Consider the following 113,668-nt stretch of genomic DNA (forward strand, 5'->3'; position numbering starts at 1 on the left):
TTTGCGCCTCCAGCCTGGCAGCGGGTTCGAAGGTGTTGATACGACAGTAGCCGATGATCACCGCCCTGCCCAACCGTAAGAAGCGTTCAGGGAATGGGATGCAAGGGGCCCGACAAGCCGCTGACGATCTGCAAGCCGCGGTTCGTCAATCCCTTTGTCTTTCTCCCCCTTCACGGAGATTCCGATGTTGGACCGCAATCCAGAGGGGTTCGCGAGCTCCAGATATTGCTTTCCAACACTGTGAGCATCGAACTGTCTAACCCTCTCGCGGGCACCCGACGACAACCGCGACCAAAGGTCATCAACGTCCAGCACCGCCTTCAGCGCTGCGGCCATCGCGTCGGCCTGTGGTTCGACCACTGCCCCATTCACGTCATCCGCGAGCAGATCCCGGCTGACCCTTGAAGACCCGACGATGGGTGTGCCGGTGGCGATCGCCTCCATCACCGTTGCTGAGGTGACGGGAACCGTATAGCGCGTGGGGAAAGCGGCGACGCGAACGCGGCTGTGTAGCTCGCGAACGCGTGCTCCCTCTGCCATGCCGAGAAGGACAACGTGCCGCCTTATCGGTTCAGGAAGAGCATCGACCGCCTCCCGCACCGGTCTTGTGATGTCACCCGTCACGTAGAGCCGTACGGAAGTGTCGTTGAGGGCGCCGAATGCCCGGATCGTCACCTCCGGCACCTTGTAGGGCGAAGTGCCGGCATGGACGATTGCCCGCTCGCGATCTGCCAGCCCACGAGACGCATATGACTGGCGATCGATGCATTCGGGAATTTTCAGGATTCGGACTCTTGGCAGCCCAAGATCTCGCACGACTTCTTCCTGAAGCTCGGTCGTAGTGGCGACGACGTGGTGGCAGCGCCGCGTGCTTATCCGTCGAATGGCTCGCCAGGCTGCAGCAAGCCCTCCTTTCCGCCTCTGAAGATCGTGGACGGTCTGCACGATCGTGCCATGCAGCGGAAGCGGCACCGCCTCACTCTGAATGACAAGGTCCGGCCGGAAGCGATTGATGATGCCGATCGCTCGCAGCCACGCCGCGACCGAGGCCGGCCCGGTCAAAGGTGTCCGGCTCAATCCGATTGTTGGCAAGACGAGACGAGGAGAAAGAAGCCGCTCAAATTTTGCGTGGCTTTCGAAGGCGCCTACTACGATCTGGACCTGGTGCCCGAGCTCTATCAGCGCCTGGGCAAGTGCCACAATGAAGATGCTCACTCCGTCAGGCAAATCCAAAGGTTCGCCCCGGGTCAGTACAATACGCATTTTCCCAAGCCGTTTAATTGGCTGCCCACAATTCCCGATGCACCCGTAGCTGTTGGAGAAACGAAAGCAAGAGACGTGGTCATGATCGGGGCAGGCCTTTGAACCTCTGCGAAGCACATGGCACGCTAAGATCGAATTGATCAATAACGAACAGCGAGTACCCACGCCATCCGACGTGGCGGCGCCGCGCTCAACAACGCGTGAAACTTCGGTCGGTCCTGGTAGGCTCCCGCCGGCGCCGACGTCACCTCACGACACCGCCGCAAAGGCCCGGACTGGACGCCTGATCACCGATTCGTAGATCGCCATCAGCCGACTGAGGTTTGCCTCGGGTGTGTACCGCTCCTCATAGGCGGCATAGGCCCTGTCTGCCATTTCCTCAAGGGCGGATCGGTTTGAAAGCGCCCAACGCACCTGGTCGGCCAACGCGCCGGCATTGCCGGCAGGAACGACAAGGGCGGTGACGCCTGGCTCCACGACCCCCTTGATCCACGGCATATCCGAACAGATGACCGGAAGCCGGCTCGCGAAGGCTTCGAGGACGGTCATAGTAGGAAACATCTCAGCCCCTTTCGACGGAAAGAGCAGGAATTCTGCGGCCTGCATCTCCTTCAACACCGTCTCGCGCGGCTGAGGCCCTAGATATTCCACGCGCCCGCCCGCGGACTGCTCGACGAGCGGAGCCAGAGTCCCGGCGCCGATGACCCGCAGCGGGTAATCGATCTGCTTCCACGCCTCGAGCAGTGTGGCCACCCCCTTGTGATGCTCATCCAGTCGTCCGACGAACAGCCCTCCATTGCGACGAAGGTCACCGAAGATCGGCGGCCTGGCAACCGTGTTCGGCTTGACGACGATACGCTCGGCAGGCAGGCCTCCTTCCACAAGCTTGTCCCTGACCCAATCGTTAAGGGCAATGAAGCGGTCGACCTTGCGAGACCAGGTGCCGGCTTTCTTGTGAAACTCTACCATTGCGGCAAGGGCGAGCGTGCCCAGCAGGGAATTCCTGTAGACCTTCTTCGGAATGGTCCACCAGCAGGCGTGGTGGAGACTTCGCTCCCGAAGCCTCTCATCGGGATAAAGCAGGGCGCTGGGACAGATGATCCTGAAATTGTGCAAGGTCATTACCGATGGCACGCCGGCATCCCGGCACGCATCCAGGATGGAGGGGCTCAGGAGGGGAAAGAAATTGTGAACGTGGACGACGTCCGGTGAAAATTCCCTCAATTTACGTGACAGGGCCCGCCGTGAGTGGGGGTTGTAGACAACCCCCAGGGCGGTCGAAATCTTTCGAGAGACCCCCACGACATCGTCATTGGTGGCGGAGAACAACTCGACCTCGACCCCATTCTGCTTGAGGCACGCGAGTTCCTCCCCAACAACGCTCTCCTCTCCAGCCCTTATCCTGTAGAAATTGTGAACTAGCAAAACGCGCATCGGGGATCGCTCCGTTGAATGTCAGTTCGGCACCGTTGACCCGTGGCGACGACGCAACGGCTCCGGCAAAGTCGGCCTTTGGCAAAACGATCTCCACAACGTCGCTGGGCGCAAGCCCGAGAACTTCGCTGCCGGGGAGCGTCTCGGCCCCCTCCTCTCGCTTTCTATGGACTGTTATGTCGGGCCGGTCCGCGGCTACCAGCAAGGTGGATTGCGCTTGTCCTGTAAGCGCCAGCTTCTGCGCAGTACCCTCAAGACGCGCCGATATCTGGACCAGATTCATATAGGCCTCCTGTAGCTCTCCCAAGGCCGCGATTTGTCGTTCACTGTCGAGCTTGTTCATCTGTCTGACATATTCGCCGCGCCAGCGAGCGAAGCGAGGCGGGTCGAAGCCATGGTCATCGACAGCGCCGACAACAAGGATCTCAACAGCTTCATGGGTCACCCAACGGGTTGCCCCGTATCTCTACGGGCGACATAGCACGCGTTTCTCCGGCGCGGGCGAACTGCGCAGTGGATGGCCCTATGCTACCAGAAGAGGCATAGCCGACGCCGAGGCAAAATGGCTGGCTCGCTGGCTCTTTCGAGGCACTCCTCATGGAAGCGGCACGGCGCCGACGCATGAGGCACATCAGCGGACGGCTCTCCTGCTCCTGCCGCGCCAAAATCGGTACAACGCGATCCCCTTCTACCGAGACCGATAGCCCGCCGATGTCGGGTGGGCCGCATCCATGTTCGGTCAGATATATGAACAAGCGCAATGCTGTGTTCGACCCGCTTCAACTGGAGGGGGTTCCACAGCCAAGGCCGGAACGCTGGCGCGAAGTGCAATCAAATAGCCGTATGAGAAAGCAATTCCCACAATCTGTACAGGGCTCTCCAGGACTGGATTGACGAACATGGCGAGGAAAATCGTGATGAAGACTGTGGACGCATGATTGCTAACACCGCGTGGCAGTCGATTTGGCGGGAAGGCCACCAAAATGGCAGACACGATCAAAATGAAACCAATGACCCCCGTCCGCAATATGGCTTGAAAGAACGAATTGTGAATTCCTGTCGAGAGTATCTCAAGCATTTTGGTATGCGTAATATTCCTGGTGTCAGGAAGAAAGGTAGTATCCTCGAACCCGGGAAACTCATATCGCCATCGGACCGATTCCTTCCCAAATCCGATGCCAAATCCGTATGTATCCGCAAGCGATGCGAGTGCGTCCGAAATGAACGCGAGTCGGATCCCGGAATTTGGGTCCAGAGCAAAGGTTTGAGGTATGAAGTTCAGCCCGACGACATAGGCCGAAGTCAGTGCGGTCGCCAGGGCTGCGGCCATCAACCGGCCGGGCACGCCAATTAGAATGACGATCATCGTGACCGCGAGCACCTTGAACTGAGCCAAGGGGCTGGCGAGGGCTATTCCCAATAAGAGCAAAATGCCGCCGTATCGGCGCCAGTCGTTCGTCAGAAAAATACCGCCTGCAATGAAAAACACGGCAATGGCCATGTTGTTGATCAGCGAACCATAAAGAATCGGTATCGTGGCTTGTGGAGATGCTCCCTGATATTGCACGTCCTGCTGAAACATCACCGCCGGCGCGACAACGAGAGACAGGAACAGGAAAACGGGTGCACCAAAAAAGGCATTGCCGCTCATCAGCCTGCGGCGGAAATAAGCCTTGGATGCCCATGCGACGGCGAAGAATCCCACAATCGGGACGATTTGCCTTATGACTGCTTCTTGAAGGAAGTGAACCTGCCAGGAATCCGGCATCAGCCCGTATCTGGACAGCAGGGCAATGAAGAGGCAGAAGGCGGTGTAGACCGCCAGCAGACGAGGCGGTACCGTCTGCCGCAGCACGGCATAGACCAGACAGATACCGACCGGAATCACTATGAAGAAAGGGCCAAGCAAGCGCAGGGATATTGCGAGGGCGCAGGCCAGCCAAATGCCGGAGAGAAAGAGGGTGTAGTCGAGCACGTCAGGGGAATGGCTGCAAACGAGGTCGACCGGCTTTGAACCCTTCCCGCGTGACAATGTCCCTGGCGAGGTCATGGCCTATATTCCCGGTCAGGACTGAAAGCCGCACGGTTGATCCTGGTCAAAATTAGTGCCGAGAGTTTCTCTGCAGGGATGATGCGCAGGATTCTCTCGAGGTGGTCCGCGAAAGTGCGGCGTGCCTGCAGCACCAAAAGGACCTCGTTGATGACGCCCATGGCCGCTTCCAGATCAGCGGTGCGGTCGGTGCTGTGAAAATCAACCACTATACAACTGTATTCTTGCTGCAGATGCTGGAGTGCAGCGGAGATGGAGAGCGAGGCATTCAACTCGGAGATTGACCCCGTGGGCCTGAGAACCAGAACTTCCAGCTCTTCCTGATCCGCGGGAATGGTGGCAAACGCCCTGGCGAGCTTGCGACCTGGCTCCGCGTTCAGCATTGGCTGGTCCATTGATGGCTTTTGCCAATTGGCATCAACGAGCAGTGTCTTTTGCCCGGTCGCCGCAATGACCCTTGCGAGATGAACCGCCACCGTGGAGCTTCCGGACTTGCCGAGGGGTGAAGCAACGCCGACTACAAATCCGCTTTGGCGGCCCTGAACTCCGCGCATTCGGGTGGCAATCTTGCTCACTTGGCGGCCCTGAACTCCGCGCATCCGGGTGGCAATCTTGCTCAGCGAGCTGTCAAGCTCGGGAGCGTCCTTTGAGTAGACGGGCTGCAAAAACTGCTCACATGGGCCCACAACATTCCACCTGCGGCGGGGAATTCTGGGGATCCCTACAATCCGATCAAGGCCGGTCGACCTGTGCACATCTTCGACCGTTATCAGGCGGTAGTTCATTGCTTGCTTGATCAATGCATGACCAACGCCGGCAATCCCACCGGCCATAACGGAGAGCGCTGCCATTAGGACCGTTGGCGGCCAACTGCGTTGGCGAGGCGGTTCGGCCGCCGTGATGACCCTTGCGCCCGGGATCAGCGAGGCGCTAAAATCGGAGTGGGTCCGCTGCAGAAGGGCATTGTAAAGCGAGCGATAAACCTCGGCCGCGCTCTGCTGCTCGCGGATAAGGACTCTCGCCCTCTCCGCAGATTCAGGGGCCGATGGCAGTTCCGTCAGTGATTCGGTCACAAAAGCCTTTTCCCGAAGTTCCGCCAGCCGCTTGTGCAGATCAGATGTTTCTTCCGTGCGAGCCGCCTGCCGGCGTTCGCGCTGATTTCCGATGTAACCGTCGGCGATCGCATTCGCGAGCATGGCCGAGAACTGAGGATCGGAAGACGTGACCTCGATCTCGACGGCGCTGGAGGAACCCATCTGACGAACGGAAAACGCGCGCCTCACACGGACCATCGCCTCATGCCGAATATTTGGCTCCGCCCTCATCAGTTCGGTGCCGAAGAGAGACGCCAATTGGCCCCGCACATAGCTGGAGATCCGGCTGCGCAAGCTGTCATCCATCACAAACTCTTCGTCTTCCGCTAAGCCAGTGTGGTCAACAACGCGTCCGACGACCTCGTCCGACTGAATGACCTGTATCTGGCTCTCTACATAGACCCGCTCATCTGCCTCAGCTTCGCCCGGTTGCGAAGCGGGCGGAGATGAAAGGAGCATCGTCGCATAGGCGGTGTAATATCCAGGCGAAAGGACCACATATGCGCCGCCGACACCAAGGCTCACAACCATCCAGAGGAGGCAAAGGCGCCAACAGCTTCGAATAAATCTTAAGGCGTCTTTCACGGTCACTTCGTCGCGATCCTTGGGGGGGATCGGCTGGTGAGGCGACCCGGACGGCTGAACGAGAAAGTGATCAGTGGCGAACATACAGACTCTCCTACGACCGGAAACGATCGGCCTCATGCTCCAACGGCGCGGATTGGGACGCCGGCGGATATCCTCGCACCCGGCCTGCGTCGCAAGCCGCCGCCGTGCGAAGGACGGCCGCTCCGCCAATGAGGAAGAAGCCGGCTGAAACCACCAGCACGACGACTTCCTTCGCCACCATCGCGTAAACAATGGCTTGCTCCGCCATGACGAAAGACAAAAAATATGCGGCCACCAGGAATACTAGGAGACCGGATGCGTTAAGGGCGGCCCATTCATTTTCATACCCGTAACTGAACATGAATATATTTGATGTGAATGTATTTATGTTCATCAGCAATGGTATAATTGCCATTGCACGCACGATAGGTGTCGCTCCGGAAAATTCATCTCCAAATAGAATCACTATTATATATGGAGCAACAAAGAACATTCCAATACTCATCGCCATCCCGCCGGCTACGGTGAATAGCGACCTCCTTATCAGTCGTATTCCGGCAGCAGGGTCGACATGAGCGTAGTATGAAGCCCTCGGTATAAAAGTATCCATAAGCAACCTGAAAAATACCCGCGCGGCTAGTAGGAACTTTTCGGCGACAGAATACTGTCCGGCTGCGACATAACCTTCGAAATGCTCGACAAGGGCGACAGGGAGGGTAACGAGGGCAGTCTCCACCGCTATGAAGAGGCATCCCTTCCAGCCATTGCGCAGCTGCATTCCAATCGTCGAAAGTGTCACGGACCTGAAGCCGCCGAGCCCAATCGGAAGGATGAAAGGTAAGCAGATGACGCCACTGACGACGGGAACTGCACTCTGGATGGCAACGGCGAGTGCGACCTGGTCAGGTGATGCGACCATGGCGACGAAACAGACGAGCGCCAGAACGCGAGCAACAACCACCGCGACGGCCGCCTGCCAGGCGCGTTCCAGGCCGACGAAGAGCCATGCCGGAAAAATAATGCCGCCGGCGGCCGAGAGCATCGCGCACAAGAATGTCGGCCTACTGAGCGCCAGCACGTCCCCGGCCAGCACAAGGCCAACCAGGCATACGGCAACGAATAGCACTGACTTGGTTGCCATGACCTGAGCAACGAGGGACGCGATCGCCGTCGGCTCGTATCGAAGGGAAGCAACCCTGCGCTGCGCGGTCCAATGAAATCCATAGGCCACGACGACGGCAGCGAGTTGTCCGATGGCGAGCGCATAGGCATACCGCCCGAAACTCAAGGGTCCGAGGACACGCCCAGCATAGGGCAAGATGATTAGCGGCTGCAGGACATCGGCGACATGCAGGACAGCCAGACTGGCGGCCTGTTTGCTCAAAGTCATGGTAGCCTCCAGTCAGGTGCCTGTCGAGGCAATGCAAGCCACACCGTTCAGATATGGGCAGCGCCGCCTCCCAGCAGCAGCGCCAAAGAACAGCCGGCCGTGAAGGAGTTGGCGAAGATCGGCAATACGGCGGTCCGAGTGTGTTCACTGGTTCCGCCTCCCTCTAACCGTTACGAAGTCTGCGCCTGGGAAGCAGCGATGCCTGCAGCAAAGCCAGGATGAACAGGCTGTTCGTCACGAGATACCTGCTCGCCAGTCGGCGGGGATCCTGGAAGAGCCGGTGCAGCCATTCCAGCCCGCTCTTCTGCATCCATTGCGGCGCCCGCTTGACATCTCCGGCGTGGAAATCGAAAGCTGCTCCTACCCCCAACATGACCGCATTGATCCGGCCGCGATGCGCCTGCATCCAGCTTTCCTGCTTGGGACATCCGAGCCCCACCCACATGATCCTCGCACCGGACTGATTGATCATTCTGACCACTGCCTCATCCTCCTCGGCCGACAGAGGGCGGAGCGGAGGTGAGTAAGAGCCCACGATGTTTATGCCGGCAAACTCGGTTCGAATGCACTGTTCGAGACGCTGGAGGGTGCCCGGGCTGCCGCCGTACAGGAACATTGCCGAGCCGAGTTCCGATGCCCTCCGGCAACAAATCCACATCAGGTCCGGTCCGGCGATGCGCGGCTGAGCCGCGTGTCCCTGCCGTCTCAGCATCCAGGCCACCGGCGCTCCATCCGGCGCGACAAGGTCGGCGCTATCCATCGCTTCGGCATGGGCGCGATTGCGGCGGGCGGTGACGACACTGTGGACATTACACAGAAAAACCGTTCGGCTCTCCCGCCGCAGGGCCCAGTCGAAGACGCAGTTGACTGCCTGCGCCAAGCCCAGAGCGTGCACGGGTACCCCAAGCACTTGCTCGCGCACCACTCTCTGATCGATCGCGAGCTCTGTCATGCCACCCTCGATTGCTGCAATGGTGAGCCATCATCACAGCGTGCGAGCACTTCGAGTTCAATTGCTATTCCGAACGGGAAGCTGGCGGGCGGCGCTCATCGGAGGTACTTAAAAAGAATATCCCTTGTTCTCTCTGTGGTGCCGAAAGAGCGCATGGAATGCGCGGCCCCTCGCGCCGTCGAGCAGGAGGTAAAGCCCCATCACCGCGGGTTTGCCTACGGCATTGTTGTCGGGCGACACCATGACGATCTTGACGCCCGATATGGCCATCTGCCGACGTCCAGGGCCGCAACGGAGAGAACAAGGGATACCCCTTTTAAGTACTTCCGATGAGAGCGCCGCCCGCCAGCTTCCCGTTCGGAATAGCAATTGAACTCGAAGTGCTCGCACGCTGTGATGATGGCTCACCATTGCAAGCAATCGAGGGTGGCATGACTGAGCTCGCGATCGATCTAGGGAGTAACGGGGTGTCGCAAATGTTCGCGGAAGATGCCCTCTGGTTGCAGCCTAAAGAATACACGCAGAATTATCTGGCATCGCTGTGCATCGCATTGGCGCAGATCGATACGGATGCCGTGCAGGAGGCGATTCAGATGCTGCGCGCCGTACGCGATGCGGGCGGCACAGTCTTCGTCGCCGGCAACGGCGGCAGCGCAGCGACCGCCTCCCACTGGGTCAACGACCTCGGTAAGGCCACGAAACGCTCGGGAAGGCAGCCAATCCGGGTCATAGGCCTGACAGACAACGTCTCCTGGATGACGGCGCTCGGCAATGACGAAGGCTACGAGCGTATCTTTGCCGGCCAGATGGAGAACTTCGCCAAGCCGGGTGACGTGCTCATAGTGATTTCAGCCAGCGGGAACTCGCTTAATCTCGTGCGGGCAGTCGAACTCGCTCGCGAAAGGAAGGTAGCCACCATCGGCATTGTCGGTTTTGACGGCGGCACGCTTAAAGAGCTCGTCGATCAGCCAATATGGGTGCGGTCTGAAAAAGGCACCTACGAACTCGTCGAGGACGTCCACGCCGCGATCTGTCATGCCATCACGCGATACCTCATCGCCGACCGACCGGAGCGCGGTCAATGAATATTGCCCTGCCGAGCTCTCCCTGCCTGCAAAAGGCAGATGTCGAAGGGCGCGCCTATAGCCGGCCGCGGCAGGCGGTCATCCTGGCCGGCGGGCGTGGCACGCGCATGCGGCCGATCACGCTCGATCGCCCGAAACCAATGGTGCCGGTGCTCGGCCGCCCTTTTTTGGAATACCAGATCGAACAGCTGCGGCAGGAGGGGTTCGAAAGGGTTCTTCTTCTACTCGGGTATTTGCCCCATGTGGTGATGGACCATTTCGGCGACGGCAGCAGGTTCGGGCTCAGTATCGAATATGCCGTCACCCGTCCCGACGACCTCACCAGCAGCCGGGTATCCAATGCCCGTCACCTCATAGATCCGTGCTTCCTGCTGCTGTATTGCGACAATTACTGGCCGATGCGCATGGAGCGGCTGTGGCAACGCTTCTGTGCGGCCGGCAAGCCTGGAATGATCACGGTCTACAGCAACAAGGACGGCTATTCACGCGGCAGCGTGATCCTTGATGCGAACGACAATGTGACCGTCTTCGACCGGCTCCGCACCACGCCCGGGCTGCAGGGAGTCGAGATCAGCTATGCCATACTGACCGATCTCGCCCTCGAACTCCTGCCCGACGAGGACACCCTCTTCGAGGAGGCCATCTACACCCCGCTCGCGACGCAGCATCGCCTCGCCGGCTTCGTGAGCGAGCACCGCTATTACAGCGTGGGCTCGATCGAGCGCCTACCCGCGACGGAGCGCTTTATGAGCCGCGAAAAAACCATGCTCGTAGATAGGGACGGCGTACTCAACTGCAGACCGCCACGGGCTCAATATGTGTGTTCATGGGACCAGTGGGAGTGGGTTCCGGGTGCAAAGCAGGCGTTGGCCCTTCTGAACGAGGCCGGCTACCGCATAGTCATCATCTCCAACCAGGCAGGGATAGCGCGCGGAGCGATGACAGCCGCTGACCTCGAGGCGCTTCACCAGCGCATGTGCGCGGAGTCCGAAGCCGTCGGCGGCAAGATCGCGGAGATCTACCATTGCCCACACGGCTGGGACGACGGCTGCGACTGCCGCAAGCCGAAACCCGGCATGCTGTATCAGGCGCAGCGCGACTTTGATCTCGACCTCACACGCACATTCTTTGTCGGCGATGACGATCGTGACCGTCAAGCGGCCGAAGCCGCGGACTGCCTATATGCGCAAGTAAGCGAGCAATGCTCGCTTCTGGATCTCACCCGTCAACTCCTTTCGAAAGCGGAGCAGGGCAGACATGAATGAACCAACACGCGTTCTCGTCACCGGACACAATGGATATCTCGGTTCTGTCATGGTGCCCGTGTTGCAGGCGGCGGGCTATGAGGTGGTCGGGCTGGACATGGGATATTTTCGTGCGTGCACCCTGGGAACGGACAATACCAGTGTGCCCGAGATCACAAAGGATCTGCGCGCCATCGAACCCCCGGATCTGCAGGGCTTTGACGCGGTGATCCATCTGGCGGCACTCTCGAACGACCCGATCGGAAATCTCAACGCGGATTGGACGAGGCAGATCAATGCGGACGGGACAGTTCGTCTGGCCACGATGGCCAAGGCGGCCGGCGTCCGGCGGTTCCTATTTTCCTCCTCTTGCATCATGTATGGCATGTCGGAAGCCGCCGTCGTCGACGAAACCGCCCCGCTGGCGCCGCAAACAGAATACGCAAGATCGAAGGCTGTTGCCGAAGAAGCGCTGCGCGCGCTGGCGGACGACCGGTTCTCGCCCGTCTATTGCCGCAACGGCACCGTCTATGGTCTCTCGCCGAGAATGCGCTTCGACACCGTGCTGAACAATTTCATGGGCAGCGCCTTCACCACTGGACGTGTCGAAGTCCATAGCGATGGCACGCCATGGCGGCCCGTGGTTCATGTCCAGGATGTCGCGCGCTATTTCAAATTGATGCTCGAGGCGCCGCTACAGGACATCCACAATGAGGCGTTCAACATGGGTGTTGAAAGCCTCAATCTCCAGGTGCGCGAGATAGCGGAGATCGCCGTTGAGGCCGTCCCCGGCGCGCAGCTCACAATGACCCCGAAGCCGGGCGCGGATCAAAGGACCTACAAGGCGGACTTCAGCAAGTTCTCACGGACTTTCCCGGATTTCGAGTTTCAGTGGACGGCGCGAATGCGAGCGCAGGAGCTTTACGAGGCGTTCCGCTCGATCGCGCTTACATTTGAAGACTTTACCGACAAGCGCTTCACGCGGCTGCGCTGGCTCGATCATTTGCTCAAGGCGGGGATGCTCGATGATCAGCTGCGCTGGCGAACGGCACAGCCGCGTGTTGCCTAATTTTCATTCCGTCGATTTTCGAGGGCAAAATATGGAACAGCTAGACGGGACCAAAATCGTGGAGCGCCGCTCAGGACTGGACCTTCCGACCATCATCGATCGCGCTGCACAGCGTTTACCGTCTCTCGTCCTGACGCGCACCCCTTTGCGCGTCAGTTTTGCTGGCGGCGGTACCGATCTGCCCGATTTCTACAATCTCGATTGCGGCGCGGTCTTCAGCGCGGCAGTGGACAAGTACATCTATGTCACCGTCAAGCGTCACAGCGTGATCTTTAATGAACCCATCCGCTTGAACTATTCACAGACGGAGCAGGTAAACACCATAGGGGAGATCAAGAACAACATCGCTCGCGAATGCCTGCGTTTCCTGGAGATCGAACCGCCAATTTACATCTCGACGGTCGGAGACATGCCGGCCTCGACGGGCATGGGGGGGTCGAGCTCGTTCACGGTGGGACTGCTCAACGCCCTGCATGCATTCCGGGGAGAACGTGTCACCCCTGGCCAACTGGCCGAAGAGGCATGTCACATCGAGATGGACATCCTCAAGGAACCGATTGGCAAGCAGGACCAGTATGCCGCCGCGTTCGGGGGCATGAACCTGTTCCGCTTCCAGCCGGGCGGCGCGGTAACGGTCGAGCCACAGCGGGTGCGCAATGGCGCCGTCGAACATCTCTTCAGCAACCTGATGATGTTCTGGACATCGCATCAGCGACCGGCCAGTTCCGTGCTGGCAGAGCAGAAGGCGAAAACGTCAAGCAATCTCGATACGCTCAGGCGGATGCGGGACGATGCCTTCATGCTTCAGGAGATCTTTTCGGAGCCTGTCATCGACATAGAACGCTTCGGTGCCGTGCTTCACGCAGGGTGGGAGATGAAGCGGAGCTTGGCGTCCCGCGTGAGCAACGCGGAGATCAATGGTCACTACGACCTCGCCAGGGACGCAGGTGCGGAAGGCGGCAAGCTGTGTGGAGCCGGCGGCGGCGGATTCCTTATGTTCGCGGTCAAGCCGGAACGCCGGGAAAGTGTACGACGCGCACTCTCACACCTAGCCTACGTGCCTATCGGCTATGAAGTCCACGGCTCGCGCCTCTTGCATCCGGCGCAAGTCTGATGCCGTCCCGCAAACGCACAGGCGAACCCTCGGCGCGAGCAACCCTCAGGAGAGATCGTCGGAGATGCGACCCCGACGTGACATTCATTTGCCTAATGGATCTACGATGCTTTTCATAAAGACCGATATTCCCGGCGCCACCCTGGTGGAACTGCAGAAATTCGAAGACGAGCGGGGCTTTTTCGCACGCGGCTGGTGTTCGCGGGAGTTTGCTGAGCAGGGGCTTCCGGATCGTGTCGTGCAGATGAATATTTCATACAACAGGCACAAGCACACACTGCGCGGCTTCCATTACCAGCTGGCTCCCCATGGCGAGGACAAGATGCTTCGCTGCATCCGGGGCAGCCTGTACGACGCGCTGATCGACCTGCGGCCCCAATCGCCCACTTATAAGGAGCACCTCACGGTGGAACTTTCAGCGGCGAACCAACGGATGCTGGTCATACCGAAGGGCTGCGCGAACGCCTTTCTCACCATGGAGGACCACTCCGAGGCGACATATCTCGTCTCCGAATTCTACACACCGGCAGCCGAGCGCGGTGTTCGCTGGAACGATCCTGCCTTCGCCGTGAAGTGGCCGGTGGATGCGCCGGCGCAGATTTCTGAAAAGGACCGAAGCTGGCCGGACTATGACCGCTAAGCTTTCGCCGCCCCGACCTTTTGGGATAGCAAAGGGGAGACGTAAATGTTCATTGTCGACAGGGAGTTGGAGAGGCTCCAGGCTCAGGGGCGGCCAATTCGCGTGGGTATGGTGGGGGCCGGCTTCATGGCCCAAGGCATCGCGCTTCAGATGCTGCGATATGTCCCAGGCATGGAGCTCGCGGCGATTTCCAACAGGCACGTGGAAAAGGCGCGAGATGCCTATGCCGCTGCAGGCGAAGACGATGTGACGGAGGCGACCAGCACCAAAGCGCTTGAGGATCTTGTGGCGCGCGGTCGCCGTGCGATCACGGCGGACCCGATGCACATTTGCGAGGCCGACGGCATCGACGTCATCGTCGAGGCGACAGGCGCGATCGAGTTCGCTGCCCACGTCACAATGCGCGCGATCCGGCACGGCAAGCATGTCGCCCTGATGAATGCCGAGCTCGACGGCACGATCGGACCGATCCTGAAAGTGTATGCCGACCGGGCAGGAGTGGTCCTCACCAATGTGGAGGGGGATCAGCCCGGTGTAATCATGAACCTCTACCGTTGGGTCAGGGGCCTGGGCATACGTCCGGTGCTTTGCGGGAACATCAAGGGCCTGCACGATCCCTACCGAAATCCGACGACCCAGGACGGTTTTGCCAAGAAGTGGGGAATGAAGGCCCCGATGGTCACCTCGTTCGCGGACGGCACGAAGATCTCGTTCGAGAACGCCATCGTAGCCAACGCCACAGGCATGCGGGTGGCGAAGCGCGGCATGTACGGGCCTGTGGTCGAGCCTGGTAGCCCGATCCAGGGGGCGGTCGGCTGGTATCCGCTCAATCAGCTCCTCGAGGGGCCGGGGATAGTTGATTATTGTGTCGGCGCCATGCCCAACCCCGGTATCTTCGTTCTTGGCACCACAGAGGATGCCGTAGAGAAGCACTATCTCTCACTCTACAAGATGGGCCCCGGACCGCTCTACTGTTTCTATTGGCCTTATCATCTGTGTCATTTCGAGGTGCCCTCCACGGTCGCGAGAGCCGCAATATTCCGCGATGCTGCGATTGCGCCCCTGGGCGCGCCGACCGTTGATGTGGTGGCCGCCGCCAAGCGGGATCTTAGTGCCGGAGAGATCCTCGATGGCCTTGGACATTACATGACCTACGGGCTCTGCGAGAACGCGCGGACGGTGCACGCCGAGCGGCTTGTGCCGATCGGGCTCGCCGAGGGCTGCCGGCTGCTGCGCGACGTGAAGCGGGACGAGGTGCTCGGCTATGACGACATCGAGCTTCCGGTCGGGCGGCTTTGCGACGCGCTGCGCCGGGAGCAGGATCTTGCCTTCTTCGGCCGCTCTGTAGCCTCCCTGCGTCGCGAGGTTTCTGCGACCGCTTAGTTAGCAGGACTCCAGTTGTTCCGCCGACCGAACCCGAGAGTTGAGATGGCCGAACCGATGGCGCGAACGTTATCCGATTTACATTGCCTGACGCATGCTGCCGCGCTTTGCCTCCTCTTTGTGGGTACGACTTTCCTGGCCCTTAACCCGGATTGGATCGACAGGCCCCTCGCAAAGGCCGTCAACACCGTAGCGAGCAATCAGCCCTTCGCCAGCCGGCTCGCTTTCGGTGCCGTCTATCCAACAACCGAGGGCGCTATAGCTGTGTCCTTGCTTTGGTATTGCTGGTTCGCCCATGACGGGCCGGAATCGAGGGCAAGGCTGGTGAGCGGCGTCTGCGCAGCTGTCCTCGCGGCGCTCGTAGCGCATTTCCTGCAGGGCACTCTGCCGCCGACGCCAAAGCCGATTTTTGACTCCGCACTTGGGCTTCATATCCCGGATGTTCTGGGCGACGCTGCCGTTCTGCGCTCAGCGCCGTTCGCCGGCACCCCCGGGTTCCCCAGCGAGCGAGCGGTTCTGTTCGCGGGTCTAGGGATCGCCATTCTTCTCGTTCACTTCGAACTCGGACTCCTCGCCCTGGCCTGCACCTTGGTAGTAGAGCTTGCGCGAGTCTACTTGGGGCTGCATTACCCGACCAACGCTCTGGGTAGCCTCGCCTTGGCCGCGACCTTGGCATGGCTAGCACAAACGCGACCGAGCCTTGAACTCGGCGCCCTGGTTCTCCGGTGGGAGCGCGGCGCCCCACCAAGCTTCTATCTGTGCAGCTTTCTGGCCTCATACGTTGTTGTTGCGTTCCAGGACTTGCGCGAACTTGCCAAAGGGCTTCTCCATTAGGAACTGGTGTGAAGCCGGCCAGCGACACGACGACCTCGAATTTATCGTGCGTGCATCTCCGGGCTGGAAGCGTCATCTTGGCCAAACAACAACAATCATGCTGAAGGGTGTTCGCAACAGCGGCGAATTACCTCAATGCAAGGGATCAAACATAAGCATCCGGCCGCCATTTTGAGGTGCGCGCGCCGCGCTGTTCAACAAGCCCGATCTCTCCGCTCGGCGAACCCAGGCTCAATTTCGTTGCAACCGCCAAGGCCGATTCGAACTGCCCGCCCTTCCTGCGTTCAGCTCCGCAAGCCCACGGACGAGGGCATCGGCGTAGGGACTCGTGAGCCGGCGCTCGCAGCGGGGCGGCTACTTCCTATGCAGTAGGGCGAAGACGTCGGCCCAGCCCAAGGCGACGCTCCCGCGGCATCTGTTACGAACGCCGAGCGAGGGATTACCTCCTTTTGCTGGAGCGCCTGCCACAATGGCACTCTGGTCGCGGGAGGGAATTGATGTAAAATTCACAGGGCGATAGCCGCTCCGCGTTAGGCCAGCCTGAGCCCATCTGGCGCTCTGGTCCATTTTGGACACGGTGAGGACGGCGCAGTCAAGCGGAACAGCTACTATAAATAAGCCAAAGGTACTATTGATGTACAATCCAGATTGGCTCCGGTATTGTAAGCGCGTTGTAAGAGCGGCCTTAGGATTCGATCATCTTCTCCGGCCCGAATGCTCCGTTCCTACACAAAAACTCGGCTCCGTATATGGAGGTTGGGTGGTTGCGGTCGAGCCTCTTCTAGGTGCTCCCGCCCCTATTGTTCTTTCATTTGGCTTAGGGGACGACATTTCATTTGATCAGGAAATCAGCAAAGTATTCGGTGCAAAGGTCTTTGGGTTTGATCCGACTCCGGCCAGTCTTGACTGGATTGCCGCTCAGGAATTACCCCCCACTGTGCGGATCTACCCCTTGGGAATATCTAATTTCGACGGGGAGCAGACGTTTTCTGTGTCCGAAGATGATACACGCAGCAATTTTTCCACGAAGATGGTTACAGGCAAGAGCATTGTCTGCAACGTGAGGCGTTACTCTACTATCCTGGATATGCTCGGACTGGCAACTGTAGATGTGCTGAAACTCGACGTCGAGGGGGCAGAGCACGACGTCCTTCCAGAGGTGCTTGAATCTGATGTCTTACCGAGACAGATTCTCGTCGAGTTTCACCACTGGTGGCACCGCACTCCGGTGGAGCAAACCTACCGAACAGCGGAAGCGATAAAGGGCCAGGGTTACACCCTGTTCCATGTTTCTCCTGCGGGCCACGAATTGTCATTTTTGCTGACGCGATAACAAGCCTTTCGAGAACTTTCGACAAGCCGCCGTCGGTGGGGGGGATCGTCGGCAACAACCTGACGCCACGCTTGCCAGGTGACCCGAGATGCAGGCCGGACACGAACCGTTTCTCAGCAGGCATCGCCCGCGCCGGACTGGTCAGCCGACCCACATTGCCGACGGCAGCATGGCCGGCAAGCAGCTCGCGGAGAAGCAGTGGCGCAAGCGCTTGTGAACTGACGGTTCGCGGCAGGGCGGCTACGTCCATGCCATAGGAGCATAGGCTGAAGAGGCCAGCCAAGCAGAAAGGGGACGCACGGGAAGTAGCTGTGACGGGCATTGAGCGGTGGGGATTACCTCCTTTTGCTGGCGTGCCTCCCACAATGACACTCTGGTCGAACAAGGCGCTTTCGCCCTTCATTAGAGGAGTGTGGGGGCAGATCGTCGGTCGACGGCGCCACCACAGCCCTCAAACGATTGGATGGGACCCGATGACAGATCGCATTGCGCTCATAACTGGTGTGACCGGTCAGGACGGTGCCTACCTTGCCAGACTGCTGCTGGAGAACGGCTATACTGTCCACGGACTGAAACGCAGATCCTCCTCCTTCAATACCGAACGCATCGACGACATCTACGTCGATCCGCACGAACCAGACGCACGCTTTTTTCTCCACTACGCCGACCTGACCGATGCGACCAATCTCATCCGCATCATTCAGGAGACTCGCCCCACCGAAATCTACAATCTGGCGGCCCAAAGCCATGTCCAGGTAAGCTTCGAGACGCCTGAATATACCGGCAACGCCGATGCCCTTGGCACACTCAGGCTGCTTGAAGCCATCCGCATCCTGAAGATGGGAGAGCGGGTGCGCTTTTATCAAGCGTCAACCTCCGAGTTGTTCGGCAAAGTCCAGGAGGTGCCCCAGACGGAGAAGACGCCGTTCTACCCGCGCTCTCCCTATGCGGCGGCCAAACTCTATGCCTATTGGATCACGATCAACTACCGTGAAGCGTACGGAATGTTCGCTTCCAATGGCATACTGTTTAATCATGAAGGCCCCACGCGCGGCGAGACATTTGTGACCCGCAAGATCACACGTGCGGTTGCCGGTATCGAGCGAGGCTTCCAGTCCGCCCTCTATCTTGGAAATCTCGATGCGAAACGCGACTGGGGGCATGCTCGCGACTATGTGGAGGGCATGTGGCGGATTCTTCAGCACGCCGAGCCAGACGACTTCGTCCTCGCCACAGGTGAAACCCACTCGGTTCGAGAGTTCGTAGAGCGTGCCTTTCGGGCAATCGGCCGCCTCATCGTCTGGGAAGGTAAGGGAGTGAACGAGATCGGCCGAGATGGCAAGACAGGAGAGATCCTCGTCCGAGTCGACCCACGCCATTTCCGTCCGACGGAGGTCGATCTCCTGATGGGAAATCCGGCGAAGGCCCGCTCAAAGCTCGGCTGGTCGCCAAAGACGACGTTCAGCGATCTCGTGGCGGAAATGGTGGCCGCCGATCTGAAACGTCTGGAGCGAGAGAGCTGGCACAGGGACAGTAGCGTCTAGAACGGGCCGCCGGTCATGGACTACCTTATCGGCTCGACGCGGCATGTCGGCTCGGGTGTGGCGCGGCGACTGAGGGGCAATTTTGCTTTGTGATGCCCTTTGGGTTGAGGCGCGATCCACTCGTTATGGCGAGGCGAACCGAGGGGTCGGCAGTGTCCTGGCCCAGTGACTTGACCAAGCCTTGACCAAGGCCACACGGCTCGCCACGATGGCCCCGACGCGGACAAGGACAGGAAAATGGCCATCACGGTGAAAGTTGGCGAGGCCAAGACGTATCTCTCGGAACTGCTTTCAAGGGTCGAAGCCGGCGAAGAGGTGATTATTTCACGCGGCAACGATCCCATCGCTAAACTGTCGCGGATTCAACGGCGCAACGATGTCGAGGCCGTCATCGAAGAGATCAGCGCCGCCCGCGGCCGTGCCAAGCCCGTGACGTAGGACGAAATTCGGGCCTGGCGCGATGAAGGACGCCGCGCTTGATGGCGATCATCGTCTGATTCCTTTCGTTGTCGACCTTTCCCTGGCGGCTGCCTGGATTCTTCCTGATGAAGACGGCGAGGCGGCGGCAGCCCTGATGCGACGATTGCCGGGGACAACGGCGCCTGTACCTTCCCTGTTCTGGCACGAGGCGCGTGACGTCGTACTGATAGCCGAGTGGCATGGCCGCATCGCGCCGGGCGAAGCTGCCACCACCATGGCACGGCTGCGCCGATTGCCGCTGGAGGACGCCGGCAGCGGATCGGACGGCGCGGTGCTGACGCTAGCGGCTTCGCGCGGGCTCAGCGCCTATGACGCCGCCTATCTTGCGGTGGCAATCGAAACCGAGTTGCCGCTGGCCACCCTCGATCGCAAGCTCGCACTTGCCGCGCCACACCAGGGAGTCCGAATTCTCGGGCCGCTCGCGAATGGCAACTGACCTCTTCGCTCGACCACCTGCCTATGTTGTTCGACGTGCCGAAGCCTTCGCGGCTCTCGATTCCGTGCTGCCCTTGGACCGCCGAGATTTTCTCGCCGAACTTTGACCGACAACGACCTGGGAGCCTGCGCCATTTGGCTAGGAAGGCATTTTGTGCCCAGAGGCGCCTGACCGCCGGTCGGCCCGAAAGACGGTTAGGATCCTATTTGCGGAAAGAAACGGGCACAAGCGGCCTTGGCAGTTCCACAACCCGCCGATATGCGGGACAAGGGTGGCTGCAATGCTGGGGCCCAAAATGCTCCTGGCATGCCGCCCAGGTCGCCGGAGGACCGATAGCCTTGACGCAGAAGGGATCACTCTAAAAGAGGTGGCCGCCGCGGCAAACGTATCGCGGGCGACGGCTGCGCGGGCGCTCAACAGTTATGGTTACGTCAGCGACGAGACCGCGCTTCGCGCGGTCGAGGCAGCCGAAACGCGTCGCGCAGGCGCTGCGCAGCGGACAATTGCCTCTCGTCGGCTTAACTGCCCCATATCGGCGAAAGACTTTGGGAAGAGTGAACGCCGCCGGCGTCTACGACTGCGACAGCTTGCCGATGCTAGATCGCGTTGGCAAAAAATTTGCGACCAGGATCCGGCAAGGTATGGACGGTATATTACGCGACCCTAATTAAACACCATGAGCCGTTTGCTGCTTAGCTTCGTCTCGTTCTTGTTTTCCACCACGCTTCTTTATGCGCAAGAGTGGCAGCCCTTCGGCGTCAAGCAGTTTGGCTTTGTATTCGATGTGCCCCCTGGCTTTGTTCTGACACAGCGTTCCGACCAGGGGGCAGCTTTTCAGGGCAAAAACGGGGCCTTTCTTGCTGTTTGGGGCGCAAGGCTCGGAAAGGCCGGTTTCCGCGCCGAGATAGAGCATCGAATGGTCGAGGACGAAAAGGCGGGCTGGAAAGTGACCTATCGGCGCGTTAAGCCGACTTGGGCCAGTTATTCCGGCCTCAGGGACGGGCAAATCCGCTATGCACGCGTCATTGCGATCTGCAATGACCGTGCGGCGCTCTTTACAATGAACTACAGCAGATCCGAAAAAATCCCGTACGATCCCGTCGTGGTGCGAATGGTGCGATCCCTAAGGGCGGAAGGCTGCTAAAGCCAGATCAAGCTGTAGAAATATGGCATCTGCAGGGTGAAAGCGAGAGAGGGCCCCGAACCCGATCAACTGGCTCTCGCCCCTGGAAGGCCTCGACGGCGATATTGCCCGCGGCGGGAGAGGCGAGCCGGCGTCGAGAGGTCGCCGTCCGAGCGACCGTCGTTGCCGATAATTAGAAGCCGTCTGGCAAGGTACTTGGGTTCGTGGGATCGCGTGTCATCATCCCTCATGACCAAGGATGAAGCGGAACAGCTTTTCCTGGCTTGAGCAGAAGTCTCCTGGCCACCTGAAATCCGGAGTAGCACTCCATTGCGCGATGACGTGGAGCGATGGTTTGTCGATGAATTCAAGCAGGGCTGGCGCTATTAATTTTAGCGGTCTTCCTTACGGCGAAATAGCCGCCTCGAACGCTTGGATTTTTAGATAGCAATTCCTTGGGAGCTTGTGAATCTCCAGCCTAACCGGCCCCGCGACTCCAGCCTTCCCGCGCAAGCACAACGACATGTAGGCGCGACTGCGGAGTGCATCTTTAATCGATTGACTCGCGTGATGCACCGGCAGTTAATTGCCCGGTTGGTCCTGGCAAAAGAGGGGCAGGAAATTGGGAGCAAACGATGACGGTGCAGAAGGAAGACTATCGAACGAATAGGGCCGACTATGCCATTGCTGCGATGCATAGCCGAGCTACCGCTGAAGGCGATCGCGACGATTTACTGGCAAGAAAAAAGTCTCTGTGGGTAAAAGATCGGCGATCTGCGAAATTGGCTGCAAACCCGTCGGAAAGCTCGCCAGAACCGAAGGCCAAACCGCGCGGTTAGCGGCAGCACCTCCTCTTGGTGACTCATCAAGTACGCTCCTTGCAGCGGCGAAGTTTTGCGCGCGATGCTCTGCCGTTACAGGAAACGGCTTGAACGCTGCCGGGCGCGACTCCTATTGGGCCGCACCTAAATTCCAGATGTCCCGATGCAGGCGCCACGTCCCGTCGTCGCCTTTTTCCAGACGACGATGTACTTGCCCGCCATGGTGGAGAGGGCGCCGCCTTTGCTCGGCACGCCGAGCGTAAATGCGCCAACTTCGTAGGCGAGATTCCCGCTCCCTTCCACTTCCAGCGCCTTCAGGGTGAGATTTTTCATCCCGGCCTTGATTGCGCCCTGCCAGAATTCTTCCACGCCCTTGCGGCCATCGACACGTTTGCCGTCGGGTGGCAGCAGGGCGGCATCGTCGGTATACATTTGACCCACCGCCTTCGTGTTTCCGCTGTTATAAGCGTCCGTGAATTTCGTCAGCGCCGCTTCGATATCCTGGCGAGCCGACTGGGCCGCCACAGACAAGGCAGACGAAAAAAGCAGCACAGCGGCAAATGCAAATGACTGAACCAGTCTCATCTCGTCCTCCCTTTGCTATTCGAAATAACAGTCGATTAAATAGCGCCCAACCTGAGGGGCCCGGGCGCCTGACCTGCCACGGGTAATTTCCTCCATCTGAGATTAGAGTCCGGCCTCGATTGAAGGACGGACTGATGAAGAGAAAGCGGTTTACGGAAGAGCAGATCATCGCGGTTCTGCGTGAGCACGAAGCGGGGGCGAATGCGGGCGACCTGGCGCGCAAGCATGGGATCTCCGAGGCGACGCTGTATAACTGGAAGGCGAAGTATGGCGGGATGGACGTCTCCGATGCCAAACGGCTGAAGGCCTTGGAAGACGAGAACGCGAAGCTGAAGAAGCTGCTCGTCGACCAGATGCTGGAAGCCTCGGCACTGCGCGAGCTTCTGTCAAAAAAATGGTAGGGCCCGCCGCCAAGCGCGAAGCCGTCGCGCATCTGCAGGCCACGATGGGCCTGTCGGAGCGGCGGGCCTGTTCCTTCGTCGACGCCGATCGTAAGATGATCCGCTACCAGTCTCGCCGAGCGCCTGAGGCGGCACTGCGCGGCCGGCTACGCGATCTGGCCAACGAGCGCCGGCGCTTCGGCTATCGGCGGCTGTTCATTCTGCTCAGGCGCGAAGGCGAGGCATCGGGTATCAACCTCATCTACCGGCTATACCGCGAAGAAGGACTGGCCGTGCGCAAGCGACGCTCCAGGCGCCGAGCGGTAGGAACGCGGGCACCGATCCTGGTTCAGGCGAAGCCGAACGCGCGCTGGTCGCTGGATTTCGTCCATGATCAGTTCGCCTGCGGCCGGCGCTTCCGCGTCCTCAACATCGTCGACGACGTGACGCGCGAATGCCTGGCTGCGATCCCGGACACCTCGATCTCCGGCCGCCGGGTGGCGCGTGAACTGACGGAACTGATCGCCCGGCGCGGCAAGCCGGGCATGATCGTCTCCGACCGCGGCACCGAGTTCACCTCGAACGCGATCCTCGCCTGGTCGAAGGATCATCAGGTGGAATGGCACTTCATCGCGCCGGGCAAGCCGATGCAGAACGGCTTCTGCGAAAGCTTCAACGGGCGGATGCGGGACGAGTTGCTGAACGAAAACCCTGTTCCTCGGCCTCGACCATGCCCGAACAACCATCGCCGAATGGGCAGACGACTACAACCGATCGCGCCCACATTCGGCGCTCGGATACATCACGCCTGCGGCTTATGCCGCCAATCTCACCGCAACGGACGATCGGCTGCGCAACCCCGACCAGCTCCGCCGATCACCCGTTGCTCAACCCGCGCCATACGGCGTAAAACCCGCCGAGGCTCTAACTGCAGCCGAATGAAAATTCAGTGGCAGGTCACGCCCGCTCAATGGTCAGATCAATGATTTATGTTAGGCTTATCTGATATGACGGCGCAGGCGTAGCTGCGCTGTCGGGGTCGGATTGCCTCCAGGCTTGGAGCCGGCTCGCTTGGCTGTTCTGTCTGGCGATAGCGGCTGTTTCACACGAATTTTGCCACCAAAAAATGAACTGGTGCATTTGAAAGGATCTCGTGCTGTAGGCGCCGGAGCTATATCCCTCGTTGGTTGATTAGCCGCTGGCGCTCTCCCGACTGGAACCCCGAACACTTTTGCGAATTGTTGGCGGATCCGACAGGACTCTGAGGCATAGCTAAGATTGCCTTAGCTCGTGCCCGAGCATGTTCCGTCTTCCATCGTCTGCGGGGTCATCCCAACATCTTCTATGGCATGGGCTTCAACGGAACCGGCATTGCACAGACGCCGATCGTCGGCCGCGTCCTGGCCGGTCTGGTGCTCGAGCGCAAGGACCGGTGGAGCGCCAGCGGTCTCGTCGGGATCGACCGGCGGCTGGAATTGCCTCCAGAGCCGTTCCGCTATCTCGGCGCCAGACTTGTGCGCGGCGCTATCCGGCGCAAGAACGACATCGAGATCCGCATCCGGAACCCGGATGTTCTCACCCGTTTTCTTGCGCAGCTCACGCCGGGGCATCGTAAGCAGTAGTAGTCGTGCCCAGCAGTCCGCCTGGGCTGTCATTCAGTCGAGCCGATCCGCACCGGCCGGTGTTATTGTAGGTAAGCGAAGAGAGACAAGGCAGCTACAATCCCTGCATGGCATCGACCCCGGCGTAGAGGCGCTGCAATTCAGCTCCAGCCGGACCGTCGCGGCCGGAGATTAGACGGCCTCGCGGTTGCGATGGACCGCAATTGAGTTACGCTCCACCAAGCGGGCCGCCAGCACACGGTGCTCGAAAGGCAAAGTGGCCTCCCCTAACCTCCTCAAGAGAAGCTCCGCCGCCGCCGCTCCGATCAAATGCGCCGGCTGCGCGATGGCTGTGATACCCTGGGCCACGAATTGCATCCAGTCGAGATCGTCGAAGCAAAGCAGCGAAAGGTCTCCTGGGATCGCAAGCTTCAGTGCCGATGTCGCCTCCAGAACGCCTGTCGACATTACGCCATCGGCGGTAAACAGGGCGGACGGCGCATTGCGCATTGTCAGCAGATCGAGTGCCTCCTTGCGGGCCGCCTCGCTAGAATAGATCGCCACGCGGCGGATCAACTGCGGATCCGGCGTAATGCCCGCAGCGCGATGGGCTTCGAGGTAACCCAATAGCCTTTGCCAGCTTGGATGATGATAGCGAATATCAGCGCTGGAGAGATCGGCGTTTGCCACAAACGAGCCAACATCATCGCGTTGGCCCGGCCCGAGCTCCGCCAGAATTCCAATGCGGCTGTGTCCGGCACCGATCATCGCCGCGATGCTGCTACGCGTTACGGAAACATTGTCGACCACGACTGAATCGGTTTCCAGGCCCGCAACCATGCGGTCGAACTGCACGACGGGACAGCGGGCTGCGACTGCCTCACGAAGATGATCCGGTTCGTCGACGAAAGTCGATGAGACAATTAAACCGTCGACCTGCTTTTCCAGCAGCAGCTGCACCGCCTCTCGCTCGAGTTCGGCATTTTCGTCACTATTCGTAACGATAACCCCGAAGCCGCCACGGCGCGCCATATCCCCTATTCCGCGCAGCACGCTCGCGTAGAACGGGCTTTCGATGTCGCCAACCACAACTCCGATAGTCTGCGTCTTACCGGTGATCAGACCTTTGGCCAGGCGATTGGGGCGATAGCCCAGCTCAGCTGCAGCGGCGCGCACCTTCTCCTGGACCTCGGGGCTGCTGTAGCCGTAGTCACCAAGCACACGCCCCGCCGTGGCGGAACTCACCCCGGCCCGGCGAGCGACCTCTATGATGGTTGCGTTTTTCGACGATCTTTCAGTCACTCGGCAAACCCCGCCGCCAATGCGCGCGTTGTGACGGCGACCTAGCGGCAGTTAAGCCCGTCCCGCAAGGCCGAACACTGCAACCCCCGCGGTTGCGCACATCATTGCAATCACAGTACCTCGGACAGAAAGCGCCGAAGACGTGGACTCTGCGGATTGTCGAAAAGGTCCTCTGGCCGTCCTGCCTCGACGATCCGCCCCTCGTCCATGAACACGACCTGGTTCGCGACTTTGCGAGCAAAGTTCATCTCGTGGGTGACGACCACCATCGTCATCCCGCCGCGACCGAGATCGGCCATCAAATTGAGCACACCCTTGACCAATTCTGGATCGAGCGCGCTGGTGACTTCGTCGAACAGCATGATTTCGGGCTCGAGGGCGAGCGCACGCGCGATGGCCACCCGCTGCTGTTGCCCGCCCGAGAGATTGGCTGGCCGGTGATCCTTGCGCTCCAGCAGTCCGACTTCATGCAGTCTCGCCAAGGCCGCGCCCTCAGCCTCCTCGCGCGACATGCGTTTCACCTTGCGCAGAGCCAGGGTGATGTTGGCGAGCGCGCTGCGGTCGGGGAACAGATTGAACTGCTGGAAAACCATCCCGACGCGCCGCCGGAGTTGGTCAGGGGTCTGTTTGTAGATGCTTTCGCCGTCGAGCAGAATGTCACCGGCTCGACACTCTACTAGGCGGTTGAGGCAACGCAGCAAGGTGGACTTGCCCGAGCCGGACGGACCGATGAGGCAGGTGACCGTCCCGGGTTGCACTTTCAGACTGACGTCATGGAGGACCTGGACGGCGCCATAGGCCATGTCGATATTCTTCACCTCGATGCCGCCGCCCTTGAAGCGTGTGGGCGCTGCTGCAGGCAACGTCGCAGCGCCCGGCACGACGGCTTCGGCAAGCTCGGCGACCTCCTTGAGGCCACTCTGCACGGCGGTGATTCGTTTGCCGACCCGCATGCGCGCGTCGATGTAGTTGACGAGATGGGTCAGCGGCACCGTGATCACGAGATAGAACACGCCGGCCAGCAATAGCGGCGACAAGTTGCCGGTCAGCACGGCCTGGTCCTGGCCGACGCGGAACAGTTCGCGTTCGGAGGCGAGCAGGCCAAGGAAATAGACCAGGCTGGAGTCTTTGACGTTGCCAATGAACTGGTTGACCAGTGCAGGCAGGACGCGGCGGATGCCTTGCGGGATCACCACCAGGCGCATGCCTTGGCCGTATGTCATTCCGAGAGTGCGCGTGGCGTCGATCTGACCACGCTCGACGCTCTGAATGCCGGCGCGAAAAATCTCTCCGATGTAGGCCCCGGCGATCAGGCTGAGTGCCATAATGCCCAGCGGATAGGGCGATGGACCGAACAGATCTCGGCCCAACCGCGCGAAGCCCTGGCCAATGATCAGAATTGTGACAATGGCCGGGAGCCCGCGAAAGATGTCGGTGTAGACACGCGCAAGGAGTTTCAGCGGCCGGTTCTCGGAAATCCCCATGACTGCGAGGACGATACCGATCAGCGTCCCGAAAAACGTCGAGGCAAGGGCCAGGATCAAAGTGTTCTTGAGGCCGACCATCACCATGTTCGGCAGAACTTCTGCCATCGCCTGGAAATCAAGAAAGCTGCGGGCGAAGGTGTCGAACCAGCTCATATCAAGTCCATCTATGACTCGGCCGGGCACCGTTGCTCACGGGCCCGGCCGGAAACGATAACGAATACGCGCGAATTTACTTCTTGGGCAGATATTGATCCGGCATCGGGGTACCCGGGAACCATTTCTCGTGCAGTCGTTTCCAGGTGCCATCGTCCATAGCATCGCGCAGGGCCTTGTTGAGCGCCTCGCGGAAGGCATCGTTGCCTTTCTTGACCACGAACCCGGCCGGCGCATCGAAGGACGGCACATTCATGGTTATCTTTAGGTTCTTATAGCGCTCCACGTACTGCTTGGCCGACTCATAGTCAGTGAAATGGCCATCGATCGTCCCGTTGTTCAGCGCCGCCACCGCAGTGTTGTTGTCGGGAAATTTGACGATGTCGCCCTTCAGGTTCTTCTCGGCATAGATTTCCTGCAGCGTTCCCTGGATCACGCCGATGCGCTTTCCCGCCGTGCTCTCATTGCTTGTCAGAGCCGGATCAGCCGAAATGATCGACAGGTAGCCGGCGAGATAGCCATCGCCAAAATCCACGGTCTTCTTGCGCTCCGCGGTGGTGCCGATAGCAGCGACAGCGACGTCGAAGCGGCCGTTGGCGACGGACGGCAGCAGCGCCGAGAATTCCTGGCCAGTAAAAACAACCTGCTCCTCCTTGAACCCGAGCCGGCGCGCCACATCGCGGAAGAGCTCAGCGTCGAAGCCGGTGAAGTTGCCATTGGCGTCGGTGAACACATAGGGTTTCGCATCGCCCATGGTTCCGACGCTGATCATTGTCGGGTCGATGAGGTTATAAGGATTGTCGGCCGCTTTTGCCTGCGTTGATCCTGCTAGCGTGCCAAGTCCTGTCACCAGGGCGATCGTCAGCGCCAGACCGGATTTCACCAGTTGGCGCCTGCTCGAATTCGTTTGCATGTCTTCTCCTCTTACGATTGGCCGAACTCGGCCTGCGGTCCCACTCGACGTCTCATCCATCAAAACGCTCTCACGTGGCGCTTAGTTAGATGACTGAGAACGTTATCACTTTATCTAGCATCGTCGATTTCTCGCGTCAATTGTTTCGCAGAATTTCGCAGCTAGACGGTTTTCCAGTCTTGAACGTGCCGAGCTGCGCGGAGGACCTCCGGCGTCATCTTTCCTATATCGATTGCTGTCGCATGGCCGATCGCCCCGTAGTACTGGCAGGTAGCCGCCGCGGCCTCCGCGGCATGGCCGAGAATGTCTTGAGGTGCCTCTTCGCTGAGCAGGCCGAACAGCGTTCTGGCGATGAAGGTGTCGCCCGCGCCCAGGGTGTCGATGGCTTCGACCAGCCGCGCCGGGGATCGGTAAGAGACGGTGTCGCTGTGAAGCACCGCGCCAGCTCGACCACGAGTCACAAGAACCCACTTTGAACCACATCCAAGCAGTTCGGCTGCGATTGCGGCCAATTCCTTGTCGTCGAGACCCTCGCCCGAGACCGAAGCCAGATAGCAATGGGGCCCAATCTCGCGTCGATGTTCCGGTTCCCGCCGCGTGGAAAAATCGTAAGACAACAGGGACTTACTCGATACCGCGGCAACCCACGGGTCTAACCCGCTGGACTGGCCGATGTGGACGGCCTGGAAGGCCGAGAGAAAATCCAGATCTTCTTGCGTCGGCGTGAACATCGAGACGCCGAGGTCGAAATCCAGGAAAATCCGATCGGCGTTGCGGTGACCTATAAGGCAATAAGCGGTCGGCCCTTCGAGGCGCCGCAATCGGGTGACGTCCACGCGCTCCGACGCCAGTGCGGCGTCGATCAGGTCCCCTGCCCGGTCTTTGCCGATCGCTCCAACATAGGCCGATCGCCCGCCGAAGCGGCTGACATAGACCGAGACATTGAGGCAGTTTCCGCCGGGATACATCTCGCCGCGAGCGAGATAACAATCGACCACGTTATCGCCTATCGCGGCAATCTTGACCATTGCAGGACTTTCAGTTTAAGGATGTGATAACGTTCGCATAATGGCTGCCACCTGTCAATTGTGCGCCGGCCCCTAGCTCTGCCAACGAGACGAGGAAGCTCATGATTTCCGCCCTGCCCGCCGACGTACAACGCGCCCTGACCGCTACGGCCGGCAGGCGGTTTTCGCATCTATTCCTCGTAGCGTGCGGCGGCTCGCTCTCCATCATGATGGCAGGCAAGTACTTCGTCGACCGTCACAGTGGCACATTCGCCTGCGACATCTACAACGCGGATGAGTTCGTCTGCCGCGATCCGCGACTGTTGGGACCTGACACGCTCGTTGTCCTTTGCTCGCAGACAGGAACGACGAACGAAACCGTGCGAGCGGCCAATTATGCAAAAGATCGAGGCGCTGCGACGATCGGCATGACGCTCGACTTAATATCGCCTCTCGCAAAGGCAGTCGACCATGCAGTCGCCTACCAGGCCTCCTACACGACGGGCAAAGAAATCGATTCTGCCTGCAGCAACTACGGCGTGCTCTACATGTTGCTCGCCGGCCTGATCGATGAACGGGAGGGTGCCGGGATAACCGCCGATCTGCTGATGAGCCTGAACTATCTTCAGCCGTCGATCGAACGCGCGCACCGGACCTATGCCGACCGCTTTCAAGCCTTCGCACCCCGTTTTGGGCCGTGCAATACGATCTACACACTGGCCAGCGGTGCCAGCTATGGTGCGGCCTATTCCTACGCCATCTGCGTCCTGATGGAGATGCAGTGGTACGACTCGCAAGCCATACACGCGAACGAATTCTTTCACGGCCCATTTGAGGTGGTGGACCGGGATACTTGCTTTGTGGTCTTGCTTGGTTTGGACGAAACACGGAGCCTTTCCGAACGCGCCCGCGATTTCCTTTTCAAGTACGGCAGTCGGGAAAACATCCTGGTGCTCGATGGAGCGGAACTCGACCTCAGCGGTATGTCCGAACACATCAAGCCCTACCTCGTGCCGTTGGTCTTCTTCGACACTCTATGGCGTTTTGCCTACCAGCTGGCCGGTTTGCGCGGCCGGCCGATGCTCGAGGGCCGGCGCTACATGAAGAAGCTCACGGACTACTAGATCCGCCGCGCTCTGCAGCGATCCAACAACTCCCAGCCCGTCTTCCGCGAAGAAGGATTTCTCTATGACTGCATCCCCAAAGCCGCGCCATGTCGTTGTTATCGGCGCGGGCATTTTCGGCATCTCTTCCGCGTTGCACCTTGCTCGTCTTGGCGTTGATGTAACCATTGTCAACGACGGCGCGCCGGCCAACGGTGCATCCGGCCGTTCACTTTCCTGGCTGAACTCAGCGCGACGTGCGGACACTGCCTACCACCGCTTGAGGCTTGCAGGCATCGACCGTTATCGGACCCTGGCCGCCACAAGGCCGGAAACGGCGTCGTGGCTTCGCTTTGACGGCGGCCTCACCTGGGATGCGGATGATGAGACGAACCAGATCGCGTCCATCTGCCAGCTGGAGCAGGATATTGGTTATGACGCGCTTCTGCTCGGCCCTGCCGAAGTCGGCGCAGTGACGCCCGGCGTCAACGCCAGCGCCATCACCCCGCAGGGTGCCATCTTCAATCCTGGCGAAGGATGGGTTGACCTGCCCTGCCTGATCGATCTGCTGCTCAATGAGTTCCGCTCCCGCGGCGGCAAGCTCGTTCAGGACGCTGGACGCGTGCGAATAGATGCCACAGGTGGTCGCGCGCGTGGCGTCGTCACTGCCGACGGTATGCCGTTAAAGGCGGATGCAGCGGTCCTTGCCGTTGGGCCAGCGACGCCTGCCATGCTTGCGGAGATCGGAGTTCGTGTCCCCGACGCCACGCCGATTTCACTTCTCTTGAAGACCAAACCGGTCAAGACCGAGCTCCGTGCCGTGCTGAATACGCCGCGCGTGGCGGTGCGCCCGACGCCGGATGGCGCACTTGTTTTGGATTCGGCGTGGTCGGAGGAAGAGGTCGTGGTCAACTCTGACGGAACCTACACCGTGCACGACAAGACGGTCAAAGGACTGCTCGACGAGGCTAGTGCCGTGCTCGACGGCAATCCGCGGCTTCAACTCGCTACCTATGCCGTTGGCCCGAAGCCCATCCCCGGCGACGGCGAGCCAGTGCTTGGCTCCGTCGAGACCGTCGCCGGGCTTCATGTCGCCTTTAGCCACAGCGGCGCCACGCTCGGATTGATCGTCGGCGAATTGCTTGGCAAAGAAATCGTCTCCGGCAATCCGCATCCCATGCTTGCAGGCTTCCGCGCGAAGCGTTTCAGCTGAAAGGGCAATCGCGGCCGAGGTCGAACTGTCCAGATGGGCCGCGCGCCTGAGGAATCTTGGCAAGAATCGGTAAACAGCGAATATCCGTCTTCTGCGGTTTTAACGTTGGTCGGAGGGCGGTCTAGGCTAAGAAGCTGAGGTGCCCTTGCCGAGCGATAGTGACATGATCGTTTTACCGGGTTGTCGTCTTACGGCAACAGAGACGGCGACGAGTGTCAGCGCCGCGCGTCCAAGCGCGAACGCGCAGGGGAGAGATGAATGCCCCACAAACTATGGTCAGATAGCCGCTCGCGATCCACTGGAGTGCGCTGAGCGCGACAAGTTGCGGAATCCTCAATTCAAAGCCAAGAAGATCGAAAGGCAGACTGCACCGAAGGGTCCGGCGGTCTACCTTGCGGGAATCAGGTGCAGTGCAGACTTCCCGCCCTTCACGGCTGCCGCTGACAGCTTGCGGTCAAAGCTGGCAAGTTGGCCGCCCCGCGCCTTGGCGAGCGCGAGAAGGTACGTATCCATGACCTGTGCCGAGGTCAGGATTTTCGCTGCATCGATGTCGCCGGAGCCAACCAGGCTCACGTCGTCGGGCCAGAAGCTGTGCCCGTGCAGAGCCCGCAACTTGGTAACGATTTGCGCAACGATGGCAGGCGAGCCGGGGGAATTGGGATATCTTTGGTTGCCGACGATGCGCAGGACGCCGTTTTCGGTGATCGGACAAGTAGCCCATGCCGCGTTGCCCGTCTCTTCGAACCAGCCATGCGCGTCGCCATAGGCGACGTGACCAGGATCGATCAGTGCGATCAGCACATTGACACCGAGCAGGAAGGTCAAGGCAGTTCGTTGCGCAAGGCGTTGACCGTCTCAAGCGTGACAGGAGGTGCATGCGGCCGAGGCGACAGAAGAGGAATCCCGTTGCGCGCGCCGCCAGCTTGAGGCCGGCGCAGCGAGCGCCGGGCGAGATCGCTAATGACCTTGCCGAGGCTACGACCCTGCTGCCGGGCCATGGCCCTGGCCGCGACCAGGACGTCGTCATCAATCGCCAGTGTGGTTCTCATATCACTCTCCTGACGCGCATCAAACATCACGCATGATGTGGACTAGCTACGTCGGACACTCAAGCGGTGCGAATACCCGGCGGATTTGCGTGGAACACGTTTTGCCGGAAAGATCGTCGCTCCGCGGCTTCAACCTTTATGCGACGAAAACTGCGCCCGCGGTAATCAGCGAAACGCCAAGCCAGTTCGGCAGGGACAATTGTTATCTGAGGAAAACCGCACCGAATACCGTGTCAAGCGCGACGCTTAGCCTGGCGTCACCGAGCAACTCCCCCTCCCACAATGCAGCACCAGGGCTGCGATGACATGTCTTGATCGTGTTGCTGAAGTCAGCCAGATCCTGCGTCGATAACGGCCTTGATCAGACCGGACTTCTGCTGCGCCCAGATTGCGATGTCGCGTGGGCTGTCGCGCAGGGTGGTGCGGTGGGTGACAAGCTGGTCGATTGGTATTTTTCCAGCGCGAATCGAGGCAATGACGTGCTGGAAATCGCTACGCGTCGCGTTCCGACTGCCGATCAGCATCATTTCCCGTTTGTGGAACTCTGGATCGGAGAAAGTTATGTCGTCCGGCACGACGCTGACCATCACCATGACGCCGCCATGGGCAACATAGGCAAAGGCAGACTGCATCGAACGGCTGTTTCCCGTTGCGTCGAAGACGGCGTCGAAACCTGCTCCCGCAGTTCGCGCCGCTATCGTTTCGATGATCGATCCCTTCGACCCGTCGATCACCAGGAAACCCAGTTGCCTCGCGGCAAAGGTCAGCCGCTCGGTATCGACGTCCATGACGGTCACGTTCTGTTGCGCGATGCGCGCAAGAAGCGCGGTACCGAGGCCGATCGGCCCGGCGCCGATAACCAAGGTGCGAATGCCCGGCCCCGCCATGCATCTGCGGACTGCGTGGGCACCGATGGCCAGAAACTCGACCGTGGCCGCCTCCACCAGTGACAGGCCGGCCGCTGGAATCAAGTTCTGCGCCGGCACGAGAATCTGCTCACTCATGGCACCGTCACGGTGCACGCCAAGCACCTCGATCGACATGCAGCAGTTAGGCTTGCCCTGGCGGCAGGCGGCACAATGTCCGCAGGCAAGATAGGGATTGACGAGGATTTGCTCTCCGACCGACAGGTCCACGGGCGCGTTGATTGCCGCGATTGTTCCCGAAACCTCATGGCCCATGACGCGCGGATAGGCGAGATACGGATGCCTGCCCTCGAAGATGTGGTAGTCGGTTCCGCATATCCCGACAAAGGCGACATTGACCAGTGCCCAGCCTTCGGGCGGAGCGCCTGGTGCCTGCTGCTCCTCAAACACCAGTCTGCCGGGCTCGGAGCATCGCACGACTTTGATGGTGGGGTCCATGACGGCATTCACCCCTTGCTAAGCTGGAGTCCGGCAACAGGAAGTGGTCCGGCGGTGCAATCCGCCGGACCGCTGGTGGATCACTCGAAGTCCTTGACGTTCTTCAGCGTCACCAGTCCGGCGCCGGTATCCACATTGGCCTCGACGGGTTCCCCACGGATGGCCTTGACGACGGTGTCGATGCCAAGCTCGCCCATTTTTGCAGGAAATTGAGCTACGCTGGCGTCCTCCGCCCCCGACTTGATCGCTTCGATCTCACCGCAGCAGGCGTCAAAGCCGACCACTATGAGGTTGTCGTTGGCAATGCCTGCATTGCTGATCGACTTGACGGCTCCAGGGATCGGCGGGCCGCAGGCCGCGTAGATTGCCTTGAGATCAGGATTGGCCGTCAGGATGTCTTCGGTCACTGACGTGCCAAGTTCCAGCGTGCAGTTGGTTGCACCTTTGCCGACGACCTCGACCTTGACGTCACCCAGTCCCTCCATCATGCCCGTGACCCGGTCATCCAGAGCCGGCACCCCGGGAACGCCTTGCAGAATACCGATCTTGTCACCGCTCTTGAGCACCGTCTTCAGGTATTCTCCGGCGATCTTGCCGCCATTGAGGTTGTTGGTCGATACCAACGCCGTCTGGCCTTTCCAGTTGGGGATGCTGTTGTCGACGAGAACCACCTTGATGCCGGCGGCCACCGCCTTGTCGAGCGCCGGCGCGACCGTCGGGTCGACCGGAGTGATTGCAAGCCCTTTGACGCCTTGCGTGATCATGGATTCGATCAGAGCGATCTGGCCTTCAATGTCGGTGGCCGCCTGGCCCTGGCCGGTGACCAGTTCGATCTCCGGATGAGCGGCCGCGTATTTCTTGGCGGCGTCCTCCATGGTCGAGTAGAACGGCACCGGGAATTTCGTAATCAGGCCGACCTTGATCTTGTCTGCGGCCGAAGCAGGCATAGAAAACGCAACGGCGATCGCCAGCCCTGAGAACAATTTTCGGTTCATTGACATTGCATTCCTCCCTTGGATTGAGACGCCTCCCGGCGGGAGACGCTTCAGGCATTTGCGGACCGGAACGGTCCCCAAATCTCGAACGGGTCAGGCTCCAACGATCATGGAAACCAGTTCCTGTTTGTTGCCCTTGGTCGGCACCAGTTCGCCGACCCTGCGGCCCTGGCGAAGCACCACCGCGCGATCGGCGAGCTCGACGACGTGTTCCATGTTGTGAGTGATCAGGATGACGGCATTGCCCTCGTCGCGGAGCGCAGCGACCAGATTGAGCACCTGGCGTGATTCACGCAGGCCGAGTGCGGCGGTCGGCTCATCCAGAATGACAACCTTGCGGGCGAACACGGTCGAGCGGGCCACGGCAATGGCTTGTCTTTGTCCACCTGACATCATGGCGACGACCGCATCCAGGCGCGGCAACGTAACCTTGAGGTTTGCCAGCAGAGCGCGGGTCTCGGCGTCCATCCGGCGCTGCTGCAGAAATCGCAGGCCGCGCGGAAGCCATTGCGGGCCAGCCAACTCGCGGCCCGCAAAGAAGTTCTGTCCCGGCGTCAGGTTGTCGAAGAGCGCCAGGTCTTGGTAGACGGTCTCGATGCCGGCGAAGCGCGCATCCGCAGGGGAGCGTATCTGCGTTGGCGCACCATCCAAAAAGATCGCGCCGGCATCGAGTTGGTGCACCCCGCTGATGCATTTGGTTAGCGTCGATTTACCCGCGCCATTGTCGCCGAGCAGGCCGACGATCTCACCGCGCCGCACCTCGATGCTGACATCGTCCAGGGCCAGAACCGAACCGAAACGCTTGGTAGCACCGCGTACCGCCAAGACGGGATGCTCGGAGGCGGCGGTATGATCGGCGTCGGCCGCGACGGCGCTCACGACTGTCTCCCGGCTTGCAGGACGCGCACGCGGCCTTCGAGGTAGTTGCGCAGCACGTCGGACTCGACCGCGATCACGATAACCACGCCGATGACGATGAGCTGGAAAAAGACGTTGACGTTGAGCAGGTTGAGCGCGTTGCGGATAACGCCGATCATGATGGCGCCGACCAAGGCATGGCCAAGGTGGCCGCGACCGCCAAGAAAACTGGCGCCGCCAATGATCACCGCCGCGATCGTATCCAGTTCCAGCAGATTGCCGAACAAGGGCGAACCGGCGTCGGTGCGGCCGGCAAGGATGACGGAACCGATGCCGGCGCACAGCCCTGAGATGACATAGACGGAAACCAGGACCCAGGACACGGGAATACCCATGCGCAATGCGGCGTCGGGCCGGCCGCCGACGGCATAAATCCAGCGCCCCCAGACCATGGTTTTGGCCATGACTGAAAGGACTGCGGCAACGCCGGCAACAACGAAAACCGATCCAGGCAGACCCCAGACCGCGTCGCGGCCAAGCGCATCGATCGAATCCGGCATGCCAGGGATGGCGCGGCCGTCGGCCAGTTGCAGCGCCAGCCCCTTGGCGATGCTCAATGTTGCCAGCGTGATGATGAAAGGATGCGGCAGCCGGCCGAAGACATAGAAGAGCCCGTTGATGGCGCCGACCGCGGCACCGCAGCCAACCATCACGGCGATCACGATGATGGCGGGAGCGCCAGCATGAAAGCTCAGCGCGCCGACGACAACGTTCGAGCCGACGGAGAGATCGATGCCGCGTGTCAGGATGACCAGATGCTGGCCCATCGCCACAACCGAGATGACGGCCGTCTGGGCGAGGATGTTGCTAAGATTGCGTCCGGTCAGGAAGTAGGGTGACAGAAAGCTGAGGACAGCGATCAGCAGCACCAGGATGACGACCGGACCAGCGCTCAGCAGCATTAGGCCAAGCGAAAGGCCGGGGACGGCTTCTGACTTCCTGGATGCTGGCAACGCGGCCTCGCCGACAGTCGTGCCGGTGTTTCCCGTTTCAGGCAAATTCCCCTCCCCGCCGCGGCTCGTGCGAGCCGCGTCGTCAAAAACTCAATTCGTGTTCAGGTCCTCTTCTTATCGATAAAAAACAACGAGCCGGGGCGGGTCAAGTTGTTTTTTATGGATAAAGTTCATGCTAAAAGGACAAGGTATTGTTCCAAAGGAAAATCCGATGAGAACCGACACCGTCTACAAGAAGGCCTTCAACCGAGCTGCAAAGATGCTGCGCGACGGGCAACTGGCCGGTGAACTTCCTTCCGAAAATGAGCTTAGAAGGCGAATGAGCGTCAGCCGCACAACCGTCAGAAAGGTTTTGCGGGAACTGGTTCATCGCGAACTTGTCACCGAATGCAACGGCCTCAGGTCGACGGGCCGCCCGGTCGGCGACAACGACTACTATCCGGACGCCGAAACCACGCCTCGCGCCAAGCATGTCGAACAGCAGTTCATGGAGTGGATGCTGCGGGGTGACACCAGGCCCGGCACCAGCATTAATGAGCTCGAGCTTGCGCGCCAATTCGGTGTTGCTACCAATGGAATTCGCGAATTCCTGATCCGCTTCAGCCGGTTTGGATTGATCGAGAAAAGGCCGAATACAGGCTGGCTCTTCAAGGGTTTCACCGAAGACTTTGCACTTGAGCTCTTCGAGATCCGGGTGATGTTCGAACTGCGTTCGGCACAACGGTTTTCACTGCAGCCGGACAGTTCTCCGCTATGGTCGAAACTCGCCGCGCTCAAGATGGCGCATGCCGACCTGCTGGAGCGAATTGAAGGCCGCTTTCACGACTTCTCCGGCCTGGACAACCGGTTTCACCGGCTCATAAACGAGGCCTCTCCGAACCGCTTTATCGATGATTTCTACGACATCATCACGTTTATTTTTCACTACCACTATCAGTGGAACAAGCAGGACGAAAAGCAGCGCAATCTTGCCGCGATCCACGAACACGTTGCCTATATCGACGCGCTTGAGAGCCGCAATTCCACTCGGATTGAGGTGGCCTGCCGAGCGCATCTGGCTTCAGCAAGGGAAACACTGATGCGCTCGCTCACAGCATTTGATGAGTCGAGCATCAATGCATGACGAAATGCTTCTGATCCTGGGACGCAAACTCAGTGTGATGCAGGTGCTTTATGATCCGAAGCCAAATTGGCGGTGACAAGTTTCCTCCGCAGCAAGGGAACCGACGCACCCTTTTGGATGCGCCGGAGCAAAGGTCTACGCGTGCCGGATTTCCGTCCCCAGCACCTTCAGGCATTCCCGGATGAACGCTGCAAGCGCCGTCCAACCTTTTGCCGAAACCATCGTCCCGTCCACATATGCCTCCGTTGGAGACAGGTCGATATAGGTGCCGCCCGCAAGCGTCACCTCCGGCTCGCATGCCGCCAGTGCGCCGACCTTCTTGCCACGCACGACACCATCGACCGCGATCAGGATCTGCACGCCGTGGCAAATCGTGAAAATCGGCTTCTTGGTTTCGTGGAAGTGGCGCACCATCGCCTGCACGCGCTTGTCGGTGCGGATGTATTCGGGCCCGCGACCGCCAGCGCAGTAAACGGCGTGGTATTGCTCTAGCTGCTTCTCAGCGTCGGAGAAGGTCTTGTTGATCAGCGCATAGTGGCCGAGCTTTTCGGTGTAGGTCTGATCGCCCTCGAAATCGTGCAGCGACGTTTTGATCAGGTCTCCGGCGCTCTTGTCTGGGCACACGACATGAACAGTGTGGCCCACCGCTTCCATCGCCTGCTGGTAGACGAAGATTTCGTATTCCTCGGTGAATTCACCGGTCAGCATCAGGATCTTTTTGCCTGGCATGGTACTTCCTTTCCTGTGACAACGACCGGGCGAGACCTGTACTCGCCAGGTGGGCTTGAGTTCCTAGAAGGGTGAATCGGGGACGTAGTTCTGGTTGGCACAGGCCTCGGGATAATCATCGACGACGGGTACGGGCACATCGGGACAGTCTCAGTCGAACGCCAGCAACAAACGGTCGCGGGAATGCTCGATATGGCGACGCATCGCCTGCTCGGCAGCGGCAGGATCGGCCGCATCGAAAGCGGCCAGAATGGCCTCATGCTCGTCAAGCGCCTCCTCGGTGACGCGCGAATGGAACATCAGGCGAAATATGTGGAAGTGGGTATGCTGGTGCGCCAGTGTCTGACGCACGAGTTCGTTGTTGGCGAATTCCATGACCTTGTCATGGAAAATGGCATCCTGGCGGGCGAAGTTGGAATACCGCAGGCGCTCGTCCTTGCCTTCACGGCGCGCCATGACGCCGGCCGACTTCTGAAGCTGCGCGAGCTTTACCTCGTCCATGAGCGCGGCTGCCTTGGCCGCTGCATGAGGTTCGAGCAGCAGGCGAAGCTCATAAAGTTCGTCAAACCGCCGTTTCGTGATCTGCGGCGCAGCGCGGTAACCGATCAGATGCGTCTTCAGCACCAGGCCTTCGCCTTCGAGCCGGCCGAGCGCCTCGCGGATCGGCGTGTGGGATACGTTGAACTCCTTGACCAGACTGTCGACCGTGATCCGGGAACCCGGCGCAATCTTCAACGACATGAGTTGCGCAAAAATCGCTTCGTAGACGTCCTCAACCAGGCTGCTGGAGCGCTGGATACGCCCGCCGCCGAGGTTCGTATCGTCTGCATTGAGTAAGTTCATGGCCTGCATGTTTTGCCTCTTGACACATCGAGTTGCTAACACGATGCTCCGATTAATGCAATCCTATATCCTATACGATTTTATAGAGGATATAATTTGAGGCCGTTTCGAGACAAAGCAATGGCACTTGCGGTGGCCCTGCTGGAACAGCGTGCCGCCCCCGCGGCCTTTCCAGACATCATCACAGGATGCAGATCATGAGCCTTTTCGCTGCCATAAGGCTGCCGCGCGAAATCCTGTTCGGGAAGGGCCAACGCCACGTCATTCCGGTTGTCGCGGCCAGGCTCGGACGTCGCGCGCTCGTCTGCACCGATGAACGGTTTGCCGCAACGGACCCGTTCGGAGAGATCGTCGCGGCGCTGCGAGCCGCCTCGATAGACGTACTGGTGCATGACCGTGTGCTACCCGACATCCCCCGGGACACCGTTGCCGTCTGCGTCGAGGAAGCACGGAAGTTCGCGCCCGACATGGTGATCGGCATTGGCGGCGGCAGTTGTCTCGACATGGCCAAATGCGCCGCGTTGCTCATCAGTCACGGCGGTCAGCTCCAGGATTACTACGGCGAGTTCAAGGTGCCCGGTCCGACGCTGCCGCTGATCGCGGTGCCGACGACAGCCGGTACCGGCTCTGAAGTGACCCCGGTCGCCGTGATCTCCGATCCGGATCGTATGCTGAAGGTCGGCATCTCCAGCCCGTATCTGATCGCGGCCGCGGCCATCTGCGATCCTGAACTGACGATGACATGCCCGCCGGCATTGACGGCGATCGCAGGCGCCGATGCGCTGACGCATGCAATCGAGGCCTTCACCGCCGTCAGGCGTGGGACCGATCCCGGCCTTCCCCAGAAACATGTCTTTATCGGCAAAACCGCCTTGACCGATCACTTCGCCCTGCTGGCGATCAAGCTGCTTGGCCGAAGCCTTGAAACGGCATACCGCCGGCCTTCTGACGAGGACGCCCGGGCCGACGTCATGATGGGTGCACTTGCAGCCGGCTGCGCGTTCGGAACGGCCGGCACGGCGGCAGCGCACGCCGTGCAATACCCGGTTGGCGCGATAACCCACACCCCTCACGGATTGGGTGTCGCCACCATGCTGCCATACGTCATGAAGTACAACAGAACAGCCGCGGCGACCGAGATGGCCGAGATCGCCAACGCGCTCTGCCTCGATGGAAAAGGCCGGACGCCCGAAGAGTTGGCCGACGCGACCATTGGCGAGGTCAGTCGGCTGTTTGGGGCAATCGGGATCACCCCCTCGTTGGCCGAGCTAGGGCTGCCTGCCGACAAGCTCGATTGGACGGCGGAACAAGCGATCGGTATCGAGCGCCTCATCAAGAACAATCCGCGGCCATTCGATTTGGGATCCATGCGACGCCTGGTCCAGGCCGCCTTTGATGGCGACCTCGCCAGCTGCGTCATGTAAACAATCGGGAATATCGAGATGAACACGTTTTCACAGGTTCTGTCGGATGATCAGGGCGTCAGCGACTTCCACACAATTTCGCACGGGCTGTACATTGACGGCCAATGGCGGCAGTCCGCGGATGGCAGGGTAATTCCGGTCATCGATCCTTCGACGGAAGCCATCATCGCTGCCGTACCCGATGCGACCTTGGAGGACGCGGCCGACGCCGTTGACGCAGCTGCCAAGGCGGCCCATGGCTGGCGGACAACGTCGCCGCGAAAGCGTTCCGAGATCCTCAGACGCTGCTTTGAACTGATGGCGGAACGATCGGACGCACTGGCTACTCTCATCGCATTGGAAAACGGCAAGGCCCTGCGGGATGCTCGCGGCGAGATCGCTTATGCGGCGGAATTTTTCCGTTGGAATGCAGAGGAGGCCGTTCGCATTACCGGTGAATTCGGTACTGCGCCTTCCGGCACCAACCGCATTGTGGTCGACTACGAACCGATCGGCATCTGCGTCCTGATCACGCCCTGGAATTTTCCTGCCGCGATGGCGACGCGCAAGATCGCGCCGGCACTTGCCGCTGGATGCACGGTGATCCTGAAGCCGGCCAGTGAGACCCCGCTTACCGCCTACGCGCTGGCCGCGCTCTACCAGGACGCAGGCGTTCCACCGGGGGTGGTCAACGTCCTGACAACCTCCAGTCCCGGCCCTTTGACAGCCGCCATGCTGGCCGACCCGCGAGTGCGCAAGCTCTCCTTCACCGGTTCGACGGGTGTCGGTCGCGCTCTGCTGGCAGAGGCTGCCAGGCATGTGGTCTCGTGTTCCATGGAACTCGGCGGCAACGCACCGTTCATTGTGTTCGACGACGCCGATCTCGAAGCGGCGCTCGATGGCGCAATGGTGGCTAAGATGCGCAACGCCGGCGAGGCCTGCACGGCCGCAAACCGCCTCTACGTGCAATCTGGCATCTGCGAAGCCTTCTCCGAGGGCCTCGAGAAGCGGATGTCGTCGCTCAAGGTCGGCGCCGGCACCGACCCGGACACGGAATGCGGGCCCATGATCACGAAAAAGGCGGTCGAGAAGATAGACCGCCTTGTCATCGACGCGGTCACACGCGGCGCGCGGGTCATGTGCGGCGGCTCAGTCCTGTCCGGACGCGGTTTCTTCTACCCTCCGACAGTGCTTCGCGACGTGCCGGGCGATGCAAAGATGGCGCATGAGGAGATATTCGGGCCGGTGGCGCCAATCTCGAGCTTCGAAACCGAGGCCGAGGTCATCGCGCGCGCCAATGACACCGAATATGGGCTTGCTGCCTACATCTACACACGCGATCTGGCGCGCGGCATGCGGGTGGCCTCCCGGATCGAGGCCGGAATGATCGCTCTCAACCGCGGGCTGATGTCTGATCCGGCAGCTCCCTTCGGCGGCGTCAAGCAGAGTGGGCTCGGCCGCGAGGGAGGACAGCATCACGGCATTGCCGAGTTCATGGAGGCGAAATACCTCGCCGTCAGCATGTGAGCAGAAGAAGAATGCAAGGCGATCCCTTTCGCATCCGCGACCACGTTGCTGACTTTGACCAAATCGTGCAGGACATTGTTGACCGCAGCGAGGCCGCCCGCGCCGCCATTGCGATGGCCGCAGACGTGGCCTACGGACCGGATCCGACCGAGACCATGGACCTGTTCTTTCCCGCGGGCAAAAGAACGGCGCTTCCGGTGCACATCTTTGTCCATGGCGGCTACTGGAGAATGTTCTCCAAGCGCGACTATTCATACATGGCGACGACGATTACCCAGGCCGGGGCTATTGCCGTCATCCTTGATTATGCTCTGATGCCCAAGGTCCGAATGGCGACGATCGTTGACCAGGTGCGCCGCGCCAAGCAGTGGGTCCTGGCCAACATCGCCGATCATGGTGGAAACCCGACGGCCCTGACTGTCAGTGGTCATTCGGCAGGAGCCCATCTTGCAACGTTTCTGTTCGAGGGCGAGCATACCCCCTCGAATGTGAGGGCAGCCCTTCTGCTGAGCGGGCTCTACGATTTGAAGCCGCTACAGGATTCCTTTCTCGCCAACGAGATTGGAATAACAGACGAGGAAGTCGCCATGTTCACACCTCTCGCCTGCCGGCATGATCCTCAAACCAAGACGGCGGTTCTGGTCGGAGCCAACGAGACGCCACCCTTCCATCAGCAAGCCGATCGATTCAAAGCAAGCTTGCTGCGGCAGGGATCGTTGGTAACGTCGCATGTGCTCCCGAACCGCAACCACATGGACAGCGTCAGAGATCTTGGCGTGCCGGGGACTGAGGCTGGCGATTGCCTGGCAAAACTGATCGCCAAGGCCTGCTGACTATGTCGGGTTCTCCAGGCGGTTTGCTTTGCGCCATTCCTCGTACTCCCCGCGGGCATCGTCATGCAGCGGATAGTAGCGTTGCAACGGGCCGCCCTCCATGAGCTTCGCTCGCGAGAACTCCTCCCAATCGTGATGCTTCTGTGATTCTTCGATCACCTTCGGGGCCATTGCGACGGGAAGCACCACCACCCCGTCGTCGTCGGCGACGACGATGTCGCCGGGGATCACCGTGACACCGCCGCAGGCAATCGGAACGTTGACGGCATTGGGATAGATGCCGGTCTGCACATGATAGTTTGGCGTCCAGCCGCGCAGCCATAGGGGCAGGTCGAGCTTTTCGACATTGGGCCGGTCGCGCATGCACCCATCGATGACGATACCGGCCCCGCCCCTGCCCTTGAAATACGTCGACATCATATCGCCGAAGACGCCCGAGCTCATGTCGCCGCGCGCGTCGACCACGACCACATCGCCCTCCTGCGCGTGATAGAGCACGTGCCGGTGCAGTTGCGTCTCCGGATCGGCATATTCTCCTTCGGTGAAGAGGTCCGGCCGCTGCGGCAGGAACTGCAGCGTCAGCGCCGGCCCCACGATCGACTTCCCGTGGTTTTGCGCCACCGGACCAACCATGTGCGGATTGCGGAAGCCCATGTGGCCAAGCGTGCCGGCAACCGTCGCGGCGCCGATCTCCCTTAGCGCGTCGATCAGGTCTTTAGGCGGCCGCGTAATGTCGGACGTATGCGTCATTGTGGACTCCGATTGAATGGAACTACCAGTTCGTAACAGAACCGTCGCGGCGCTTAAGGTGAGGCGCTTCCCAGAAACGCAAACTCTGCGCCTGGACCGCCACTTCGTTGACCTCGACGCCGAGCCCCGGCAGATCGCCGACCGGGTAATCGGCCCCGTCGAGCCGTGGTTGCACGGGGAAGAAGTCGGAATTGTCGAAGCCCAGCTTTATTTCGGGCGCCCTGGTCTCGAGCCACGCGAAGTTGGGTACCGCAGCGGCGAGATGCACGGTCGCGGCCGTGCATACGGGACCAAGGGGATTGTGCGGCATCAGGTCCACATAATGCGCCTCGCTCCAGCCAGCGACCTTCATCGCCTCGGTGAGCCCGCCGACATTGCAAACATCGATCCGGTTGAACTGATGGATGCCGCGCTCGATGTAGGGCAGGAACTGCCACTTGCTGGCAAATTCCTCGCCGATGGCAAAGGGGATGTCGGTCATCGTGCGCAGCGATTCATAGGCCTCCGGCGTCTCGGCCCGTATCGGCTCCTCGAGGAAATCAAGCACGCCGCGGCCGAGCTTGTTGCAGAAGCTCGCGGCCTCTGCCACCGACAGCCGATGATGATAGTCGAGGCCGAGGACCACGTCGTCGCCCAGCGCCTCGCGCGCCTTGTTCAGCATACTCGCGGTAGCGCCGATGGATTCGCGCGGCTCGAATATATCCTTGCTGTTTTGCCCGAAGGGGAAGAAGCGGATCGCCTGCCACCCCTGTGCGCGAAGTTCGCGCGCCCGTTCGATGGCAACATCGCCTTCGGCCTCGTCGCCGGTCGAGGCAAAGGTGCGGATGCGGTCGCGCTGCTTGCCGCCCAGCAGCTCATAGACCGGCACTCCCAGCGCTTTGCCCTTGATGTCGTGAAGAGCGATGTCGACGGCGGAAATCGCCGCCTGAAGGACTCGCCCGCCTTCGAAGTACTGGCTGCGGTAAACCTCCTGCCAGATCCGCCCGATCTGCATCGGGTCGCGGCCGATGAGAAACTCGCGATAGTGCTCGACCGCGCCGGCCACGGCCCTCTCGCGACCGCTCAAGCCGCTCTCGCCCCAGCCGAAGATGCCCTGGTCGGTCTCGACCTTGACGAGCATCTGATTGCGCGTTCCGACCCACACCGGATAGGGCTTGATCGCGGTGATCCTAAGCTTCTCAGTCATCCACGCCCACGTTTCATGCGCATTCGCCCTATCTCAGTTGGCCTTGAGGGCCATTTCAGTTTCGCCGTCGAACAGATGCATCCGCTCCTGGTCGAACTCGAGCCAGATCTGCTCGTCGGGCGCGACGGCAATGTTTGGCGGCACGCTGACGTTGACGACGGCGCCGGACAGGAACGCCTGCACGAAGGTGACGTCTCCGGTCGGCTCCACCGTGTAGGCCTTGGCCGGGACGCTGCCTGGCAGCGCATTCTTGTGGAGCTTGATCGTCGAGTGACGTGCGCCGAGCACGACTTTCTTGGTCGTTGCACTAGCCACCTTCTGGGCATTGCGCGGCGAGAGCTCAAGGCGCCAGCCCTCGGCGCCGGTCAACACCGTGTTGCCGTTTGCGGTCGAGGCCTGCAGCGGAATAAGACTCATCGCCGGACTGCCGATAAAGCTGGCGACGAACATGTTCACCGGATGGGCAAAGACCTGCGCCGGTGAATCGTATTGCTGCAGGTAGCCGCCATTCATCACCGCCATCTTGTCAGCCATGGTCACGGCTTCGAGCTGGTCGTGCGTCACATAGATGATCGTCGCCTTGAGGTCCTGGTGGAAACGCTTGATCTCCGACCGCATCTGCACGCGCAGTTTGGCATCGAGGTTAGACAGTGGCTCGTCCATGAGGAACACCGCAGGGTCGCGAACGAGGGCACGGCCAAGGGCCACACGCTGCTGCTGCCCGCCCGAAAGTTCGCGCGGCTTGCGCTCGAGCAGATGCGTCATATCGAGCACCCGCGCCGCTTCCTTGACCTTCTTGTCGATCTCGTCCTTGGGGAGTTTGCGCATCTGAAGCGGGAACGCGAGGTTCTTGTAGACCGATTTCTGCGGGTAGAGCGCGTAGTTCTGGAACACCATTGCGATGTCCCGGTCCTTGGGGTCGAGGTCGTTGACCACCCGCTCCCCGATGATGATGTCGCCCGATGTGATCGGGGTCAGCCCGGCGACGAGATTGAGCGTGGTTGTCTTGCCGCAGCCTGAAGGGCCGACGAGCGCAACGAACTCGCCGTCATTGACCGTCAGCGAGACGTGGTTGACAGCTTTGAAGCCGCCATAGCTCTTGACGAGATCTTGGAGGACCACGTGGGCCATCGGCAACTCCCTAGTGCTTGACCGCGCCTTCTGTAAGGGCGCGTACAAAGTATCGTTGCAGGACCAGGAACAGCACCACGACGGGCACGCTCATCATAAAGCTGGCCGCCATCAGGCCCGGAAAGTCCGTCGTATTTTCCGAGAAGAAGCGTTGGATGCCGACCGGCAGGGTCAACTGCTCGTTCTTGGAGAGGAAGGTGTAGGCGTAGATGTATTCGTTCCAGGCGCCGATGAAGGAGTAGATTGCGGTGGCGATGATCCCCGGCGTCGAGAGCGGCATCACGATCATGATGAAGGCCTGGAACCGTGTTGCGCCATCGATGCGCGCCGCCTGCTCAAGCTGCACCGGGATGTTGTCGTAAAAGCCTTTGAGCAGCCAGATCGCCAGCGGCAGGCCGAAGGTGAGATAGGTGAGGATCAGCGAGCCATGCGTGTTTATCAGACCGATCGCGCGCATCAGGATGAAGAGTGGCACGAGAAAGATCACCGCCGGGAACATATTGCGCAGCAGCACGGCAAAGAACAGGAAATTCCGGCCGGGGAAACTGAAGCGCGAAAACGCGTAGGCCGCAGGGACAGCCACGATCACCGAAAGGATTGTCGTGACGGTCGACACGAAAAGGCTGTTCCAGAAGAAGCGGAGGAAGTCCTGGCCGACGCTGTTCTGCGGATCGAGCAGCTTTTGGTAGCTGGCGAGGGTAGGCTCGTCCGGCCACCATTGCGGCGGGAATTGCGTCGCCGCGAAGCCGGACTTGATCGAGGTGATCAGCATCCAGATCATCGGCAACGCAGTATAAAGCAGCATGAACACGAGGAATATGCGCCCGGCCCACCGCCATCCGTCGACGCGCATGCGGCGACGAGTCTGGGCTCGAGGGGCTGTCTCGGCAATCGTGCTCATGCGCTCCCCTCTTTCCGCTCGTTGCCGCTTAACGCACGGACGTAGAAGTAGCCCAGCGTCATCAGTGTGAGGAACAGGAGCACCGAATAGGCCGATGCCACGCCCCAGCGCTGCCGTCCGAAGGCGAGCTCATAAATGTGGGTTATCCAGATATGCGACGCATTCGACGGCCCGCCGCCGGTCATGATCCAGGGGATGATGAAGGAATTGAAGTTGGCCACCGCGAGCAGCAGCATCGTCACCACCGAGACGTTGCGCAAGTGCGGGAAGGTGACGTGCCAGAAGCGCTGCCATGCATTGGCACCGTCGACTTTTGCGGCGCGAAGCAATTGGTCGGGGACTGTCTGCAGGCCGGCCATCATCATGATCATGGCAAACGGAAACTCGCGCCAGATATTGACGACGATCAGGGAGGGCAGCACCGTGCTGACATTGTCGATGAAATTCGGCGGCTGGTCGGCCAATCCAAGGCCGACCAGCACCGCGCCGATGATCCCGAAGTCCGAATGGTAGATCCACTTCCAGATATAGGAGGCGGCGACGGCGCTGATGACCCAAGGGATGATAAGGATAGCGCGCAAGACACCACGGCCGATGAAGTCGCGGTGGAGCGCCAGCGCCGTGGCAAACCCCAGGACAAAGGAGATGAAAGTTGACCCCAGTGTCCAGATCAGTGTGTTCCAGGTGACTTTCCAGAACACCTGACTGGTAAGGATGGTCGTGTAATTGTCGAAGCCAATGAACGTCTTGTCACGAAGCTGCAGACCTGGCGGTGTCTTAAAGAACGACAGCTCGACCGTGTAGTAGATCGGATAGGCGATGACGATGAGCATCACGGCGATCGCTGGGAGCACGTACGCGTAGTCCGCGCGATGCGCCCAGATCTTCCGCAGCGCGCCGGACCTGCCAGGTTGCAATTTTCGGCGAGCCTCGGCCTTCCCGGTCACGATCGTCACTTGTGGCGTGCCCTTATTCTTCGGAACGAGGCGGCTGCGCCAGCGGCGCAGCCGGTCAGGTCGTAGGTCAGGCCTGGACTAGAGTCCGCCCATCAGGTCTTTTACCTTCTTGGCCGCGTCGTCCGCTGCCTCGTCGACGGTCATCGCTCCAGTCAGGGCATTCTGTAGCATGTCCGGGATGATGATGTTCATGATCTCGGGGGCCTGCGGCAGCGCTGGGAACGGGATGCCGTATGGCAGCATCGAGGTGGTGACGTCGAGGAACTTGATGTTGTCCAGACGTTCCTTCATCCACTTGGTCTTGAAGCCGTTGAGGTTGCCCGGGTTTGATCCGGCGTAGGCCATCTTCAGCGACCATTCAGGGCTCGTCCACATGCAGATGATAGCTTTCGCAGCCGGCTCGTCTACCTTGCCGCCCTCGACATATTCGGGCTTCAGGATGTGAATGTTCGAGCCGCCGAACACGACGGCGCGCTTGCCGTCGGGACCAGTCGGGATCAGGCCGTAGCGCATGTTGTCGATGACCGTCTGCGCCTTGTCCTTGTCGGTGCCCGTCGCCTTTTTCTGCAGGTCGAGCATCACGTTGTAATCGGACGGGTGCGAGATCATCATGCCGAGTTGGCCGGCGACGAACAGGGGCTGGTTATCGGCCTGCTGGTTGGTGAGTGCCGAAACCGGGACCGACTTGTCGCGAACATACATGTCGTAGGAGGCTTGCAGCGCCGCCTTGCTCTGCGGACTATCGAGCTGGACCTGCTCGTAGGTCGGGTTTGCCGTGGCTTCGTCGAAGACGCCGCCGCCATAGGCCCATAGCTGTGGCATGAAGCGGTACGGCGTGTTGCCGGCATTCTTGCGAGCCACGAGGCCGTAGCCGGCAATGCCGAGCTTGTCGTGGATCTGCTTGGAATATTTGACGACGTCTTCCCAGGTTGCCGGAGCCTTGTCCGGATCGAGGCCCGCACGCTTGAAGATGTCGGCGTTCCAGATGAACGCCATCGTCTCGTTGTTGGTCGGAATGCCGTAGGTCACGCCCTCCCAGGTCACGGCCTTCATGGCGCCGGGCCAGAAATCCTCGGTCGAATACCCCACATCCTCTGGCTTGAGCGGCTGTAGATAGCCCTTTGAGGCGAACTCGGTACCACCCAGGATTTGCAGGCGGACCGCCATCGGCGCGGCGTTGCCTAGGAGCGCGGTGCGGAACTTGTCGAGAAGGTCGTTATAGGTGAGGGCTTGTTCCTCGAGCTGGATGTTCGGATATGTCTTGCGGAAGGTCTCGAAGAATTCCTTGTAGTACTGGCGCAGGAGGTCCGGGTCGCCCTCGAACACGCCCTGATACCAGAAAGTCAGTCGCCCCTTGTAGTCGAGCGGGGTGACCTTGGCGCAATCGGCCGCCGTGTTAAAATCCTGTGTGCCCGCAATCGAGCGCACATATTCCGGCGACCACTTGCTCAGATCAACCGGCGGTGCACCCAGCGCCGATGTAGACGTCAGGGATGCCATCAAAGCAGTGGCGACAGTGCCGCGCAGGACGGCACTGCCGAGCGCAATTCTCGTCATAGGTATCCTCCCTGGTTCTCCCATGCCGCCCTGCGCCAAAGCAAAGCGGTCCTTGCTCGTTTCGATCGCGAGGATGCTTCTTTCAGCTCAGTGTATCCTCTCGATCGCTTGGTACGTTTTCAGATCATGGATTGCCTGTCAACGCGCCAGATCGTACATTGTTTGCGAAAGCCGTGTGTGATATCGGGCAAGGTATGTATTAAATTGGGGAGCCGGCCTTGGCCGAAATAAGCGATTTCAAAGCGATGCCACCAGTGGGGACCGATCCCATCGGGGCCTCCAGCGAGGGCGCCTCGCTTTATGAATTGATCAGGGAAGACATCATCGAGGGACGGCTCGCCGCCAACGAACGGCTTGTGGTCACCGATCTCGCCCGGCGTCACGGCACTTCGACCAATCCTGTGCGCGAGGCCCTGCAGCTGTTGCGCGGCGAAGGCTTTGTCACCTTTGTCGCCAATCGCGGTGCGCGCGTCCGACCCATTGATCAGGATTTTGTCCGGGATATCTACGAGATCGGTGTTCTGATCGAGCCAGCCCTGACACGATGGTTTGTGAATATGGCTACCGGCGAGGACATCGCCGAACTCGAACGTCTCCAGGGCCTGATCGAAGAGAACAACTTCGCCGACACATTCAGGCACAGTGAGCTGGATACCGCTTTCCACACCGTGATGTACCAGCGCCACTACAACCGCCACGCCGCCGAGCTTTGGTGGAAGCATCGCGAAGTGCTGCGAGCCGTGAGCCGTCGTTTCAATTTCACGCTGGCGCGACGTGCCGCGATCATGCGCGAGCACCGCGAACTCATCGCGCTTGTGAAGGCGGGAGAGGCCGACAAGGCGGCCGAACTCGTTTCCCGCCATGTCGAGGGTTCGGGCAGGCATATTCTCGAACAGATGCGAGCGCGCAACGCCGCTCGGGCCGGATAGAATATCCAGTCCAGAACATCGTTAGCTGACCATTTTCAGGCAAAGGTAGTTGAGATGAAAATCACGAGCATTCGGCCGTGGCTGATCAAGTCCGATGCTTCTTACTGGGGAGAGTTCCTGTTCGTCGAAGTGACGACCGACGAGGGAGTGAGTGGCTGGGGAGAGATCACCACCACGACTAGGCTCGCCAACCGTGCTCTCTGCACGATCCTGCGGCAGATCGGCGTCGCCCTGACAGGTGAGGATCCGGCGCGCATCGAGCATCTCTGGCACAAGATCTTTCGCAGCTTCACCTACATGGGAAGCCGCGGCGCGGCGGTCGAATGCGTGAGCGCCATCGATATTGCCCTCTGGGACATCCGGGGCAAAGTCCTCGGCAAGCCGATTTACGAGCTGCTGGGCGGGCCGGTACGCGATGAAATCGCGCTCTACACCCATCCCAACCAGGCCAAATTCACCAGCAAAGAGGCTGTGGTCCGCGAAATTCTAGACATTGTCGAGTCCGGACACACTGCGCTCAAGTTCGATCCTTACCCCCACCAGGGCCGCAGCGCCGATGGCCTGCCCCGCGAACAGCGGGACGGCTACCTCGATGGCAGCATGACCCGCAAGGACGAGCGCGAAGCCGCCGAACTCACGGCTCTGATCCGCGAAACGGCAGGACCCGATGTCGACATTCTCATCGATGCGCATGGCCGCTTCGACGTCCCCACCGCCATTCGCCTCTGTCGGAGCCTCGAGGACGCCGGCCAGATCGACTGGTTTGAGGAGCCCTGCCCGCCCGAGAGCCTTAACGCCCTCAAGCAGGTGCGTGAGAAGGTCAATACCGCCATCTCGTGGGGCGAGCGCGGCCACACGAAGTGGGATTTCGTGCCGGTACTCGAGAACAGGCTCGCCGACTACATCATGCCCGACGTTACCTGGACCGGCGGCATTACCGAACTAAAGAAGATTTCTGCGCTGTGCGAAGCCTACTACGTCCCGGTCTCGCCACATGACGCCGCGGGACCGATCAACGTGGTTGCGGGAGCGCAGGTGATGATGACCGTTCCCAACTTCTACAAACTCGAAACATCGGAGTGGAACCTGGGCAAATACGATCACCTGATCGACAGACCACTCGACATTTCGAACGGCAGCCTCAAGCTGACGTCGAAGCCTGGTCTCGGTATTGAGATGGACCGCGACTATCTGCAGGCCCACGAGATTGAGCTGGGCTAGCAACACTCTATGCCGGCCCAGGGTGCGGGACGACAAGCCGAAAACGAGGATAGGTCATGGCAAAGACAGGTGGCGCCGACGAAGCGCTCAATCGGGTGAACGCGAACTCCAAGCCATCCCAGCTTCGCATCACCGACATGCGGGTAGCGGAAATCGTCGGCGCGCCGTTCACCTCGACCCTGCTCAAGATTTACACCAACCAGGGCATCGTCGGGCTTGGCGAGGTGCGCGACGGCGCCAGTGCCACCTACGCGCTGATGCTGAAGAGCCGGCTGCTTGGCGAGAACCCTTGCGACATCGACCGCCTGTTTCGCCGGATCAAACAGTTTGGTGGGCACGGCCGGCAAGGCGGCGGCGTCTCGGCGGTCGAAATTGCGTTGTGGGATCTCGCCGGCAAGGCCTATGGGGTCCCTGTTTACCAAATGCTCGGCGGCCGGTTTCGGGAGAAGGTGCGCGTCTATTGCGACACCGACGCGACCGTGCCGAGCGGCACCGAGACCGGCAAGCGTCTCAAGCAGCGCATGGCGCTCGGCTTCACCTTCCTCAAGATGGATCTGGGGCTGATGCAGATCGCGGATGTCCCTGGTGCGGTCGTGTCTCCTGCCGGCTCACTTGAAGGGTACCGCGTCCATCCCGGCCGCGGCCCGGTCAAGACCATGGAGCAGCGACGCGCCCGCAATGCCGCTTACGATTTGCATAACGTCCCCCATCCGTTTACCGGCCTCCACTTTTCCGACAAGGGCCTCGACCTGCTTGAACAGTACATTGCCGAGGTTCGCGATGTTATCGGCATGGATATTCCGCTCGCCATTGACCATGTCGGCCACATCTCGCTGCAGAACGGTATTCGGCTCGCCAGGCGGATTGAAAAATACGTGCCGGCCTGGCTCGAGGATGTGATCCCATGGCAGTACACCGAGCAGTACCGGCAACTGCAGGCCGCTACCACGGTGCCGATCTGCAGCGGCGAGGATATCTACCTTAAGGAGGGCTTCGAGCCCCTGCTCAAGAGCGGCGGCCTCTCCATTATCCACCCGGACCTGCTCACCAGCGGGGGCATCCTCGAGACCAAGAAGATCGGCGACATGGCCCAGGACCACGGCGTCGCAATGGCCATCCATATGGCCGAAAGTCCAATCGCTGCAATGGCCGCGGCACATGTCGCGACCGCGACCGAAAACTTTATGGCACTCGAATACCACTCTGCCGATGTCGACTGGTGGGACGATATCGTCACCGGCGTTCCCAAGCCGCTCGTGAAGGACGGCTTTATCACTGTTCCGGACAAACCTGGCCTGGGGATCGACGACGTCGTCGACGAGGTGATCTCGCAGCATCTGCAGCCGGGTGTCACCGGCATCTGGCAGCCCACGGATCACTGGGACGACGAGTATTCCTGGGACCGCACCTGGAGCTGAGGCGAAAAGAACCGAAGATGAAGATCACCGACCTCCGCTGTGCTGTTATCGGCAAACATCCCATTGTCCGCATCGTTACTGACGAGGGCCTCTATGGCCTTGGCGAAGTCGAGTTCACCAAGACCTATCTCAAGCCTTGGGTGCTGCATTTCCGCGAGGCGCTGATCGGCGAGGACCCGACCGACGTCGAGCGGGTGATGCTGAAGATCCGCCAACGCGGCTCTTTCAAGCCCTATGGCGCGGCGGTAAGCGCTATCGAGCATGCGCTGTGGGACATAGCCGGCAAGGCTGCAGGCGTGCCGGCCTACAAGCTGCTCGGCGGCAAGGTGCGCGACAAGGTGCGCGTCTATAACGGTTCGATCCGCCAGAAGCGCACGGGCGACCGGCCGGAGGACTACGCCGCTGACGTGAGATGGATGATGGAGCAGCCGCAGAACTTCTTCATGATCAAGCAAGGAATCTCGTTCCACTCCAACATGAAGGACACCATCGAGGGCTTCCATTACGGCGTGACGCAGACAAAGGCTGGCTATCACGGTGCCATGGATCAGGGGGTGATCAGCGAGCGCGGTTTCAACCACATGCTCGACTGCGTGATCGCGATGAAGGAAGTGCTGGGCGACAAGGTCAGCCTGGCGCTCGACTGCGGCCCAGGCTGGATGCTGCCCGATGCGATCAAGTTCGCTCGCGCGGTCGAGAAGTACAATTTGATGTGGCTCGAGGATATGCTGACCGGCGACTATGTGCCGTGGGTCAATCCGCAGGCCTATCGGGAGCTGACCACCTCCACCTTGACGCCAATTCATACCGGCGAGCAGATCTACCTGCGGCACAATTTCAAGGAGCTGATCGAAACGCAGGCGGTGCGCGTCATCGGCCCCGATCCGGCCGATATTGGCGGCATTGCCGAGCTCAAATGGGTCGCCGAGCACGCCTATATGCACTCGATCCTGATGGCACCGCACGGCACCGCGAACGGCCTTCTAGGCCTCGGCGCGCTGATCAATGTCTGCGCCACCCTGCCCGCCAACTACATCGCGTTCGAATACCCGAGCGCCTCCGACCCCTGGTGGGAGGATCTCGTAATCGGCCTGCCGTCGCAGATCGTGAAGGACAGCATGGTGGACTTGCTGGAAGCGCCGGGGCTGGGCCTCGACATCGACGCCGAAGCAGCCAGGAAGTATCTTGGGGAAGAGGATGCAGGCTTTTTCAACTGAACCATGCTTCCTGGGCAACCCCGCACCGCGGACTGATTCTCGCAAGTTGCCATCGAGAATGACCGTTTCGGGGCCGGAGAACGAACCCGCTGCGCGGGATTGGCGCGCGGGGTGAGGTAGAGATCACGAACCGGACGTCGCGCTCGCATTGAGGGCGGTTCGGCAGCGGCAGAGCATCACGGGCTTCTTCAACAAGGAGCCTGACCATGCCCTATCCTGTTCTCGATGCACCTATCAGTCCACTTCGTCAGCGGCTGATCGACGACATGAACATGCGGCGTTTCTCGCGGGAGACGCAACGCAACTATCTCCGCGACATCGGACGCCTGGCGACGTTCCTCGGGCGCTCACCAGACACAGCGACCACCGACGACCTGCGCCGGTTCAAGATTGAGCAGCAGGATGACGGTGTTCCCGTGCCGACGATGAACAGCATCGTGTCGGCGCTGCGCTTCTTCTTCACGCATACGGTCGATCGTCCCGATCTGGCGCGCAAGCTCGTTCGTCTGGCGCACCCGCGCAAGCTGCCGGTGGTGTTGAGCCGCGACGAGGTCGCCCGGCTGCTCAACGCCACCACCTGCCTCAAGCACCAGGCCGCGCTGTCGGTCGCTTATGGCGCGGGCCTGCGCGTGGCGGAGGTGTCGACGCTGAAGGTCGCCGACGTCGATAGCGAGCGCATGCTGCTGCGTGTCGAGCACGGCAAGGGCGCGCGATACCGGAACGCCATGCTGTCGCAAGACCTGCTCTTGTTGCTGCGCCAGTGGTGGAAGGTCGGGCGGCAGCAGGGCGTGATGCATCGCGACGGCTGGTTGTTTCCAGGGCAGCATGCGATGAAGCCGATCAGCACGCGGCAGCTCTATCGCGTGGTCGTCGAGGCGGCCCAGGCCGCCGACATCGCCAAGCGGGTCGGGCCGCACACGCTGCGTCACAGCTTCGCCACCCACCTGCTGGAGGACGGCACCGACATCCGGATCATCCAGGTCCTGCTCGGGCACGCCAAGCTGGACAACACCGCCTTCTACACCAAGGTCGCGACCCGCACGGTGCGAACGGTGACGAGCCCGCTCGACAAGCTCGGCCTGTTCAAGTCGGAAGAGATCTCACCCGACGGCTGAGCGTGCGCGCCTCGGTCGAGGTCGCCGACATCTTCCGTGCTGCCGGGCCCGCCTACCGGGCCGCCCATACCGGGCAGCTGAGCCTCGCGCAGCTCAAGGTCATGTCGGCGATCGAGCACTGCCGCACCGCGGCCCTCGGCGGTCACGTGGAGGCCTGCGAGGACTGCGGCCAACGGCGCATCGCCTACAACTCCTGCCGCAACCGGCACTGTCCCAAGTGCCAGGGCGCGGCCGCGCGGACATGGCTTGCCGAGCGCGAGGCCGACCTGCTGCCGGTCAGCTACTTCCACGTCGTATTCACGCTCCCCGCCGAGGTCGCCGACATCGCCTTCCACAACAAGGCGGCGGTCTACGACCTGCTGTTCAAGGCGGCATCGGAGACGATGCTGACGATCGCGGCGGATCCGAAGCATCTCGGCGCGCGCATCGGCATCACCGCCGTGCTCCATACCTGGGGCTCGGCGATGACACACCATCCGCACGTGCACATGATCGTGCCGGGCGGTGGCATCTCGCCGGACAGCAGCCGGTGGATATCGTCGCGTCCGCCCTTCCTGCTGCCGGTGCGCGTGCTCGGCAAGCTATTCCGCCGCCTGTTCCTCTCCCGGTTGGTCGCGCTGCACGACGCCGGCCGGCTCGCCTTCTTCGGCGCAATTGCTCATCTCGCGGAACGGCGGGCATTCCTGCGCCACCTGTCGCCGGTCCGGAAGAAGCGCTGGGTGGTCTACGCCAAGGCGCCCTTCGCCGGACCGGAGGCGGTGCTCGCCTACCTGTCGCGCTACACGCACCGGGTCGCCATCTCGAACAGCCGCCTCATCCGCCTCGACGAGAGCGGCGTCACCTTCCGCTACAAGAACCATCGTCGCAAAGGCGCCGACCGGCAGCAGGTCATGACGCTCGCGACCGACGAGTTCATCCGCCGCTTCCTGCTCCACCTGTTGCCAAAGGGATTCCACCGCATCCGGCATTGCGGCCTGCTTGCCGGCTCTGCTCGCAAGGCCAGCCTCGCGCTTGCTCGTGAACTCCTGAACGTCGCCGCACCATCCGACGATGACACCACGGACGAACCGGACAACTTCCGCCCGCCATGCCCCTGCTGTGGCGGCCGCATGATCGTCATCGAGGTGTTCGAACGATGGAGGCAGCCGCGCGGACCGCCACACGGTTCCCCGTCGACCGGGAGCAGCACGCCATGACCCGGCATGGAATGGTTCAGCCTTCAGCTGCAGGCGTTCAGCCTCCGGCAACGGATCGACGCACGTCTATGGTGATTATCGACTCCGACAGACCCGCGCCCAGCCGCCCATCGTCCCGACAACACCGCGCGGACGCGCAACGATGCGGTCTGTCCGCATTCACCCCAGAGCTTCCCGACGGCGGTCGCGCCATCGCCGACATCTGCCGAAATCCGAAATCCCCATAGCCATCGCCTGTGGCCCGCGGGTTCCTTCCTCGGGGACTTTCGTACGCCTGCCGGCGCCCGAAACTCATCACGGAAGCGGACTGGCGGGTTCTGATTTCCCGATCTGGCAGAGCAGACATTCATTTCCGCACAACCATTGTCGTGACCTGACCCAATCCTGACCTTCAGGGACCCATTTTCCTTCCAGAAACCGGACATTGGGCCCAACCAGAACTGATGACCCACAGCGGACGCTCGCTTCTTCTGAAGCAGAATCAGACTACGCATCCATCTGTGCCCGCCGTATGTCGCGGGCCGGTGGTTTGCCGAACAGACGGCCGTATTCGCGGGTGAACTGAGGCACGCTCTCATAGCCCACCGCATATGCCGCCGAACTCACGCTCGTGCCATCGGCCAGCATCTGGCGCCGAGCCTCGATCAGGCGCAACTGCTTCTGGAATTGCAAGGGAGACAGCGTGGTGGTCTGGCGGAAATGCTGGTGGAAGGACGAGGTGCTCATCCCCGCGGCCTCGGCCAGTTCCTCGATGCGGATCGGCCGTGCATAGCTTTCGCGGATCATGGCGACCGCACGGGCGATGCGTTGTGCATGGCCATCGGCCCCGCCGAGGCTGCGGAGGGCCGATCCGTGCCGTCCCGCCAGAAGCCAGAAATGAATCTCGCGCAGCAACGGCCCTTGCAGGACCGGGAGGGCAAAGGGACGGTCCAGAAGCCGCATCAGACGCAGCGCCACATCGGCGACATCTGCGTCGGTCGGCTCCACTCGGACAGGCTTGCGCGGATCGCCCGGGACCGCCGCTATCTCGACCGCGAGTTCCCGCATAAGGACGGGGTCGAGTTCCAGCACCAGCGAATAGTAGGGCGCGCCGAGGGTTGCCTGCGTGATCTGGCTGACCGTGGGCACATCGGTCGAGATCAGCAGCGACTCGCCCGGACCGAATTCCAATGTCTCGGCCCCTATCGTGACCCGCTTGGCACCTTGTAACAGCATGGCCACCAGCGGCCGATTGACAGCCACCTGCAATTCGCCGGGCTGCATGGCGCGGATCGCGGTCAGACCGGGAATAGGCGTCGATGCCGCCCCGAAACGGTCGGCATGAGTGTCGGCAAAGCTGCGCACAAGGTCGAGAAGCGTTCGGCTCATTTGAGCAAGATGAAGGGTGGTGGCGCTTCAGGCAAGACCTGAAGAAGGATCAGGCAAGAAATCCGGACATTCTGGCAAATCCTGTGTGGCAAGGCCGATCCAGATTTTGCAGGAACAGGCAAGACTACGCGAGAAATCGGCAACAACTGGAGACGCTCTTGCCGCATGTTGTCCCCACCACTTCGGATGAAAGGACTTCCCGCATGACCAAGATCGCACTCGTCACCGGCGCCAACCGCGGCCTCGGCCGCAACACCGCTGTCAGCATCGCGCGGCATGGCCGCGACGTGATCGTCACCTATCGCGGCAACGCATCTCAGGCCCGCGAGGTTGTGGCCGAGATCGAAGCCCTGGGCCGTAAGGCGGTTGCTCTGCAGCTCGATCTCGGCGTGGTCGCTAGCTTCGCGGCCTTTGCCGAGACCCTGCGCGCGGCGCTGAAAGAGACCTGGGGCCGCGACAGCTTCGATTACCTGATCAACAATGCCGGCCACGGCGAATTCGCCATGATCGGCGATACGACCGAGGCGCAGTTCGACGGTCTGTTCGACGTCCATGTGAAGGGCGTCTTCTTCCTCGTGCAGGCGCTTCTGCCGCTCATCGCAGATGGCGGGCGGACCGTGAACTTTTCTTCGGGCCTGACCCGCGTGTCCTATCCGGGCTTCTCGGCCTATGCGGCCGCCAAGGGGGCGGTCGAAATCTTGACCGTCTATATGGCGAAAGAGTTGGGTGCACGCGGGATCACAGTGAACACGGTCGCGCCCGGAGCGATCGAGACTGATTTCGGTGGCGGGCTGGTGCGCGACAATGCCGAAGTCAACGCACAGTTCGCAGGGATGACCGCGCTTGGCCGCGTAGGGCTGCCCGACGACATCGGGCCAATGGTGGCAAGCCTTCTAGGCGAGGATAACCGTTGGGTTACGGCACAGCGGATCGAGGTTTCGGGTGGTCAGGCGATCTGATCAGTCGGACCCCCGACAACTGAAGCGCGCGGCCGTATGGCCGCGCGCATTGTCATTCCGCCGTCGGGAAAAGCCTCCTTTGGCCGTCGACTGAAGCTGAACGGCCGGATGTCCGCGTCCCGCCGGTTCAAACACCTGAGCCGCAGAACGCTCGAAATGAGCGCCGAACGACTGGCTGGGGTGGAAACTTGCCGAACGAACGGAGCTTCGGAACGACTTGGTCGTGCCATCAGCTGACAAGCTCACGCTGATGTGGTGGACACCATGGACCCTGTCGACTCGAACCGCTTAGTCAAGCTTAAGCCGAGCGCTGTGACGATCAGCAAGCAGCGAGTAGTTTCGTCTTCGACGGCGATCCCTACTGGACGAGTTCGCCTTCCATCACGAAACGGCGCTCGGTGGGACCGGTTGGCAGCAAACGAAAGCTTCCGGCGCCCTTGAGCTTCTCCAGCTTGCCGGTGCCGCCAACGACCTGCCACACTCCATTGTCCAGGAGCTTCGGCTTACCATCAGGCCCGGGGACGAACACCGCCTGGATGACCCATTTTATGTAGGCCTTGTTGCCATCCGTCGTAGCGAATTCCAGATAGCCGCGCGGTTCGCCGCCAACGCCTGGCACGACGTCGTGAGCGCCATATTCCTGAACGGTCGCGCCGGCGAGTGGACCCTGACCTTCGGACTTGCCTTCCCGTCGGACCAGCAAGAAGAAGTGCTTGCTCGCATCGGCGAAATCGAGCCGGATGGCTTCCTTCTGCGCGACAAGCGCCTCAAACTTCACCGGCTCGGCCTGAAGGGGAGACGCGATAATTAACAAAGGCGTCGCAACCGCAGTGATCGTGCTAAACCTCCTCATTGTGTTCTCCTTTGATTCGTCTCGAAAGCTCGGTGAACATGTCGAGAGCACGCAAGGACGTGCGTACCACGCGCGTTGTTTGGATGCGTCGAATGTAGATGTCACTGCCGCTCTCCCGCGAAGGCCTCTCGGGGCCTCGAGCTTCAAGAACAGAGCTGCAAAGACTACACGATCTCATGTCCTTGAGAAAGCGGTGTCAAGGCCTGCGCACGCCGATGCTTTGCAGAGACACGCAACGTCTTAGCCGGGTCAAAACTTGCCGCACACCTGCTCCAGAGGAACGGCAGAGAAGGGTCGGCACCTGCCGGAGCGCGAACGTCCGGTCCGGAGAACTGTCGGGAACGGCGGCTTATGGCGCGAGTACGACGTTGGTGATGGATCCTGCAATGTCCGCTTTCGAGAAGCCGGAAAAACAGTTTCTATGACCGACATTGCGAAGGGTTTCGGGTGCCGTCAGGCGTACGAAAGCCTCTCATGCAGGAACCCGCGGGCAGCAGGCGGCGAGCTATGGGGATTTGTGTTTCGAGGTGTGCCGGCGCCTGTCGCGAACGTCCGCGCGCGGTGCTGTCAGGGCGTCGAGGAAGTAGCCTTCCGGCCTGGTCGGGTAGCCTGTCGCGATGAGGACGGTGTGGTTTGGGTCCCGGGAGACTGGCGCCACAGCGAAGCGCACAGGCGTTTCCGTTGACCCGCGCCGGCGTAGCGCGGGTGTGTGGCCAGACCGGCCATGCCGGGTCATGGGGCGGTCTCCCGGTTCGTCATCCGTGCGCCCGGCGGTCCGCGCGGCTGGCTGCACCGTTCGAACACCTCGATGACGATCATACGCCCGCCGCAGCATGGGCACGGCCGGCGGAAGTCGTCCGGTTCCGCCGGAGGATCGTTCGTGACGGCAGGCGCGACCGCCAGCAGTTGGCGGGCGCGCGCGAGGCAGTCCTTGCGAGAGCCGCCTGCAAGCAAGCCATAGTGGCGGATGCGATGGAAGCCGCGCGGGAGGACATGGAGCAGGAAGCGGCGAATGAACTCGTCTGTGGCGAGCGTCATGACCTGCTGCCGGTCGGTGCCGTCGCGGCGGTAATCCTTATAGCGGAAGGTGACGCCAGCCTCTTCGAAGGCGATCAGGCGGCGGTTCGAGATCGCGGCCCGGTGGGTATAGCGCGACAGATAGGCGAGCACCGCCTCGGGACCGGCGAAGGGCGGCTTGGCGTAGACCACCCAGCGCTTCTTCTTGAGGGGAGCCAGGTGGCGTAGGAAGGCCCGTCGCTCGGCGAGGTGCGCCATCGATCCGAAGAAGGCGAGCCGTCCAGCATCGTGCAGTGCGATCAGCCGGGCGAGGAACAGGCGGCGGAACAATTTGCCGAGCACGCGCACCGGAAGGAGGAAGGCCGGGCGCGAGGAGATCCAGCGGGTCCCGTCGAGCGCGATGCCGCCGCCCGGCACGATCATGTGGACATGAGGATGGTGCGTCATTGCCGAGCCCCACGTGTGGAGCACGGCGGTGATGCCGATGCGCGCGCCGAGATGCTGGGGGTCCGCTGCTATCGTCAGCATCGTCTCCGATGCCGCGCGGAACAGCAGGTCATAGACCAGCGCCTTGTTGTGGAAGGCTATGACGGCGACCTCGGCCGGCAGCGTGAACACGACATGGAAGTAGCCCACTGGCAGCAGGTCGGCTTCGCGCTCGGCGAGCCATGTCCGCGCGGCCGCGCCCTGGCACCTGGGACAGTGCCGGTTGCGGCAGGAGTTGTAGGCGATGCGCCACTGGCCGCAGTCCTCGCAGGCCTCGACGTGACCGCCAAGGGCTGCGGTGCGGCAGTTCTCGATCGCCGACATCACCTTGAGATGCTGCTGGCTCAGGTGCCCTGCATGGGCGACCCGGTATCCGGGACCCGCAGCACGGAAGATATCGGCGACCTCCAGGTCCCCCCGCACCGGTTCAGCCGGGAGGCGTCTTGCCTTCCATCAGCGCCATCAGCCGGTCGAGCGGCCCTGCGACCGCGTGGATCGTCCGGGTCGAGACCTTGGTGTAGAGCGCTGTCGTTTCGAGCTTGCTGTGCCCGAGCAGCACTTGGATGACGCGGATGTCGATATCCTGCTCGAGCAGATGGGTGGCGAAGCTGTGCCGCAGCGTATGCGGGCTGACGCGCTTGCGGATACCGGCGACTTCGGCGGCTTCCTGAACCGCGCGATGTAGTTGCCGTGACGAGATCGGATCGGTGCAACTGCGCCCCGGGAACAGCCAGCCATGCGGAAGCATCACCCCGCGACGCTTGCCTTCGCGCCACCACAGCCGCAGCAGTTCCAAGAGTTGCGGCGAGAGCATGGCGTTGCGGTCCCTGCGTCCCTTGCCCTGTTCGACCCGGATCAGCATGCGTGTGCTGTCGATATCATCGACCTTGAGGTGCGCGACCTCCGATACGCGCAGGCCCGCGCCATAGGCAACACCGAGCGCGGCCTTGTACTTGATGCCAGGTGCTGCTTCGAGCAGCCGCGCCGCTTCCTCCACGCTCAGCACGTCTGGCAGCTTTCGTGGATAGCGCATGATCACCAGCACATGGGCCAGATCCCGCCGCTTCAGCGTCATCAGGAACAGGAACCGCAACGCTGAGACCGCGCCGTTGATGGTCGCAGGCCCGACGCCGTTCTCATGCTGATACAGCTGGAAGCGACGGATGTCCTCGGGCGTCGCAGTATCGGGAGAGCGTCGGAGGAAGGCTGCGAAGCGCCGGACGTGACGAACGTAGTCCTGCTGGGTATGGGGCCCCAGGCCCCGCATGAGCATATCTTGCTGCATGCGCTGGCGAAGCGGCGTAATCGGTGCATCGGTCGACAGAGTATCCATGGCAAGTTCCTCTCGTTGAAGGAACTCCATGGTCGGATCGCAGCTACTACCCGCTCAAGACCAATCCCTGTCGCACCATCTCAGAACGACGTGCCCCTCCCGCGAAGCGGGTTCGTGCATTGGGCGCAGAGCAGACGGTCGGCTTTCCAACCCTGAGCTACAAGAGCGGACCTTTGGTCGGCGCAAATGTCGTCCTGACGTGGCCCAATGCGGTCTTCCGTTGCGAGCGTCGCTTGCAGGAGCTGCGTCAAGTCGGTCGGAGGCCAATGGTATTTTCAATGGAACGCTAATATACATGGAAACTCCAACGAGCAGCGCCTGCCAGATACTTGAGGAATGCCATGCGAAGGCTCATCTTGACGGCGATGTGTATTGCCGCGGCAACAGCCGCCAGCGCCCATGATTGGTACGAAGACAAGATTGACCCACAGACCAAATTCAAGTGCTGCGGTGGTTCCGATTGCCGCGCCATACCTCGGTCTTCGGTGCGGTCCAGGGTAGACGGTGGTTACACTTATTTGCCGCATAATTTCACCATCCCACGGGACCGTGTACAGGAATCCCCGGACGGTCAATACCACATATGCGAAAATAAATATGTTGTAACCAATCAGCTGTATTGGCGTTGCTTCTTCGCACCTCGTGTCGAGGTGTCTATACTTCTAAAGCATTGACCGCGCATCGCTTCCGCAATTCACATCCGCAAGGTGCTAGTCCATTACTTCTGTCGGACTTTCTTCAAAATTGTCGAAGCCAGGCCGTGCGCGACTGCCCCAAGGATTTCATTGAATACATCGCGGCCACCGAGAGCCTGCGCACCCTAGGCATAACTCCATAGGGCACTGACGCGGGTGACTTCCGGCGGACTCCGCGAATTCGGTGACAGTCCAGATTTTATCGTGCCGGCACGGCCGTGGTTGTGTAGATTCGCTGTGTGGCCCGGCTCGCCCGCATTGTCGTTCCCGGTCCACTCGCCACCTGATGCAACGCGGTAACGGCTGGCGATTTCGACCACGATGGACAGCCAAGCGATAGGGGATAACTGGCGCGGGATCATCAGTGCTGTTCATGCGGGAGCAGCATTGGCCAGATGCGGTAGCTGCGGCTGCAGTCTCGAATTTGACGCATCAGCACTTGCAAATCGTCGGCCGAGGTCTTTTGCTCGCGCGATAGTTGCCCTTGACTGTTGGATGGTTGGCGAACAGATGAACAAAATCGATCGACGGCGGCCAGAGTCAGAAACGGACGCCACCGTAAATGCCGCGAGACTTGGAACTCGGCTGCGCCTCGCCCGCCAGACACGCGGCATGACGCTGAAGACGCTGGCTGCGGCTGCGAAGTGCTCGGAAAGCCTGCTGTCCAAGATCGAGAACGGCAAGGCTTCGCCATCCCTGCCCATGCTTCACCGTCTGGTCGAGGTTCTCGACACCAACATCGGCTGGATGTTCGAGCAAGTCGATGACGACGAGGCGATCGTATTCCGGGCGGGCGCAAGGCCTTTGATTGCGCTCGACGCGCTACGGCGTGGCGAAGGAATTTCGCTCGAACGCATCATTCCGTATTCGCCTGGCCACCTCTTACAATGCAACATCCATCACATCGAGGCCGAGGGCTCGAGCGAAGGTCCGATCCAGCATGCCGGCGAGGAAGTCGGCTATGTGCTCGCCGGCCGGATCGAATTGATCGTCGACGGCAAGAGCCATGCTCTCGCCACCGGCGATGCCTTCGTGTTCAGGTCGGAGCTGCCGCATCATTACCGCAATATCGGCAAGGAACGCGCCAGCATTTTCTGGGTCAACACGCCCGCGACTTTCTGAACAAGGCTCTGCGTTCATTTGGATTGACAAATATTCAAGTCTCTTGAATGTTTGCCTCGTGCCTGTAGCACCAACGGGACCAGCCGCGGTCTGGTCCGCAAGCAAGGGGAACCGAAATGCGTCTGTTCAAACTTCTCGCCGGCTGTGCCGCCGCCATTGCCATGGGCTCGGCAGCCATGGGATCGGCGCTTGCCGATACGTACGCTCTCGTCAACATCAACCAGCAGGCCCTGTTCTTCAACCAGATCAACGAGGGCGCGCAAAAGGCAGCCGACGCCGCCGGCGCCAAGCTGGTCATTTTCAACGCCAACAATGTGCCGAGCGCGCAGAACGACGCGATCGAGAACTACATCACGCAGAAAGTCGACGGCGTCATTCTGGTCGCCATCGACGTCAACGGCGTCAAGCCTGCGATCACCGCGGCTAAGGCGGCCGGCATTCCCGTCATAGCCATCGACGCGCAGATCCCCGACGGCGACAATATTTCGTTCATCGGCGTCGACAACACCAAGGCCGGCGAGGACATCGGCAAATTCTACGCCGACTATGTGAAGACCGAGATGGGCGGCAAGGCCAAGATCGGTATCGTCGGCGCACTCAATTCATTCATCCAGAACCAGCGGCTCGACGGCTTCAAGAAGGCGGTGACCGAAAGCGGCCAGGCCGTCACCTTCCTCGACACGGTCGACGGCCAGAACGTTCAGGAGACCGCATTGAGCGCTTCGGAAAACCTGATGACGGCCAATCCGGACATGAACTCGCTCTATGCGACCGGAGAGCCGGCCTTGCTCGGCGCCGTTTCGGCGGTGACCAGCCAGGGCCGCACCGGCGACGTCAAGGTGTTCGGCTGGGATCTGACCAAGCAGGCCGTTCAGGGCATCGATGACGGCTGGGTGGTGGCGGTCGTGCAGCAGGATCCGGCCGGCGAAGGCAAGGCTGCGGTCGAAGCGCTGGGCAAGCTCAAGAAGGGCGAGAAAATCGATCCGATCATCAATATCCCGGTGACGATCGTGACCAAGAAGAATGTCGACCGATACCGCGCGATGTTCAAGTAAACTGCGTCGGCGACCGAGCCGCGGCGCAGTCTGAGGCTGCGCCGCGGATGACTTGCAATCGCGTGGAATCCCAGATGAGCAGTGGCCAGACCTATCGGGTGCGGATGAGCGGCATCTCAAAGCGCTACAACGCCATCCAGACGCTCGATGACGTGTCGCTGACGCTGAAGCCGGGCGAGGTGCTGGGGCTGGTCGGCGACAATGGCGCCGGCAAGTCGACATTGAGCAAGGTGCTGTCGGGGGCTGTGGTTCCCGACGCCGGCACCATCGAGATCGACGGCAAGCCGGTGATCTTCAGCTCGCCGGCGGATGCGCGCGCGGCGCGCGTCGAGATGGTCTACCAGGACCTGTCGCTCTGCGACACGGTCGATGTCGCCGGCAATCTGTTTCTCGGCCGCGAGCCGCGCCGCCGCATCGCAGGCATTTCCTTTCTCGACAAGAAGCGCATGCACGACGAGACGCGCCAGATGCTCGATCGGCTCGGTATCGTCATTGCCGACACGCGGCTCAAGGTTGAAAACCTCTCCGGCGGGCAGCGCCAGTCGATCGCGATCGGCCGCGCCGCCTCGTTCGAGCCGGCCGTGCTGATCATGGACGAGCCGACGGCAGCGCTTGCCGTGGCCGAAGTCGAGGCGGTGCTCGAACTGATCCGCGCGGTCAGTGCGCGCGGTGTCAGCGTCATCCTGATCACCCACCGGCTGCAGGATCTGTTCCTCGTCTGCGATCGCATCCAGGTCATGTATGAAGGGCGCAACGTCGCCGAGCGGCTGATCGGCGAGACCAATATCGAAGACGTGGTCAATCTGATCGTCGGCCGCAAGTTCAGCGCGCGCTCCGCCACCAATGGCTATCGCGGTGGAGCGCCGGCATGAGCGACGCGATCCACGCCGCCCAGCCCTCACGGGTGCGCAAGGGCACCTGGCGCGATGCGCTGCTCGCCAATGGCAGTGTCGTCTCGATCGCGCTGTTCTTTCTGGTCGTCTGCATCATCTTCTCGGTTGCGACCGACGCCTTTCTGACATCGCCCAATCTGTTGAACATCCTGCGGCAGTCGGCGCCGCTGCTGATCGTCGCCGCGGCAATGACTTTCGTCATCACCACTGGCGGCATCGATCTTTCGGTCGGCTCCGTACTGGCGCTGGTGGCGACGCTGTCGGCGACGCTTTTGCAGTTCGGCCTGCCATGGCCAGTCGTTATCCTCGCCATGTTGGCGCTCGGTGCCTTGCTTGGCGCGGTGCAAGGCTATTTCATCGCCTATGAGGGCATCCCGTCCTTCATCGTCACGCTTGCCGGGCTTTCGGTGATCCGTGGCGTGGCGCTGCTGATCACCGGCGGCTATTCCATCCCCATCGAGCCCGGAAGCACTTTCACCGTGCTGGGCCGCGCCTGGTTCCTTGGCGTGCCGGTGCCGGCGCTGATCGCGCTGGCGATCCTGGCCATCGCCTATCTCGCCTTCAACGAGACGCCGTTCGGCCGCTATGTCACCGGCATCGGCGCCAACGCCGAGGCGGTGCGGCGTGCCGGCGTCAACACGCGGCAGACGACGCTCTTCGTCTATGTGATTTCCGCCACCGCGGCAGCCCTTGCCGGGATCATCATTGCTGCCCGGCTTGGATCGGGATCCTCGAATGCCGGACAGGGTTTCGAGTTGGAAGTCATCGCTGCCGTCGTGCTCGGCGGCACCAGCCTGTTCGGCGGCCGCGGAACGATCATCGGCACGGTGCTCGGCGCGCTGACCGTGGCCGTCCTCGGCAACGGCCTGATCCTGGCGCATCTGTCGCCTTTCCTGACGCCGATAGTCACCGGAACGATCATCCTGATCGCCATCTGGCTGAACTTCCGCCTGTTTCGCGGCGCCGTGCGGAGCCGTTGAGCCGATGAGCGATCTGTTCGATGACGCGGTGCCCACGCAACGGCTGCCAATCGGGGTCGAAACCGGCCATGTGATGACCGTGCTCGGCCCGGTTCCGGTCGAGGAAATGGGCATCACGCTGATGCACGAGCACATCTTGCTCGATGGCGCGCGCAGCTGGAAATGCCCCTGCCATCCCGATGACATTGCGATCGCCGAGCAGCCGGTGAACATCGAGATCATCGGCGAGTTGCGCATGAACCCTTACGTCAACCGCGACAACGTTTCGCTGGACGACGCCGACCTGGCGCTGTCGGAGCTGCAGCGCTATCGCGCGCTGGGCGGCCACACCGTCGTCGATGCCACCAATATCGGAATCGGCCGCGACCCCGAAAAGCTCGCCCGCATCAGCCGCATGTCCGGCCTGAAGATCGTCATGGGCACCGGCTTCTATCTCGAGCACACCCATCCCGAATGGCTGAAGGCGATGGATGTGGACGCCGTGACCGAGTTCATCGTCAACGATGTCGGCGGCGGCGAGACGCAGCCGCCGATCATGGCCGGGCTGATCGGCGAGGTCGGCGTCAGCAAGGATTTCACCGCCGAGGAACGCAAGTCGCTGCGAGCTTCGGCGCGCGCCTCGCGCATCACCGGCGTGCCGCTGTCGATCCATCTGCCAGGCTGGGAGCGGCTGGCGCACGACGTGCTCGATATCGTCGAGGCCGAAGGCGCCGATCTTCGCCACACCGTGCTCTGCCACATGAACCCGAGCCACGACGATCCCGATTACCAGAAAAGCCTCGCCCGGCGCGGCGCGTTCCTCGAATACGACATGATCGGCATGGACTATTATTACGCCGACCAGGACGCGCAATCGCCCTCCGACGAGGAGAATGCACGCGCCATCGCGAACCTTGTCGAGGCAGATTTGGGCGACCGCCTTCTGTTGTCGCAGGATGTGTTCCTCAAGATCATGCTGACGCGCTTCGGCGGCTTCGGCTATGGCTATATCCTGAAGCATTTCATACCGCGCCTGAAACGCCACGGCGTCGAGCAGGCGGCCATCGACCGCATGCTGATCGCTAATCCAAGGAGCGTATTCGCGCGGCTCTAAATGGCCTCGAGTTACGACGGGAGTTCAAATGTCCAAGAAGAAAATCCTGCTTGCCGGCGAATCCTGGGTGTCGACCGCGACCCATATCAAGGGTTTCGATCAGTTTCCGACCGTTACCTACCACACCGGCGCGGACGAGTTGCTGGACGCGCTGAAGGCGACCGACTTCGACGTTACCTTCATGCCGGCACATGAGGCGCAGCGCGGCTTTCCTCAGACCATGGAGGCGCTGTCGGCCTATGACGCGGTCGTGCTCTCCGACATCGGCGCCAACACGCTGCTGCTGCATCCCGACACCTGGGTCCACTCCAAGCCGACGCCGAACCGCCTGCGCCTGCTGCGCGATTACGTCAGCGGTGGCGGCGGTCTATTGATGTTCGGCGGTTACTACAGCTTCCAGGGCATCAATGGCGGCGCGCGCTACCGCAAGACCCCGGTCGAGGACGTGCTGCCGGTGAATTGCCTGGCCTACGACGACCGCGTCGAGGTTCCCGAAGGTTTTGCGCCTGTGCCGAAACCAGGGTCGAGCCATCCCATCCTCAGGGGCCTCGGCTCGGACTGGCCGATCCTGCTCGGTTTTAACGAGGTGACGCTGAAGGACGATGCGGAAGTTCTGGCCAGCGTGTCGTCGGACTATGGCTCGCTGCCGCTGCTTGTCACCGGCCATTACGGCAAGGGCCGCACTGTGGCCTGGACATCCGATGTCGGGCCGCATTGGCTGCCGCCGCAATTCATCGCCTGGTCAGGCTACAAAACTCTGTTCGAACAGATGCTGGGCTGGGCGACCGCTGAGAGCTGAGCCATGCATGTCCACGTCCTCGGCAATGCCTGCGTCGATACCGTGTTTCGCGTCGGCCGCTTCCCTGCCGCGGGCGAGACTTTGAATGCCGTGAGCTATGCCGACGGGCTCGGCGGCAAGGGCGCCAACCAGGCGGTCGCGGCAGCGCGGACTGGTGCAGAGGTGACGTTCTGGACGGCGCTCGGCAAAGACCGGGCAGGCACATGGATCAGGAGCCGTCTCGACAGCGAACTGTCAGACCTTGAGGTGAGCGAATTCGAGCTGCCGAGCGACCGCTCGACCATCGTCGTCGATCGAGGCGGAGAGAATTTCATCGTCAGCGGCGTCGCCTGCAGCGAAGCCTTCGACCCGGTTGCGCAGACAGCACTTGTCCGCTGGATCGCGCCCGGCGACATCCTCGTCTGCCAGGGAAATTTGCGGGCTGCCGTGACCAACGCCTGCCTCGGGGCAGCAAGGGAAAACGGCGCACGCACCGTTCTCAACGCCAGCCCGATCGATGCGATTTCGCTGCCCGATCTCGGCCTGGCGGAGGTTTTGGTTGTCAACCAATCCGAGGCGAAAACCCTGACCGGCCGGGACGATATGACAGCAGCCGCCGGCGCGCTGGTAGCCAAAGGCGCGGGCACCGTCGTCATCACGCTCGGTGCCGCCGGCTGTCTCGTGCTTGGCCGGGGCCATGAAAAGCCGCTTCGTTTGCCGGCGCCGCAGGTCGAGGCGCTCGACACCAGCGGCGCCGGCGATGTGTTCTGCGGCTGCCTCGCCGGCGGGCTTGCGCGGGGCATGCCGGTCACCTCGGCGCTGGAGCTTGCGCTCGCGGCCGCCGCGATCGCCGTGACACGGCCGGGCACGCTGGCATCCTGTCCTTCCGCCTCCGAGATGGCGGTGCTCATCGATCAAATGGAGCTCTCATGACCCAGATCGGCCAATCCGGCGGCGACGCGCTTCTAGACCTTTTCGGCCGCACCAAGGTGGTGATCGGCGTCGTTCACCTGGCGCCGCTGCCCGGCGCGCCGCGCTATAACGGCGCGGCCGTGGAAGTGATCTACCAGCGCGGGCTCGATGACGCCAAAGCCTATCTCGACGGCGGCTGCGACGGCGTTATCGTCGAGAACCATGGCGACATTCCCTTCGCCAAGCCTGACGATATCGGGCCGGAGACGGCGGCCTATATGGCGGTCGTCTCCGACCGCATCCGCCGCGAGCTCGGCAGGCCGATCGGCATCAATGTGCTGGCCAATGCCGCGATCCCGGCCTTGGCGATCGCCAGCGCTGCCGGCGCTGGTTTCGTCCGCGTCAACCAATGGGCGAACGCCTATGTCGCCAATGAGGGTTTTGTCGAAGGCGAGTCGGGCCGCGCGGCGCGCTACCGCGCCAGGCTGCGCGCCAACGGCATCCGCATTTTCGCCGATGCCCATGTCAAGCACGGCGCACACGCCATCGTCGCCGACCGTCCGGTGGAGGAACTGGTCAAGGACCTGGTCTTCTTCGATGCCGATGCGATCATCGCCACCGGCCAGCGCACCGGCCACGCCGCGGATTTGGGCTACATAAGCATGATCAAGCAGGCCGCCGGCCTGCCGACGCTGGTCGGCAGCGGTGTCACGGCGGACAACGCCAGGGATATCCTCGCCATTGTCGACGGGATCATCATCGCCAGCGCGCTGAAGCACGACGGCGTCTGGTGGAACCAAGTCGACTCTGCTCGAGTAAAGGCGTTCATGGGTGGTCTGAAGCGATAGCTGACTTCAACCGCCTACCCCACCGAGGGGCTCGGACCACCTCCATCAGAGACGACGGACGGGCCCAGGATACTGCGCGACCAGATCGTCGACGGTCAGCCATGTAATGCCTTCCACAATCGATTGAGCAATCAGGATCCGATCGAAGGGGTCCTTGTGGATGGGTGGAAGCGCCTCCATCGACGTAAAAGACGCGCATCGACCCTGAAGTCAGGGCGGCCCAGACCGCGTTTGATGGCAATCTCACAGAGACTTGCGGCGCTGAAGGTCAGGTGGTGTCGACATTCTCGATCTCAGCAAGGGCGGCGGGCGGGAGCTTTCCGGGCTCGCCTGCCGCCCAGAGCAGAAGATGGGTATTGAGCAGAAGCTTCATGCGTCGCCGCCAAACAGCTTCTCGACTTCCTCATCGGCCATGCGATCAAAATCGTCCGGAACTGAAAACTGCCCGGCCATAAACCCCACGCGACGCATTTCGCCGGCCGCAGGTGCGTCCAGGGCAACGACCTTGACCATCGGCTTGCCGGATTTGGCGATGATGAAGGATTCGCCTTTGGCCGCCCTGTCGACAAGACGAGACAGATGCGTCTTGGCCTCGCGAATATTGACGGTGCGCATTGCGGGTCTCATGACTTAGTCCAAGCAGCTTAGTCTACTCAGGCCTGATCTCAAGTGTGTATCTGTCGGCGAATAGGATGGGGCGGATCCACTTGCCCATGTCCTCGAGCAAAAGCCGTGGCAGATCTTCGTGCAGCCGCCTGGGCGGACGCCAATGCTTGTGTGAACCGCTCGCGCGCTCTTGAGCGCCACCAGCTTCTTCTGCTCCACAGGCGGCGTCAGGGGCCCGGCGGATGGGACAGAATAAGGGAGATCTCAACGCTGAGAACCCGTATCAGCTGACCGCGCCTGGGCACCTCGACGCAATCGAGGCGATTGAAAATGGGCAATGCCTCAAACTAGGGCGTCGAGGCCTACGCTCTCGGCGCCCGTATCGGCATCACCGCCGTCCTCCACACATGGGCTCCGCGATGACCCACCATCCGCACGTGCACATGATCGTGCCGGGCGGCGACGTCACCCGGCTCGATCGATGATAGTCGAGCGGCTACTAGGCCGGCAACGCGCCGGATCTCTTTGCCGTCCAGGTGGCGATAAAATCCATCAGGCCGGGATTGAGGCAATCGTAGGGTTCGAGCCCGATCGACTTCAGCTGTGACCGGATGCCGTCCATGCGGCTCGGATCGACACCGGATTCGATGATCGACGAGACAAAGGCGGTGAAGCCTGGAGGCGACCAGCCATCCTCCTGGAAGCGCTCCGGATGGATGAAGGACAGCCCCTTGAAAGCGTGGTCGCGCTCGACCGGGCCGTGCATGTGGACGCCGCAGCCGGTGCAGGCATGGCGCAGGATCAGCGCGCCCGGATCGACCACCTTCAGCTTGTCGCCGTTTTCGGTCACCGTCACGTCGTTTGTAGCGGCAACCGCCACGACCGAGAACAGTGCGCCTTCCGGCTTCCAGCATTTGGTGCAGCCGCAGGCATGGTTATGGGCGATCTGGCCCTTGACCTTCACCTTGACCGGGTTGCTGGTGCAGGCGCAGACCAGCGTGCCGCCGGCAAAGTCGGGCTTTTCCCTGGGCAGCCCATTGTCGATTTTAGGATGCAGTTTTTCCGGCATTTTTGTCTCCTCCCTTGTTGAACATCTGCATTTTTCGGCCGCTGGCTGGTGAGCCGGCGGCTTTCTCCTCCTCAGTAAACCACCACGCTCCTGATCGACTTGCCTTCATGCATCAGGTCAAAACCCTTGTTGATGTCCTCGAGCTTCAGCGTGTGGGTGATCATCGGATCGATCTCGATCTTGCCGGCCATGTACCAGTCGACGATCTTCGGCACGTCGGTGCGGCCGCGCGCGCCGCCGAAGGCGGTGCCCATCCAGGTGCGGCCGGTGACCAGCTGGAACGGCCGCGTCGAGATCTCCTGGCCGGCGCCGGCAACGCCGATGATGACCGACTTGCCCCAGCCGCGATGCGACGATTCAAGCGCTTGCCGCATGACTTTGGTGTTGCCGGTGCAGTCGAACGTGTAGTCGGCGCCGCCGATCTGGTCGGCGCCGCGCTTGGTCATGTTGACGAGATGAGCCACGATATCGCCGTCGATCTCCTTCGGATTGACGAAATGCGTCATGCCGAATTTCTCGCCCCATTCCTTCTTGTCGTTGTTCAGGTCGACGCCGATGATCATGTCGGCGCCGGCAAGGCGCAAGCCCTGGATGACGTTGAGGCCGATGCCGCCGAGGCCGAAGACGACGGCGGTCGCGCCTTGCTCGACCTTGGCCGTGTTGATCACAGCACCGATGCCGGTGGTGACGCCGCAGCCGATGTAACAGATCTTGTCGAACGGGGCGTCGGCATTGACCTTGGCCACCGCGATCTCGGGCAGCACGGTGAAGTTGGAGAAGGTCGAGCAGCCCATATAGTGGAACAGCTTGTCCTTGCCGATCGAGAAGCGCGAGGTGCCGTCGGGCATCAAGCCTTGCCCCTGCGTGGCGCGGATGGCGGTGCACAGATTGGTCTTGCGCGACAGGCAGGACGGGCACTGCCGGCATTCCGGCGTATAGAGCGGGATGACATGGTCACCCTTCTTGACCGAGGTGACGCCCTTACCGACGTCGACGACGATGCCGGCGCCCTCATGGCCAAGGATCGCCGGAAACAGGCCTTCCGGGTCGGCGCCCGACAGCGTGAACTCGTCGGTGTGGCAGATGCCGGTTGCCTTGATCTCGACCAGCACCTCGCCCTCACGGGGACCTTCGAGGTCGACCTCCATGATCTCCAGCGGCTTTCCGGCGGCGACGGCGACAGCGGCGCGCGTTTTCATCAGGCAATCCTCCCAAGACAACCCATAGAGTTTCACATTCCGGCATTGCTGCGGATGATCTCGGAGTCGAAGACCGCAACACGCTCATTCACCGCCGTATCTCCCCGAAAAGCTATAGGACTAAAGCAGACACGTAAGTCCACTTGCAGGGCTTTGATAAATCTTGTGGGGTCCGCTAAGCTCATTGTGGGCACCTTGAATTCGCGCTGGTCCGGGAACAATCGGACTTTAGTGCAAGAATGGGCAGTTTTATCGATGACGAGCGCGGTGCCAGGCACTCTCGCGGCCTTTTTGTGCTTTTTTTTCCAGACCGCCAATGTTGCGGACGTGATGGCCCAGGAAGCGACGGGCAAGCAACCCGTCGCAACCGACAGGCCGGAAAGAAAGATAACCGAAATCAGAATAGGTTATTTGCGGGCCTACGCGCCGCAACTGGCGCTTTCGCTGCTGGACCTGCCGCCACGCGACGAAGGTGTCGCCGGCGCCAATGTGGCGATCAGCGATAACAATACGACAGGAAAGTTCCTCAGCCAGAAATTCAGCCTCGACATAGCCGAGGTCAAGCCGGACGCCGACGCGGTTCGGGCGTTCAACGATCTGATCGCCAAAGGTGACCGCTATGTTGTCGCGGACCTCTCGGCCAGGCAATTGCTGTCGATCGCCGATATCGCCCGCGACAAGGGCGTTCTGGTCTTCAATGTCGGCGCCACTGACGACAGCCTGCGCGAGGAAGACTGCCGCATAAACATTTTCCATGTGGCGCCGACGCGAAGCATGCTGGCCGACGCGCTGGCGCAGTATCTCGTGGTAAAGAAATGGCCGAATTGGGTGCTGCTCTACGGTTCGCACGAGCGGGATCATCTCTATGCGGCCGCGTTGCGCCGCGCGGCGGCTCGCTTCGGCGGTCAGATCGTCGCCGAGAAAGAATTCAAAGACACTGGCACGGCGCGCCGCACCGACACTGGCGCCACGCAGATACAGCAGCAGATTTCCGTGTTCACGCAGGATCTGCCGGAGCATGACGTGGTGCTTGTCGCCGATGAGAGCGAGGTGTTCGGAACCTATGTGCCCTACCGCACCTGGACACCGCGGCTGGTCGCTGGCACGGCCGGTCTTGTCGCATCGTCCTGGCATCCCGCGAGCGAGCAATGGGGTGGCATTCAAATGCAGAGCCGTTTCCTGAGGACGACCGGCCGCCGAATGCTGTCCAAGGATATGTCGGCCTGGACGGCGGTGCGGGCGGTGGGCGAGGCCAGCACGCGGACCAATGGCGACGATCCGAAGAAGATCAGCGACTATATCCGCTCGGACGATTTCTCGGTCGCCGCCTTCAAGGGACAGAAGCTGACCTTCCGCAAGTGGAACCATCAGCTTCGCCAGCCAATCCTGCTCGGCGACACCGAATCGGTGGTCTCGACATCGCCACAGGAGGGTTATCTCCACCAAATCTCCGAGCTCGATACGCTCGGCGTCGATCAGCCGGAAACGAAATGCGTCCTTAAGTAGAACCAATCGGGAGGAATTTTCGTGCAGAGACGAGCTTGCGCACTCGCCATTCTCGCGACCGGCTTCATGGCCAATCCGGCGTGGGCTTACACCGTTTATGTCTCCAACGAGAAAGACAATACGGTAACGGTCGTCGACACGGCGACGATGCAAGTGGTGAAGACCGTCGAAGTCGGCCAGAGGCCGCGCGGTATCACCATCTCGCACGACGGCAAGTTCATCTATTTGTGCGCCAGCGATGACGATACGATCGAAATCATCGATACCGCGACGCTGCAGATCGTGGGCACGCTGCCATCGGGCCCAGATCCCGAACTGTTCGTGCTTTCGCCGGACGGCAAGACGCTCTACGTCGCCAACGAGGATGACAATCTCGTCACCGCGATCAACATCGAGAGCAAGCAGGTCATGACCGAGATTCCCGTTGGGGTGGAGCCTGAAGGCATGGCCGTCAGTCCCGATGGCAAAACCATGGTCAACACCTCCGAAACCACCAGCATGGCGCATTTCATCGATACCGACAGCCATGAGGTGACCGACAATGTTCTGGTCGACACGCGTCCGCGTTTTGCGCAATTCAAGCCCGACGGATCACAGATCTGGGTCAGTGCCGAAATCGGCGGCACCGTCAGCGTCATCGACAGTTTCAAACGCGAGGTGGTGAAGAAGATCCAGTTCGCGATTGCGGGACTGCGGCCCGAAACCATCCAGCCGGTCGGCATCGCGATCAGCGTCGACGGCAAGAAAGCCTATGTCGCGCTCGGCCCAGCCAACCACGTCGCCGTCATCAATACCGACACCTACGAGGTGGAAAAATACATCCTGGTCGGCCAGCGCGTCTGGCATCTCGACTTCACCCCCGATCAGAAGACGCTGATCACCACCAACGGCAATTCCAACGACATCACCTTCATCGACACGGCGACCGACGAGCCGGTTCAATCGGTCACGGTGGGCCAGCAGCCTTGGGGCGTGGCCATATCGCCCCACTAGACCGCAGCGATTATCAGGGAGGCCGACATGACAAATCTTTGCCGCTGGGATGTTGCAAGTGCACTAGATAACCAGCGCGCCCCGAAGGAGCCAGCGGCATGCAACATGTGAGGACAAGCGGACCTGGAGAGGAGGTGGCGGCGCTCGATGTTGCCGGTATCAGCCATTCCTATGGTCCGAAGCGGGCGCTCCACGACGTCTCATTCTCGATCGCGCCGGGAACTTTCACCGTTCTGCTCGGCCTCAACGGCGCCGGCAAGACAACTTTGTTCTCACTGATCAGCCATCTTTACGGCACTCGCCGCGGATCGATCCGCATCTTCGGCCATGACGTCAGCCGCGCTTCGGGCGAAGCGCTCAGACGTGTCGGCATCGTGTTCCAGGCACGCACGCTCGACCTCGACCTCAGCGTCCACCAGAACCTCTCCTATCACGCCTCGCTGCATGGCATTGGCGGACACCAAGCCCGGCAGCGCATTGCCGCGCTGCTCGATACAGTCAACATGCAGGGCCGTCAGCATGACAAGGCACGCAGTCTTTCCGGCGGCCAAATGCGGCGCATCGAGATCGCGCGGGCGCTGCTCCACCGCCCTTCCCTGCTGCTGCTCGACGAGGCGACGGTCGGTCTCGACATCCAGTCGCGTGCGGGCATTCTTGCCACCATCCGCAAGCTCGTCGAAACCGAGGGCATCGGCGTGCTGTGGGCGACGCATCTGATCGATGAGGTCGAAGACGGCGACCATGTCGTCGTGCTGCGGCAGGGCGACCTGGTTGCCAAGGGTAAGGTGGCCGATGTCGTTGGGACGAGCGGTGCCAGTTCGATCCGCGACGCCTTTTCCAGGCTCAACCGCATCGAAACAAGCGGCATCGCGGAGATGTCGCCATGAGCGCTCCCGCAATGCCCGCAAAAGTCGCCGCCCTCACGCCGGTGAAGTTCGAACAATTTGGGCTCCGCCACTACCTCATTTGCCTCAAAGGGATCGTCGTGCGGGAGTGCCTGCGCTTCCTGCATCAGCGCGAGCGCTTCATATCCTCGCTGGTTCGGCCGCTCGTCTGGCTGTTCATTTTTGCAGCCGGATTCCGGCAGGTGCTCGGTGTATCGATCATCCCGCCCTACAAGACCTACGTGCTCTACGAGGTCTACATCACGCCGGGCCTGTGCGGCATGATTCTGCTGTTTTCGGGTATGCAGTCTTCCCTGTCGATGGTCTATGACCGCGAAATGGGCAACATGCGCACCCTGCTGGTCAGCCCCTTCCCGCGTTGGTTTTTACTGATCTCGAAGATGCTCGCCGGTGTCGCCGTGTCGATCGCGCAGGTTTACGCGTTCCTGATCGTTGCTTGGTTCTGGGGCGTCAATGCGCCGCCGCTTGGCTATCTCACCGTACTGCCGGCGCTGTTCCTGTCAGGCATGATGCTGTGCGCGCTCGGCATGCTTTTGTCCTCGATGATCAAGCAGCTCGAAAACTTCGCCGGCATCATGAACTTCGTCATCTTTCCCGGCTATTTCGCTTCTCCGGCACTCTATCCCTTGTGGCGTATCCAGGAGGCTAGCCCCCTGCTCTACAAAATCTGCCTCGCCAATCCGTTTACTTACGCCGTCGAACTGATCCGCTTCGCCTTCTACGGCCAGGTTGAGTGGCTGTCGCTGGGCGTCGTTGCCGGCTGCACGCTGCTGTTCCTTGCCGCCGCCATCATCGCCTACGACCCTTCGCGCGGCCTGATGACCCGCAAACAGGACACGGGAGGAAATGCCTGATGGCACGAATGAGCCTTGTTCGCGGCCTGGCTCTGGTTGCCATGCTCGCGCCGGGCGTCAACGCCATGGCAGCCAACCCCGATCCAGACTGGCCCTGCATACAGCGCAAGGTGCCGCAACTCTCGCTCGGCCAGATCTGGAGCGGACCGGACCTTCCTTCAGCGGCGAAGGACTGGTCGAAGGACCCCACCATCTCCGCCCTGGTCGAGGAGCTGGCAGCTCGCCGGATGCCGATTGCGGAAGCTCAAGAGAAGATCAAGCATTTCGCCGCCTCCTTGCCGGCCGAGCAACTTGCACCCAAAATGGCGATGCTGGTGCAAGGCATGTTCGATCACATGGACGCCGAGCGCTCGCAGGTGATCTCCGGCATTTCCCGTTACGCCCACAAGCAGCTCGAAATGGCCGCCGCGTTGCGCAAGGAAGCGTCCGATGTCGATGCGTTGCGGGCAAAGCCGGATCCAGATCCCGAAGAAATCGAGCGGCGAACCGAACAGCTGAAATTCGCAACGCGAATTTTCAATGAACGCGTCCAATCACTGACTTACGTCTGTGACGTGCCGACGATAATCGAGCAGCGGCTTTATCAATTGTCCAAGGTCGTCTCGGAAACGCTCGCCGCGAAGAAGTAGAACCTCATTCGATCTTCGCGGCGGATATCACGATCCGCGGCCGGGCAGCACGCGCCAGCGCTGAACGAAATAACCGGGATGCGTCCCGATCCACTGGGCTACCAGCGACTGCGCCTGCATGAAGGCGGTCCCGGGATTCATCGCCAAGCCGTCCACCATCTGTTCGCGTTGTTCACAGGTCTGCGGCACATCCGTCAGGCAGACCATCATAACGAGCGTGTAAAGCATTACCCCTTGTCCCCCTCGAATCCCGAACCCCATGCCCGGGAGTTTCTGTGATACCGACCAGTCTGCAGGGGTCGCACATACGGATCGCTTACGGGTGTGAAAAGAACGTGGCCCCCGCTCTTTCGCGCCGCAATATAACATGACGCTAATCTAACGCCAACGACCGCAGGGCTCGGTCGCGGACGCGAGCGCATCGAAGACGCGCGTCCGGCTGTGCCAATGCCAAAAAAGTGAACTCGGGGAACGCGCTCTCCCACGGGTTCGACCGAAACAGGAGTATCATTGTTGTCGACCTCAGACCGGCAGCCCGTTCTGCTTTCGCAGGCTTTTGTCGAATGCGGATGCCGGGACGAAACGGCGCAGGAAACTGACCTGGCGCGCCATTTTTCCAGCCGCATAGCGCCTCTTCGGAGCGGGATCGGTCGCAGCCGCCAAAACGGTCCTGGCTACCACTTCCGGCGCATCGCCTTTTTCCATCGCTTTCCGCACAGCTGCATTCATGCCGGCGCGCGCAGAGTCGTAGATATCAAGCAACTGGTCCGGCCTGGCGAGATTTTCTTCAAATGAGGTGCGGGTATAAGCGGGCTCCACCAACACGACGCGAATTCCGAAAGTACGCAGTTCGTGGTCGAGCGATTCGGAATAGCCCTCAACGGCATGCTTGGTCGACGAATAAAGCGCGAAATAGGGAGCTGGAATGAACCCCTGCACCGAGCTCAAATTGACGATTCTGCCCTTGCCTTGACGGCGCATTGTCGGCAACACCGCTTTGGTTACTCGCATAACGCCAAAGACGTTCACGTCAAATAATGACTTGGCCTGGGCCATCGAGGACTCCTCCGCGCCACCAAGCAGGCCAACGCCGGCATTGTTTACGAGCAGGTCGATGCGCCCGGTCTCGGCCAGGACGTCCTGGACAAGTTTCGCCACGGACGTGTCATCGGTCACGTCGCAGGCCAGCATGGTAACGCCGTCGGATCCGCCGGCGACGGCGCGACGGCTGGTTCCGAACACGCGAAAGCCCGCGTCCTGCAGGGCTTTGGCCGTCGTGTGCCCGATGCCGCTGGATGCCCCGGTCACCAGGGCGACGCCTAGATTGGTCTTGTTCATGGAGGTCATTTCTTTCTTCGTATTGGATTGGCGTGGGAGAAGTCCGAAAGGTCGGAGCGAAAGGCGTCAATCATGAGCGCCTCCGGTACTCGCGCCGGCCAGATCATCCGTCCAGCGCCGGAACAGCGCGCTGGCATTAACGCCTCCGAAGCCGAAGCCATTGGAGATTGCATAGCCCATCGCCACCGGCCGGGCCCGGTTTGCGACGAAGTCGATCCCGTCGCCGGCCGGATCGGGAGTGCTCAGATTGAGGGTCGGCGGTGCCATCTGATCCCTGAGTGCCAGGATTGCGAAGATAGCTCCGAGCCCGCCGGCGGCTCCGAGCAGGTGTCCAGTCGCCGATTTCGTTGCACTGACAGCTATCGCGAAATCGCGCCCGAACACGCTCTTGATCGCTTCGATCTCACCCAGGTCGCCCACCGGCGTGGAGGTCGCATGGGCGTTGAGATGACGAATCTCGCGCGGCGAAATCCCTGCTTGGGCGATTGCGATCTCCATGGCCCGACGCGCACCGTCGCCGTCCTCGGGACCGGAGGTGACGTGATGAGCATCAGCCGTCGTGCCGTAGCCGACAAGCTCGGCCAGCGGTCTTGCGCCGCGCGCCAGCGCGTGGCTCAATTCCTCGATGACCAGCATGCCGGCTCCTTCGCCCATGACGAAGCCGTCGCGCGACTTGTCGAACGGTCGGGAGGCCTCCTCAGGACGGTGATTAAAGGAGGTCGAAAGAGAGCGTGCCGCGGCAAACCCACCGAGGCTGACAAGATTCATGCATGCTTCCGTCCCGCCGCACACGGCAATATCGGCTTCATTGGCGCGGATTAGGCGAGCCGCATCGCCGATCGCCTGAATGCCGGCCGCGCACGCCGTCACCGGTGCACCGAGCGGACCTTTGAAGCCATAGCGGATCGAGATGTGGCCTGCCGCGAGGTTCACCAGGAAGGACGGCACCGTAAAAGGTGATAGACGGCGGACGCCGCGCCGGTCGACCGTGCGCACCGCCTCGGTTATGGCCGGGAACCCGCCGACGCCCGAAGCGATGATCGTGGCCGTGCGCAAGCGATCCGCTTCCGAGGCGGGGGCCCATCTTGCTTGGGCGAGCGCCTCTTCTGCCGCCGCCAGCGCAAAGAGAATGAACCGGTCTACCTTGCGCTGATCCTTCGGCGGAAGGACGGCTTCCGGATCGAAACCAGCGTCCGGATCTTCTTCTGTGGAGGGCACCACCCCGCCGACCTTCGCCGGCAGGTCGCCCACCACACGATCCGCAAGCCTCCGGATGCCCGAGCGGCCCGCCAGGAGACGCGACCAGGACGTTTCAACATCGGCAGCAAGGGGCGTGACCGCTCCCATGCCCGTAACAACAATCCGTCGCATCTATTTTCCTATTAGTTTGGGCGCGCCGCCGGCGCAGCCACGCCGTTCAAGCGCCGGCTGATTCACGAACCTGATTGGCCGCCGCATCCAGAAAGGCCTGCGCGAGGTCAGGATCGTTGATGACGCGCGATAACATCAGCGCACCGACCATCGTCGAGAGAATGGCCATGGCCTTGCCATCGAACTCCCCGCCATTGGCCTCGGCAACCAAACGGCCGAGGATCTCGAGATGCTCCTTGATCCCGGCTTCGAACGGCGCTTTCACGTCCTTGCCCTGTCTGGCGGCATCCGAGCCGAGCGCCACGATCGGGCAGCCGTCCATCTTTTCTCCGCGATGGTCCATACTGAGGTAGAACGCGATCACCGCGCCAAGCGGATCATCAGGGTTTTCCGCCGTCGCGGCCGACCATCGACGGGTGGCGCTCTCCATCGCCCGCCTGGACGCCTGCGCCGCCAGGTCGTCCTTGGATGCGAACTGCTTGTAAAACGCGCCTTGGGTCAGTCCGGCACCCTTCATCAGATCCTTAAGGCCGATACCTTCAAAGCCGCGCTCTCGAAAAAGGCGGCTTGCCACGTTGATTACGGTTTCGCGGTTTTCCGCGGCCCGAGTGCGACTTACGCGCATTGTTGACCTCTTTTTTTAGATTGCGTTCGTAATCTATAGCCTATATAGAGTTCGAACGCAATCTAAAAAGGAGATACGAACATGATCCGCAAAACCCTGAGTGCATCGCTCCTGGCCGCGCTGTTTCTTGCGACCCCGGCTTTTGCCGAGGAAGCCACCATTGGACGCCCGATCGAAGGCGGCAGCCTGCACGAGGGACACCTTGACATGGTGGTCTACTACGTCCCGGTCGACGGCGACCTCCTAGAGGTCACCGCCACCTTCGCGCCGAAGACCGGGGGCGATCCGCTGCGCGTCGTCATGGCTCTCGCCGACGACGACTCCGTGGCCTTTTCCATGCCGGGCCACCAGGGCTCGCTTTACGCGTTCTCAAGGTCCGGCGAGCAGGTGACGGTCTCGACCGAGACGGAGATGGATCTGCGAGCCGACGCGACAATGCGCTGACCCGACGTGCAGACCGCAACCTGCGTGCTACGGACCGTGGGCTCTCGCGTCCGCGCGGCCGACGTAGAGGTCGAACGCAATCTACTCGATATGAGGAGATGGGCATGAAAACGAGACCCGCCATTGTGCTGGCGGGTGTCCTGTTCGGATGGTCCTCCCGAGAGCGCTAGGAGCAGGCAAAAGCCGCATTAGAGACGGCTACGGCAGCGGCCACCGGACAGAAACCAATAAGGTTCCACCGGATCAACGCCAGCGTTCCCCAATGGCGGCGAGCATCATCAGAATCAGCGGACGGAGCGCCACCGTGCCTTCGATCACGCCATCGAATAAGCTTGAGGAGAGGTCAAATGCTATACAGTTATTTTGTCGAGAAATCGATCCGAGACAGCTTCGACCACGTCAACAACCATCGCTGGGATGAGGCGGTGAAGGCACTCGCGCCGCATGTCCATCACCGCGTTTCCGGCGCCCACGCGCTTGGTGGTGAGCGCCACGACAAAGAAGCCATGCGCCGCTGGTTTGAGCGCCTCGGCCGCGTCCTGCCCAATCTCCATCTCACGGTCAACCACATCTGGGTGAAGGGCTGGCCGTGGCATACCACCGTGTTTGCCCAGTGGGACGGCACGGCAACGCTGCTCAATGGCGACGCGTCGTACGTCAACCGTGGTCTCCACGTGTTCACCCTGCGGTGGGGCAGAGTCTATGCACTTGAGGAATTTTACGATTCACAAGCAGCGGCCCGCGGTCTTGCCGCCCAAGCGGCAGCTGGCCTCGAAGAAGCTGTCGCCGAACCAATTGTAGGCTAGCAGAAGCTCAGTCAAAGCTCACCGTTCCGTGAACGAACGCGGGGCGCTACCCCGTGGCCCAGCGCTTGGATGGCGGTCGCCTCGGCTCCGCAAATGCGTGCCACCAGCGATGCCTCCCGATCCTCGGCTCGTGGACGTCGGTCTGGAGATCACAGCCGATCAGCCGCTGATACGCACCATCGTTTGTCTGAAGCGTTTGCCTTGGGCCGCGCGCCCTAATTCGCGCGACCTCTAGTGTTCGATTCCTCGTGCGGATAGAGCTTGCCGAACAGTGGCAGGTACATCGCGCCCTTGCGCATCAGAAAATCGTGGAAGGTCGCCATCGCCGGCGAGATCGCGTGATCGCTGCGCATCACCGAAAACCATTGCCGGCGGATCGGCATGCCGACAACGTCGAGGATGACCAGCCGGCCAGCCTCGATTTCCGCGGCGATGGTGTGGGCAGAGATGAAGGCGATGCCGAGCCCGGCCATCACCGCCTGTTTGATCGTCTCGTTCGAGCCCATCTCGACGCCGAGATCGTCGATGCGGCCAGGCACGTCGCTCAAGAATATTTCCAGCGAGATGCGCGTGCCGGAGCCGGACTCGCGAATGAGGAAATGTTCCTGGGCGATGCGCTCCTTGGATATCTCGCGCACCGAGGCCAGCGGGTGGTCCGGCGGCGCGATGATGACCAGCGGATGATCGCCGAAGACCGAGGCACGCACCGGGACTTCCTTCGCCGGGCGTCCCATCAGCGCGATGTCGATGTCGTGATTCTTCAGATTGTCGATCGTCTCGGCGCGATTACCAATGGCAAGCCGCATGTCGATGTCGGGATGTTCCTTCATGAAGGCAGCCATCAGCCGCGGTGCGAAATATTTGGCTGTGGAAACGACACCGAGTCGCAAGCTGCCGGCGCGCACGCCCTTGATCGCATCCATCTTGTCTTCGAGCAGACGAAGCCGCTCCTCGATGGCCTGTGCCGTCTCGACGAAGGCAAGACCTGCGGCAGTGGGACGCATACCGTCCGCCGTCCGATCAAACAAGGCCAGTTGGAACTCTTCCTCAACCTGCCGCAACTGGATCGTCACCGCTGGAGGAGACAGGCCTAACACCTTGGCTGCACTGACGATTTTCCCGTGGCGGACGATTGCCTGAACGGTCTTGAACTGCTTGAGCGTGAGGTTTCTCATGCAGCATACTAAAATTTTTTTAGTGCCAAAGTAAAGTTATTGAATTTTACTTATCCGGTATCGTTTGTTTTCATTCCCCAATCCGGCCGATCCGAGGAGAGGCGGCTGGATCGGGAGGTTACGATGCCAGCGGCAACGCTCGACGCTTTTCTGAACTCCTATCTCGGCGAGCCGGACGAACTGCGCTCCGCGGTCGTAACGACCGTCCGTCGGCTGACGCAGGCGGCCACCACGATCCGCAACACCATCAATCAAGGGGTACTCGGCACCGCCTTTGCGGGAACCCGTGGCGCCAATGCTGACGGCGATGTTCAGAAGGATCTCGATGTCTTCGCCGACGACATCTTTCTCGATGCCATGCGCCACGCTCCGGTCGCGCTCTACGCTTCCGAGGAACTGGACCAGCCAGTGCTTCTCGACAGGCAAGCGCCTCTTGCCATCGCCATCGACCCGCTCGACGGCTCTTCCAACATCGACACCAACGTGTCGATTGGAACGATCTTCTCGCTTCTCCCTGCAACTGGCGCGCCGGATGGGAATCCGGCCGCCTCATATTTGCAGGCAGGGGTGAACCAACTGGGCGCCGGGTTCTTCATCTACGGGCCGCAACTGGCGCTCGTTCTGTCTCTCGGCAGCGGCACGCACGTCTTCGTTCTCTCGGCCAGGCTCGGCACCTTCGTCCAGGCCTACGAGAGCCGGGTCATCCCCCAGCGTACCCAGGAGTTCGCCATCAACGCGGCCAACTACCGGCACTGGGATGAGGCGGTGCGGCTCTACATCGACGACTGCCTCGAAGGCACCGAAGGCCCCCGCGAGAAGGACTTCAACATGCGTTGGATCGCCTCCCTGGTCGCGGACTGCTACCGCATATTGATGCGGGGCGGCGTGTTCCTGTATCCGGGCGACAAGCGCAAGGGCTACAGGCAGGGGCGACTTCGCCTCGTCTATGAGGCAAACCCGATCGCCTATCTCGTCGAACAGGCGGGCGGTGCCGCCACCGATACGATCACCCGCACCCTCGAAATCGAACCCGAGAGCCTGCACCAGCGCGTGCCCATGGTTTTCGGATCGGCGCGGGAAGTCGCGCGCATCACCCGCTACCACACCGAGCCGAGCGCCATCGGCGAGCGCGCGCCGCTGTTCAGCCGCCGCGGCCTTTTCAGGGCCTAAAGACCATGTCGGCAAAGCACCCCATCATCACCATCACCGGGTCGTCGGGCGCGGGCACTACCTCTGTCAAGCGCATCTTCGAACTGATCTTCCGGCGCGAGAACATCGGGGCCGCCTTCATCGAAGGCGATGCTTTCCATCGCTACGACCGCGCCACGATGAAGGCGAAGGTGGCCGAGGAGGAAAAGGCGGGCAATCCGAACTTCACCCACTTCCACGCCGAGGCCAATGAACTGGCAATCCTCGAAGAGGTATTCGAGGAATATGGCCGCCGGGGAACCGGAAAGACCCGCACATACATCCATGACGAGGATGAGGAGAAGCAGTACGGCACGCCGCCGGGACATTTCACCGAATGGCGCGAATTTCCGCCGAGCGACCTGCTCTTCTACGAGGGCCTGCATGGCTGCGTCGTCACTGACAAGATCAACCTGGCCAGGCACGCGGACCTCAAGATCGGCGTGGTGCCGGTCATAAATCTCGAATGGATCCAGAAGATCCATCGCGACCGCGCAACGCGCGGCTATTCCACCGAGGCGGTGATGGACGTGATCCTGCGCCGCATGCCGGACTATGTCCGCTACATCGTCCCGCAGTTTTCGCAGACCGCCATCAACTTCCAGCGCGTGCCGATCGTCGACACGTCCAATCCATTCATCGCGCGCTGGATTCCGACGCCCGACGAATCGATGCTGGTTATCCGCTTCGCCAATCCCCGCGGCATCGATTTCCCCTACCTGCTTTCGATGATCCACGACTCGTTCATGTCGCGGCCGAATTCCATAGTGGTGCCCGGCAACAAGCTCGACCTCGCCATGCAGCTGATCCTGACGCCGCTCATCCTGCAATTGATCGAACGCAAGAACCGTGTGTCGTGAGGAGGACGCCATGAACAGCCAAGCAGCAGCACTGAAGCCCGTCGCCGCCGTGTTGGAGCGCGATATGGCGAACGCCATTCGCGCATTGGCGATGGACAGCGTCCAAAAGGCCAATTCCGGTCATCCGGGCATGCCGATGGGCATGGCCGATGTCGCGACGGTGCTGTTCAGCCGCTTCATCAATATCGATCCGTCGATGCCGGACTGGCCCGATCGCGACCGCTTCGTGCTTTCGGCCGGGCACGGCTCGATGCTGCAATATGCGCTGCATTACCTGCTCGGCTACGAGGACATGCCGATCGAGGAGTTGCAGCGGTTTCGCCAGCTAGGCAGCCGCACCGCCGGACATCCGGAGTATGGCCATGCGCTTGGCATCGAGACGACGACCGGTCCGCTTGGACAAGGCATTTCCACAGCGGTCGGCATGGCGCTGGCGGAGCGCATGCTTGCTGCCCGCCACGGCGCCGATCTCGTCGACCATTTCACCTACGCGATCGCCGGCGACGGCTGCCTGCAGGAAGGCATCAGCCACGAGGCGATCGATCTTGCCGGTCACCTGAAGCTGTCCCGGCTGATCGTCTTTTGGGACGACAATGCGATCTCGATCGACGGACCGACGTCGCTGTCGACATCGATGGACCAGCCGGCCCGGTTCAAAGCCGCTGGATGGCATGTCCAATCGGTGGACGGCCACGACATGGAAGCTGTCGCTGCGGCAATCGAAGCAGCACAGCAGTCGGATCGGCCGTCCCTGATCGCCTGCCGCACGGTGATCGGCAAGGGCGCGCCCAATCTGGGCGGCTCGGAGAAGACGCATGGCGCGCCGCTCGGCGATGCCGAGATCGCCGCGACGCGCGAAAACATCGGCTGGGCCTACGCGCCGTTCGAGGTGCCGGACGACATCCTTTTCACCTGGCGCGAAATTGCCGAGCGCGGGCAAGCCGCACGCCGCGCCTGGGAGCAGCGGCTTGCCGCCTCGCCGCGGCGCCAGGCCTTTGAGAGCGCGGTCGCCGGCAACCTGCCCGGCGCGGTCTTCGAAGCGCTCGGCGCTTTCCGCAAGGAGCATGTCGAGAAGGCGACCAAGGTTGCAACGCGAAAAGCCTCCGAAATGGCGCTCGGCGCCATCAACGCCGCAACCGACCTGACCGTCGGCGGCTCCGCTGATCTGACGCATTCGAACCTGACGATCACCAAGGGCATGGATCGCATAGCGCCTGATGACTATGCCGGCCGCTACATTCACTATGGCATCCGCGAGCACGGCATGGCCGCGGCCATGAATGGCATCGCACTGCATGGCGGCTTCGTGCCTTATGGCGGCACGTTCCTGTGCTTCGCTGACTATGCGCGCGGCGCGATGCGGCTCTCGGCGCTCATGGGCCAGCGCATCATCTATGTGATGACGCATGATTCCATCGGTCTCGGCGAGGACGGCCCGACCCACCAGCCGGTCGAGCACCTGGCAATGCTGCGGGCCACGCCGAACCTCAACGTCTTCCGTCCGGCCGACATCATCGAAACGGCGGAGTGCTGGGAACTGGCCCTGAAGAGCGAGAACCGGCCGAGCGTGCTGGTGCTCTCCCGCCAGAACCTGCCGATGCTGCGCCAGACAGACAGCGACGAGAACCGGTCGAGCCAGGGCGCCTACATCCTGCGCGAGCCGCCCGAGCACCGCGCCGTGACGCTGATCGCCACCGGCTCGGAGGTCGAGATTGCCGTTGCCGCCGCTGAACGGCTGGAGACCGAGCACGGCATCGCCGCCGCGGTCGTCTCGATGCCGTGCTGGGAGCTTTTCGAGGAACAGGATGCGGACTACCGGAAGTCCGTCCTCGGTTCGGCGCCGCGCATTGCCGTCGAAGCCGCAGCACGGCTCGGCTGGGACCGCTGGATCGGCGACACCGGCACTTTCGTCGGCATGGCCGGTTTCGGCGCCAGCGCCCCTGCCCCGGATCTCTACCGGCATTTCGACATCACGCCCGAAGCCATCGCAGCAGCGGCGCTGAAGCTCATCATCTAGGAGGACGACCATGGCCCGCATCACCCTTCGCCAGCTTCTCGACCACGCCGCCGAGCACGGCTACGGGGTGCCGGCATTCAACATCAACAACATGGAACAGGGCCTCGCCATCATGGAGGCCGCCATGGCCTGTGATGCGCCGGTCATCATCCAGGCCTCGCGCGGCGCCCGTTCCTATGCCAATGACATCATGCTGGCCAAGATGATGGAGGCGTTGACCGAAATCCATCCGGCCATTCCGCTATGCATCCATCAGGATCACGGCAACAACGAAGCCACCTGCCTGTCGGCGATCCGCCACGGCTTCACCTCGGTGATGATGGACGGGTCGCTGATGGCGGACGCCAAGACCCCGGCGAGCTACGAGTACAACGTCGCCATCACCGAACGTGTCGCACGCATGGCGCATTGGGTCGGCGCTTCGGTCGAAGGCGAGCTCGGCGTGCTCGGCTCGCTGGAAACCGGCCAGGGCGAGGCCGAGGACGGGCACGGCGCCGAAGGTGCGCTTTCCCACGACCAGCTTTTGACCGATCCCGATCAGGCGGTCGACTTCGTGACCGCCACCCGGGTCGACGCGCTGGCGATCGCCTGCGGTACCTCACACGGCGCCTACAAATTCAGCCGCAAGCCCGACGGCGGCATCCTGGCCATGCAGGTGATCGAGGCGATCCACGAAAAGCTGCCCAATACGCATCTGGTCATGCACGGCTCTTCCTCCGTGCCGCAGGAACTGCAGGATATCATCAACAACTATGGCGGCGAGATGCCCCAGACCTTTGGCGTCCCGGTCGAGGAAATCGAGCGCGGCATCCGCTACGGCGTGCGCAAGGTCAACATCGACACCGATTGCCGAATGGCCATGGCCGGGCAGTTCCGCCGCGTCGCGACGGAGGACCCGCGCGAATTCGATCCGCGAAAATTCCTGAAACCCGCCATGGACGCCCTGCGCGACCTTTGCCGCGATCGTTTCGAACGCTTCGGCACCGCAGGCCATGCGTCGAAGATCAGGGTGATCGCGATGGATGAGATGGCGAAACGTTACGCCGCGGGAAAGCTAGACCCCCATATCGCAACCGCGAAAGCCGCCTGAGCGGCAAACAGGAGACCTGCCATGAACAAGATCGACATGCCCTCAGCAGGCACGCTCAAGGAAGGCAAGGAACGCTACCGGTCGGGCGTCATCCCCTACAAGAAGATGGGCTACTGGGAGCCGGACTACCGGCCCAAGGAGACCGACCTGATCGCCATGTTTCGGATCACGCCGCAGCCCGGGGTCGACCACGAGGAGGCGGCCGCCGCCATCGCCGGTGAATCCTCTACCGCGACATGGACCGTGGTGTGGACCGACAGGCTGACCGCCTGCGAGCTCTACCGCGCCAAGGCGTTCAAATCCGAGCCGGTGCCGAACACAGGTCCAGGCACCAGGATCGAGCAGCAGTACTTCGCCTATATTGCCTACGACCTCGACCTGTTCGAGCCAGGCTCCATCGCCAACCTGACTGCATCGATCATCGGCAACGTGTTCGGCTTCAAGGCCGTCAAGGCCTTGCGGCTCGAGGACATGCGCATCCCGGTGGCTTACCTCAAGACATTCCAGGGCCCGGCGACCGGCATCGTGGTGGAACGCGAGCGGCTCGACAAGTTCGGCCGGCCGCTGCTCGGCGCGACGACGAAGCCGAAGCTTGGCCTGTCAGGCCGCAACTACGGCCGCGTCGTCTACGAGGCGCTGAAGGGTGGCCTCGACTTCGTCAAGGACGACGAGAACATCAACTCGCAGCCCTTCATGCACTGGCGCGACCGTTTCCTCTACTGCATGGAGGCTGTGAACAAGGCGTCGGCCGCCACCGGCGAAGTCAAGGGCCATTATCTCAACGTCACCGCCGGCACGATGGAGGAGATGTACGAGCGCGCCGAATTTGCAAAACAGCTTGGCTCCTGCATCGTCATGATCGACCTCGTCATTGGCTATACGGCGATCCAGTCGATGGCCAAGTGGGCACGCCGCAACGACATGATCCTGCACCTGCACCGGGCCGGCAACTCGACCTATTCGCGCCAGAAGAACCACGGCATGAATTTTCGCGTCATCTGCAAATGGATGCGGATGGCCGGCGTCGATCACATCCATGCCGGCACGGTGGTCGGCAAGCTGGAAGGCGACCCGCTGATGATCAAGGGGTTTTATGACACGCTGCGCGAGGAGCGCACGCCGCAGAACCTCGAAACCGGGCTGTTCTTCGATCAGGACTGGGCCTCGCTCAACAAGGTGATGCCTGTCGCCTCCGGTGGCATCCATGCCGGCCAGATGCACCAGTTGATCCATTATCTCGGCGAGGACGTTATCCTGCAGTTCGGCGGCGGCACGATCGGCCATCCGGACGGCATCCAGGCCGGCGCGACGGCCAATCGCGTCGCGTTGGAGGCGATGATCCTCGCCCGCAACGAGGGCCGCGACTATCTGCGCGAAGGGACCAAAATCCTCGAACAGGCGGCCAGATGGTGCACGCCGCTGAAGGCGGCCCTGGAGACCTGGAAGGACGTCACCTTCAACTACGAATCGACCGACACGGCCGACTTCGTGCCAACCGCAACGCCCAGCTTCTAGCCGAAAAGGAACCGTCGCCATGATGACCAATCCCGGAAACAAGGTCACGCAGGGACAGTTTTCGTTCCTGCCCGACCTCACCGATGAGCAGATTTCGGCGCAGATCAAATACGCGCTGAAAAACCACTGGGCGGTCAGCGTCGAATACACCGACGATCCGCATCCGCGAAACACCTATTGGGAAATGTACGGCAACCCGATGTTCGACCTGAGGGACCCGGCGGGCATCCTGCTTGAAGTCAACAATTGCCGGAAAGCCATGCCCAACATGTATGTCCGGGTCACCGCCTTCGATTCGACCAAGGGCTGGGAAGCGCCGCGCATGTCGTTCATCGTCAACCGGCCGCCCAATGAACCCGGGTTCCGGTTGCTGCGCCAGGAGCGTGACGGGCGCAGCCAGGGCTATTCGATCGTGCCTTATGCGACCGACAGGCCCGAAGGCGAGCGGAGCTAGGCGAAACCATGCTGGACGCGATAGCAAAGGGCGCTGCCGCGCAGGGCGAATCGATGGATCTGCAGGCCGAGTTCGAGGCATCCAACATCAACGAGGTGATGGAAAAGCTCGACCGCGAACTCGTTGGCCTGAAACCTGTCAAGAACCGCATCCGCGAGATCGCCGCGCTGCTCCTGGTCGACCGGCTTCGCCGCAAGTTCGGCCTGACCTCGGGCGCGCCGACGCTGCACATGAACTTTACGGGAAATCCCGGTACCGGAAAGACCACCGTGGCGCTCAGAATGGCAGAAATCCTGCATCGTCTCGGCTATGTCCGCGAAGGGCACATGGTCGCGGTGACGCGCGACGATCTCGTCGGCCAGTATGTGGGCCACACCGCGCCCAAAACCCGCGACGTGATCAAGCGCGCCATGGGCGGCGTGCTTTTCATCGACGAGGCCTACTATCTCTACAAGCCCGAGAACGAACGCGACTACGGCCAGGAATCGATCGAAATCCTGCTGCAATGCATGGAAAACAACCGTGACGATCTGGTTGTGATTCTTGCCGGCTACAAGGACAAGATGGACCGTTTCTTCGACAGCAATCCCGGCATGCGCTCGCGCATCGCCCATCACCTCGATTTTCCCGACTACGGCGTCAGCGAACTCAAATCAATCGCCGAGATCATGCTGGCGGAACAGAATTACCGTCTCAGCGAAGCGGCGGCCAAGGCGCTCGAAGAGTATCTCCCGATCCGCATGCGGCTGCCGCATTTCTCCAACGCCCGCTCGGTCCGCAATAGCCTCGACCGGGCGCGGCTTCGCCAGGCCAGCCGGCTTTTCGCATCGCGCGACCGGGCATTGACGAAAACCGACCTTATCACCATCGAGGAATCCGACATTCGCGGCAGTCGCGTATTCGCGGAAGGTAAGCTCGAAGGCGAACCGGAGACGAAGGCGCGCTGACAAGACGACGCCGGTTGGTGTGCAGCGACCGGAAACGGACGACAGAATGGGAGCCGACGACCATGGATACCAAGACAATCATCGCGCCCTCGGTGCTTTCCGCGGACTTCTCGCGGCTCGGCGACGAGGTCGAAACGGTCGTCCGGGCGGGTGCCGATTGGATCCATCTCGATGTGATGGATGGCCATTTCGTGCCCAACATCACCTTCGGTCCGCCGGTGATCAAGGCGATCCGTAATCGAACGGACAAGGTCTTCGACTGCCACCTGATGATCGCGCCGGCCGACGCCTATCTCGGCGCCTTCGCCGATGCCGGCTGCGACATCATTACTGTGCATGCGGAGGCCGGACCGCATCTCGACCGTTCGCTGCAGGCAATCAGAAATCTCGGCAAGAAGGCCGGCGTGTCGCTGAACCCCTCGACGCCGGAAAGCGTCATCGAATATGTGCTCGACCGGCTCGATCTGGTGCTTCTGATGACGGTCAATCCAGGCTTCGGCGGCCAGGACTTCATTGCGGCGGTCGTCGACAAGGTCAGGCGGGTCAAGGCCCTAGTCGGCCATCGTCCGATCGACATAGAGATCGACGGCGGCGTCACGCCCGAAACCGCTCCGCTGGTTACCGCGGCCGGCGCCAATGTGCTGGTCGCCGGCTCGGCCATCTTTAAGGGCGACACCGAGGCGGCCTATCGTGCCAATATCGGCGCAATCAGGCAGGCGGCCGACGGGGCGATCCGGAAAGCGGCGTAAACCGTTTCATCGGAGGGCAAATATGGCGGCAATTCCACCTGTCTGCGATTTCGGCTGGCGAGCCATCGACGCCGTTTTGCCTGGCGTCGACGGCACATCGCATTTGATCTTAAGCCACGCCGGCCCGAATGGGTTGGTGGTGGCCTTCATCTGCAACCACTGCCCCTATGTGAGGGCGGTGATTTCACGCATGGTGCGCGACGCCAACGACCTCAAGGCCGAAGGCATCGGCTTTGTCGCGATCAACTCAAACGATGCCGGGGCCTATCCGGATGATTCCTTCGACAATATGAAGCTTTTCGCCAAGACGAACGGCTTCACTTTCCCGTACCTCTACGACGAGAGCCAGACGGTGGCGCGTGCCTACGGAGCCGTTTGCACCCCGGATTTCTTCGGGCTCAACAGCGAGTTGACACTGCAATATCGCGGCCGGCTGGACGCGTCGCGACGCGACGCCGCATCGCCCGGGCTGAGGCGCGACCTGTTCGAGGCGATGAAGCAGGTTGCCCGAACCGGCGATGGACCGCTTGACCAGATCGCTTCGATCGGCTGTTCGATCAAGTGGAAGGATGCTGCATGAACGTCGGCGCAGGCAGGCCGTTTCGATCGCCCAAGGCGATCCTGTTCGATCTCGACGGCACACTGGTCGATTCGGCGCCTGATATAGCGGCCGCCGTCAACGAATTGCTGGCCGGACGCGATCTGCCGCCGCTGCGGCTGGATCAGGTCAAGGCCATGATCGGCGGCGGCATCAGGAAACTGGTCGAACGAGCCTTCGCGGCTTCCGGCACGCCGCTCCTCGGCAGCGCGCTCGATGAGGCCAACCGCGTCATGGCGCCGATCTATCGCAGGCATCTGACCAGCCGCACGAGGCTGATGCCTGGCGTCAGGGAGATTCTCACGCACTTGCATTTGAGCGGAATAGCCATGGCCGTGGTGACCAACAAGCCGCAGCTGGCGGCTCGCGAAATCCTGCTGCATTTTCGGCTGACGGAATATCTCGGCGCGATCGTCGGCGGAGACGCGGTGACATACTTGAAACCGGCGCCAGACGCGCTGTTGCTGGCGCTCGACCAGCTTCAGGTCGAACCTCGTGACACGCTGATGGTCGGAGACAGCAGCGCCGACGTGGCCGCCGCCCGCGCCGCCGGCATGGCAGTCATTCTGCTGCGTGGCGGATACAGCCAAATTCCCGTTGAAGAGCTTGGCGCCGACCTCGTTTGCGACAGCCTGTTCGATATGCCCTCCGCGATGCAGAGGCTGCAAGACGCTGCGTGACCCCAAGCGCAAGGCCCAGGCCAACGCCGGCCGGGCGCAGTCAAAATGGCCGGCGGAAGAGCCGCGTTATTTGGAGAATTGCTTCAGGTAGGCAATGACATTGGCGATGTCCTCGTCTTTCTTGAGGCCGACAAACGCCATCTTCGTTCCTTTGACCATCGCTTTCGGATCGTGAAGGTAGGTGGTCAGCGTGGCCTCATCCCATTTGACGCCGGACTTGCCGGCCTCGGTCATCGCCTTGGAATAGCTGAACCCCGGATGCGTCCCGGCCGTTCGGCCGATGACGCCGTTCAAGGACGGACCGATCTTGTTCTGGTCCTTGTCTGCCACGTGGCAAACCTTGCATTTTGCGAAGACCTTCTCACCCGCCGCGGCATCCTGTGCCTGAGACTGGGTAGTGACAAAGGTGGCGACGGACACGGCGGCGAAAAATGCGACTGCGCGCATGGCATTTCCTCATTGATCGTGTGAGTGCCCCGGACAATTTACGCGTGTCGATGCCTTGACCGCCGGCATCCGCTTTTACGCGGGAGAGCAAACGTTCGTCCTTCCTCCCCGGACTGGCAACACCTGCACGCCTCGAAAAGCTAGACTGCCGATGACGGAAGTCAATCGTACAAAGGTCCTGTTTCGTTTCCCGACTGCGCGAAGGGGAAGTGCGTAGCGACACGCGGTTCACATTATTGACGCCTATTGGCCGAACGCGTAGCCTGACTCCAACCGGTTTGCTGTTTGGGCACCTTCAGGAATCCGCTGCAACTCCAAAGCACGAACTCTGGAGAGTTCGCCACGCAGGCGACGACAAGTGCCAAATGGACATGGTCGATCTCATATTAACGGTGTGCCTTAGCGCCAATCCGGGCAATTGCCGAGATGAACATGTCTATTTCGAGAGCCGCGGCCCTCTGTTCCAATGCATGTTCCTGGCGCCCGCTGAGACGCAAAATGGTCTCAAGAACATCCGAGGCTCAAGGTCGTGCGCTGGAAATGTGCCTTTCCGAGCAAGGAACGAGCGATTTGATCGGCATTCCTGGTTCGCATGTTCGACGTAAGATTGCCGCGGCAACATCGCAGTCCACAGGTGATGGGCGACCTTTTGCGGTCGTTCCAGCAAAAATTTCCGGGTGTGGCCTGATCGCCTTACCGATCGGAATGCATATCGGGAGAGCCATGCCGATCGACAGGGTACGACGCAAGCTTCTGAACGGCTTCGCATGCACCGCGGTTAGCGCCGCGATGCTGCCTTGTTGCCTCGGGCGGGCCGCCCTCGCCGCTGCCGGCGACCTTGAGTTCAAGATCAGGAAAGTCGCCCACAACGTCTTTGCTTTCCAGGGCGTGGATGAATTGATCACGGCGGATGGCAAAGGCGAAATCCGTGTCGAGGCGACAGACACGGATGGCATGGTATTTCGCGGCCATTGGCCGATGGAAACAGCAGGACTGTGAGGCGCTCGGCCACGCGTGCCTGTTCCGCCTGACTAAAAGCAACGTATGTCAGCTTCCGCCTGCGCGCGTTTCAGTTCCGTGCGCGCCGCCTTCGCTGGCGCGCTTTCGCGAAACAACCCTGCCGCCTCCCCTGTCGTCAACGACATGCTTTTGAAGGTCTCCGCTCTCTCATAGTGATCATAAGGAACAATCGAGGCGATAACATCGATCGAGCAGGAACAGCTTTCAAGCGCCTGACGTGTCTGGCCATTTGTTTGCATGCAGCCGAGCACGTAGTCGGCAATCGTTGCCGTCGGGTAGTCTCCCGCGGCCTTGGCCGAGTTCGCAAAGGCCAGCGCCGCAAAGGCCAGCGGCAAGGTGAGAGATCCAACAGACCTTATCATGCGAACCTCCAGTTGGCCTGGACACCATGCATCCAGACGGGATCATCGCGCCAATTGGCGACGTGCCGCAAAGCCAGTCAAGCTCCCATGGCCTGCGTATAGGACCAAAGGAGGAATGCCCTATCGGCCGACAGGAGCCGACTTCATGACCCGCTGTGCACCCCCGTTCACCCGTTCATTTCATGCTTCGCCCACTATCGGCAGGCAGCGAGATGCACGCATACTTACTCCGAGGTGCCTCGTAGAATATAGCGAAATAAAGTTAAATGTGTATCACCTTGAGAATACGGGAACAATATGGTTGCTATATATGTCGCGGCTGGACGCTCATCTGCTTAATAGTTTTTCACAAGACGGTTCTTTTAATTGTTTCTGAATATTGCACCGCACCATAATCGATATTGCAGCGCAATGATGCATTGTAGGTTTTTGCTTGCCTGGCCTTTTGCGATGACATAGCTTTTTCCTGTTTCCGGCTTCAAGAGCGCCACCGTCATCAGGGAGCGGCGGCAGTCTTTCGAAGACCAAGGGGGCGGGCGGTAACGGTGCCCTCTGCTTCGGGGTAGGTCGTGACAGCTGCCGGAAAATAACTTCCCAACATGAATTGCTTGGGCAAGCCCTTGTGGGGCTTGACGGTCGATTCTTCACTGTGAACCCGGGAGGATTTTGGATGCGTGTACTTGCGAAAACTACCTACATTCTGACGACCGCGGCGTTTTTATCGCTCGGCGCTGCCTATACGGCTTCGGCCAATGAAGACCTTGCAAAGCTCGCATCAGATGCGAAGAACTGGGCGATGCAGACGGGTGACTACGCTAACACCCGCTATTCGAAACTCAACCAGATCACTGCCGACAATGTGAAAAACCTGCAGGTCAAATGGAGCTTTTCCACCGGCGTGCTGCGCGGTCACGAAGGGGGGCCGCTGGTCATCGGCGATGTGATGTATGTCCACACGCCTTTCCCAAACAACGTCTATGCTCTGGACCTCAAGAACGACGGGAAGATCCTCTGGAAATACGAGCCCAAGCAGGACTCGAACGTCATTCCGATCATGTGCTGCGACACGGTCAATCGCGGTGTCGCCTTTGGCGATGGCAAGATCATTCTCAACCAGGCCGACACCACCGTCGTCGCGCTCGATGCCAAGACCGGCAAGGTCGTGTGGTCTGTCAAGAACGGCGACCAGACCGACGGCGGAAAGGGCGAATCCGGCACGTCGGCACCCGTAGTCATCAAGGACAAGGTGCTCGTGGGCGTCTCCGGTGCTGAATTCGGTGTTCGCGGCTGGCTGGCCGCCTACAATCTGAAAGACGGCAAGCTCGCCTGGAAAGCCTATTCGGAAGGTCCTGATGCAGACACCCTTCTCGATCCTGAGAAGACGACCCATCTCGGCAAGCCTGTCGGAAAGGATTCCGGCACGAACACCTGGGAAGGCGAACAGTGGAAGACAGGCGGCGGCACGACATGGGGATGGTATTCCTATGATCCCAAGCTGAACCTGGTTTACTACGGTACCGGCAATCCCTCGACGTGGAACCCGGTCCAGCGCCCCGGCGACAATCGCTGGTCCATGACAATCATGGCTCGCGATGCGGATACCGGTGTTGCCAAATGGCTCTACCAAATGACCCCGCATGACGAGTGGGACTATGACGGCATCAACGAGATGATTCTCGTCGATGGCATGGAGGTCAACGGCGCCAAGCACGACGTGCTGGTGCATTTCGACCGCAACGGCTTTGCCTACACCATGGATCGCGCCACCGGCGAGCTTCTCGTCGCCAAGAAATACGATCCGGCGGTGAACTGGGCGACGGAAGTCAACATGGACCCCAAGAGCGACCAGTATGGCCGCCCGCAGGTCGTCGCCAAGTATTCGACCCAGCAGAACGGCGAAGACACCAACTCGACCGGTATCTGCCCGGCCGCGCTTGGAACCAAGGACCAGCAGCCGGCCGCCTACTCGCCGAAGACCGGGTTGTTCTACGTGCCGACCAACCATGTCTGCATGGACTATGAGCCTTACAAAGTGAGCTACACCGCCGGTCAGCCCTATGTGGGCGCCACCGTGTCGATGTATGCGGCGCCTGGCGGTGACGGCAACATGGGCAACTTCATTGCCTGGGATGCAGCCAAGGGTGAGATCGTCTGGTCGAAGCCCGAGCAGTTCTCGGTGTGGTCGGGGGCGTTGGCGACCGATGGCGACGTCGTCTTCTACGGTACCCTCGAAGGTTACATCAAGGCGGTCGATAAGGACGGCAAGGAACTGTACAAGTTCAAGACCCCGTCCGGCATCATCGGCAACATCACGACCTATGAACATGACGGCAAGCAGTACGTCGCCGTTCTGTCCGGCGTCGGTGGATGGGCCGGTATCGGTCTGGCAGGTGGGCTGCTTTCGCCCGATAACGCCGCTGCCTGGCATGGCGCCGTTGATCAGGGCCGTGCGCAGGGCGACCAGGGCGCAGTGGTTGGAACCGCCGGTCTGGGTGCTGTCGGCGGTTACGCTGCACTTGCCGACTACACGACGCTGGGCGGGCAGCTCACCGTCTTCGGCCTCCCGGACTGATAACCGGGAAGAGCCTTACGACTAGGTTCGAAAAACGAGAGCCCGGGTCACCCGAAGCCGGGAACCGGGCTCTCGATTGCGCCGCCCACCCAACACCGATCAATGCCGAGCACGACGGCAGCCAGTGTCCCTGGCAAATGAAGGAAGTGTCTGAATGATCGTTCGCATTGCAGTTTCCGCTCTCGCCCTGGTCCTGCTGCCTCTGGCCAGCTCAAGTCTGGCACGGGCCGAAGACAGCATGGAAAAAGCCAAGGCGGTGAAGCAAGAAGGAGGCAAATATTTAGATGCGGACGGAAATCCGACCTACAAGATCGAAAACGGAACCGTCGATTGGTACACCTTCAGCGGGTATCGCCGGTATCACTCAGATTGCCATGTCTGTCACGGACAGGACGCTACAGGTTCGAGCTATGCGCCTGCCCTGGCTAATAGCCTGAAGAACATGGATTACGCCACGTTCCTGTCGATCGTCGCCGAGGGCCGCAAGAATGTCGGCGGCGGCAAGGAAAACGTCATGCCTGCCTTTGGCGACAACAAGAACGTCTATTGTTACCTGGACGATCTCTACGTCTATCTGCGCGCGCGCGCCGATGGCGCGGCACCCCGCGGCAGGCCGCCCAAGCACGAAAACAAGGCTCAGGCAGCCAAGGATGCCGAAGCATCCTGCATGGGTGGATGATATGACCGGCTGCACTGCATCGAAGCTGCGCGTCGTTCTGCCGATCCTCGGCGCGCTCGCCTTGCTGCCGTCGAACGTCCTGGCGCAAAATGCCGGGCTTGGCGCTGCGGGCGAACTGGTCGATCCCGACATTCTGCGCGTCTGCGCCGATCCCTCGAACATGCCCTTTACCGACAAGAACGGCCAAGGCTTCGAAAACAAGCTGGCTGAACTGGTTGCCAAGAAGACGGGGCGGAAATCAGTCGCTTACACGTGGTTTCCCACTGTCACCGGCTTTGTGCGCAACACGCTGGGGGCCAACCGATGCGACATCATCATGGGCTACGCCCAAGGTGATGAACTGGTCCAGAACACCAATGCCTACTACCGCTCCGCCTATGTGCTCGTCTATCCGAAAGGCAACGGCATGGAAGGCGTCGAGACTATCGAAGATCCGAAACTTTCCGGCAAGAGAATCGGCGTCGTCGAAAGCACGCCGCCAACCGCCAACATGGCCGCCAACAAGCTTCTGCGGACCGCCAAGATCTACCCGCTGGCGGTGGATACGCGCGTCACCCCTTCCATGGGGGAGGTCATGATCAAGGACATGCTCGCCGGCAAGATCGACGCGGCGGTCCTGTGGGGCCCGATGGCGGGCTACTATGCCAGGGAACTCGGAGCCGACGTCACGATCGTTCCGCTGCTGAAGGAAAAAACCGGCTCGCGCATGTCTTACCGCATCACCATGGGCGTACGTCCGTCCGACCAGGAATGGAAGCGGACGCTCAACCGGGTGATCAGGGAAAACCAGACGGAGATCATCAAGATCCTGCTGGGTTACAACGTGCCGCTGATCGACGAGCATGACAATCCGATCACGCAATAGTTTGGGATGGGCCCGGCGGAGGCCAGAATGTGGCAGGCGATGAAAGGAAAGGAAGCGGTTTTGCTGCTCACGGTGGGCCCCCTGGGCATTATGGAGCCGGCATGGGCAGGCGGGGTTGACGAGCCCGCCGGCTACCGGCTGGACGAATACCGGGCACCCGTGCCTGAACACGCTGCGGCGTGCGACAGTGGTTACCACCGCGGAGGCGGAAGCGCTGTGGCGAGGGAAAAAGGCAGTCTTCTTCGACGTGATGCCGAACACGCCGAAGCCGACCAATCTGCCGGCAGGAACGATATGGAGAGACAAGGTCAGAAAGGACATTCCAGGCAGCATATGGCTGGCCAACGTGGGATACGGCGCTATTTCGGAGGAGACCGCCAACTACTTTCGCCACGGCCTGGCAGCCGCGGCCGGCACCGATAAATCGCGCGCGATTCTGTTCTATTGCATGACGAATTGCTGGATATCGTGGAATGCCGCGAAAACGGGCAGTCGAGTGGATCTGGTATCCGCTCGGCGCGGATGGCTGGGAAGGTGCAAGTCTTCCGCTGGAGGAGAAAAAACCCTAGGCGATGAACAATTGAAGGAAGACCACAGCTACTTTCGATCTTTTTTCGACTTTTAAAACCTACTGATTCATTTGTCCATTTTGAAACGTGATGGACGAGCCATTGCTTCGGTGCCCTGCAATGGTTGACTAACGACAGCATCGGCCCCTTCGGGCTGGTAGAAGAGGAGAAATGTTATGAAGAAGAGCTGGAAGAAACCGACCATGTGTCAGGTTGCTGCGGGCTTTGAAATTTCGCGGTATCTGCCTGCTGAAATTACTCCCAAGAAGTAGGCCGCAGAGGTGCGTGTCCCTGGCAACAGGGGCACGCATCCCCTTGCCGCATGGGATTTTCGTGAAAGAGTTTGAGGCACGCAAAGCGAGCGGGGCGTTTCTTGCGGCCGCAAATTGGCTGCTGGTCAGAGAAGCCGCGGGGCGGGCGTTTTCATGCGCTTAAAAATCATCGGATCGGCCGCTGGCGGCGGCTTCCCGCAATGGAACTGCAATTATCGTCTGAGCCGCGGGGCTCGCGCCGGGGTAGCTGGCGTGCATTCACGAACCCAATCAAGTGTCGCCGTATCGGCGGATGGACTCGGCTGGGTTCTGTTCAACGCCTCGCCCGACATTCGCCAGCAGATCGCGGCAACGCCTGAATTGCAACCCGCGCACGATGCGCCGCTGCGCTCGACACCTATTCGCGCGGTCGTGCTGACCAATGCCGATGTCGATCATGTCGTCGGCCTGCTCAGCCTGCGTGAGCGGCAGCCTTTCGCTATCTATGCAACGACACAGGTTCTGGCGACGCTGGAGGCGAATTCGATTTTCAATGTCCTCGATCCGGCGCTCGTGCCGCGACGCATCTTGCCGCCGGCGCAAGAACTGTCGATCTGCGATGCAGACGGCCACGACACAGGCATGGCTGTCGAGAGCTTTCCCGTCCCCGGGAAGATAGCCCTCTATCTCGAAGAAAGAGGCCAGCCGGATGCCAATTTCAGCTCCGATGCCGGCGACACGATCGGCGTTCGAATCGCCGGTGCCAGCAGTCGCGGCTCCGTCTTCTACATCCCCGGCTGCGCCCGCATCGATGCGACCCTGCGCACGCGTCTAGCCGATGCCGCATGCCTTCTGTTCGACGGCACGGTCTTCACCGACGACGAGATGATTGCTGCCGGCGTCGGCCAAAAGACCGGTGCGCGCATGGGGCATCTGGCGATGTCGGGAGACGCGGGGTCGATCGCCGGCTTGGCCGATGTGCGGATCGGCCGCCGTGTCTTCGTCCACATCAACAACACCAATCCTGTTCTGGACGAGAATTCTGCCGAGCATGCAGCAGTCGAAGCGGCTGGCTGGGAAGTGGCCTGCGACGGGATGGAGATGGAACTTTGAGTGATTTCCATGACGCAGCCAGCAACGGCCTGTCCTCCAGCGAGCTCGAAGCCGTGCTGCGGCAGGTCGGTGCCGAGCGCTATCACAACCGCCATCCTTTCCATCACAGGATGACCAGCGGTGCGCTGTCGAGGACCGAGATGCAGGCCTGGGCGCTGAACCGCTATTGCTATCAGGCTGTCATTCCGCGCAAGGACGCCATGATCCTCGCTCATGCCGAGGATCCGGCGTTTCGCGCCGCCTGGCGCAAACGCATCGAGGATCATGACGGCGAGGACGGCTGGAGCGGCGGTATTGCGCGCTGGTTGCACCTGGCGACCTCGCTCGGTCTCGATGCCGACACGGTGAAGAGCGAGAGGCTGGCCCTGCCGGCGACACGTTTCGCGGTTGGCGCTTACCTCTCGTTTTGCACGAACCGGACCCTGTTGGAGGCGGTCGCGTCGTCGCTGACCGAGATGTTCTCGCCGCTCATCATCGGGGAGCGGGTACCAGCGATGCTGGCCAGATACGATTATATCACCGAGGACACGCTGGCCTATTTCAGCCGACGGCCCGAACAGGCCTCGCGCGACGCCGACTTCGCGCTTGCCTATGTGCTCGAACATGCCGACACGGCGGAACGCCAGCAGCAGGCGATCGATGCACTGGTGTTCAAATGCGATATACTCTGGGCCATGCTCGACGCGCTTCAACACGCCTATGGCGAGCCGGGCAATATCCCGCCCGGCGCCTTCTGTCCGGAGGCAGCCCAATGATAGCACTGCGCGAAAGAGCCATGGTGTCGCCGCAGTCGGTTCCATCGCTTCCGAAGCACGTGCGCATACAGTACGACCCCGTGCGCCAGGCGTTCGCCGTGCTTTCGCCCGAAAAGGTGTTCTGGCCAAACGATATCAGCCTCGACATATTGCGCCGCTGCGATGGGCGGTCCACGGTCGGCCACATCATTGCCGGCCTTGCCGCAGATTATGACGCCGAACAGGAGGCTGTGGCGGCCGATGTCATCGCCTTCCTGCAGGAATGGTCGGACAAGCTGCTGGTGAAGCTATGAGCGAGCCCCCTCTCCCCCCGATCGGCATGCTGGCGGAACTGACGCATCGCTGCCCGCTGCAATGCCCCTATTGCTCCAATCCGCTCGAATTGCTGAAGGCCAATCGCGAACTCGACACGCAGAGCTGGCTCGACCTGTTCTCGCAGGCCGCCGATCTTGGCGTTCTCCAGGTGCATCTGTCCGGCGGTGAACCGACGCTGCGTCGCGATCTCGAGCAATTGATCGCCGGGCTTTCGGCCCGCGGCGTCTACACCAACCTGATCACCGCCGGCGTCGGCATTGCGGATGGCCGCATCGAGGCATTTGCCGAAGCCGGGCTCGACCATCTGCAACTGAGCTTTCAAGGCGCACGACCGGCGACCACCGAGCGCATCGGCAATCACAGGGGCAGCCACGAAAAGAAGTTGGAAACGGCACGCCGCGCTCGCGCGGCCGGGTTGCCGCTTACCATCAACGCGCCGATCCATCGCCACAATATCGAGGAGGTACCGGAATTCATCGATCTGGCCCTTTCGCTGGGTGCGGAGCGCCTCGAGATCGCCAACGTGCAGTACGCCGGCTGGGCGCTGACCAATCGCGATCAACTGATGCCCGAGCGTGCTGCCGTCGACCGCCAGGCGGAAATCGTCGCGGCGGCGCGCGAACGGCTCACCGGCATCATGAACATCGATTTCGTCACGCCGGATTATTTCGCCATCTATCCCAAGCCGTGCATGGGCGGCTGGGCGCGCGACGCCTTCATGGTGACGCCGGACGGCACCGTACTGCCATGCCATGCCGCCCAAACCATCCCGTCGCTCAGCTTCGAGCGTTTTGGACCACGCGGCCTGGCTGCGATCTGGACTGATTCCCCGGCATTTAATGCGTTTCGAGGCACGGACTGGATGCAGGAGCCCTGCCGCAACTGTGAGCGGCGCGAGATCGACTGGGGCGGCTGCCGCTGCCAGGCGATGGCAATCGCCGGCGATGCCGCTGCGACGGACCCGGCTTGCGCGAAATCGCCGATCCATGCGCGCATGGCAATGCTGATCGACGAAGCCCAGCGCGCTGCGACAGTTCCTTCGAAGGACGAACCATTCGTCTACCGGCGTATCGGCGTTGTCACCGAGCCCGCCTGACTGCCGGCCTGTTACTATTGTCTTAGCCTCGTGAAAGCCGTTCGGCATGCCACGTCATATGGTCATGCATGAAGGTCGAAATGAAAAAGTAGGAGTGATCGTATTCGTCCTGCATCCGCAATTTCAACGGAATGCCGGCCTTGGAGCAGGCGTCTTCGAGCAGCCAAGGCCTGAGGCCCTCCTGGAGGAAACCGTCTGATGTTCCCTGATCGACCAGGAATTCCGGGAAACGTGATCCATCCTCGATGAGCGAAGTGGCATCGTAGCGCCGCCACGAGGCCTCATCCCGGCCGAGATATTTTTCGAAAGCCGGCTTCGACCAGCCGGCTGTGCTTGGCTGCACGATCGGCGCAAATGCCGAGCAACTCCTGAAACGCGCGGGATTTTTCAATGCGATCGTCAGCGCGCCATGACCGCCCATCGAATGGCCGAAGATCGACTGGCGCGCCATATCGGCGGGAAATTCGCGCCCGATCACGGCTGGCAGCTCCTCGACGATATAGGAATACATGCGATAGTTCTTGGCATACGGCTCTTGCGTCGCGTCGAGGTAAAAACCGGCGCCGCTGCCGAACTGCCAATTGTCCTTTTCATCCGGAATGTCGGCACCACGCGGGCTGGTGTCGGGACAGACGACGATCAAGCCAAGTTCGGCGGCAATACGTCTGTATTCGCCTTTTTCCATTACATTCGCATGGGTGCAGGTGAGTCCGGAGAGATACCACACCACCGGGCAACGCCTTTCCCGTGCCTGCGGAGGCACGAAAATGGCAAACGTCATTTCGCATGAGCAGCTCGTCGAGAGATGAGAGTAAACGTGCTGGGCGCCGCCATGCGACTTGGCAGTCGAGACGAGTTTCGGGTGCTCTGGCATATATTCTTCTCCGCCAATTTTTGACCGCCGACCATAGCCTCTACGACATCGGGGGCGATCGCGGCAACCTTGGTGGGCCGGCTGGCGCGCAGGGCTCTTGATCGGAGCCGGGGATGGCCTGCCTTCGCCGACCGTTTTGGCGCAGCAAGGCGCGAGAGGCCATTCGCTGGCGCAGCGTTGCCCAACGTCTTTCGCAAGCCATGCGGGCCAGGCTGGGCGATCGTTGGCGATGCTGGCTATAACAAGGACGCAGTCCCTGCGCAGGGCATCAGCGATGCTTCCGGGACGCCAAGCTCTGCGCAAATGCACTTGCCATGGCATTCGGCGGCGACGGCAGCTTCGAAGCGGCTATGGCAGACGAGCACGCACGCGTCATCGCGAGGGCTCGCAGCAAGCGCGCCAGAATACCGAGCAAGAACTGGTGAGCCAACGGCTATTCACGACCGTCGAAAGCCACGGACAGGCCCAAGGCAGTTGCTGCCTCGACGATCGCCTAGGTTAGCTCTTCGTCGGATGCGACCAGATAAGGGGCGGCTTGCCGTGCTGCGTTTAATGTCGCTGTGATCGAGATGGTGTCACCACGATCCTCCCTATTGAGGACTGTGGCGATTGCTTGCTCTACTACCGGACTGACCCTCTGCACCTTACTCATCCAACCCTCCCCATACGCGGGATCGACCAAGCCTCGCTACCGGGCCTCGACCGGGTTTCTCAGCAGATCGCCCGCGCGCTGCGGCGCCATGGCAAATTGCCAGGCCCGGTCCAGGAGCTCGGGCTCGGCCCACGGGCGCGCCCCTGCGCTGGGCGAAGATGTCGCCTAGAAATAGCCGAGGATGGATTTGACCTCGAGATACTCCAACATGCCCTCGATCCCATATTCGCGTCCGTTTCCGGACTGCTTGAAACCGCCAAACGGGGCGTGCGGATCCCAGGCCGGGTAGTTGAGATGCACCTGACCGGAGCGAATCCGCGAGGCCACGTCCCTGACGGTGTCTACATCCTCGCCCTGCACATGGGCCCCCAGACCGTAAACCGTGTCGTTGGCGATGGTGACGGCCTCCTCGATTGTGTCGTAAGGGATGATGCAGAGAACTGGCCCGAAGACCTCTTCCTGGGCAATGCGCATGCTCGTGCGCACGTCGGAAAAGATGGTCGGCTTCACATAGAACCCGACGTTCAGATCGTGCGCACGACCCGGTCCTCCGGTGAGGAGCCTGGCGCCGTCAGAAATGCCGACGCCGATCATGGTTTGGATGCGGTCGAATTGGGCACGGTTTGCGATTGGACCATGAGTTGTGGCTTCCGAAAGAGGATCGCCAATGACGATCTGGGCCGCGGCCCTTTTGGCGATTGCCTCGATCTCGGAGAGCAGCGCGCGTGGCACGATCATGCGCGTCGGGGCGCTGCATGACTGGCCGAGATTGCGGAAGGCGGCGGCTACGCCCAGAGAAACGGCGCGATCGAGATCTGCGTCCGGCAGGATCACGTTCGGCGACTTGCCGCCGAGCTCCTGCGCGACACGCTTGACCGTGGTCGCTGCCGCCTCGGCCACCGCAATGCCCGCGCGAGTGGACCCGGTAATGGAGATCATGTCGACATCCGGATGCGAGGCGAGCCCCATACCCACGCCTGGACCATCACCTTGCAGGAGGTTGAAAACCCCGGCAGGGAAGCCGGCTTCCTCGATTGCCTCGGCGAACAGCAGGGCGTCCAAGGGAGAAAGCTCACTCGGCTTCAGGACGATCGTGCAGCCTGCAGCGAGCGCCGGCGAAACCTTGGCGGTGATCTGGTAAAGTGGCCAGTTCCACGGAGTGATCAAGGCGCAGACACCGATCGGTTCGTGGGTGACGGCGGTCTGCCCCCGTTGCTTGACGAAGTGAAAGTCTGTCAGCACATCGCGAGCGACCTTAACATGGGCGATCGCCAGCGGCACCTGCGCGCTGCGCGCATAGCCGATCGCCGCGCCCATTTCGAGGCTCAGGCATTGAGCCAGCAGTTCGCCGCGCGCCTCGAGCAGCGCTTGCAGGCGATCGAGCAGACCCGCGCGGTCTTCTGGCGTGGTCCGACTCCAGGTGGCGAATGCCCTGCGAGCCGCTGCAACGGCCGCGTGCACGTCCTCGCCATTTCCAAGCGGAAACTGGCTCACAACCTCTTCTGTGGCGGGATTGACGACGACGCCCGTCGCGGTGCCGCTCGGCTCAACCCATTGACCGTCGATGAAAAACTTGCCCAGGTGGCCGTTGCGGGACAGGTGTTCGAGGGGCGTCATCACCCTACAAGGTCCTTCATGCGGTAATAGGCGCCGAGAATCGGCAGGAACCAGGGGCGCCCGAAATAACCGGGGATCGCTGGCCAGTCGAAATCCTTCCAGGGATTGAGCTCGGGGCGCCCGTCCATGACGTCGGCCATGATGGTGCCCATCAACGTCGACATCTGGGTCCCGTGTCCGCTATAGCCCATTGAGTAATAGATGCCATCGCGCTCTCCGGCGCGTGGCAGGCGGTCGCGGGTCATGTCCACCATGCCGCCCCAGCAGTAATCGATCCGGGTGTTGGCTAGTTCCGGAAAGACTTCAACCATCGCCGCTTTCAGGATGCGTCCGCTCTTTTCGTCGGATTGAGGATTTGACACCGCAAACCGCGCTCGTCCGCCGAACAGAAGGCGATTGTCCGGAGTGAGCCGCCAGTAGACGACGAGGTTGCGCGTGTCGACGACATTGCGGCGGGTCGGCATGAGGCGCTGAAGCTGCGCAGGCGACAGCGGCTCGGTCACGATCAGGAAGGCGCCGACCGGCACGATCCGGCGGCGGATCCATCCGAGCGGACCAACCTGGGAAATGCCGCTCGCCAACAGAACCTGCCGCGCGACGATCTTGCCCTTTGGCGTCGTTACCTCATGCCCGCCAGAAACCTTGCGCATCGCCATGACGGGCGTCCGTTCATGGACCTCTGCGCCACGCCGGGCAGCGGCGGTCGCGAGGCCCCGGACGAACCGGCCGACATGCATGCCCGCGCTCTTGGGAAAGAGCAACCCGCCGTGGTAACGGTCGGTCCCGACTTCCGCCCGCAGGTCGCAGCGCGCGATCATCCTGGTTTCGGGATCGACATTGGCCGCCAGCAGTTCCTGGCTGCGCGCCAACATGTCGTAATGCTCGGGCTTGGCGGCGAGCTTGAGCTTGCCGACGCGGGAGAAGCTGCAGTCGATCTTTTCTTCCTGCACCAACCGCTCGACCAAATCGACGCCAGCGTCGAAAGCCTTGTAGAGCGCATTTGCGGCAGGCTTGCCGTGCTTGCCAGCCATGATTGCATAGTTCTGGGCAAAGCCGTTGTTGCACATCCCGCCATTGCGGCCGGACGCGGCGTTGCCGATCGTTTCGGCCTCCAACAGGGCAACCCGGGCGCCCTTTTTGGCAAGGGCCAGCGCGGCGGAGGAGCCGGTCAGGCCGCCGCCCACAATTGCCACGTCGTAGTGGCCTTCGAGCGGTTTGGACGACCCTTCATTGAACGGCTGAGACGTATCCAGCCAGTAAGAGGTAAACTTCATTTTCTTGACCACCAATGCTGATTTGAGTGGGACGACATCCGAGGCGTTGTTGCGCGCGCCTACCAGCCGCGCATCCGCTCCCAGCGCGCTTCAATCCTGGGGCTGTCCCCGTTGACGACGTTGTAGAAATCATGCTGGGCGGCCATCGCACACGCATGGTTGGGCAGAATCCGGACCCGAGACCCGAGCGGCAACTCGGGCATGGACTTTCCAGAACCAGCACGAATGGCGAGGATACCGTGTTCCTGGCTGGCCTGGGCCACGATCACATCTTCAAGCACCCGCCCCTTTTCGTCGCAGACCACACCGTAACCCTGGTCGATCTGCTGGTTTGCGGTTCCCCGGTCGCGCGAAAGCGCCATCCACCCAGCGTCAACCAGCACCCATCCCTTTTCCGGCTTGGCGCCGATCACGGTGGCCAACACGGAAACCGCGATATCGTCGATGGCACAGACCCCGACCCCGTGCTGGACGAGGTCGAAAAACATGTAGACGCCGGCGCGCAACTCGGTAATGCCTTCTATATTCTCGGCGAAGTGTGCGGTCGGCGTCGAACCGAGGCTGATGATCGGGCAGGCATGGCCGTGAGCGCGCAAAGTTTCGGCCGCGCGCAAGCTGGCCGAACGCTCGTTCTCGGCTGCTTTGACCAGCGCATCGCGTGTGCTCAAGGTATAGGACTCGCCCGCATGGGCGAGGACGCCGACCAGATTAGCGCCCGCTTCGACGACCCTGTTGGCCACCTCGAGCAGCTTGGGATCGTCCGGCTTCAATCCACCGCGATGGTCATCGCAGTCCAGTTCGATGAAGACGGACGGCGTCACGCCGATTGCTTGGCGCACGCCGGCCAAAACATCAGCCTGCTCCACAGTATCGAGCAGCAGCTTCAGCTCGATGCCAGTACGGCGACAAAGCTCCAAGGCACGTATGGCCGATGCCGGCGAGATGCCGACCGCATAGGTCATGTCTCGAAAGCCATGGCCCGCAAAATACTCCGCCTCGGCGATGGTCGAGACCGTGATCGGACCGGGTTCGCGGTGGAATGCGTATCGGGCGACGTCGATGCTTTTGGCCGTCTTCATATGCGGGCGCAGCACCACGCCAAGCTTCCTGGCGCGCTCGGCCAGACCCTGGATGTTGCGCTCGAGCCGCCCACGGTCGAGAAGCAGCGCCGGGGTGACCAAGGCGTCGATCGTGGTAGCCGTCTCGCTCACTGCCAGGTTTGCCGCCACCTTGTTCATAATCTCGTTTCCTAAGTGAACGATTGGTTTGCCAACGCATACATATGGGCTGGCCCCTCGGAGACGGGCCGTTGCCCTTTGACCATGGCGGTCGCACTGCCAGACCGCTGCAGGCCAAGGCTCGCAAGCCAGTCGCCCAATCCATCCTCGGCATAGACGTCGATGCGAACGAATTGATTGTGAAGCTTCGAAAGCTGGGCCAGGATCAGAAGCCGCGCGTCTTGGTCGCTCTCGGCTGCACAAGGGCCAACGACATAGCCGCGGCCAAACCTCCTCGCGATAGCGTAGCCTGCAATCCGTCCCCTGCGCTCAATGACCAATGCGTTGCCCACATCGGCGAGCGCAGCCACCATCGCCAGCCGGGGCATGCCCGTGGCCGATTCGTCGAAGGCCTGGATCGCCGCGAGGTCGGAGGCTGTCGCTTGACGGATGTCGTCGCAGGTACTCCGTGTCACGGCGACAGCCAGCGAGCCCTGGTGTTGAAGCACCGTGCCCCAGGCAGTGAAGCCGCGTCGCTTGTAGAGCGCCAGCCCCTCTTCGGTTGAGTTGAGCAGCACGTTGCGACCGTGTGCCGCCTCAAGCAATCCGTCAAAGAGCCGTGCGCCGTTGCCGCCGCCTTGCGCGGAGCCAGTAACTATGATCATCCCCACCGTGGCATAGGAATGTCCGTAATTCCACGACATGGCAGTGCCAATCACCTGTCCTGCCCGCTCGAGGACCAGGCCATTGCCGACCATCACGGCAAATTCCCAATCCTCCTGGCGGTAGGGCCAGGCCATCTCCTGCGACAGCTTCAGTGCGCCCGGCAAATGGCGGGTTTCCAATTTCATCAGCTCGGTCGGGGCGCTGACGATATCTCTGTCATGCTCAAAGGCCATAAGGTGCAACGCTGTCACTTGATCCAGAGTCGGATTGAAGTCGAACCTTAGAGTCGCGCCCCGGGGACAGATTTCGCTGCTGTTTTGCCCCTTCAAATCGGCGGGATTATTCGTTTTAAGCAGTTCCTCGGCATGCCAAATCGCGCAAATCGGGCGAGGAATACCTGACACCTTGAATCGCCGCCTCGTGGTTGCCCGCGATCGGCGTTACGTCCGCACCATCCCCAATGGATGTGATCTCAGCCTCAGCAATGGCATAGCCGCAACACTCCCCAGCGATAAAACGCATGATGCTCAGAAGGAATTTTTGATGATCTACATCAGCGAAGAGGAGTCAGCGGCCCTCGTCACCCATGAACTTGCCTTCGAGGCGGCGCGGGGGGCTCTCGTGGCGGCAGCATCGCGGCAGAGCTGGGTCTTTCCCGCTGTTCTCGGACGCACACAGGAGGCGACCAATACCTTCTCAATCAAATCCGGTTCGTCGGACGACCTGACCGGAGTGAAAATTGGCTCCTTCTGGTCGGGCAACCCGGCACGTGGCCTTCCCCGCCACAACTCGACCATCGTGCTGCTCGATCAGCATACAGGTCGGCTCGGCGCCGTAGTAGAGGCCGGGAGAGTCAACGCCTACAGGACAGCCGCCGCCGACGCGGTTGCGGCTGATCTTCTTGCGCGCAAGCAAGCCAAGGTTCTGGCGATCTTCGGCGCCGGCAACCAGGCGAGCTTCGAAGTGATGGCGCTGGCACGCATCCGCCCAATCGAAACCGTGCTGGTCGTGGCCCGGCCTTCGCCGCGGCGCGACGCTTTTGTCGATCAGATCGGCGAAAGGGGACTGAAGGCGCGCGCTGCCTTGCCCGAAGAAGCCGTGCGCGCGGCCGACATCGTGGTGACGGCGACACCCTCACGCAAACCGCTGTTCGATGCCGCTTGGGTGGGACCCGGAACCCATATCGTCAGCATGGGGTCGGATGCTCCGGGTAAACGCGAATTGCCGAGCGAATTATTTCCCAACGCACGTCTGTTTTGTGATCTGCTTTCCCAGTCCGCCCAGATCGGCGAATTCCAACACGTGCGCGACGAGATCGACGCAGGCGTGCTTGCGGTAACACCCATCGGCGACGTCATTGAAAAGCGTGTGCCCGGACGCCGCTTCGACAATGAGATCACGGTCTTCGACAGTTCCGGCATCTCCCTGCAGGACCTCTACATCGCCGACGCGCTGATCCGCGCAAAGGCGTCCCACCGCTGATCAGCTTCGCACCGACAGGCTCCAGCCCCGACGGATTTTTCGACACCACTGGAGTGCTCTCCGGCACAAGGTGTCGCAAAACCGCTTGCGATCGGGATCGCTGCGTGTCGTAGTTCAGCAATGCGTTTCTTCCAGCCACGGCAGGGAGCTATAATCCAGGCCAAATCCAACCTGGAGAATGTCCTGATATTTCCGGCGATCAGCGGCTGGCGCGCCAGAAGGCGATATGGTCCTGTATCCGATAGCCCTGGATAATCGCCGGCATGAACCACGGATTGCCACGATAGAGCGGGACGGCCGAAGGCGGTCGAAAATCGAACGCAGTGCGCGACTGCTCGCCATGCCCCATCAACTTGTGGGCCGCACGCATGCCAATCCATGGCGCCCAGACCACGCCCGAACCGCAGAAGCCGGTTGCATAGACCACACCGTCCTTCTCGAAGATACGGGGCAGCATGTCTCGGTTCATCGCCACGTTGCCGAACCAGCAATGCGAAAGGCGCACGTTCTCCAACTCCGGGAAAAGGTTCATGAGGCCCTTGCGTAGGAGAAGTTTCGGCGCTGCCGGATCGCCGACGCGAGAACTGTCACGGCCCCCCAGCAGGATACGTTTCCCGTCGGGCGACGGGCGATAATAGAAACCGAGTTGCCGGTTCTCGGTGATCGTCATCAGCTTCGGCATCAGTCGCGCCATGACATCGGGCGCAAGTTCCTCGGTCACGATGATCCGGCTGCGGACCGGAACCAGGCGGCGGCGCAGGAAGGGAGCGGCGCCGTCGGTATAGCCGTTGGTGCAGACCAGAACCTGCCGTGCATCCACCGTCCCTGCCGAAGTCGCGACGCGGAAGCCCGAACCATTCCTCTCGATCGCTTTGA

111 protein-coding genes and 4 pseudogenes (2 of these 115 cut by a window edge) are annotated in these 113,668 nt (G+C 61.2%); 66 read left to right on the forward strand and 49 right to left on the reverse strand.

Annotation, left to right across the window (positions count from 1 at the left end; genetic code table 11):
- From RQ479_RS11600 to RQ479_RS11640, 9 genes and pseudogenes are all read right to left on the reverse strand, one after another.
- Positions 1–61, reverse strand: the start of a protein-coding gene (locus tag RQ479_RS11600) for a recombinase family protein (RefSeq protein WP_376705164.1). The gene continues 344 nt to the left of window position 1, outside the view; 61 of the gene's 405 nt are visible here — the first part of the coding sequence; the start codon lies at positions 59–61; its stop codon lies beyond the left edge, outside the window.
- Positions 58–1,263: a glycosyltransferase family 4 protein gene (locus tag RQ479_RS11605; RefSeq protein ID WP_376705165.1), complete on the reverse strand. Its 1,206-nt coding sequence runs from the start codon at positions 1,261–1,263 to the stop codon at positions 58–60. Before RQ479_RS11605 ends, RQ479_RS11600 begins: the two co-directional genes overlap by 4 nt.
- A gap of 249 nt (positions 1,264–1,512) precedes the next feature.
- On the reverse strand, positions 1,513–2,592 hold the full coding sequence (locus RQ479_RS11610; RefSeq protein WP_376705166.1) for a glycosyltransferase: 1,080 nt from the start codon (positions 2,590–2,592) through the stop codon (positions 1,513–1,515).
- Positions 2,573–3,142: a hypothetical protein gene (locus RQ479_RS11615; RefSeq protein WP_376705167.1), complete on the reverse strand. Its 570-nt coding sequence runs from the start codon at positions 3,140–3,142 to the stop codon at positions 2,573–2,575. Before RQ479_RS11615 ends, RQ479_RS11610 begins: the two co-directional genes overlap by 20 nt.
- Positions 3,143–3,436: 294 nt before the next feature.
- Entirely contained in the window at positions 3,437–4,747 is a 1,311-nt protein-coding gene (locus RQ479_RS11620) for an O-antigen ligase family protein (RefSeq protein WP_376705168.1), read from the reverse strand.
- The gene (locus RQ479_RS11625) at positions 4,744–6,510 is read right to left on the reverse strand and encodes a GNVR domain-containing protein (RefSeq protein WP_376705169.1); all 1,767 of its coding nucleotides are present in this window, start codon (positions 6,508–6,510) and stop codon (positions 4,744–4,746) included. The genes RQ479_RS11620 and RQ479_RS11625 overlap by 4 nt, the downstream gene beginning before the upstream one ends.
- A 10-nt stretch (positions 6,511–6,520) precedes the next feature.
- A complete protein-coding gene (locus RQ479_RS11630; protein ID WP_376705170.1) occupies positions 6,521–7,840 on the reverse strand; it encodes an oligosaccharide flippase family protein in 1,320 nt (439 codons plus the stop codon).
- A 163-nt stretch (positions 7,841–8,003) separates the two neighbouring features.
- Positions 8,004–8,792: a WecB/TagA/CpsF family glycosyltransferase gene (locus RQ479_RS11635; RefSeq protein WP_376705171.1), complete on the reverse strand. Its 789-nt coding sequence runs from the start codon at positions 8,790–8,792 to the stop codon at positions 8,004–8,006.
- A 165-nt stretch (positions 8,793–8,957) separates the two neighbouring features.
- A pseudogene (locus RQ479_RS11640) lies at positions 8,958–9,072 on the reverse strand (ornithine cyclodeaminase family protein); the annotation flags it as partial.
- A 151-nt stretch (positions 9,073–9,223) separates the two neighbouring features.
- Here RQ479_RS11640 and RQ479_RS11645 point away from each other — a divergent pair.
- From RQ479_RS11645 to RQ479_RS11715, 15 genes are all read left to right on the forward strand, one after another.
- On the forward strand, positions 9,224–9,877 hold the full coding sequence (locus tag RQ479_RS11645) for an SIS domain-containing protein (RefSeq protein WP_376705172.1): 654 nt from the start codon (positions 9,224–9,226) through the stop codon (positions 9,875–9,877).
- The gene (locus RQ479_RS11650) at positions 9,874–11,142 is read left to right on the forward strand and encodes an HAD-IIIA family hydrolase (protein ID WP_376705173.1); all 1,269 of its coding nucleotides are present in this window, start codon (positions 9,874–9,876) and stop codon (positions 11,140–11,142) included. Before RQ479_RS11645 ends, RQ479_RS11650 begins: the two co-directional genes overlap by 4 nt.
- Positions 11,143–11,191: 49 nt before the next feature.
- The gene (locus tag RQ479_RS11655) at positions 11,192–12,190 is read left to right on the forward strand and encodes an NAD-dependent epimerase/dehydratase family protein (RefSeq protein ID WP_376705174.1); all 999 of its coding nucleotides are present in this window, start codon (positions 11,192–11,194) and stop codon (positions 12,188–12,190) included.
- On the forward strand, positions 12,147–13,304 hold the full coding sequence (locus RQ479_RS11660) for a GHMP kinase (protein ID WP_376705175.1): 1,158 nt from the start codon (positions 12,147–12,149) through the stop codon (positions 13,302–13,304). The genes RQ479_RS11655 and RQ479_RS11660 overlap by 44 nt, the downstream gene beginning before the upstream one ends.
- A 106-nt stretch (positions 13,305–13,410) precedes the next feature.
- Positions 13,411–13,944, forward strand: coding sequence for a dTDP-4-dehydrorhamnose 3,5-epimerase (rfbC, locus tag RQ479_RS11665; RefSeq protein ID WP_376705176.1), 534 nt, complete (start codon positions 13,411–13,413; stop codon positions 13,942–13,944).
- A gap of 45 nt (positions 13,945–13,989) precedes the next feature.
- The gene (locus RQ479_RS11670) at positions 13,990–15,327 is read left to right on the forward strand and encodes an NAD(P)H-dependent oxidoreductase (protein ID WP_376705177.1); all 1,338 of its coding nucleotides are present in this window, start codon (positions 13,990–13,992) and stop codon (positions 15,325–15,327) included.
- 45 nt (positions 15,328–15,372) lie between these two features.
- Positions 15,373–16,161 carry a hypothetical protein gene (locus RQ479_RS11675; RefSeq protein WP_376705178.1) on the forward strand — a complete coding sequence of 263 codons (789 nt, stop codon included), beginning with the start codon at positions 15,373–15,375 and terminating at the stop codon, positions 16,159–16,161.
- Between the two features lie 760 nt (positions 16,162–16,921).
- Positions 16,922–17,494, forward strand: a complete 573-nt coding sequence (locus RQ479_RS11680) for an FkbM family methyltransferase (RefSeq protein ID WP_376705179.1) — start codon at positions 16,922–16,924, stop codon at positions 17,492–17,494.
- An 88-nt stretch (positions 17,495–17,582) separates the two neighbouring features.
- Positions 17,583–17,711 (forward strand): hypothetical protein, encoded by a 129-nt coding sequence (locus tag RQ479_RS11685; RefSeq protein ID WP_376705180.1) that lies wholly within the window; start codon positions 17,583–17,585, stop codon positions 17,709–17,711.
- Positions 17,712–17,967: 256 nt separating this feature from the next.
- Positions 17,968–19,038, forward strand: a complete 1,071-nt coding sequence (gene gmd / locus RQ479_RS11690) for a GDP-mannose 4,6-dehydratase (RefSeq protein WP_376705181.1) — start codon at positions 17,968–17,970, stop codon at positions 19,036–19,038.
- A 237-nt stretch (positions 19,039–19,275) separates the two neighbouring features.
- Positions 19,276–19,476 (forward strand): type II toxin-antitoxin system Phd/YefM family antitoxin, encoded by a 201-nt coding sequence (locus RQ479_RS11695; protein WP_376705182.1) that lies wholly within the window; start codon positions 19,276–19,278, stop codon positions 19,474–19,476.
- Positions 19,477–19,498: 22 nt separating this feature from the next.
- Positions 19,499–19,954 carry a type II toxin-antitoxin system VapC family toxin gene (locus RQ479_RS11700; RefSeq protein WP_376705183.1) on the forward strand — a complete coding sequence of 152 codons (456 nt, stop codon included), beginning with the start codon at positions 19,499–19,501 and terminating at the stop codon, positions 19,952–19,954.
- A 295-nt stretch (positions 19,955–20,249) separates the two neighbouring features.
- Complete coding sequence (locus RQ479_RS11705) at positions 20,250–20,621, forward strand: LacI family DNA-binding transcriptional regulator (RefSeq protein ID WP_376705910.1); 372 nt, start codon at positions 20,250–20,252, stop codon at positions 20,619–20,621.
- A 9-nt stretch (positions 20,622–20,630) separates the two neighbouring features.
- A complete protein-coding gene (locus tag RQ479_RS11710; RefSeq protein ID WP_376705184.1) occupies positions 20,631–21,098 on the forward strand; it encodes a hypothetical protein in 468 nt (155 codons plus the stop codon).
- 614 nt (positions 21,099–21,712) lie between these two features.
- Entirely contained in the window at positions 21,713–21,916 is a 204-nt protein-coding gene (locus RQ479_RS11715) for a hypothetical protein (RefSeq protein ID WP_376705185.1), read from the forward strand.
- A gap of 126 nt (positions 21,917–22,042) precedes the next feature.
- Here RQ479_RS11715 and RQ479_RS11720 read toward each other — a convergent pair whose 3' ends face one another.
- Complete coding sequence (locus tag RQ479_RS11720) at positions 22,043–22,483, reverse strand: YybH family protein (protein WP_376705186.1); 441 nt, start codon at positions 22,481–22,483, stop codon at positions 22,043–22,045.
- Positions 22,484–22,617: 134 nt separating this feature from the next.
- Between RQ479_RS11720 and RQ479_RS11725 the strand changes: the two are divergent.
- Positions 22,618–23,805: pseudogene (locus RQ479_RS11725) on the forward strand (IS3 family transposase).
- Positions 23,806–24,212: 407 nt separating this feature from the next.
- Complete coding sequence (locus RQ479_RS11730) at positions 24,213–24,485, forward strand: hypothetical protein (RefSeq protein ID WP_376705187.1); 273 nt, start codon at positions 24,213–24,215, stop codon at positions 24,483–24,485.
- A gap of 171 nt (positions 24,486–24,656) precedes the next feature.
- On the opposite strand, the gene RQ479_RS11735 is transcribed toward RQ479_RS11730, so the two are convergent.
- From RQ479_RS11735 to RQ479_RS11750, 4 genes are all read right to left on the reverse strand, one after another.
- Positions 24,657–25,766, reverse strand: a complete 1,110-nt coding sequence (locus RQ479_RS11735; RefSeq protein ID WP_376705188.1) for a LacI family DNA-binding transcriptional regulator — start codon at positions 25,764–25,766, stop codon at positions 24,657–24,659.
- Positions 25,767–25,876: 110 nt separating this feature from the next.
- Entirely contained in the window at positions 25,877–27,406 is a 1,530-nt protein-coding gene (locus RQ479_RS11740; RefSeq protein ID WP_376705189.1) for an amino acid ABC transporter permease/ATP-binding protein, read from the reverse strand.
- A 76-nt stretch (positions 27,407–27,482) separates the two neighbouring features.
- Positions 27,483–28,319, reverse strand: coding sequence for an ABC transporter substrate-binding protein (locus tag RQ479_RS11745; protein ID WP_376705190.1), 837 nt, complete (start codon positions 28,317–28,319; stop codon positions 27,483–27,485).
- Between the two features lie 161 nt (positions 28,320–28,480).
- Positions 28,481–29,347, reverse strand: coding sequence for a PfkB family carbohydrate kinase (locus tag RQ479_RS11750; RefSeq protein ID WP_376705191.1), 867 nt, complete (start codon positions 29,345–29,347; stop codon positions 28,481–28,483).
- A gap of 101 nt (positions 29,348–29,448) precedes the next feature.
- Between RQ479_RS11750 and RQ479_RS11755 the strand changes: the two genes are divergently transcribed.
- Both RQ479_RS11755 and RQ479_RS11760 read left to right on the forward strand, forming a co-directional pair.
- A complete protein-coding gene (locus RQ479_RS11755; RefSeq protein WP_376705192.1) occupies positions 29,449–30,450 on the forward strand; it encodes an SIS domain-containing protein in 1,002 nt (333 codons plus the stop codon).
- A 64-nt stretch (positions 30,451–30,514) separates the two neighbouring features.
- On the forward strand, positions 30,515–31,642 hold the full coding sequence (locus tag RQ479_RS11760) for an NAD(P)/FAD-dependent oxidoreductase (protein ID WP_376705193.1): 1,128 nt from the start codon (positions 30,515–30,517) through the stop codon (positions 31,640–31,642).
- A gap of 387 nt (positions 31,643–32,029) precedes the next feature.
- Here RQ479_RS11760 and RQ479_RS11765 read toward each other — a convergent pair whose 3' ends face one another.
- From RQ479_RS11765 to RQ479_RS11790, 6 genes are all read right to left on the reverse strand, one after another.
- Positions 32,030–32,467 (reverse strand): TA system VapC family ribonuclease toxin, encoded by a 438-nt coding sequence (locus RQ479_RS11765; RefSeq protein ID WP_376705194.1) that lies wholly within the window; start codon positions 32,465–32,467, stop codon positions 32,030–32,032.
- Positions 32,464–32,691, reverse strand: coding sequence for a CopG family transcriptional regulator (locus tag RQ479_RS11770; protein ID WP_376705195.1), 228 nt, complete (start codon positions 32,689–32,691; stop codon positions 32,464–32,466). Before RQ479_RS11770 ends, RQ479_RS11765 begins: the two co-directional genes overlap by 4 nt.
- 329 nt (positions 32,692–33,020) lie before the next feature.
- On the reverse strand, positions 33,021–34,043 hold the full coding sequence (locus RQ479_RS11775; RefSeq protein ID WP_376705911.1) for a zinc-binding alcohol dehydrogenase family protein: 1,023 nt from the start codon (positions 34,041–34,043) through the stop codon (positions 33,021–33,023).
- 92 nt (positions 34,044–34,135) lie between these two features.
- Positions 34,136–35,002 (reverse strand): sugar ABC transporter substrate-binding protein, encoded by an 867-nt coding sequence (locus RQ479_RS11780; protein ID WP_376705912.1) that lies wholly within the window; start codon positions 35,000–35,002, stop codon positions 34,136–34,138.
- Between the two features lie 141 nt (positions 35,003–35,143).
- Complete coding sequence (locus RQ479_RS11785; protein WP_376705196.1) at positions 35,144–35,929, reverse strand: ATP-binding cassette domain-containing protein; 786 nt, start codon at positions 35,927–35,929, stop codon at positions 35,144–35,146.
- On the reverse strand, positions 35,926–36,966 hold the full coding sequence (locus RQ479_RS11790) for an ABC transporter permease (RefSeq protein ID WP_376705197.1): 1,041 nt from the start codon (positions 36,964–36,966) through the stop codon (positions 35,926–35,928). The genes RQ479_RS11785 and RQ479_RS11790 overlap by 4 nt, the downstream gene beginning before the upstream one ends.
- Positions 36,967–37,132: 166 nt before the next feature.
- Here RQ479_RS11790 and RQ479_RS11795 point away from each other — a divergent pair, with 166 nt between their 5' ends.
- On the forward strand, positions 37,133–38,044 hold the full coding sequence (locus RQ479_RS11795; RefSeq protein WP_376705198.1) for a GntR family transcriptional regulator: 912 nt from the start codon (positions 37,133–37,135) through the stop codon (positions 38,042–38,044).
- A gap of 135 nt (positions 38,045–38,179) precedes the next feature.
- Here the strand turns inward: RQ479_RS11795 and RQ479_RS11800 are convergent, their stop codons facing one another.
- A complete protein-coding gene (locus RQ479_RS11800; RefSeq protein WP_352493019.1) occupies positions 38,180–38,773 on the reverse strand; it encodes a DJ-1/PfpI family protein in 594 nt (197 codons plus the stop codon).
- A gap of 150 nt (positions 38,774–38,923) precedes the next feature.
- A complete protein-coding gene (locus RQ479_RS11805) occupies positions 38,924–39,616 on the reverse strand; it encodes a GntR family transcriptional regulator (protein ID WP_376705913.1) in 693 nt (230 codons plus the stop codon).
- Positions 39,617–39,813: 197 nt separating this feature from the next.
- On the opposite strand from RQ479_RS11805, the gene RQ479_RS11810 reads away from it, so the two are divergent.
- Genes RQ479_RS11810 through RQ479_RS11820 form a run of 3 tightly spaced genes read left to right on the forward strand, consistent with a single transcriptional unit; the run spans position 39,814 to position 43,379 of the window.
- Positions 39,814–41,040 (forward strand): iron-containing alcohol dehydrogenase, encoded by a 1,227-nt coding sequence (locus RQ479_RS11810; RefSeq protein WP_376705199.1) that lies wholly within the window; start codon positions 39,814–39,816, stop codon positions 41,038–41,040.
- 18 nt (positions 41,041–41,058) lie between these two features.
- Positions 41,059–42,546 (forward strand): NAD-dependent succinate-semialdehyde dehydrogenase, encoded by a 1,488-nt coding sequence (locus RQ479_RS11815; RefSeq protein WP_376705200.1) that lies wholly within the window; start codon positions 41,059–41,061, stop codon positions 42,544–42,546.
- Positions 42,547–42,557: 11 nt separating this feature from the next.
- Positions 42,558–43,379 carry an alpha/beta hydrolase gene (locus tag RQ479_RS11820; protein WP_376705201.1) on the forward strand — a complete coding sequence of 274 codons (822 nt, stop codon included), beginning with the start codon at positions 42,558–42,560 and terminating at the stop codon, positions 43,377–43,379.
- Here the strand turns inward: RQ479_RS11820 and RQ479_RS11825 are convergent, their stop codons facing one another.
- The 6 genes from RQ479_RS11825 to RQ479_RS11850 form a co-directional block, all read right to left on the reverse strand.
- Complete coding sequence (locus RQ479_RS11825; RefSeq protein WP_376705202.1) at positions 43,380–44,129, reverse strand: ribonuclease activity regulator RraA; 750 nt, start codon at positions 44,127–44,129, stop codon at positions 43,380–43,382. It lies immediately after the preceding gene.
- Positions 44,130–44,151: 22 nt separating this feature from the next.
- Entirely contained in the window at positions 44,152–45,315 is a 1,164-nt protein-coding gene (locus RQ479_RS11830; protein WP_376705203.1) for a mandelate racemase/muconate lactonizing enzyme family protein, read from the reverse strand.
- Positions 45,316–45,348: 33 nt separating this feature from the next.
- Positions 45,349–46,446 carry an ABC transporter ATP-binding protein gene (locus RQ479_RS11835; protein WP_376705204.1) on the reverse strand — a complete coding sequence of 366 codons (1,098 nt, stop codon included), beginning with the start codon at positions 46,444–46,446 and terminating at the stop codon, positions 45,349–45,351.
- Positions 46,447–46,456: 10 nt separating this feature from the next.
- On the reverse strand, positions 46,457–47,347 hold the full coding sequence (locus RQ479_RS11840) for a carbohydrate ABC transporter permease (RefSeq protein WP_023679256.1): 891 nt from the start codon (positions 47,345–47,347) through the stop codon (positions 46,457–46,459).
- Positions 47,344–48,303, reverse strand: a complete 960-nt coding sequence (locus RQ479_RS11845) for a carbohydrate ABC transporter permease (RefSeq protein ID WP_292653721.1) — start codon at positions 48,301–48,303, stop codon at positions 47,344–47,346. The genes RQ479_RS11840 and RQ479_RS11845 overlap by 4 nt, the downstream gene beginning before the upstream one ends.
- Before the next feature lie 78 nt (positions 48,304–48,381).
- Entirely contained in the window at positions 48,382–49,860 is a 1,479-nt protein-coding gene (locus tag RQ479_RS11850; protein ID WP_376705205.1) for an ABC transporter substrate-binding protein, read from the reverse strand.
- Between the two features lie 218 nt (positions 49,861–50,078).
- Between RQ479_RS11850 and RQ479_RS11855 the strand changes: the two genes are divergently transcribed.
- From RQ479_RS11855 to RQ479_RS11880, 6 genes are all read left to right on the forward strand, one after another.
- Positions 50,079–50,789, forward strand: coding sequence for a GntR family transcriptional regulator (locus RQ479_RS11855; RefSeq protein ID WP_023679253.1), 711 nt, complete (start codon positions 50,079–50,081; stop codon positions 50,787–50,789).
- Between the two features lie 54 nt (positions 50,790–50,843).
- Positions 50,844–52,010 (forward strand): mandelate racemase/muconate lactonizing enzyme family protein, encoded by a 1,167-nt coding sequence (locus RQ479_RS11860; protein ID WP_376705206.1) that lies wholly within the window; start codon positions 50,844–50,846, stop codon positions 52,008–52,010.
- A 56-nt stretch (positions 52,011–52,066) separates the two neighbouring features.
- Positions 52,067–53,428: a mandelate racemase/muconate lactonizing enzyme family protein gene (locus RQ479_RS11865; RefSeq protein WP_376705207.1), complete on the forward strand. Its 1,362-nt coding sequence runs from the start codon at positions 52,067–52,069 to the stop codon at positions 53,426–53,428.
- A 17-nt stretch (positions 53,429–53,445) separates the two neighbouring features.
- Positions 53,446–54,645: a mandelate racemase/muconate lactonizing enzyme family protein gene (locus RQ479_RS11870; RefSeq protein WP_376705208.1), complete on the forward strand. Its 1,200-nt coding sequence runs from the start codon at positions 53,446–53,448 to the stop codon at positions 54,643–54,645.
- Between the two features lie 206 nt (positions 54,646–54,851).
- Positions 54,852–55,760, forward strand: a complete 909-nt coding sequence (locus RQ479_RS11875; RefSeq protein WP_376705209.1) for a tyrosine-type recombinase/integrase — start codon at positions 54,852–54,854, stop codon at positions 55,758–55,760.
- A gap of 2 nt (positions 55,761–55,762) precedes the next feature.
- Positions 55,763–56,956: an IS91 family transposase gene (locus RQ479_RS11880; RefSeq protein WP_376705210.1), complete on the forward strand. Its 1,194-nt coding sequence runs from the start codon at positions 55,763–55,765 to the stop codon at positions 56,954–56,956.
- Positions 56,957–57,442: 486 nt separating this feature from the next.
- Here the strand turns inward: RQ479_RS11880 and RQ479_RS11885 are convergent, their stop codons facing one another.
- A complete protein-coding gene (locus RQ479_RS11885; RefSeq protein WP_376705211.1) occupies positions 57,443–58,324 on the reverse strand; it encodes an AraC family transcriptional regulator N-terminal domain-containing protein in 882 nt (293 codons plus the stop codon).
- A 203-nt stretch (positions 58,325–58,527) separates the two neighbouring features.
- Between RQ479_RS11885 and RQ479_RS11890 the strand changes: the two genes are divergently transcribed.
- Positions 58,528–59,283 carry an SDR family NAD(P)-dependent oxidoreductase gene (locus RQ479_RS11890; protein ID WP_376705212.1) on the forward strand — a complete coding sequence of 252 codons (756 nt, stop codon included), beginning with the start codon at positions 58,528–58,530 and terminating at the stop codon, positions 59,281–59,283.
- A gap of 358 nt (positions 59,284–59,641) precedes the next feature.
- On the opposite strand, the gene RQ479_RS11895 is transcribed toward RQ479_RS11890, so the two are convergent.
- The 3 genes from RQ479_RS11895 to RQ479_RS11905 all read right to left on the reverse strand — a co-directional run bounded on the left by RQ479_RS11895 (position 59,642) and on the right by RQ479_RS11905 (position 62,972).
- A complete protein-coding gene (locus RQ479_RS11895; RefSeq protein ID WP_376705213.1) occupies positions 59,642–60,241 on the reverse strand; it encodes a hypothetical protein in 600 nt (199 codons plus the stop codon).
- 627 nt (positions 60,242–60,868) lie between these two features.
- Positions 60,869–62,062 carry an IS91 family transposase gene (locus tag RQ479_RS11900; protein ID WP_376703298.1) on the reverse strand — a complete coding sequence of 398 codons (1,194 nt, stop codon included), beginning with the start codon at positions 62,060–62,062 and terminating at the stop codon, positions 60,869–60,871.
- A gap of 4 nt (positions 62,063–62,066) precedes the next feature.
- Complete coding sequence (locus tag RQ479_RS11905; protein WP_376705214.1) at positions 62,067–62,972, reverse strand: tyrosine-type recombinase/integrase; 906 nt, start codon at positions 62,970–62,972, stop codon at positions 62,067–62,069.
- A 1,205-nt stretch (positions 62,973–64,177) separates the two neighbouring features.
- Here RQ479_RS11905 and RQ479_RS11910 point away from each other — a divergent pair.
- From RQ479_RS11910 to RQ479_RS11945, 8 genes are all read left to right on the forward strand, one after another.
- The gene (locus tag RQ479_RS11910; RefSeq protein ID WP_376705215.1) at positions 64,178–64,789 is read left to right on the forward strand and encodes a cupin domain-containing protein; all 612 of its coding nucleotides are present in this window, start codon (positions 64,178–64,180) and stop codon (positions 64,787–64,789) included.
- A gap of 116 nt (positions 64,790–64,905) precedes the next feature.
- Positions 64,906–65,844, forward strand: a complete 939-nt coding sequence (locus RQ479_RS11915) for a substrate-binding domain-containing protein (protein ID WP_376705216.1) — start codon at positions 64,906–64,908, stop codon at positions 65,842–65,844.
- Positions 65,845–65,918: 74 nt separating this feature from the next.
- Positions 65,919–66,716: an ATP-binding cassette domain-containing protein gene (locus tag RQ479_RS11920; RefSeq protein WP_023721835.1), complete on the forward strand. Its 798-nt coding sequence runs from the start codon at positions 65,919–65,921 to the stop codon at positions 66,714–66,716.
- Positions 66,713–67,717, forward strand: coding sequence for an ABC transporter permease (locus RQ479_RS11925; protein WP_376705217.1), 1,005 nt, complete (start codon positions 66,713–66,715; stop codon positions 67,715–67,717). Before RQ479_RS11920 ends, RQ479_RS11925 begins: the two co-directional genes overlap by 4 nt.
- Positions 67,718–67,721: 4 nt before the next feature.
- Positions 67,722–68,810: a phosphotriesterase gene (locus RQ479_RS11930; RefSeq protein ID WP_376705218.1), complete on the forward strand. Its 1,089-nt coding sequence runs from the start codon at positions 67,722–67,724 to the stop codon at positions 68,808–68,810.
- 28 nt (positions 68,811–68,838) lie between these two features.
- Positions 68,839–69,609 carry a glutamine amidotransferase gene (locus RQ479_RS11935; RefSeq protein WP_376705219.1) on the forward strand — a complete coding sequence of 257 codons (771 nt, stop codon included), beginning with the start codon at positions 68,839–68,841 and terminating at the stop codon, positions 69,607–69,609.
- Positions 69,610–69,612: 3 nt separating this feature from the next.
- Complete coding sequence (locus tag RQ479_RS11940; protein ID WP_376705220.1) at positions 69,613–70,521, forward strand: ribokinase; 909 nt, start codon at positions 69,613–69,615, stop codon at positions 70,519–70,521.
- A complete protein-coding gene (locus RQ479_RS11945; protein ID WP_376705221.1) occupies positions 70,518–71,348 on the forward strand; it encodes a BtpA/SgcQ family protein in 831 nt (276 codons plus the stop codon). Before RQ479_RS11940 ends, RQ479_RS11945 begins: the two co-directional genes overlap by 4 nt.
- A gap of 45 nt (positions 71,349–71,393) precedes the next feature.
- Here the strand turns inward: RQ479_RS11945 and RQ479_RS11950 are convergent.
- Positions 71,394–71,721 (reverse strand): annotated as a pseudogene (locus tag RQ479_RS11950) (type II toxin-antitoxin system VapC family toxin).
- The gene (locus tag RQ479_RS11955) at positions 71,718–71,963 is read right to left on the reverse strand and encodes a type II toxin-antitoxin system Phd/YefM family antitoxin (RefSeq protein ID WP_376705914.1); all 246 of its coding nucleotides are present in this window, start codon (positions 71,961–71,963) and stop codon (positions 71,718–71,720) included. Before RQ479_RS11955 ends, RQ479_RS11950 begins: the two are co-directional and overlap by 4 nt.
- A gap of 360 nt (positions 71,964–72,323) precedes the next feature.
- On the opposite strand from RQ479_RS11955, the pseudogene RQ479_RS11960 reads away from it, so the two are divergent.
- Positions 72,324–72,424, forward strand: a pseudogene (locus RQ479_RS11960) (transposase); the annotation flags it as partial.
- Positions 72,425–72,453: 29 nt separating this feature from the next.
- Here the strand turns inward: RQ479_RS11960 and gfa are convergent.
- Positions 72,454–73,023 carry an S-(hydroxymethyl)glutathione synthase gene (gfa, locus tag RQ479_RS11965; RefSeq protein WP_376705222.1) on the reverse strand — a complete coding sequence of 190 codons (570 nt, stop codon included), beginning with the start codon at positions 73,021–73,023 and terminating at the stop codon, positions 72,454–72,456.
- 71 nt (positions 73,024–73,094) lie between these two features.
- Positions 73,095–74,222, reverse strand: coding sequence for an S-(hydroxymethyl)glutathione dehydrogenase/class III alcohol dehydrogenase (locus RQ479_RS11970; RefSeq protein WP_376705223.1), 1,128 nt, complete (start codon positions 74,220–74,222; stop codon positions 73,095–73,097).
- 330 nt (positions 74,223–74,552) lie between these two features.
- On the opposite strand from RQ479_RS11970, the gene RQ479_RS11975 reads away from it, so the two are divergent.
- The 5 genes from RQ479_RS11975 (at position 74,553) to RQ479_RS11995 (ending at position 79,109) form a co-directional block, all read left to right on the forward strand.
- Positions 74,553–75,728: an ABC transporter substrate-binding protein gene (locus tag RQ479_RS11975; protein WP_376705224.1), complete on the forward strand. Its 1,176-nt coding sequence runs from the start codon at positions 74,553–74,555 to the stop codon at positions 75,726–75,728.
- A gap of 66 nt (positions 75,729–75,794) precedes the next feature.
- On the forward strand, positions 75,795–76,721 hold the full coding sequence (locus RQ479_RS11980; protein ID WP_376705915.1) for a YVTN family beta-propeller repeat protein: 927 nt from the start codon (positions 75,795–75,797) through the stop codon (positions 76,719–76,721).
- Positions 76,722–76,819: 98 nt separating this feature from the next.
- A complete protein-coding gene (locus tag RQ479_RS11985; protein WP_376705225.1) occupies positions 76,820–77,608 on the forward strand; it encodes an ATP-binding cassette domain-containing protein in 789 nt (262 codons plus the stop codon).
- Between the two features lie 11 nt (positions 77,609–77,619).
- On the forward strand, positions 77,620–78,480 hold the full coding sequence (locus tag RQ479_RS11990; protein WP_376705916.1) for an ABC transporter permease: 861 nt from the start codon (positions 77,620–77,622) through the stop codon (positions 78,478–78,480).
- Complete coding sequence (locus RQ479_RS11995) at positions 78,480–79,109, forward strand: hypothetical protein (protein WP_376705226.1); 630 nt, start codon at positions 78,480–78,482, stop codon at positions 79,107–79,109. The genes RQ479_RS11990 and RQ479_RS11995 overlap by 1 nt, the downstream gene beginning before the upstream one ends.
- 27 nt (positions 79,110–79,136) lie before the next feature.
- Here RQ479_RS11995 and RQ479_RS12000 read toward each other — a convergent pair whose 3' ends face one another.
- The 4 genes from RQ479_RS12000 to RQ479_RS12015 all read right to left on the reverse strand — a co-directional run bounded on the left by RQ479_RS12000 (position 79,137) and on the right by RQ479_RS12015 (position 82,443).
- Complete coding sequence (locus RQ479_RS12000) at positions 79,137–79,337, reverse strand: hypothetical protein (protein WP_352493646.1); 201 nt, start codon at positions 79,335–79,337, stop codon at positions 79,137–79,139.
- A gap of 294 nt (positions 79,338–79,631) precedes the next feature.
- Complete coding sequence (locus tag RQ479_RS12005; RefSeq protein ID WP_376705227.1) at positions 79,632–80,447, reverse strand: oxidoreductase; 816 nt, start codon at positions 80,445–80,447, stop codon at positions 79,632–79,634.
- A 66-nt stretch (positions 80,448–80,513) separates the two neighbouring features.
- Entirely contained in the window at positions 80,514–81,818 is a 1,305-nt protein-coding gene (gene fabF / locus RQ479_RS12010) for a beta-ketoacyl-ACP synthase II (protein WP_376705228.1), read from the reverse strand.
- A 46-nt stretch (positions 81,819–81,864) separates the two neighbouring features.
- Entirely contained in the window at positions 81,865–82,443 is a 579-nt protein-coding gene (locus RQ479_RS12015) for a TetR/AcrR family transcriptional regulator (RefSeq protein ID WP_376705229.1), read from the reverse strand.
- 81 nt (positions 82,444–82,524) lie between these two features.
- On the opposite strand from RQ479_RS12015, the gene RQ479_RS12020 reads away from it, so the two are divergent.
- Both RQ479_RS12020 and RQ479_RS12025 read left to right on the forward strand, forming a co-directional pair.
- Entirely contained in the window at positions 82,525–82,887 is a 363-nt protein-coding gene (locus RQ479_RS12020; RefSeq protein ID WP_376705230.1) for a hypothetical protein, read from the forward strand.
- A 347-nt stretch (positions 82,888–83,234) separates the two neighbouring features.
- Positions 83,235–83,693 (forward strand): nuclear transport factor 2 family protein, encoded by a 459-nt coding sequence (locus tag RQ479_RS12025; RefSeq protein WP_376705231.1) that lies wholly within the window; start codon positions 83,235–83,237, stop codon positions 83,691–83,693.
- Between the two features lie 215 nt (positions 83,694–83,908).
- Here RQ479_RS12025 and RQ479_RS12030 read toward each other — a convergent pair whose 3' ends face one another.
- The gene (locus RQ479_RS12030) at positions 83,909–84,868 is read right to left on the reverse strand and encodes a LysR family transcriptional regulator (protein ID WP_376705232.1); all 960 of its coding nucleotides are present in this window, start codon (positions 84,866–84,868) and stop codon (positions 83,909–83,911) included.
- A gap of 123 nt (positions 84,869–84,991) precedes the next feature.
- Between RQ479_RS12030 and RQ479_RS12035 the strand changes: the two genes are divergently transcribed.
- The 10 genes from RQ479_RS12035 to gph all read left to right on the forward strand — a co-directional run bounded on the left by RQ479_RS12035 (position 84,992) and on the right by gph (position 94,966).
- Positions 84,992–86,038: a class 1 fructose-bisphosphatase gene (locus RQ479_RS12035; RefSeq protein ID WP_376705233.1), complete on the forward strand. Its 1,047-nt coding sequence runs from the start codon at positions 84,992–84,994 to the stop codon at positions 86,036–86,038.
- A gap of 5 nt (positions 86,039–86,043) precedes the next feature.
- Positions 86,044–86,916, forward strand: a complete 873-nt coding sequence (locus tag RQ479_RS12040) for a phosphoribulokinase (RefSeq protein ID WP_023678839.1) — start codon at positions 86,044–86,046, stop codon at positions 86,914–86,916.
- Positions 86,917–86,926: 10 nt separating this feature from the next.
- Complete coding sequence (tkt, locus tag RQ479_RS12045; protein WP_376705234.1) at positions 86,927–88,933, forward strand: transketolase; 2,007 nt, start codon at positions 86,927–86,929, stop codon at positions 88,931–88,933.
- A 10-nt stretch (positions 88,934–88,943) separates the two neighbouring features.
- Complete coding sequence (fba, locus tag RQ479_RS12050) at positions 88,944–90,023, forward strand: class II fructose-bisphosphate aldolase (protein ID WP_376705235.1); 1,080 nt, start codon at positions 88,944–88,946, stop codon at positions 90,021–90,023.
- Between the two features lie 21 nt (positions 90,024–90,044).
- The gene (locus RQ479_RS12055; RefSeq protein WP_376705236.1) at positions 90,045–91,538 is read left to right on the forward strand and encodes a ribulose-bisphosphate carboxylase large subunit; all 1,494 of its coding nucleotides are present in this window, start codon (positions 90,045–90,047) and stop codon (positions 91,536–91,538) included.
- A gap of 19 nt (positions 91,539–91,557) precedes the next feature.
- Positions 91,558–91,992, forward strand: a complete 435-nt coding sequence (locus RQ479_RS12060) for a ribulose bisphosphate carboxylase small subunit (protein WP_254819809.1) — start codon at positions 91,558–91,560, stop codon at positions 91,990–91,992.
- Positions 91,993–92,000: 8 nt separating this feature from the next.
- On the forward strand, positions 92,001–92,939 hold the full coding sequence (gene cbbX, locus RQ479_RS12065) for a CbbX protein (RefSeq protein ID WP_376705237.1): 939 nt from the start codon (positions 92,001–92,003) through the stop codon (positions 92,937–92,939).
- 62 nt (positions 92,940–93,001) lie between these two features.
- The gene (gene rpe, locus RQ479_RS12070; protein WP_376705238.1) at positions 93,002–93,688 is read left to right on the forward strand and encodes a ribulose-phosphate 3-epimerase; all 687 of its coding nucleotides are present in this window, start codon (positions 93,002–93,004) and stop codon (positions 93,686–93,688) included.
- 22 nt (positions 93,689–93,710) lie between these two features.
- On the forward strand, positions 93,711–94,268 hold the full coding sequence (locus RQ479_RS12075) for a thioredoxin family protein (RefSeq protein ID WP_376705239.1): 558 nt from the start codon (positions 93,711–93,713) through the stop codon (positions 94,266–94,268).
- Complete coding sequence (gene gph / locus RQ479_RS12080) at positions 94,265–94,966, forward strand: phosphoglycolate phosphatase (protein WP_376705240.1); 702 nt, start codon at positions 94,265–94,267, stop codon at positions 94,964–94,966. The genes RQ479_RS12075 and gph overlap by 4 nt, the downstream gene beginning before the upstream one ends.
- Before the next feature lie 66 nt (positions 94,967–95,032).
- Here gph and RQ479_RS12085 read toward each other — a convergent pair whose 3' ends face one another.
- Positions 95,033–95,413, reverse strand: a complete 381-nt coding sequence (locus tag RQ479_RS12085; RefSeq protein ID WP_352516570.1) for a cytochrome c family protein — start codon at positions 95,411–95,413, stop codon at positions 95,033–95,035.
- A 498-nt stretch (positions 95,414–95,911) separates the two neighbouring features.
- Between RQ479_RS12085 and RQ479_RS12090 the strand changes: the two genes are divergently transcribed.
- The gene (locus tag RQ479_RS12090; protein WP_376705241.1) at positions 95,912–96,412 is read left to right on the forward strand and encodes a hypothetical protein; all 501 of its coding nucleotides are present in this window, start codon (positions 95,912–95,914) and stop codon (positions 96,410–96,412) included.
- A gap of 32 nt (positions 96,413–96,444) precedes the next feature.
- Here the strand turns inward: RQ479_RS12090 and RQ479_RS12095 are convergent, their stop codons facing one another.
- Positions 96,445–96,795, reverse strand: a complete 351-nt coding sequence (locus RQ479_RS12095) for a hypothetical protein (protein ID WP_376705242.1) — start codon at positions 96,793–96,795, stop codon at positions 96,445–96,447.
- A 796-nt stretch (positions 96,796–97,591) separates the two neighbouring features.
- Between RQ479_RS12095 and RQ479_RS12100 the strand changes: the two genes are divergently transcribed.
- The 8 genes from RQ479_RS12100 (at position 97,592) to pqqE (ending at position 105,010) form a co-directional block, all read left to right on the forward strand.
- Positions 97,592–99,367: a methanol/ethanol family PQQ-dependent dehydrogenase gene (locus RQ479_RS12100; RefSeq protein WP_376705917.1), complete on the forward strand. Its 1,776-nt coding sequence runs from the start codon at positions 97,592–97,594 to the stop codon at positions 99,365–99,367.
- A 238-nt stretch (positions 99,368–99,605) separates the two neighbouring features.
- On the forward strand, positions 99,606–100,046 hold the full coding sequence (locus tag RQ479_RS12105) for a c-type cytochrome, methanol metabolism-related (RefSeq protein WP_036239057.1): 441 nt from the start codon (positions 99,606–99,608) through the stop codon (positions 100,044–100,046).
- A gap of 1 nt (position 100,047) precedes the next feature.
- Complete coding sequence (locus RQ479_RS12110; RefSeq protein WP_292654920.1) at positions 100,048–100,911, forward strand: substrate-binding domain-containing protein; 864 nt, start codon at positions 100,048–100,050, stop codon at positions 100,909–100,911.
- Between the two features lie 187 nt (positions 100,912–101,098).
- A complete protein-coding gene (locus RQ479_RS12115; protein ID WP_376705243.1) occupies positions 101,099–101,536 on the forward strand; it encodes a hypothetical protein in 438 nt (145 codons plus the stop codon).
- Positions 101,537–101,905: 369 nt separating this feature from the next.
- Positions 101,906–102,844, forward strand: a complete 939-nt coding sequence (gene pqqB / locus RQ479_RS12120; RefSeq protein ID WP_376705244.1) for a pyrroloquinoline quinone biosynthesis protein PqqB — start codon at positions 101,906–101,908, stop codon at positions 102,842–102,844.
- Positions 102,841–103,599 (forward strand): pyrroloquinoline-quinone synthase PqqC, encoded by a 759-nt coding sequence (gene pqqC, locus RQ479_RS12125; protein ID WP_376705245.1) that lies wholly within the window; start codon positions 102,841–102,843, stop codon positions 103,597–103,599. Before pqqB ends, pqqC begins: the two co-directional genes overlap by 4 nt.
- The gene (gene pqqD, locus RQ479_RS12130; RefSeq protein ID WP_352913610.1) at positions 103,596–103,892 is read left to right on the forward strand and encodes a pyrroloquinoline quinone biosynthesis peptide chaperone PqqD; all 297 of its coding nucleotides are present in this window, start codon (positions 103,596–103,598) and stop codon (positions 103,890–103,892) included. Before pqqC ends, pqqD begins: the two co-directional genes overlap by 4 nt.
- A complete protein-coding gene (gene pqqE, locus RQ479_RS12135) occupies positions 103,889–105,010 on the forward strand; it encodes a pyrroloquinoline quinone biosynthesis protein PqqE (protein ID WP_376705246.1) in 1,122 nt (373 codons plus the stop codon). Before pqqD ends, pqqE begins: the two co-directional genes overlap by 4 nt.
- Positions 105,011–105,032: 22 nt before the next feature.
- On the opposite strand, the gene fghA is transcribed toward pqqE, so the two are convergent.
- From fghA to RQ479_RS12160, 5 genes are all read right to left on the reverse strand, one after another.
- Positions 105,033–105,884, reverse strand: a complete 852-nt coding sequence (fghA, locus tag RQ479_RS12140; protein WP_376705247.1) for an S-formylglutathione hydrolase — start codon at positions 105,882–105,884, stop codon at positions 105,033–105,035.
- Between the two features lie 817 nt (positions 105,885–106,701).
- Positions 106,702–108,156, reverse strand: coding sequence for an aldehyde dehydrogenase family protein (locus tag RQ479_RS12145; RefSeq protein WP_376705248.1), 1,455 nt, complete (start codon positions 108,154–108,156; stop codon positions 106,702–106,704).
- Positions 108,153–109,427, reverse strand: coding sequence for an NAD(P)/FAD-dependent oxidoreductase (locus RQ479_RS12150; protein ID WP_376705249.1), 1,275 nt, complete (start codon positions 109,425–109,427; stop codon positions 108,153–108,155). The genes RQ479_RS12145 and RQ479_RS12150 overlap by 4 nt, the downstream gene beginning before the upstream one ends.
- Before the next feature lie 59 nt (positions 109,428–109,486).
- A complete protein-coding gene (locus RQ479_RS12155; RefSeq protein WP_376705250.1) occupies positions 109,487–110,665 on the reverse strand; it encodes an alanine racemase in 1,179 nt (392 codons plus the stop codon).
- Between the two features lie 11 nt (positions 110,666–110,676).
- Positions 110,677–111,714 carry a GNAT family N-acetyltransferase gene (locus tag RQ479_RS12160; protein WP_376705251.1) on the reverse strand — a complete coding sequence of 346 codons (1,038 nt, stop codon included), beginning with the start codon at positions 111,712–111,714 and terminating at the stop codon, positions 110,677–110,679.
- A 139-nt stretch (positions 111,715–111,853) separates the two neighbouring features.
- Between RQ479_RS12160 and RQ479_RS12165 the strand changes: the two genes are divergently transcribed.
- Positions 111,854–112,792, forward strand: coding sequence for an ornithine cyclodeaminase family protein (locus tag RQ479_RS12165; RefSeq protein WP_376705918.1), 939 nt, complete (start codon positions 111,854–111,856; stop codon positions 112,790–112,792).
- 199 nt (positions 112,793–112,991) lie between these two features.
- On the opposite strand, the gene RQ479_RS12170 is transcribed toward RQ479_RS12165, so the two are convergent.
- Positions 112,992–113,668 carry the 3' portion of an NAD(P)/FAD-dependent oxidoreductase gene (locus tag RQ479_RS12170; protein ID WP_376705252.1) on the reverse strand. The gene runs 655 nt beyond the window's last position, so 677 of the gene's 1,332 nt are visible here — the last part of the coding sequence; its start codon lies off the right edge, out of view; it ends in the stop codon at positions 112,992–112,994.

Origin of the sequence: Mesorhizobium sp. ISC25, assembly GCF_042295465.1 — a bacterium.
Taxonomy (GTDB): domain Bacteria; phylum Pseudomonadota; class Alphaproteobacteria; order Rhizobiales; family Rhizobiaceae; genus Mesorhizobium.

What these genes read in the sequence shown, in the direction of transcription:
- RQ479_RS11605 (WP_376705165.1), bottom strand. Translation starts at nt 1,263, where the DNA reads ATGCGTATTGTACTGACCCGGGGCGAACCTTTGGATTTGCCTGACGGA.
- RQ479_RS11620 (WP_376705168.1), bottom strand. Translation starts at nt 4,747, where the DNA reads ATGACCTCGCCAGGGACATTGTCACGCGGGAAGGGTTCAAAGCCGGTC.
- RQ479_RS11625 (WP_376705169.1), bottom strand. Translation starts at nt 6,510, where the DNA reads ATGTTCGCCACTGATCACTTTCTCGTTCAGCCGTCCGGGTCGCCTCAC.
- RQ479_RS11630 (WP_376705170.1), bottom strand. Translation starts at nt 7,840, where the DNA reads ATGACTTTGAGCAAACAGGCCGCCAGTCTGGCTGTCCTGCATGTCGCC.
- RQ479_RS11635 (WP_376705171.1), bottom strand. Translation starts at nt 8,792, where the DNA reads ATGACAGAGCTCGCGATCGATCAGAGAGTGGTGCGCGAGCAAGTGCTT.
- RQ479_RS11645 (WP_376705172.1), top strand. Translation starts at nt 9,224, where the DNA reads ATGACTGAGCTCGCGATCGATCTAGGGAGTAACGGGGTGTCGCAAATG.
- RQ479_RS11650 (WP_376705173.1), top strand. Translation starts at nt 9,874, where the DNA reads ATGAATATTGCCCTGCCGAGCTCTCCCTGCCTGCAAAAGGCAGATGTC.
- RQ479_RS11655 (WP_376705174.1), top strand. Translation starts at nt 11,192, where the DNA reads ATGGTGCCCGTGTTGCAGGCGGCGGGCTATGAGGTGGTCGGGCTGGAC.
- RQ479_RS11660 (WP_376705175.1), top strand. Translation starts at nt 12,147, where the DNA reads ATGATCAGCTGCGCTGGCGAACGGCACAGCCGCGTGTTGCCTAATTTT.
- rfbC (WP_376705176.1), top strand. Translation starts at nt 13,411, where the DNA reads ATGCTTTTCATAAAGACCGATATTCCCGGCGCCACCCTGGTGGAACTG.
- RQ479_RS11670 (WP_376705177.1), top strand. Translation starts at nt 13,990, where the DNA reads ATGTTCATTGTCGACAGGGAGTTGGAGAGGCTCCAGGCTCAGGGGCGG.
- RQ479_RS11675 (WP_376705178.1), top strand. Translation starts at nt 15,373, where the DNA reads ATGGCCGAACCGATGGCGCGAACGTTATCCGATTTACATTGCCTGACG.
- RQ479_RS11685 (WP_376705180.1), top strand. Translation starts at nt 17,583, where the DNA reads ATGCAGGCCGGACACGAACCGTTTCTCAGCAGGCATCGCCCGCGCCGG.
- gmd (WP_376705181.1), top strand. Translation starts at nt 17,968, where the DNA reads ATGACAGATCGCATTGCGCTCATAACTGGTGTGACCGGTCAGGACGGT.
- RQ479_RS11695 (WP_376705182.1), top strand. Translation starts at nt 19,276, where the DNA reads ATGGCCATCACGGTGAAAGTTGGCGAGGCCAAGACGTATCTCTCGGAA.
- RQ479_RS11700 (WP_376705183.1), top strand. Translation starts at nt 19,499, where the DNA reads ATGAAGGACGCCGCGCTTGATGGCGATCATCGTCTGATTCCTTTCGTT.
- RQ479_RS11705 (WP_376705910.1), top strand. Translation starts at nt 20,250, where the DNA reads ATGCTCCTGGCATGCCGCCCAGGTCGCCGGAGGACCGATAGCCTTGAC.
- RQ479_RS11710 (WP_376705184.1), top strand. Translation starts at nt 20,631, where the DNA reads ATGAGCCGTTTGCTGCTTAGCTTCGTCTCGTTCTTGTTTTCCACCACG.
- RQ479_RS11715 (WP_376705185.1), top strand. Translation starts at nt 21,713, where the DNA reads ATGACGGTGCAGAAGGAAGACTATCGAACGAATAGGGCCGACTATGCC.
- RQ479_RS11720 (WP_376705186.1), bottom strand. Translation starts at nt 22,483, where the DNA reads ATGAGACTGGTTCAGTCATTTGCATTTGCCGCTGTGCTGCTTTTTTCG.
- RQ479_RS11730 (WP_376705187.1), top strand. Translation starts at nt 24,213, where the DNA reads ATGGGCTTCAACGGAACCGGCATTGCACAGACGCCGATCGTCGGCCGC.
- RQ479_RS11740 (WP_376705189.1), bottom strand. Translation starts at nt 27,406, where the DNA reads ATGAGCTGGTTCGACACCTTCGCCCGCAGCTTTCTTGATTTCCAGGCG.
- RQ479_RS11745 (WP_376705190.1), bottom strand. Translation starts at nt 28,319, where the DNA reads ATGCAAACGAATTCGAGCAGGCGCCAACTGGTGAAATCCGGTCTGGCG.
- RQ479_RS11750 (WP_376705191.1), bottom strand. Translation starts at nt 29,347, where the DNA reads ATGGTCAAGATTGCCGCGATAGGCGATAACGTGGTCGATTGTTATCTC.
- RQ479_RS11755 (WP_376705192.1), top strand. Translation starts at nt 29,449, where the DNA reads ATGATTTCCGCCCTGCCCGCCGACGTACAACGCGCCCTGACCGCTACG.
- RQ479_RS11760 (WP_376705193.1), top strand. Translation starts at nt 30,515, where the DNA reads ATGACTGCATCCCCAAAGCCGCGCCATGTCGTTGTTATCGGCGCGGGC.
- RQ479_RS11770 (WP_376705195.1), bottom strand. Translation starts at nt 32,691, where the DNA reads ATGAGAACCACACTGGCGATTGATGACGACGTCCTGGTCGCGGCCAGG.
- RQ479_RS11780 (WP_376705912.1), bottom strand. Translation starts at nt 35,002, where the DNA reads ATGCCTGCTTCGGCCGCAGACAAGATCAAGGTCGGCCTGATTACGAAA.
- RQ479_RS11795 (WP_376705198.1), top strand. Translation starts at nt 37,133, where the DNA reads ATGAGAACCGACACCGTCTACAAGAAGGCCTTCAACCGAGCTGCAAAG.
- RQ479_RS11800 (WP_352493019.1), bottom strand. Translation starts at nt 38,773, where the DNA reads ATGCCAGGCAAAAAGATCCTGATGCTGACCGGTGAATTCACCGAGGAA.
- RQ479_RS11805 (WP_376705913.1), bottom strand. Translation starts at nt 39,616, where the DNA reads ATGAACTTACTCAATGCAGACGATACGAACCTCGGCGGCGGGCGTATC.
- RQ479_RS11810 (WP_376705199.1), top strand. Translation starts at nt 39,814, where the DNA reads ATGAGCCTTTTCGCTGCCATAAGGCTGCCGCGCGAAATCCTGTTCGGG.
- RQ479_RS11815 (WP_376705200.1), top strand. Translation starts at nt 41,059, where the DNA reads ATGAACACGTTTTCACAGGTTCTGTCGGATGATCAGGGCGTCAGCGAC.
- RQ479_RS11820 (WP_376705201.1), top strand. Translation starts at nt 42,558, where the DNA reads ATGCAAGGCGATCCCTTTCGCATCCGCGACCACGTTGCTGACTTTGAC.
- RQ479_RS11825 (WP_376705202.1), bottom strand. Translation starts at nt 44,129, where the DNA reads ATGACGCATACGTCCGACATTACGCGGCCGCCTAAAGACCTGATCGAC.
- RQ479_RS11830 (WP_376705203.1), bottom strand. Translation starts at nt 45,315, where the DNA reads ATGACTGAGAAGCTTAGGATCACCGCGATCAAGCCCTATCCGGTGTGG.
- RQ479_RS11835 (WP_376705204.1), bottom strand. Translation starts at nt 46,446, where the DNA reads ATGGCCCACGTGGTCCTCCAAGATCTCGTCAAGAGCTATGGCGGCTTC.
- RQ479_RS11840 (WP_023679256.1), bottom strand. Translation starts at nt 47,347, where the DNA reads ATGAGCACGATTGCCGAGACAGCCCCTCGAGCCCAGACTCGTCGCCGC.
- RQ479_RS11850 (WP_376705205.1), bottom strand. Translation starts at nt 49,860, where the DNA reads ATGACGAGAATTGCGCTCGGCAGTGCCGTCCTGCGCGGCACTGTCGCC.
- RQ479_RS11860 (WP_376705206.1), top strand. Translation starts at nt 50,844, where the DNA reads ATGAAAATCACGAGCATTCGGCCGTGGCTGATCAAGTCCGATGCTTCT.
- RQ479_RS11865 (WP_376705207.1), top strand. Translation starts at nt 52,067, where the DNA reads ATGGCAAAGACAGGTGGCGCCGACGAAGCGCTCAATCGGGTGAACGCG.
- RQ479_RS11870 (WP_376705208.1), top strand. Translation starts at nt 53,446, where the DNA reads ATGAAGATCACCGACCTCCGCTGTGCTGTTATCGGCAAACATCCCATT.
- RQ479_RS11875 (WP_376705209.1), top strand. Translation starts at nt 54,852, where the DNA reads ATGCCCTATCCTGTTCTCGATGCACCTATCAGTCCACTTCGTCAGCGG.
- RQ479_RS11885 (WP_376705211.1), bottom strand. Translation starts at nt 58,324, where the DNA reads ATGAGCCGAACGCTTCTCGACCTTGTGCGCAGCTTTGCCGACACTCAT.
- RQ479_RS11890 (WP_376705212.1), top strand. Translation starts at nt 58,528, where the DNA reads ATGACCAAGATCGCACTCGTCACCGGCGCCAACCGCGGCCTCGGCCGC.
- RQ479_RS11905 (WP_376705214.1), bottom strand. Translation starts at nt 62,972, where the DNA reads ATGGATACTCTGTCGACCGATGCACCGATTACGCCGCTTCGCCAGCGC.
- RQ479_RS11910 (WP_376705215.1), top strand. Translation starts at nt 64,178, where the DNA reads ATGAACAAAATCGATCGACGGCGGCCAGAGTCAGAAACGGACGCCACC.
- RQ479_RS11915 (WP_376705216.1), top strand. Translation starts at nt 64,906, where the DNA reads ATGCGTCTGTTCAAACTTCTCGCCGGCTGTGCCGCCGCCATTGCCATG.
- RQ479_RS11920 (WP_023721835.1), top strand. Translation starts at nt 65,919, where the DNA reads ATGAGCAGTGGCCAGACCTATCGGGTGCGGATGAGCGGCATCTCAAAG.
- RQ479_RS11925 (WP_376705217.1), top strand. Translation starts at nt 66,713, where the DNA reads ATGAGCGACGCGATCCACGCCGCCCAGCCCTCACGGGTGCGCAAGGGC.
- RQ479_RS11930 (WP_376705218.1), top strand. Translation starts at nt 67,722, where the DNA reads ATGAGCGATCTGTTCGATGACGCGGTGCCCACGCAACGGCTGCCAATC.
- RQ479_RS11935 (WP_376705219.1), top strand. Translation starts at nt 68,839, where the DNA reads ATGTCCAAGAAGAAAATCCTGCTTGCCGGCGAATCCTGGGTGTCGACC.
- RQ479_RS11940 (WP_376705220.1), top strand. Translation starts at nt 69,613, where the DNA reads ATGCATGTCCACGTCCTCGGCAATGCCTGCGTCGATACCGTGTTTCGC.
- RQ479_RS11945 (WP_376705221.1), top strand. Translation starts at nt 70,518, where the DNA reads ATGACCCAGATCGGCCAATCCGGCGGCGACGCGCTTCTAGACCTTTTC.
- RQ479_RS11955 (WP_376705914.1), bottom strand. Translation starts at nt 71,963, where the DNA reads ATGCGCACCGTCAATATTCGCGAGGCCAAGACGCATCTGTCTCGTCTT.
- gfa (WP_376705222.1), bottom strand. Translation starts at nt 73,023, where the DNA reads ATGCCGGAAAAACTGCATCCTAAAATCGACAATGGGCTGCCCAGGGAA.
- RQ479_RS11970 (WP_376705223.1), bottom strand. Translation starts at nt 74,222, where the DNA reads ATGAAAACGCGCGCCGCTGTCGCCGTCGCCGCCGGAAAGCCGCTGGAG.
- RQ479_RS11975 (WP_376705224.1), top strand. Translation starts at nt 74,553, where the DNA reads ATGGCCCAGGAAGCGACGGGCAAGCAACCCGTCGCAACCGACAGGCCG.
- RQ479_RS11980 (WP_376705915.1), top strand. Translation starts at nt 75,795, where the DNA reads ATGGCCAATCCGGCGTGGGCTTACACCGTTTATGTCTCCAACGAGAAA.
- RQ479_RS11985 (WP_376705225.1), top strand. Translation starts at nt 76,820, where the DNA reads ATGCAACATGTGAGGACAAGCGGACCTGGAGAGGAGGTGGCGGCGCTC.
- RQ479_RS11990 (WP_376705916.1), top strand. Translation starts at nt 77,620, where the DNA reads ATGCCCGCAAAAGTCGCCGCCCTCACGCCGGTGAAGTTCGAACAATTT.
- RQ479_RS11995 (WP_376705226.1), top strand. Translation starts at nt 78,480, where the DNA reads ATGGCACGAATGAGCCTTGTTCGCGGCCTGGCTCTGGTTGCCATGCTC.
- RQ479_RS12000 (WP_352493646.1), bottom strand. Translation starts at nt 79,337, where the DNA reads ATGCTTTACACGCTCGTTATGATGGTCTGCCTGACGGATGTGCCGCAG.
- RQ479_RS12005 (WP_376705227.1), bottom strand. Translation starts at nt 80,447, where the DNA reads ATGAACAAGACCAATCTAGGCGTCGCCCTGGTGACCGGGGCATCCAGC.
- fabF (WP_376705228.1), bottom strand. Translation starts at nt 81,818, where the DNA reads ATGCGACGGATTGTTGTTACGGGCATGGGAGCGGTCACGCCCCTTGCT.
- RQ479_RS12015 (WP_376705229.1), bottom strand. Translation starts at nt 82,443, where the DNA reads ATGCGCGTAAGTCGCACTCGGGCCGCGGAAAACCGCGAAACCGTAATC.
- RQ479_RS12020 (WP_376705230.1), top strand. Translation starts at nt 82,525, where the DNA reads ATGATCCGCAAAACCCTGAGTGCATCGCTCCTGGCCGCGCTGTTTCTT.
- RQ479_RS12025 (WP_376705231.1), top strand. Translation starts at nt 83,235, where the DNA reads ATGCTATACAGTTATTTTGTCGAGAAATCGATCCGAGACAGCTTCGAC.
- RQ479_RS12030 (WP_376705232.1), bottom strand. Translation starts at nt 84,868, where the DNA reads ATGAGAAACCTCACGCTCAAGCAGTTCAAGACCGTTCAGGCAATCGTC.
- RQ479_RS12035 (WP_376705233.1), top strand. Translation starts at nt 84,992, where the DNA reads ATGCCAGCGGCAACGCTCGACGCTTTTCTGAACTCCTATCTCGGCGAG.
- RQ479_RS12040 (WP_023678839.1), top strand. Translation starts at nt 86,044, where the DNA reads ATGTCGGCAAAGCACCCCATCATCACCATCACCGGGTCGTCGGGCGCG.
- tkt (WP_376705234.1), top strand. Translation starts at nt 86,927, where the DNA reads ATGAACAGCCAAGCAGCAGCACTGAAGCCCGTCGCCGCCGTGTTGGAG.
- fba (WP_376705235.1), top strand. Translation starts at nt 88,944, where the DNA reads ATGGCCCGCATCACCCTTCGCCAGCTTCTCGACCACGCCGCCGAGCAC.
- RQ479_RS12055 (WP_376705236.1), top strand. Translation starts at nt 90,045, where the DNA reads ATGAACAAGATCGACATGCCCTCAGCAGGCACGCTCAAGGAAGGCAAG.
- RQ479_RS12060 (WP_254819809.1), top strand. Translation starts at nt 91,558, where the DNA reads ATGATGACCAATCCCGGAAACAAGGTCACGCAGGGACAGTTTTCGTTC.
- cbbX (WP_376705237.1), top strand. Translation starts at nt 92,001, where the DNA reads ATGCTGGACGCGATAGCAAAGGGCGCTGCCGCGCAGGGCGAATCGATG.
- rpe (WP_376705238.1), top strand. Translation starts at nt 93,002, where the DNA reads ATGGATACCAAGACAATCATCGCGCCCTCGGTGCTTTCCGCGGACTTC.
- RQ479_RS12075 (WP_376705239.1), top strand. Translation starts at nt 93,711, where the DNA reads ATGGCGGCAATTCCACCTGTCTGCGATTTCGGCTGGCGAGCCATCGAC.
- gph (WP_376705240.1), top strand. Translation starts at nt 94,265, where the DNA reads ATGAACGTCGGCGCAGGCAGGCCGTTTCGATCGCCCAAGGCGATCCTG.
- RQ479_RS12085 (WP_352516570.1), bottom strand. Translation starts at nt 95,413, where the DNA reads ATGCGCGCAGTCGCATTTTTCGCCGCCGTGTCCGTCGCCACCTTTGTC.
- RQ479_RS12090 (WP_376705241.1), top strand. Translation starts at nt 95,912, where the DNA reads ATGGTCTCAAGAACATCCGAGGCTCAAGGTCGTGCGCTGGAAATGTGC.
- RQ479_RS12095 (WP_376705242.1), bottom strand. Translation starts at nt 96,795, where the DNA reads ATGATAAGGTCTGTTGGATCTCTCACCTTGCCGCTGGCCTTTGCGGCG.
- RQ479_RS12100 (WP_376705917.1), top strand. Translation starts at nt 97,592, where the DNA reads ATGCAGACGGGTGACTACGCTAACACCCGCTATTCGAAACTCAACCAG.
- RQ479_RS12105 (WP_036239057.1), top strand. Translation starts at nt 99,606, where the DNA reads ATGGAAAAAGCCAAGGCGGTGAAGCAAGAAGGAGGCAAATATTTAGAT.
- RQ479_RS12110 (WP_292654920.1), top strand. Translation starts at nt 100,048, where the DNA reads ATGACCGGCTGCACTGCATCGAAGCTGCGCGTCGTTCTGCCGATCCTC.
- pqqB (WP_376705244.1), top strand. Translation starts at nt 101,906, where the DNA reads ATGCGCTTAAAAATCATCGGATCGGCCGCTGGCGGCGGCTTCCCGCAA.
- pqqD (WP_352913610.1), top strand. Translation starts at nt 103,596, where the DNA reads ATGATAGCACTGCGCGAAAGAGCCATGGTGTCGCCGCAGTCGGTTCCA.
- pqqE (WP_376705246.1), top strand. Translation starts at nt 103,889, where the DNA reads ATGAGCGAGCCCCCTCTCCCCCCGATCGGCATGCTGGCGGAACTGACG.
- fghA (WP_376705247.1), bottom strand. Translation starts at nt 105,884, where the DNA reads ATGCCAGAGCACCCGAAACTCGTCTCGACTGCCAAGTCGCATGGCGGC.
- RQ479_RS12150 (WP_376705249.1), bottom strand. Translation starts at nt 109,427, where the DNA reads ATGAAGTTTACCTCTTACTGGCTGGATACGTCTCAGCCGTTCAATGAA.
- RQ479_RS12155 (WP_376705250.1), bottom strand. Translation starts at nt 110,665, where the DNA reads ATGAACAAGGTGGCGGCAAACCTGGCAGTGAGCGAGACGGCTACCACG.
- RQ479_RS12165 (WP_376705918.1), top strand. Translation starts at nt 111,854, where the DNA reads ATGATCTACATCAGCGAAGAGGAGTCAGCGGCCCTCGTCACCCATGAA.